Source organism: Streptomyces sp. NPDC054813 (genome assembly GCF_053611365.1).
Map to the genome: position 1 here is coordinate 1 of NZ_JBSHAF010000001.1, position 112,361 is coordinate 112,361.

Consider the following 112,361-nt stretch of genomic DNA (forward strand, 5'->3'; position numbering starts at 1 on the left):
CTCCTTCGGCGTGGCCTTCGTCAGCGGCAGCAGACGGGAGCCGAGTCCGGCGGCGGGGATCACGGCCCTGCGGATCGTCGGTGGCATCAGGTCTCCCTCGGTCGAGCAGGCACACCGGATCGACCGGTACGGCACACGCCGACGCCCGCCGTCGCCCCTGTCGTTCGCCCGTGCCGGCGGACAGTCGCGCGTCTGCGTGAACGTCCAAGTGCTGGTGCATCAGGCCACCGCCTTGGGGTGCTCGGAGTCGTTGTCGGCCCCTGCGGCGCCCCACGCCACCACGAACGGTCGGCGCCGGCCCGCGCAACGGGCTTCGAAGACGTTCGTGACCATCGCCACGGCGCGGCGCAACCATCTCGGCAGCGGCCAAGCAGCGCAGGCCAGATGATCACAGCCGCACCAGCCTCGCGCTTGACCTTCCCGGTGGAGGCGTCAAGGAGTGGCTCCTCGACCGTGCTGTCTTCCCGACCCACTTCAGCCGGCAGGTGACCGTGCCCGCAGCGACGCTCTCGCCAAGGGCCGGCACGGTTACGGAAACCGCCACGACTTCGGTTACTCCTCATGCAATCGCAGGGCGCCCCGGGCGCCCTTGGTCTCTCCACGCCCCGCAGTCCGCAGGTTCACTTCCACGGCGCCACCCCCTCGACGAGGTGCTCACTGCGGCCAGCCGTAGCAATCGCGGGCTTGGACAACCGTCTCCGGGGCGATTGCGCCCACCCGCGCCAACTGGTCCAGGGCGGCAACGACGATCGACTCGGCGTCGACGTGGAAATAGCGGCGTACGGCATCACGGGTGTCCGACAGCCCGAAGCCGTCTGTTCCCAGCGACGTGTAGTCCTGCTCCACCCACTGGCTGATCTGGTCGGGTACCTGCCGCATCCAGTCGCTGACCGCCAGAACGGGCCCTGAAGTGCCCGACAGCGCAGCCGTCACGTACGGAACGCGCTCCTCACCCCGAAGCCGCGCCCTGTCGGCACTCATGCCGTCCCGGCGCAGCTCCGTCCAGGAGGTCACCGACCACACGTCAGCCTGGACTCCCCACTGGGACGTGAGCAGTTCCTGGGCCTCCAGCACCCAGTGGACGGCCGTGCCGGAAGCCAGCAACTGGATCCGCGGTCCCGCGCCCGGCGGCTCCGCCTGCCGGAACCGGTACATGCCCCGGAGGATCCCCTCCTCGACCTCCGGCCCGGCTGGCATGGCCGGCTGCTGCTTGGGCTCGTTGTAGACCGTCAGGTAGTAGAAGACGTCTTCGGGCCGGTCACCGTACATCCGTCGCAGCCCTTCCCTGACGATCACCGCGATCTCGTACGCGAAGGCAGGGTCGTAGCTCACGGCAGCCGGATTCGCGGATGCCAGCAGGTGGGAATGTCCGTCCGCGTGCTGCAGCCCCTCACCGGTCATCGTCGTACGGCCGGCCGTCGCCCCGATGACGAACCCGCGCCCCATCTGGTCTGCCAGGGCCCAGAACTGGTCACCGGTTCGCTGGAAACCGAACATGGCGTAGAACATGTAGAACGGGATCATGGGCTCGCCGTGTGTGGCGTACGAGGTCGCCGCAGCGGTGAACTCGGCCATGGAGCCGGCCTCGGTGATGCCCTCGTCGATGAGCTGGCCGTTCTTGGCTTCGCGGTAGTGGAGCAGCTGATCCGCGTCGACCGGTTCGTAGGTCTGGCCGTGCGGCGAGTAGATGCCGGCTGTCGGGAACAGGGATTCCATCCCGAATGTGCGGGCCTCGTCGGGGATGATCGGCACCCAGCGCCGTCCCGTCTCCTCGACGCGCATCAGGTCCTTGACCAGTCGGACAAGAGCCATGGTGGTGGCCACCTCTTGTTTGCCGAAGCCCTTCGTCAGGGACTCGAAGGGCGCGGCCGGGGGCTGCTGCATCGGCTTGGCGACCACCTTGCGTACCGGGGCCGGACCTCCCAGAGCCGTACGTCGATCGCGCAGGTACTGCACCTCTTCCGAATTCTCACCGGGGTGCCAGTACGGCACCAGGTCGCCGCTCAACGCACTGTCGGGAATGGGAAGTTCAAGCACATCCCGCATGTCACGGAACTGCGCCATGGTCAGCTTCTTCATCTGATGATTGGCGTTGCGGGACTCGAAGCCCGCGCCCAGCGTGTGCCCCTTCACCGTCTGGGCGAGGATGACGGTCGGTGCGCCACGGTGCTGGACTGCGGTGCGATAGGCCGCATGGACCTTGAGCGGTTCGTGCCCGCCCCGCGAGTTCTCGAACAGATCGGTGAGCTGAGCATCGCTGAGCCGGGCGGCGATGCCGGAGAGCGCATCACCGGTGAAGAAGTGCTTGCGCAGGTAAGCGGCGTCCCGCGCGGCGTACGTCTGCATCTGGGCGTCGGGTACCTCGCCCAGGCGGTGGACCAGGGCCCCCGTGGTGTCCTGTCGCAGCACGGCGTCCCAAGCTTCGCCCCAGAGGGACTTCACGACGTTCCAGCCCGCTCCCCGGAACCGGCCCTCAAGTTCCTGAACGATCTTGGAATTCGACCGTACGGGGCCGTCCAGGCGCTGCAGGTTGCAGTTGATGACGAAGGTGAGGTTGTCGAGCCCTTCCCGGGCGGCGAGCGCCAACGCGGCCATCGCCTCGGGCTCGTCCGTTTCCCCGTCCCCGAGGAATGCCCATACGCGGGACCCGGACGTGTCCTTGATGCCGCGCGCGTGCAGGTAGCGGTTGAACCGAGCCTGGTAGATGGCGGCGAGCGGACCAAGTCCCATGGAAACGGTCGGAAACTCCCACAGCCACGGCAGGCGGCGGGGGTGGGGGTAGGACGGCAGTCCGTGACCGTCGGCCTCGCGTCGGAAACTGTCCAACTGCTGCTCGTCGAGGCGCCCTTCCAGGAACACGCGGGCGTAGATGCCGGGCGAGGCATGCCCCTGCACGTACAGCTGATCGCCCGAGCCGTCCCCGTTCTTGCCTTTGAAGAAATGGTTGAACCCGACCTCGTAGAGCCATGCCGCCGAAGCGTAGGTGGCTATGTGGCCGCCGAGCCCCAGGCGGGAGCCGCGTGTCACCATCGCCGCCGCGTTCCAGCGGTTCACGGCGGTGATCCTGGACTCCACGGCGACATCACCGGGAAAGACGGGCTGCGCGGACGCCGGGATCGTGTTGATGTAGTCCGAGGACAAGAGCCCGGGCAGGGCGATCCCGGACCTGGCCGCGTGCTCGTGCACCCGTCGCAGCAAGTACACCGCCCGATCCGGCCCTGCGTTCCGCACGACAGCGTCGAGTGATGCCTGCCATTCGGCGGTCTCCTCGGTGTCCCGGTCGGGTAGTTGGTCGAGCTCGCTCGTCGCAGAGAACTCGGTGGGCCGGGACGGATCACTCATGGCGGCCTTTCTGTCACAGCGTGGGGAGGGGAGAGACCGACTGCCGACACGGAGGTACTCCGGTGTCGACCGGTCAGAGATGTGCGTGGGTGGGGTGAAGTCAGCCGTTCACAACACCTTGGACCGCCCTCATGCCACTTTTGTGACAGTCCTCGACACTGTGAGATTGCTGAGGTCCTGCCGGGCGCGACCCGCAGCGGGAGCTGTACGACAACGACATGGTCACTGAGACCTGCATCACACTGCGGTTCGGTGTCACACCTTGCCGGGCCGTCCGGTCAGTAGTGCGTACCGGCAATTTCGCCTGGAGGACCAATGGACGCACGCCTCAACTACTACGGCAATCCCTTCGCGGGCAAGGTGCTCAAGCAGCTCTTCACGGCCAGCAAGGCGCTGTCTGACTCGACGCTGCCTGCCACCATTCAGTATCTGGTGGAGGTCCGCGCCAGCCAGATCAACGGCTGCGGCTTCTGCACCGACATGCACACCAAGGAGGCCACCCACGCCGGGGAGTCCTCGGTGCGGCTCAACCTGATCGCCGCCTGGCGGGAGGCGACGGTCTTCACCGAGGCCGAGCGCGCCGCGCTGGAACTGGCCGAGCAGGGCACCCGCGTCGCGGACGCGGCCGGTGGAGTCACCGACGAGGCATGGGCGAACGCCGCCAAGCACTTCGACGAGGACCAGCTCACCGCGCTGACGACCCTCATCGCCATCATCAACGCCTACAACCGCATCAACATCATCACCCAGCAGCCGGCCGGCAGCTACAAGGTCGGCATGTTCGGCTGAGCCGGGTCCGGGGCTCAACCGCACGCGGACGGTGCCTGTCCGCGTCACCGCTGCCTTGGCGCGGGAAAAGGCTTCAGAGGCTCGCGGCGTGTCACAGATGCGGTCCACGCTCTGTCTTCGCTGTAACGCAAGTTGTTTTGAGCCCGGAACTGCCGACGCGAGATCGTCCGTTCCGGGCCGGTCTACGGAGGTGTAGCACAATGCACGAAATGCACGAAATGCACTCAGAGGACGGCTTCGGACCCAAGATGCTGGCGGACGTCAAGCCGCCTTTCATTCCCGAGGGTGCTTCGGGAATGACTGTCCTCGTCGAGTGGGCTCCCGGTCACCCCGGGACTCCTCCGCACCGCCACTCGGGGCCGTGTTTCGGCTACGTTCTCGAAGGAGCGGTCCGGTGGGAGCTCGAGGGCGAGCCGGAGCACGTGATCAAGGCCGGTGAGACGTTCTGGGAGCCGGGCGGTGACGTGATCCACTACCAGAACGGCAACGCCTCGTCGGACGCGCCGGCCAAGTACATCGTGTTCATGATGTGCGCGCCGAACCAGCCGATGCTCACCCTGGTCGACGACGAGGAACTGAAGGAGCGGGCCCACCTGCGGTCCCCGCGGCCCACGGACTGAGCTCCCGCCTGCGCACAGGCCGGTTCCGCGCGGAGTGTGTGCTGCACGCTGGCAGCGCAGTTCGCCGCCCCGGCCGTCCGCGCACTGCGGCATGCCGTCGTGCCTTGGGTGGCGCGGCCGAGTGGGCCACTCCAGGGACCGCGGTTCCACTGCAGCACCGCCATGGCCCTTGCCATGGCGGTGCTGCAGGCTCCGGGCACGGCCAACTCGTCGGGCGTCCCGCCGTCGTGACAGCGTGACCGGCTTCAACTGGGCGCCCCGGGAGGCATCCTCCAAGGGCGGGATCAGCAGGCACGCCACCCATCTCGACTACGGATGCGGATAGGGCATGCGCCCCGTACCCCCGGAAGACCTGCGCTGCGCGGTGCCGGCTCGCATCCCCGGCGACGGTCGTTCGCCTGTGACTGCGCGAGGCGCTCAGGCGAGCCAGTCGGTGTAGCGGGTGGGGGCGAGGTGGGCGTCCTTGTCGGTGAGGACGTCGCCCTTGACCACGGCGAACATGCCGGCGGTGGGGTCGGTGACGACGGTGCGGTTGTCGCCCTTGCGGGACAGCGTGAGCCGGCCCAGTTCGTCCAGGGTGAAGACGTCGGGGCCGGCGATGTCGCGGATGCCGTTGAGCGGGGCGCCCGCGGCGACCTCCGCCACCGCCGCTGCCACGTCCGCGGCCGCGATGGGCTGGATGGGCGTGGCGGGCAGCCGGACGGTGTCGGCGTCGGAGGACCAGGAAATGACGTCGTCCATGAACTCCATGAACTGCGTCGCCCGGACGATCGAGTAGGGGACCGGCCCGGTCGCGAGGATGTGCTCCTGGAGCGTCTTGGCCCGGTAGTAGTCCATCTCCGGCACCTGGTCCACGCCGACGATCGAGAGGATGACGAAGTGGCCGACGCCGCCCCTGCGGGCCGCGGCCACAAGGTTGTCCATCGAGGTCTGGAAGAAGGCCGGGGAGGCCTCGTCGAAGGTCGGGGAGTTCGTCAGGTTGACGACGACGTCGGCCCCGGCCAGCGCCTCGTCCACCCCCTGGCCGCTGAGCACGTCGACGCCGGTGGACTTCGAGTGCGGTACCGCCTCGTGCCCGGCGGCGGTCAGGTTCCTGACGACCTGCGACCCGATAAGCCCGGTACCGCCGATGACTGCGACCTTCATGACGTGCCCTTTCGTCGCCAGTACGCCTGAAGTGAGTTATAAGCCACTATATGCGGGGAATACGGGTTTGGCCCGGCCACATGCCGCCCGGCTGCCGAGGGCAGGTTCGTCCACTCAGTCCAGGGCTAAGGACGGGCGACGACCGTAGTGGCCTGGCCGCATGGCCAGGGCTGAGGCACTCGCCAAGCGAGCTGCACACCACCGGCTGTCACAACAGCGGGGACATGTCTGTCAACTGACTGTCCGGATCTGGAAACCCTCCATACGCGAAGGTGCACCAAATATGGCATATGACACTACCGGTGCGTTGGGCTCAGCCCATGGCCCGGAGTCTGGTATCGCATGGCGGCTCGGCACAAAGAGGCCGCGTGACGTAAAAAGGCCGACGGGCGCGGCCTTTCCCGCGTCGATCTCGGCTCAGCGCCCGGCCGTGTACTGCGCCGCTGACGGAGTCATGTCATGACTGAGCGGACCCGGTTGCCCGATCTGTCCACCGGCAAAGACTTCGACGGCGAGACCTTCGCCCCGATCTACACCACGGCCGTGACGGTGAGCGGGGGGATGGTGAGTCACGGGCGGGCCTCGGGAAGGGCACGCTCGGGCGACGGAGTCCTGGATCTCAGCCTGCGCATGCCCGCGGAACTGGGAGGAGACGGCCAGGGGACGAATCCCGAGCAGTTGTTCGCCGCCGGCATCGCCGCCTGTTTTCACGGGGCGCTGAGTCTCGTCGCACGGCAGGCCGCGCTCGACCCCGCAGCGATCTCCGTGGTGGCGACCGTGGCTTTCGGACGGGACCCGGAAGACGGCGGCTACTTGTTGCACGTCGACCTTGAGGTCAGGTGGCCGGACATCGACCTTGCCGTCGCCGCCCCGCTCGTGGAGAAGGCCGATTCACTGTGCCCCTACACGAAGATGGCCCAGCGGGGAACACCGACAAGCATCAGGCTGGCCTCCTAGCCGACGGCGAAGGCTGCCTGTCCAGCTGCATGTCGTTTCCGTAGCCGTTGTGCGCGTCATGCCGGCACACGACGGCTACGGAAAGGGGAGACCGACCGGCCCGGCGCCGGCCGACCACCCGAAGCATCGTGCCCGCCACCCCATGCCGTGACAGTGGTACGAGCCTCCACCGGTAGGTGGCCGAGCAAGTCTCTGGCCGTTGAACAACATCCGGCCGGTTGCGCGCACCGGGCAGACCGAGCCTCAGCCGTCGTAAGTCCACGTTCACAGCGCGTCCGGGGCCACCGGCGGAACCCCGGACCCCGGTTCCATCGCGATCTTGCTCTGCTGGATGATCTCCTGGACGTGAAGCTCGATCTCCTGCGGATTCAGGCCGAGCGCCTTGCCTATGTGCACCGTCCAGACCTCGGCGCGAAGACCGGTCTCGAAATCCAGGTCGGCCCGGACGTTCTCACGTGCGACTTGCCGATTCTGGCTCACCATGACGAATGTGGACAGGAAGATGGCCTCCAGGCTCACGATCATGGTGAGCAGCCCGAACGGGTAGGGGTCGAAGACCGCAACGGAGCCGAACAGCCTGAGGTTGAGGGCGATCCACACCGCGAACCAGACGGCATGGACGTACACGAAGCCCATCGTGCCCGCGAAGGCGGTGATCGCGTCTGCGAGCCGGTCCTGCGACGTGCGCATCCTGGCGAACGCCAGCCGCTCATGGCGCAAGCGGAGGTCGGGGCGTTGAGTAGCGCCGGAAGCGGAGCTCGGCCGGAAGGCCCGGCCTCCGGAGTGAAGGGTCGTTCCCACTTACTGCCTCATTTCCTCACCGGGGACATCATCGCCACCAGCTGCCCATGGCCCCGGCAGCCTGCCTGTTCCGAACCGCTGGTGGGGCAACCAGGCCACCGTGTTCGGCTCGGACCGTGCCGGCTCCCGGCCTCGACCTGGCTGACGGGTGCGTGTGCGTGGCAGTCCACTCGGCGCTCGATGAGGCAAGCTCCGTCATCGATCGGCGTCGGTGCAGGGCTGGGCAATGACGTACGGCATCTTCCGCTCCCTTGCCCGACGGAGATGATCAGTGGTCGGCCGGCTTGCCAAGGCGGTGGTCGACTGGAGATATGACCGTGAAGCCCCCGAGGTTGTGACGGCCGGCGCCTGACCCGCCCAGGTCGTCGCCGGGGTGCGGCACTGCGGGAGCACCGGCCGCAGTGGCCAGCTGACGGGGAAGCCACGAAAGGTGTCACAGATTCCGGAACATCCCGGTCGTACTGAGTGACAATCCCTCGGCGATCGGAGTAGATCGTGGCTATCAGCGAACAACGTATTTCCACCATGGTGCTGGTGATCGGAACGGGAGGTGCTGGGCTGCGAGCGGCGATCGAACTGGCCGAGGCCGGTGTCGACGTCCTCGCGGTCGGCAAGCGCCCCAAGGAGGACGCGCATACGGCGCTCGCCGCCGGAGGAATCAACGCGGCCCTCGGCACCATGGATCCCGAGGACAGCTGGCAGCAGCATGCAGCGGACACGCTCAAGGAGAGCTATCTGCTCGCCGATCCCCGCACCGTGGAGATCGTCGCCCAGGGCGCCGCTCGGGGCATCGGCGACCTGGAACGCTACGGCATGGCCTTCGCTCGCGAGGAGGACGGACGGATCTCCCAGCGCTTCTTCGGCGCGCACAAGTTCCGGCGGACGGCGTTTGCCGGCGACTACACCGGTCTGGAGATCCAGCGCACGCTCATCCGGCGCGCGGACCAGCTGAACGTTCCGGTGCTCGATGGTGTCTACATCACCCGGCTTCTGGTCCATGACGGTGCCGTCTTCGGTGCCTACGGCTTCGATCTCACCCATGGAACGCGGTACCTGATCCACGCCGACGCCGTCATCCTTGCCGCTGGCGGTCACACCCGCATCTGGCGACGAACGTCCTCCCGGCGCGACGAGAACACAGGCGATTCGTTCCGCCTGGCCGTGGAGGCCGGCGCCCGTCTGCGCGACCCCGAACTGGTGCAGTTCCATCCCTCCGGGATCATCGAACCCGAGAACGCGGCCGGCACCCTCGTCAGCGAGGCCGCGCGCGGTGAGGGCGGCATCCTGCGCAACGCGCTCGGCGAGCGCTTCATGAACCGCTACGACCCTGCGCGCATGGAGTTGTCGACCCGCGACCGCGTGGCCCTGGCCTCCTACACGGAGATCAAGGAAGGGCGGGGGACGCCCAAGGGCGGAGTGTGGCTCGACGTCTCCCATCTGCCACGGCAGACGATCATGACGCGTCTCCCCCGTGTCTACCAGACCCTGCTCGATCTGCAGATGCTGGACATCACCCGCGATCCCATCGAGATCGCGCCCACCGCGCACTATTCGATGGGTGGGGTGTGGGTACGTCACGAGGACCACAGCACCGACGTGCGCGGTCTGTACGCCATCGGTGAGGCGTCGAGCGGCCTGCACGGTGCCAATCGCCTCGGGGGGAACAGCCTCATCGAACTGCTGGTCTTCGGCCGCATCACGGGCCAGGCGGCAGCCGCCTACTCGCAGTCCCTGACCGCCCAGCCGCGGTCGGCGTCAGCCGTCGCACAGGCCCGCGCGGAGATCGACGATCTGCTGGTGGCCGACGGACCGGAGAACGTCCGCGCCCTGCAGCGCGCCATCCGCAACACCATGACAGAGCACGCCGGAGTCGTACGTGACGAACAAGGCCTGCGCGCGGGGCTGACGGAGCTCACGGCGATCGAGAAGAGGATGGAGGACGTCGGCGTCCACCCGGACATCGCCGGCTTCCAGGATCTCGCGCACGCCTTTGATCTCAAGTCCGCGGCACTGTCGGCCCGGGCCACCCTCGAAGCAGCACTTGAGCGTCGTGAGACCCGCGGCTGCCACAACCGCAGCGACTACCCCCAACTGGACCCCGCTCAGCAGGTCAACCTCGTGTGGTCGCCCACGGCTGGTATCACCCGCGAGAGCATTCCTGCCATCCCCGACGAGATTTCCTCTCTGATGGCGGAGATCTCGACCGATGGAAAGCTCGCCGAATAACGCCGTGTCGCGACCGGATGAACAGCCTCACCTTTCTCGATTCTTACGAATCCCTGTCACAAATAGGCCTGCTGTCCGGTCTCTCCTAGCGCAGACCAAAATTACTTCGGCGCCGACGAGGAACTCGTCACAGCCGCGCGCCGCAGCATGAATACCTACGAAAGGACACCGCTATGAAGGTCGTAGTGATCGGTGGAACCGGGCTCATCGGCTCGAAGCTGATGGGCAAGCTCAACGAGTACGGGCACGAGGCGGTCGCGGCCTCGCCCAACACCGGCGTCAACACTCTGACCGGCGAAGGGCTGTCCGAGGCGCTGCAGGGCGCGTCGATCGTGATCGACGTGTCCAACTCCCCCTCGTGGGGCGACGAAGAAGTCATGAACTTCTTCCGCACCTCGACCACCAATCTCCTGAAGGCCGAGGCGGACGCCGGCGTGACGCACCACGTGGCGCTGTCCGTGGTCGGTACCGACCGCCTTCAGGAGAGCGGCTACTTCCGTGCCAAGCAGGCACAGGAAGAGCTGATCAAGGCCTCCGGCATCCCGTACTCCATCGTCCACGCCACTCAGTTCTTCGAGTTCGTCAGCGGCATCGCGGACATCTCGACCGAGGGCGACACCGTGCGTCTGGCCCCCGTCAAGTTCCAGCCCATCTACTCCGACGACGTGGCCGCGGCCGTCGGCCGCACCGCGGTCGGCGCCCCGGTCAACGGAGTGGTGGAGGTCGCCGGCCCGGACGTGTTCCAGCTCGACGAACTCATCCGTCAGGTACTCGCCGACAAGGACGACACCCGCACGGTCGTCACGGACCCGAGCGCCCCGTACTCCGGTGCCGGGCTGAAGGAGACCACGCTCGTGCCAGGTCCTGACGCGCATATCGCCGCGACCCGGTTCACCGAATGGCTCGGGCAGCAGCGGTAGGCCCTGCGAGTGGCCCCTGGCGGCAGCCAGGGGCCGACCCGGACGCAGATTCGCCGCAGAACGCGCCCCTGTCTGAGATCCACGCACGAAGGAACCGGCTCGCCATGTTCAACCGCATGGAAACCACTCTTTATCGCACCGCCCCCTTTGCAGGGCTGACCGGCGTCTACGCCATCGACCCGGTCCACAGCACAATCGGGTTTTCCGTCCGGTACGGCATGGTCACGAACGTGCACGGAAAATTCACCGCCTTCGAGGGGATAGTCAAGCTCGACGGAGAATGTCCCACTCGGTCCGAAGCCTTCCTCAGTGCCCAGACCTGTAGCGTCGACACGGGATATCCGGAACGGGACGCGCATGTCACCGGCCCGGATTTCCTCGATGCTGCGACGTTCCCTCTCATGAGCTTCCGCTCGGGCGGAATCCTCCATGCCGGTCGCGACCGCTTCCGCATGGCGGGATACCTCCTGATCAAGGACATCGAACTGCCCGTCAACGTCGACCTCGGGTTCTGCGGAGCGAGCCGAAACGCTCACCGTCACAACCGTGTCGGTTTCACGGGCACGGCCACCTTGCAGCGTTCCGACTGGGGGCTCGACGGCAACAGGGCCCTGGCCACGGGCGGAGTTCTGATCAGCGACAAGGTGAAGGTGACTCTCGACATCCGTGCCGTGCGGCTGGACCGGACACAAGGCGCATAGGCCGCGAGACGCCTGCCGGCGTATCCAGCAGAAGGACACACGATGACGCAAGCCGCGGAGAACGGCATCGGCCTGGCGGCCACAGTCGTGGCGCTGACCGCCGAAGCCGCCGAACTGCAAACGCGTATCAACGCGCTTCGCGAAGAACTCGCGGCGCTCAACGAGCAGATGAAAGCCATCACCGCCGCTCTGCGGCAGCCTCCGTCCCGTTGAGCAGTCGAACGGACCGCGGATGTCCGGCACTCGGCGCCGACCGGCCGTGCCGCCCGCGTGGCTCACACAACCGGAGCACAAGCTGTCCGCAGCATAGGCGCCCGGCGAACGCGGACCGCACGACTGACGTCGTTGCGGATCCTCCGCAGAGCACGATGCAGTCCGAGGCGGATGCCGTGCCTCCGCCGCCGTCCGCACCCTGAAGCGGCAGCGTGGCCAACCCCATCACCACCGCGGCCCGCACCCGCTGATCCACACAACCGCGCGATCTTGGTGGCGACGGTGACCACCAGGATCGGGCAAGCCACGAGAACACGCCGCTGCGCTGTCGGCTCGGCGCCCAGCCGCGCCCCTTCTGGCCGGACCGCGCGATGTTCTCCGCCCTCGCCCGGCACTTGCCGGGCGAGGGCGCTCCGGCCGGCGGCGAGCGGGGCGGCCCGCTGCGGGGCCGCTGCACCGGCGCGCCCGGCGGGTGGGGCTTCGCCCTCCCCCACGCTGACGCCGATGCCGCAGAGGCCGATGACCGCGGGCGCCGAACGCATGACCCCGCCGCGCCCTGGCCCACGGATATCCCATCTGTGACCAGCGCGTGCAGCCTCGTAGGTGGGGAGACCGCTCAGCGCTCACCGGCCGGACCCGGCCACAACGCCCGCACTGCGTCAGGCACCTCGGCCACAGCAGCCTGATCGAGCAGAGCCACCTGAAGGATGTAACCGGGGAGGATGGAGAGCATCGTTGATGCGATCCCCTCGGCCGTCGCGTTCGCGGGCAGACCACCGCTTTCCTGGTGGTCACGGACCAAGGTGACCAGATATGCGCGTATGCGGCCCATGAGATGGTCGAGCTTGCGCGCCAGCGAGCGGTTGCGCATAGCCTCTCCCCAGACCAGAACCGCGAGGCCGGCGACGTCTTCCTCGTCGGACTTGGCCCGAATCACGTCGAGCAGTTCCGCCAGGACCGCCCCAACGGATTGGCCCTGCCGGTTCGTGGCGATGGCGAGCGTGTTGTCGAGGACATCACGCATGTTCTCCTCGGCGATCGCGAGGATCATCTCGTCCTTGCTGGTGAAGTGCCGATACACCGCGCCCGCGGACAGCCCTGCCTCCGCGAACAGGTCCTGCATGGACGTGGAGTGGAACCCGTCACGGAGGAAACAACGGCGCGCCGCGTCCAGGATCTGGGTGCGACGGGCGTCCATGTGCTGCTGGGTGACCTTGGGCATGGGACCAGCGTAGCAAAGAAAACGAACATTCGTGTTGACGTTTACCGACGCAGCAGGCCAGACTGAAGACTAAAGAAAACGATCATTCTTTTTCGAGAGGCCCGGCTGTGAAGAACCCCTTGTCACGACACCCGGCATGGCGCGAAGTAGCCATCGCCGCCGTGGTGCTGCCCATAGCGATCACTCTGGCGGTGATGGCGTTCGCCTGGCCGGCGGGGCGGATCTCGCCGCGCGACGTGCCGGTCGGGATCGTGGGCACGGGTCCGGCCGGCCAGCGCGCGGTGGAGGGGCTGACCCATGAGATGCCCGGCGCGTTCGACTTCCACCTCTATCCCGACCAGCAGGCCGCGCGGTCGGCAATCAAGAACCGGGATGTCTACGGCGCCTTCGCCGTCTCCGGCCACGGCATCACGGTGCTGAAGGCCACCGCCGCCAGCCCCTCCGTGGCCCAGCTTCTGACCGATGTCGGACAGCAGTTGGCCGGCAAGGCCACCCAGCAGATGGCCGCCCGGCAGAAGGCTGCCGAGCGGAAGGCCGCCGAGCAGGAGGCCGGCGGTGCGCATTCCCCGGCGAAGGTCCACAAGCAGGCGGCCGCCCAGCAGGGCGCTGCCGGGCGGAAGGCCGCCGCGCAGGGAGCCGCCAGTGCCGATTCCTCGGTGACGGTCCTCGCGAAGGCGGTCGACGTGGTGCCCGTCGCCACAGACGACCCCCGGGGTGTGGTGTTCAGCTCATCGGTTTTCCCGCTCACGATCTGCGGCATCCTGATCGGGGCGTTTGTCACGATGGCTCGCGGCCTGGCCCGCCCGCGGCACCGAGTGCTGACACTTCTCGTCGCATGCGCCGTAGCGGCCCTCGGCGTCTATCTCGTGGCCCAGGGTTTCCTCGGGGCGCTGCCCCACAATCACGTGGCCACGTGGGCGATCCTGTCACTCGACCTGCTCTCCATCAGCGCCACCGCCGCCGGCGTGATCCGGCTTCTCGGGCCGGCGGGCCTCGGGCTCAGCGCCGCGCTCATGGTCTTCGTCGGAAACGCGTTCTCCGGCGCCACCTCCGCTCCGGAGATGCTTCCCAAGGGCGTGGACTCCGTCGGCCAGTGGCTGCCCCCGGGCGCCGGAGCCAGTCTGCTTCGCGACACCACGTACTTCGACGGCAACGCCGAAGCCGGCCACCTTGCCGTTCTCGCCCTGTGGAGCGTCTGCGGGCTCACAGCAGTCATGTGCGGCCACTGGGTCATCAGGGAACCCCGCGGCACGAAGACCGGTGCGGCGACTTCCGGGGAACTGCTCCCTGCCCTGCCCGGGTCCGGCACCGCTGTGCCGGTTCGGCGTCACGCGCACGCTCACGCCCGTCGCCAGGACGGCGACGACTGATGCCGAGCGCTTGAAGTGCGCAATCAGGCCCTGACCGCCGGCAACTTCGGCACAGTACGGATACCCACCATGCCTACCCCACAACACCCTCAGCCGGCACGCCGGACCGCGCATCCGCAGTCAGCCGATGAATCTCCGGCCATCACTCGGGCCTTCACCCTGCTCAGCAGACGCTGGAACGGCCTGGTCCTCATGGCTCTGGCCAAAGGCCCGTCCGACTTCGCTGAGATTCGCGAGCGCCTCCCCGGCATCAGCAACCGCATGCTCGCCCAGCGGCTCCAGGAACTGACCGCGATCGATCTGGTCGCCCAGGACGTCCGGCCCGAGGTGTCATCGCGAACCCGTTACGCACTCTCTCCACACGGCAAGGCCTTCCTCATCCCCCTGGCCATTCTGTTCTTGTGGGCGGAAGATCACCTTCCGGCAAGCAGCCCACCGGCATCTGATCAACCGGCCGCACCAGGCCACTGACCTCCCATTCCGCGCCGGCAGCAGGAGCTGCAGCCGGACACATGCCTCGCCGGGGTCGAACGACACCAGCATGAAAGGGAGCACCGTTCACGACCGCGGCAGGGCAAGAACCGGCGGTGGCTTCGCTGTCGTCTGCGGGATCCGACCAAGCACGCGGAAAAGTATCGGGCCGGGTCCACAGGGCACGGTGTGGATCACGAGGGGCTTCGAGATACCCACCCCCCGGGGCCCGGAACACCGCTGGGCAGTCGGCGGCTCCGGTATGGCTTCCTGCCTCGCCACGACCACTGCGCCACTTCTCACGATGCGAACGCTTCCGCGTGACCGGCCGCACAGGGCGCGAACCGGCACTACCGCAATCTGTAGCACTGCATGCATATTGCTGCATTTCGTGGTCTTGTGACTGACAGGGGGCACGTAGAGCAGACGAGGGAGACGGTGAACTTGGACGTCTACGAGGCGGTCACGAGCCGACGAGCCGTACGTGGATTCATCGACCGGCCCGTCCCGAGAGAGGTACTGGAGCGGGTGCTCTCCGCTGCGGCTTGGGCGCCGTCCGGGTCGAACCTCCAGCCCTGGCACGTCTACGTGCTGACCGGCCGACCGCTGGCCGAACTCAAGGAGCTCGCCGGCCGGCGCGTGACCGCGTCCGATCCCTGGGACGAGCGGGAATACGAGATGTACCCGCCGACACTGAAGTCCCCGTACCGCGAGCGCCGGTCCGCCTTCGGTGCGGAGCGCTACAGCGCACTCGGTATCGCGCACGAGGACTGGGAGGCGCGCCAGCGAGCCGCTTCCGCGAACTGGAAATGCTTCGGCGCGCCCGCCGCCCTGTTCTGCTACGTCGACCGAGGTCTGGGCCGGCCCCAGTGGTCCGACGTGGGCATGTATCTGCAGACCGTGATGCTGCTGCTCCGCGCCGAAGGGCTGCACAGCTGCCCGCAGATGGCGTGGTCGGTCTATCGCAAGACCGTCGCGGAGGTCCTGTCGCCCCCGGCCGACCTCATCCTCTTCTGCGGCATGTCCATCGGGTTCGAAGACACCGCAGTGCCCTACACCCGTACGGGCCGAGCACCGCTCGACGAGACGGTCACATTTGTCGATGAATAGTCAGCGGTACCCGTGAGAACGCCGCTCGGACATCCATGAAGCGTTCCTCGAACTCACCTGCCGCCTCATCACCCAGCGACAACTCGGCTCACTGAGCCAGCCGTTGTCACAGCGGTTCTGACATCGGCATCAGGCAGCGATCCCGCGCTTGTCCATGGCGTCCTCGACTATGCGCAGCCCGTCCATGCCCGGCAGCTTCGCGATGTGCGAGTCGATGTCGCGGATGAGTTTGCGGCCCTCCGGGCCCGCGAAGAGGTGAGTCATGACGTGCGTGACCTCGGTCTCGGGCATGACGCCCGAGCCGACCGGGCCCCAGGCGTTCTCGAGCGCCAGCCGGGCGACCACGCGGGCCTTCCTGCTTGCCGCGAGCCGGTCACGCGCCTGCGATGCGTAGAACGCGACGTGCTTCGTCTCCTGCTGTGCGATCCGCTTCAGCAGGGGCACCAGCACCGGGTGGCTCTCCAGCGCAGCGAGCCGGTGATACGCCGCCGTCGCCGACCACTCGTTCGCGGCGCCCCACGCCATGTGCACGGCGACGAAGTCGTTTCCGACCAGCCGACCGATCACTGTCTGCTTCACCGTCCCCAGGCGGTCCTTCCAGCCCAGCTTCAGACGGGTCGCCTTGAGCTCGTCGAAGTCGACTCGGAGGCCGTGGCGCTCCAGCACGGCCGCGAGTGCTTCGCCGTGCCAGAACTCCTCACGGTTCCACATCGTCATGAAAGCGCCCACCGCGGGCTCGTCGTGAGACGGGGTCGTCAGCAGATCACGCAGGTAGCACACTGTGTGGTATTCGATGTCACACATGTAGCGGAGCGTGCGCAACGTCTCCTCGGACAGTGGGCTGCGCTCGAACTCGTCGAAGTCGAGGTCGGCCCACTGCACGCCGGTGGAGTTCTTCGTGTACTTGTCTATGTCGAAAGCCATCAGTCGCTCTTCTCGTCGGTGCGCGTGGGAATCGTCGCCCGTGCCGCGAGGACGTCGCGGCGCACACCCGAACCGCCCCTCTTCCAGCGGTAGATGTTCCAGTTCCTCTTGTGCGACTCGCGCGCCAGTCCGGCGTCGGGGTTGATCGCCGAGGGCTTGCCCAGCAGCGACAGCCACGGCAGGTCGGAGTGGCTGTCGCCGTAGCCGTAGGACGCAGCGAGGTCGTAGCCGCCCTCCTCGGCGTACCGCTGAAGCCAGGCGGCCCTCGCCTCGTCCACAAGCGGCGGCTTCGCCAGGTAGCCGGTGAGCACACCGTCCCGCACGTGCATGGAGCTCCCGACGACCTCGTCGAACAGGTCGGCGAGCGGAGCGGCGAGAAGGCCGACGGAGCCGGTGACCAGGACGGTGCGGTGACCTGCCGCACGGTGCTCGCGGATGCGGGCCAGGGCGTCCGCGCTCGTGTGCCGCAGCATCGTATCGGCGTACCCGCGTTGTACGACCTCCTCAAGACGGGCGATGGACATGCCGCGGTAGCGGCGCAGGAACGCGCGGATGAACTCCCCGCGGTCACGTCTCTCGGCGCGGAGGTAGCCGGGCAGTGCGGCGAGCAGGTCCGCCGCCTCCTTCGGCCAGGCCGCCTTGCGGAAGCCCGCGGTGCGCACCCAGAGGTACTGCTCGACGATGTTGGAGTCGACGACGGTCCGTTCGAGGTCGAAGACAGCGAGTACGTCGGTACGCCGCGGCAGTTCGCGTTTCGGGCGGGCGTTCACCGGCCGGGCGGCCCCGGCCTTCCGGCGACGGTAGGCCGCCGTCAGCTCGCTGATGGCGGGGAGGTGCACCTTCTGCAGGTACTCCTCCCAGTCGATCCGCTCCACATCGAAGCCACGGTCCTCGCGCACCTCGGCCGGGAGGGCGTTGTTCAGCGCGCGGGTGTTGCGGTCGTCGAAGACGATCTCCGTCTGCGCATACGCCCGGTAGAGGTCGGTGAAGTCGCGGAGGGTGGCGATGCCGGCGCGCAGCTTGGCGTTCTCGGTGGCGAGAGCGCGCTTGCGCTCGTCGTTCGGCATCAGCCGCAGAGCGGCGTCCCAGAGGTCGGCCTTCTTCTTCGCCAGCCGAAGGCCTCGGTTGAACTTGCGCTCGCCCGAGAACTTCCAGGCCGGTACTTCGATGAATCCGTCGCCCTTGGGCAGCGGGTGCTGGGTGTAGTAGTCGCGTACGTTCTCGTACATGCGGTGAAAAGGCAGCGGATTCGACGCGCCCGAGGCGATGTGGAAGTACCTTGGCTCGTCGACGGGGGTCGGGTTGGCCGCCGCGGCAAGGATGGCGTTGACGACGAAGTCGACGGGGATGACGTCGAGGATCGAGTCGGGCAGCCCCGGGAAGTCGGGCAACTGGCCGCGGCCGTAGGCGAAGATCAGTGGATCGGCGACCTTGAAGCCGTCGATCCAGCCGGGGAACGGATGCTGGAGCGCGCTCTCGATGATCGCGGGCCGGACCACCGAAAGCCGGTGTCCGGCCTCGCCCCAGAGGTCCTCCGCGGCACGTTCGGCGAGTGCCTTCGTCAGGGTGTAGACGTCGGTCCACCCCAGACTCTGCGCGCGCCGCCGGCCGGCGGCCACGAGCTGGGAACGCACCCACTCGCGCCGTGCGTTCTCGCTCGCGCGGGCCGCCGCGATCGGACCCTCCTTCCCGTGGCTGCCGCGGGCGCGGGACATGAACTGCTCGAGCATCGCCGGCTCCCGCGAGGTGAGTTCGGTCTGCTCGTGGGTCCGTGTCGCCAAGGTCCACTCGGTGTGCCAGAGGACATCGTGTTCGAGCTTGGCCTCGGGCACCACACCACGACGGAGCCCTCCGACGTAGCAGGTGGACACATGGACGACGTGCGGGTCGGATCCGGAGGCGAGCAAGGCCTCGTAGAGGCTTACGGCGCCGTTGACGTTCGTGTCGAACGCCTCGTGGATGGGCGGGTCGAACGAGACGGTCGACGCCGAGTGGATGACGACGTCAAGGTGGGAGGGCAGCTCGGGGATGCTGGTCATGCTGCCGTCGAGCACCGTGATCCGTGCACGGGCTATGCGCTCGGCCTCCTCGGCGCCCACAGCATCCCGCCAGCGCTCGAACACGGGTTTGCGCAGAAGCTGCCGGAGCCGGTCCTGCCCGGTCTGGCTGCCCTTCCCGCGCACGAGGAGTGAGATGTGGGTGGCGGGGTGGTCGGTGAGCAGCCGCTCAAGCACGGCCTGCCCGACGAAGCCGGTCGCGCCGGTCAGCAGGACGTGCGCGTTGCCGAGTTCGGTCTTCGCGTTCTGCGGTATCACGGAAGGAGCCTCGATTCCACGGTGGATGCGACACCGGGGCGGATGCCGGGGAGAGCGGCGACCATCCCGCGGATACGGCGCGCCTCGGCTCGTCCGATCCGGTCGCCGAAGACATGGCGTTCGAAGAAGGTGCGCTCGTGCCCGGAGCGATCGACCGAGCCGAGCGGCCAGGCGGCGTGCCGGAGGGCGCGGCGGGTGATGCGCTGGGCGCGGGCCGATCCTTGGAGTCGGCGCTCCGCCTCCTCGGCGAGGAAGCGGATGTGGCGATGCTTGATCTCCACCACGGGGTTGATGATCGACGCCATCGTGGAGGACACACCGGCCAGACGCCGGTAGGCCGCCTGCGTGACCCATTCGTCCACAAGCCCCGTCGTCACGTGTTCGGCGACGATCTGTGTACCGGTGATGTTGGCGATGAGGGAACGACGGATCGGCCCACGGCGTTCGCGGCGCTCGGCCGGCACCCACCGCGCCGGACCGGCGCTCGAAGGGAGGTCGCAGGCAGCGGGAGAAGCTTCCAGGACGGCGTCCAGGGCATCGGCTATCCAGAACCTCTCGAACATCCATGTGGTGAGGAACGCGGTGACACGGGCGTCCTTGTGTGTCGCCGTGACGAGGAGGTCGCGCACGCGGTGCAGCGTCGCGCGTTCCATGTCGCGCAGCGCGCGAACGAGCCGGACGGATTCGGCATCGAGCGGCTCTTCGGCGAGCGACCCGAGGTCGAGCGTTCCGCGGTGGCTGCCGTGTGCCGTACGGGCGAACGCACGCACGTCGAAGCCCGCTGTCTCGGGCCGCGCGGTCGTCGTCTCGTTGTTCGAGTTCATGCACAGGCTTTCTGGGGCGGGAGCAGGGGAAACGCTGCAGAAGCCCCGGAGCGTGCGAGAAGCCGTCGGGGGCCGTCAGGTGAGACCGGGCAGCCGGCACATGTGTGACACGTGACCTGGCTCCGTGTGGGGCCTGCATGTACGGCCGCGTGCGCCGGACCTTGCTGGGCACCGATCACCTCCGCCATGCGCGGAAGCTCGTGTCACAAGACGGATGCGTGCCCGGTCTAACCCGATGAGCCGAGAAACGAAAGGTGTGTCATGCGCGAGGACCCGGCCATCTGGTGTTGTACGACCGTGGCAATTCCCCTGGGTCGGCTTGTCGGACGTCGAACACGGAAGCTTTGTGGATCTTCAAGTTCCCATGCAGAAGCGGGTTGCTGACCAGTTGGCTCGTACACGGGTCGCACTTGTCACCGGTGCCACGTCGGGGATCGGAGCGGCGTTCGCGCGCGCTCTGGCAGACCGCGGATGGGACCTTGTCCTGGTGGCGCGCGACAGGGAGCGGCTCGGCCGGACGGCGGCCGAGCTCGAGTCCCGGGGCCGTGCTGTCGAGGTGCTCCCCGCCGACCTGTCCGATCGTGCCGCCGTCGAGCGGGTCGCCGCCCGGCTGGAGGACCCCGCCCGCCCCGTGGACATGCTCGTGAACAACGCCGGTTTCGGCGTGCACGCACCGATGACCTCGGCCGACACCGCTCCGCACGACCGGGCGATCGAGGTCATGGGGCGCGCGGTGCTGGTGCTCGCCGGTGCCGCCGGGCGGGCCATGCGCGCACGCGGGCACGGTGCGATCGTCAATGTGTCGAGCACGGCCGGCTTCGTCACGATGGGGAGCTATTCGGCCGTCAAGGCCTTCGTGACCTCGCTCTCCGAGGGACTGGCGAACGAGCTCCATGGAACGGGCGTCACCGTGACGGCGCTCTGTCCGGGCTGGGTCCGCACAGAATTCCACACACGGGCCGGAATCCGGTCGTCGAGCATTCCGGACTTCCTCTGGCTCGACGCCCGGCGACTCGTCGAGACGAGTCTGCGCGACGTGCGCCGCGGACGGGTGATCTCCGTGCCGAGCCTCCGGTACCGGTTGCTCATCCGGTTCACACGCCATCTTCCACGCCGCACAGTGCGGTGGATCTCGCGACGGATCTCGTCCAGCCGCAACGACAGTCTCACTCACTGAAGGAATCAGTGCGGGCGAGCCCGCACGGGAAGGAAGCGGATGCCTGCGACGATACGCGGCCGTTTCACCTCACGCTCCCACGCTGCGGCGCGTTTCATCGCACAGCGCGGGCTGTTGAAGCCCCTCGTCTGGAGCATGACCAGCGTCACGGTGCTCGGGCGCGAGCGCCTGGCGAACGTCGAGGACTCGTATGTCGTCGTCGCCAATCACACCTCGCACCTCGACACTCCACTCATCATGGGCGCGCTGCCCCGCCGATTGGCGCGCTACCTCGCGGTGGGAGCGGCCGCCGACTACTTCTTCGACGTGTGGCGGCGGCGCGGCCTCACAGCCCTCTTCTTCAACGCCTTCCCGGTCGACCGCACCGGAGTGAACGCGCGCGGAGTGAGCGCCAAGGCTTTGCTGAACCGGGGAGTGCCGCTCCTGATCTTTCCCGAGGGGACCCGCTCGCGCGACGGGTCGCTCGGGGCGTTCAAGCCGGGGGCGGCGGCACTCGCCTCTTCGGCCGAGGTGCCGGTGCTCCCGGTCGCGGTCATCGGCGCGCATGCGGCGCATCCTCGCGGGTCGAATTGGCCGAAACCGGGCCGTCTGCCGGTCGGGGTTGTCTTCGGCGAACCGCTCACCGCTTTTCCCGGGGAGTTGAGGAGCGAGTTCACCGAACGCATCCGCTCGGCGATCCTCACCCTCACCGAGGAGAACTCCGACCGCATCCTCGGCGTCAGTGCGACCTCACGTCGTATACCTGAAGGAGACCGCTCGTGACCGAGCCCACCGTCCGCACCGACGCGATGCGCACCGACGATGTGAAACACATGAAGTGGTGGGGCTGGGGCGTGGAAGGTGTCGGATTCCGGCACGAGGACAAACCTGGTTTCGCGCCGTTCGTGCAGAAGGCCGTCGGTCTCGATCTCTGGGCGGGCGGGCGCACCGAACAGCCCGACTTCTCGCGGTTGAAGGTGCCGGCCTCGACGGCGCCCGAGGAGTTCGTCGCGGTTCTGAGCGGCATCGTCGGAGCCGGGAACACAGTTGTCGACGACCTGTCCCGGGTCGTCCACACCTACGGCAAGAGCCTGCGTGACCTGGTCCGCATCCGATCCGGCGAGATCGCACGCAGCCCCGATGTGATCGTCTACCCGGCAGACGAGGGGGAGGTGCAAAGTGTCGTCGCCGCGGCCGTCCGGGCGGACGCCGTGATCATCCCCTTTGGGGGCGGCAGCAACATCGCGGGCAGCCTCGAGCCGCACATGGACGAGTCCCGGGTGGTCGTCTCACTCGACCTCGGCCGCCTCAACCAGGTGCTGGAGATCGACCCCGACTCCGGCCTGGCGCGCGTCCAGGCCGGGGCACTGGGCCCTGATCTCGAGGCTCAACTCAATCGGGACGGCTGGACGATGGGGCACTTCCCCGACTCGTTCACCCACTCGACGCTCGGCGGGTGGGTCGCCACGCGCTCGTCCGGCATGCAGTCGGACAAGTACGGCGACATCGCGGACATCGTCAAGGGGCTGCGTGTCGTGCGGGCCGGGGGGGTCCTCGTGGTCCGGGCCGTTCCGAGCGCGTCGACGGGGCCGAGCGTGCGGGAGATGGTGGTGGGCTCCGAGGGGCGGCTCGGCGTCATCACCGAGGTCACCGTGCAGGTGCACCGGCTCCCCGAGAAGCGGGCCATCCACGCCTACTTCTTCAAGAATCTCGACCACGGCCTCGCGGCGATGCAGGAGATCGCCGAGAGCGACGTCTCGCCCTCGGTAACCCGTATCTCGGACGCGCATGAGACGGCCTTCTCCCTGGCGACGAGCAAGGAGTCGAAGGGGGTTCAGAAGAAGGCACAGGCCGGCCTCATGGCGTATCTCAAGAGGCGTGGCTGGAACCTCGACGAGATGTGCCTCTCCTTCATCGGCTTCGAGGGCGACGAGGCACACGTGAAGCGGCAGAAGTCGCTCGTCGGCCGGATCGTGCGCAAGCATCACGGCATCGGCGTCGGCAAGGGACCCGGTGCGCTCTACGACCAGAAGAAGTTCGACACGCCGTACATCCGCGACTTCCTGCTCGACCGCGGTGCCGCCGGTGACGTGAGCGAGACCGCCGGTCCGTGGTCGAAGCTTCGTGGCATCCACGCAGCGGTCTACGCGGCGGCCGAAGGCGCCTACGAGAAGATCGGCCACACAGGATGGACCATGTCGCACATGTCGCACTCGTACCACTCTGGAGCCTGTCTCTATTTCACTTTCGCCTTCGTGTTCGGTGACGACCCGCTGGGTGAGTACGACACCGTCAAGCGCGCGATCCAGCAGGCGTTCGTCGACGCCGGCGGCACGATCTCGCACCACCACGGGGTGGGCCTGGAGCACGCGCCCTGGCTGGAGGAGGACATCTCGACGGAGGGTGTCGCCATCATGTCGGGCCTGTTCGGCGCCGCCGACCCGGGCGGCCACTTCAACCCGCGCAAGATCGTGGTCTGAGCACGGCGGCCGATGGCCCACCCGGCCGAGGGAGGCCGTCGGCTCGTGGGCGAAGTTGTCCTCCTTGCCCTTCAGGCCCGACGGTCCGCAGCGCCGGCGTTCCCGCGACGAATCATGGAGGTTTTCTTTGTCATGGCTGCAGAACGAGGCGACCACGCAACGCATTGGCGCGAACAGGGGGCTTGCCTGCGCATCGACCCCGATCTGTTCTTCCCCATAGGCAACGGCAGCCTGACGCACGTTCAGATCGACGAGGCCAAGGCCGTCTGCCGTCGTTGCCCGGTCATGGACCAGTGTCTCGACTGGGCCATGAGCGTCGAGCGGGTGGAAGGCATCTGGGGTGGAAAGACCGAGGGCGAACGCCGTCTGATGAGGCGGCGTGACCGCGCTGAGCACCACCTCGGGGCCATGCGTGTCACATCCATGCCTCATGCCCGGTCATACGGGTGGAAGCAGTCATGAGCCTGCTCGCCCAAGAAGTGCAGACTCGGCGCCCCACTGTCTTGGTTCTGCCCACAGCAGGCGACCAACCCGCCGTATCCATTTCCTGTCGGCAACAAGTCAGGCTCATGACATCGAGAGCGCGTCCCTTTCGGGCCGGACGAGAAATGGTTTCAGGGACATGGATGATCAGAGCCGGAAAGAAGAAGCAGGCGAAGGAGGCGGTGGGGAGCGGATTGCCCGTTGGGCGGACGGACGCCTGGGCCCGTACAGCCAGATCCGGGCCAAAGCACGAAGGGTCTTCCCGGACCACTGGTCCTTCTTGTTGGGAGAGATCTGCCTCTACAGTTTCATCGTTATCATCGTGACAGGAGTCTATTTGACCCTGTACTTCCATCCGTCAATGAAAGAGGTGCAGTACAACGGCAGTTACCTGCCGTTGCGGGGGCAGACGGTGTCGGAGGCTTTCAACTCGACCATGCACCTCTCCTTCGATGTCCGGGGCGGACTGTTGATCCGACAGGCCCATCACTGGGCAGCCCTGGTGTTCATCGGGGCCATGCTCGTCCACATGCTGCGAGTGTTCTTCACCGGCGCCTTCCGCAAGCCCCGTGAATTCCAGTGGCTGTTCGGGTTCCTGCTGCTGGTCCTCGGGATGTTCGGAGGGTTGACCGGATACGACCTTCCGGATGACCTTCTCTCCGGAACCGGGCTCGCCGTCGTGAACGGGACGATCCTTTCCATACCGATCGTCGGAACCTACCTTTCGATGTTTCTCTTCGGAGGCGCGTTCCCGGGCGGTGAACTGGTGGCTCGCTTCAACACAGTTCACGTCCTGATCATCCCTGCCACCATGGTGGGACTGCTCGTGGCCCATCTGATCCTGCTGCTCCTCCACAAGCACACGCAGTATCCGGGCCCCGGACGGAGCAACAAGAACGTGGTGGGCCTGCCGCCCAAGGTGCGCGCGGCGAAGTCCGCGGGCTTCTTCTTCCTGGTCACGGGTGTCATCTTCGCCATCGCAGCACTCGTGCAGGTCAATCCCATCTGGCTGTACGGCCCCTACCGCGTCGACCAGGTCTCGGCCGGATCGCAGCCCGACTGGTACATGGGCGTGGCGGACGGACTGCTGCGAGTCATGCCCGGCTGGGAAATCGACTTCTGGGGCCACACCCTGGCGCTGGACAACCTGATTCCGCTGGTGGCAGGGGTCGGTCTCTTCCTGGCCATAGGCGCGTATCCGTTCATCGAGACCTGGCTGACCGGGGACGATCGTGAGCAGCACCTTCTTGACAGACCGCGCAACCGACCCGTGCGAACAGCACTCGGTGTCGCCTGGATCAGCTTCTATCTGGTGTCGCTCATCGGCGCGGCGAACGACATCATCGCCACCCGGTTCCATGTCTCGGTCGAATCAGTGACGTGGACGGTCCGCATCGGCCTCTTCGTCGCGCCTGTCGCAGCCTACGCCGTGGCGAAGCGGTGTGCCCTCGGTCTGCAACGCAGAGACCGCGACAAGGTGCTGCACGGACGAGAGACAGGTGTCGTAAAACGCTTGCCGCAGGGCGAGTTCATCGAGGTGCACGAGCCTCTCGGCCAGGCGGAACTCCACCTTCTTACACAGCATGAGCAATACACGCCGATCGCACCCGGCGCGAACGGCAACGCGGAGAGCCCGGGTGCCGGCGCCCGCCTTGCCCGCCGCCTGCGTGTCAGGTTCAGCCGCGCCCTCTACGGCGAAGGCTCGCAGATCCCCAAGCCGACCACGCAGGAGTACCAGGAGATCGCCCATGAGCACCTGCGCTGAACAGAGCGGCCATCAGGCCGACGCAGGGTGCCTCCAGGCACGCTCCGCCTGGGGGAAGTCATAGAACTCGGCGCTGATCTGCCAGGCACCCCGCTGCTCTGGCAGAACGTGCAGGGACCCGGGCGTGGGTACACACGACCGACCAAGGGCATGTCTGTCCGGAGATATTCCGGTCACGAGGTATGTCTGGTTCAAGACGCAGTGGATCGACGGAGGTACAACACGATGTCGGACAGGGATGCAGCGCACGGTCAGGGTGAGCACTCCCCGTCGGAAGGGTGGCAGACGGCGGCGACGATGCTCCAGGACGCCGCACCGATCGCCATTCCCGAGGGTGCGTCGGCGATGACCGTTCATGTCGGGTGGGAGCCCGGAGACCCGGGAACGACGCCGCACCGCCACTCGGGACCTGCCCTCGGCTACGTCACCGAGGGAGCGGTCCGCTTCGAGCCGGAGGGCGAACCCATGCTCGAACCGGTCAGTGAGAAGGAACTGGCCGAACGGGCCCGGCTGCGCGTCCCGTGCCCCACCGACTGACCAACCACCCACTCACACCATGCAGTTCCGACACGGATCCTGACCGCTCCGTGGGAGGGTGCGATTCGGCATGAGTGCCGCTGAAGTTGTCCACTACCTGCTGACCGCCCTGTTCGCGGCGGCCGCTGTCCGCGCGCTCCGACAGGGCGTCCTGACACGGACTCGTTTTTACCGCAGCCGCGTCGACCATCTGCTGCACGCCGCCATGGCCCTGGCCATGGCAGTGATGCCGTGGAGCTGGGGCGGCACCCTGCCGGAGCTGCCGCAGTCGGTCTTCTTCGCCACCGCCGCACTGTGGTTCCCGCTGACCGCCGTCAAGTGTGGCCAGGAGCGACAACTGTCGGCCACCGCCAAGAGACTGCCCTACGCGGTCGGCATGGCGGCGATGACCTGGATGTCGTACCGCGCGACGGGCCATTCGCACCAGACCATGGCCGAGGGCGTTCCGGCAGCACACCAGGCCATGCATCTCGGCCACTTCTTGGGTGAGTCGAAGGCCGACAACATCGTCACAGGAGTGTTGGCACTGTACCTCCTCACATGTTCTCTTCGCTCGCTGACCCGTGACATGCCCACACTGCGCGCAACCACCGGAACGGCCGACAACTCGACCAGCCTCAAGAGCGTTTGCGACCGCTTCTGGGACGGAGCGACAGCCATGGGAACGGCGGTCATGCTTCTGATGCCCCACTGACTCCTCGCCGGAACCCCTGTCACAACCGGAGTGGCCCGTCGGTCGACTGGTGGAACGGGCACCGGCTTCCCGTCGTCGTCTCGCTTCCCAAGAAGGCCGTTGCTCCGTGCCCTTACGCGAAGACGGCCTGGCAGAGAACGCCGGCGCACATCCCGCAGCCCTCTTGGGACAGCCCCATGCCCGACACCAAAGGAGAATGACATGACCACCGCTCCCCCGGCATCGCCGGACGACCTGCTGGGCGCCGACTTCTACCGCTACGAGGCGCTCCTCCCGGACGACGAACGCAAGATACTGCGCAAAGCCCGCGCCTTCCTGCGTGACGAAGTAAAGCCGATGGTCAACGGGTACTGGGACAAGGGCGAGTTCCCCATGGAGCTGATCGAGAAGTTCCGCGGGAGCGGGCTGACCGCCCTGTCCTACGAGGGTTACGGTGAGCACCTGCCCGCCGCCGGCCATCTGCTCGGCGGCATGCTCGCGATGGAGATGAGTCGTGTCGACGCCTCGGTCGCCACCTTCTTCGGCGTCCACAATGGACTCAGCTTCTACTCCATCTACACCGGCGGCGACCAGGAGCAGCGGGAGAGGTGGCTGCCCGCCATGGCCTCGATGGAGAAGATCGGCGCTTTCGCCATGACCGAGCCGCTGGGTGGCTCCGACGTCTCCGGTGGCATGCGCACCACCGCCAAGCTCAAGGGCGACACCTGGGTCCTCAACGGCGCGAAGAGGTGGATCGGCAACGCGACCTTCGCCGACCAGGTGGTGGTGTGGGCGCGGGACGTGGACGACAACCAGGTCAAGGGCTTCGTCGTCGAGAAGGGCACCCCCGGCTTCGTGCCGGTGAAGATCGAGGGCAAGATCGCGCTGCGGATCGTACAGAACGCCGAGATCGCCCTGACCGACGTACGGGTGCCGGAGGCGAACCGCCTCCAGAACATCAACTCCTTCAGAGACGTCGCGGAGATCCTGCGCTTCACGCGCAGCGGTGTCGCCTGGCAGGCCCTGGGGGTCATGATCGGTGCCTATGAGCTCGCTCTCGCCTACGCCAAGGAGCGTCAGCAGTTCGGGCGTCCGATCGCCAGGTTCCAGATGGTTCAGGACCTGCTGGTGAAGAGCCTGGGCGACATCACCGCCTCCTGGGGCATGCTGGTACAGCTCGCCCGGCTGCAGGACCAGGGCATCTTCCGCGATGACCACTCGGCGCTGGCCAAGGAATTCACCACGTCCCGGATGCGGGAGGTCGTCGCGTTCAGCCGCGAGATCTTCGGTGGCAACGGCATCGTCCTCGACTACGACGTCGCACGCTTCTTCGCCGACGCCGAAGCTCTCTACTCCTACGAGGGCACCCGCCAGATGCAAACCCTCATCGTCGGCAAGTCCATCACCGGGCAGAGCGCCTTCGTGTGAGTCGGCGCATCCTCATCGGCTTGGCCTTCGGCGTTGCAGGCGCCGCACCTCCCAGGCCTGGGAACCGCTCACTCGGCTCCGTCGGCGACATCGCCCCGTTCGACGGCCAGCCGGGTCAGTTCGACGCGGGTGTTGATGCCGAGCTTGGTGAAGATGTGTCTCATGTGGGTGTTGACGGTGTGCACGGACACGTAGAGTCGGTCGGCGATCGCCCGGTTGGTGAGGCCGTCCACGACGAGCGGGATGAGTTTCCGCTCGGATTCGGTCAGACTCGCCCACCCCTGGGACCTGATCGTGTCCTGCCGCGGGGCGCCCGCGCGCACGCCGAGCTGCCGAAGACGCCGCATGATCCGTTCGTGATCGCGCAGGGCTCCCGAGGCCGACGCCAGCTGACCCGCTTCTTCGAAGTACGGGATCGCCTGCGCCGTATCGACTGAGGTGGCCAGGAGCTCGCCGAGGTCCTCGCATGCCGCGGCCAGAGCCAGTCGCCTGCCGGTGCTCCGGTACCTGGTGATGGCGGACGTGAGTGCACCGGGGTCGCTGTGGAGCAGGCCGTCCACATGGGCGCGGACGGCCGCGATGATCTCCTGGCTGTCGTCCCGGGCGGTCAGGGTGCGCAGTGCGCCGGACACGGCCTGCGCGACCGACGGCTGCACGCCGCGCATGGCGATACGCACGATTCCAGGCCAGTGGGACGGCGGAAGGGCGAGCAGCCGCGTCGGCTCACTGTCCTCGAAGCTGCCCGTGAGTGCCGTTGCCGCTGCCTCGTCCCGGCCCTCCGCGTCCGCCACGCAGGCGCGGGCGAGAGACACCCACAGGCCGTATCGCTGCGCGTTCGTGCCGGAGCCGGCTTCGGCGGCGCGGAGATGGCCCCTCGCCTTGGCAAGGTCACCGCGCCTGATCTCCACCAGTGCCAGCACGGAGCGGGCCTGCGGATTCGGCTGGGTGATCTCGAGTTCGTCCGCCACCGCCAGACTGGCCTCGGCCTCCACGGCCGCGTCGTCCAGCGCGCCCTGTTCGAACAGGGCGCAGGCACGGCGAGCGTGCCAGTGGGGAAGTGACCAGCCGAGGCCCAGCGCCTCCGCTTCGTGCTGTCCCTCACGCAGAACCCTCTCGGTGTCCGCGAGCCGGTCGGTGGTGGTCAGTACCGTGGCCAGCCACAGCGCCGGAATTCTCGGGGGCCGCAGGTAGGGCACAGTGGGCTCGGTGCAGGCGCGTGCGGTGGCCGCCTCGGCAAGCTCCAGAGCTCGGGCCAAGCGCCCACGGTAGAAGAACGTCTGCGACTGGAACACCATGACGCTGACGACGACGGCCGGATCGTGGCTCCGGTAGGAAGCCGCGACCAGGCCGGTGTCCGTCCGCTCGGCAGCGGTGATGTTTCCGAGGTACACGTGGCCCGTCGCCTGCGTCTTGAGCAGCAGGACACGCAGGTCGGACGGCAGCGCGGGGAGGTCCAGAGCCCGCTGCAGGTGGGTCATGGCGGCGGCGTCATCGCCCGCGGCCTGGTGTATTTCGGCGGCTACCAGGCGCAGGTTCGCCTCCTGCGGCGGCTCCAGACCGCCCGACAGGGCAGCGTCGACCAGGTCGAGCGCCTCGTGGACCCTACGGGTCCGGCCGAGGTACTCGGCGGCGTCGGTCAGCAGACCGACACGACGCCGGTCGCGCCGGGGCAGCAGGCCGGCGACCCGCTGAGCGAGGTCCGCGGCCGCGTCGGGTGCCGTCGACGACAGTTCCCGTACGGCGGTGTGCAGCCTGGTCACGGCGTCGTCGTCGACCGGGCCGCCCGCCATGACGACATGCCAGGCCACCTCCGCCGACCGTGCCCCGGTGGCGCGCAGACTCTCGGCGGCCTCCCGGTGCAGAGCCGTCCGTACGGCCGGCGGCAGGTTCTCGTGGACGGCCTGCCTCAGGAGGTCGTGGCGGAAGGCGAGTCGCGGGCCGTCCGCCGAGAGCAGACCGCCGTTCAGGGCGGCCTCCACGCCTGCCAACAGGCTGCCGGCCTGCCTGCCGAGCATGCGGGCGGCCGTGCCGAAGTCGAATTCGCGGCCGAGGACGGAGCCGATCTGGAGCAGGCGTACGGCGTCTTCCGGAAGCTGCTCCAGACGTGCGGCGACACTCTGCCGGAAGCCCACGGGGATGTCGCGGTACAGGCGGCCGGCCGCGCCCGCCTCTGCTTTGACGGCATCCGTGTCAGGAAAAGAGCGCACCAGTTCGATCGCCAGGAACGGATTGCCCGCGACGCCTCGCAACATCCTGGCCAGACCGGGTGAGGGCTTCGCCCCGAGCGCGTCGGCCGCGATGTTCTCCAGTTCCTGCTGTGGCAGAGGGCCGAGGGTCAGCCATCGGGCTCCGAGGCGTTCGAGGTCCTCCCGCACCCTGGCCACGGTCGGCCGCTCGGTCTCCGACCGTATCGCCAGCACCCACAGGATCCGCGAGGCGGCCAGTCGTCCGGGCAGCGTGCGCAGCGCGAAGAGCGTGGCCGGATCTGCCCATTGCGTGTCGTCCACGAGCACGAGCACCGGCGCGCGCTGAGCCCGCTCCTCCAGAGCGTCCGCGATGCTGTCCAGCAGCCAGAGCCGCTGGTCGTTCACGGCTGCGGCGGCGCGGGCGGAACCGTCGGAGGCCCGCAGGGCGGACTGCAGGGCGGCTCCCGCGGCGTACTGCTCGAACTCGTCGGCCCGTACGGAGACCACATCGAACCCGCACCGCCGCGCCCGCTCGTCCAGCTCCGCGAGCAGCCGGCTCTTGCCGACGCCGGGCACGCCTTCCACGACGACGCAGGCGCCCCGTCCGCCACGCACTGCCGCCAGAGCTTCGCGGACAGCCGCGATCTCACGGTCCCGTCCCCTCAGGCTCAGCCCGGTCCCGGCCTGGTCACCGCGCCCGGGGTCCAGGTCGCCCGTGGGGTCTGTGCTGCGCATGGGGCAAGCATGCATCAGGCCATATGTGCCCTCAACGCCGGTCCCCCTGTGTGATCGGCGCCTGCACCTGGGTGACTGCGGGTTGCTCGCCGTCCACCGACCGACGGCCGCAAGGTGCGGGGAACGAACTCGGACCACGGAGTCGACGGGCTCCGTTCGGAACCGGCCGGCGTGAGCCGGCAGGTCAGTCGGTGGGGCGCGGGGCGCGCAGATGGGCCCGCCGCGTCAACTCCTGCTCCTCGACCAGGGTGAGCATCGGCTGACCCGGCGCGCACATCATGAACACGATGTACTTGGCCGGCGCGTCCGACGAGGCGTTGCCGTTCTGGTAGTGGATCACGTCACCGCCCGGCTCCCAGAACGTCTCACCGCGCCGCTCCCGTGGCGGACGGCGTTGGTGACCAGTTCACTGACGATCAGCCGCGTGCCGTCCTCAAGACCGCCCAGGCCCCATTCGGACAGCTGACGGGCTGCCATGCGCCGGGCACTGCGGGCAGCCGTCTGGTCGCTGGGCAGGGTCCAGGAGGCCACCTGGGCGGGGCTGAGCGTGCGGGTCCGGACGAGGAGCAGTGTGGGGTCGTCGGAGGGCGCCTGCCCCGGGAAGGTCTCCATCGCGCGGCTGCAGAGTTCTTCCAAAGAGCGGCTCGGTTGTGCCAGAGCGATGCCCAGGCGGTGCATGCCCACGTCGATGTCGTGGTCGCGGGTCTCGATCAGGCCGTCGGTGCACAGGCCGAGGAGACTTCCCTCGGGCAGTTCCAGCTCCACGGCCTCGAACGGGACTCCCAGCCCGATGCCCAGTGGGGTTCCGGTGGGCAGGTCGGGGAAGGCAACCCGCCCCTGCGGGTCGACGATCGCGGGCGGGGGGTGCCCGGCCCGCGCCATGGTGCACCGGCGGGTGACCGGGTCGTAGACCGCGTACAGGCAGGTGGCACCCACAGCCGGGAGGTACTGCTCCGGGGCATCGGCATCCTCCTCGGCCAGCCGCTGGACCGTGTCGTCGAGGTGGGTCAGCGGTTCGTCGGGGGGCAGCTCCATGTCGGCGAGCGTGCGCACGGCGGTGCGGAGCCGGCCCATGGTCGCGGCGGCGTTGATCCCGTGTCCCACCACATCGCCGACGACGAGTGCCACCCGCGCGCCGGACAGCGGGATCACATCGAACCAGTCACCCCCGACGCCGTGATCCATGTCGGCGGGGAGGTAACGAGACGCCAATCTCGACCGCCGCGCCGCCCTTCAAACGGTGCGGAAGCAGGTTCCGTTGGAGGGCGAGGGCAGCGGTGTGCTCGCGGGCGTACTGGCGCGCGTTGTCCAACGCCAGCGCAGCGCGGCTGACGAGTTCCTCGGCCAGGAGCACATCGACCTCCTGGAACGGCCCCGGGTCCACGGTGCGGATGAAGAGCACCATGCCCAGCAGGACACGCCGCGCCCGGATGGGAATGACCATCAGGGAGTGCATGCCGTTCTCGTGGACCTTCCGCGCCCGCGCGGGGTCATGGTCGATCCATGTACCCGGAGCGGTGTCCAGGACCGGCTCGAGGTGGGGCCTGCCGGAGCTCAGGACATCGGTGAAGGGCGAGGCGGGCGGCCAGGGGACCACCTCACCGTGCACCCACGGGGACTCCGGGACCCCATGACGAACCGAGGCCAGACCGGCGCGCCTGAAGACAGGGAGGCGCTCGCCCTTGAACCCGACGTGGACCGGGGGCCCTTCTCCGCCGGGGACCGACTGCTCGAGGTCGACCGCGACGTAGTCGGCGAGCAGAGGCACGGCCAGGTCGGCCGGTCCTGGCTGGTCCGCATCACGTCCAGGCTGCTGCCGAGGCGGGTACTGCCCTCGCTGAGGATGGCCAGGCGATCGCGCGCCCGCCGGCTCTCGGTGACGTCGACGCTGATGACGCACACACCCAGCACCAGGCCGTCGGCGTCCTGGAGGCAGAAGATCGAAGCCGCGAACGTGTGCTCCCGATGCGGGCTCGACGGCAGCCGCGTCCGGTAGTCGTGCACCTTGGTGGGCCCGCTCCGGACAGCCTGTCGCATCGCTGACTCGAGTGCTTCGGTCCCTGCGCCCGGTCGCACATCGGTGAATCGACGTCCGAGCCGTCGGTCGCGGGAAATGCCGTCGTGACTCTCCATCGTGTCGTTCACCCAGGTGCAGCGCAGTTGCGGGTCCCCCACGACGATGCCCATCGGGACGCGGGCGAGCAGGGACTCCCGCACCAGTCGGTTCGTCGCTTCCCCGGAGGCCTCGCCGATGTCGGTCACGGACACCAGCCACCGGACCGTTTCGCCCTGCCCTCACAGCATCGAGACCCGCAGGCTCACGTCGAGCCCGTGGCCATCTCTGTGCCGCACCGTCGTCGTACCCGACCAGCCGTGCTGAGCGCGGCACTGCTCGACGAACTCCGCCGTCGCCGGCGCTTCTTCGGGGTACGGCAGTACGGCTGAGGCCGACCGGCCCACGACGTCGCCGGCGGAGTACCCGACCAGCCGCTCGGCGGCCCGCGTCCATCCGACGACCGTCCCCTGCTCGTCGAGCATCGCAGTCGCCGACTCCGAGGGCTCGCGGATGTCCGGCTGCTTACCGGGTGTCACTTTGTCAGTGCTGATCACCGAATTCGTCGTCCTCGGATAGGTGGCGGCGGGGCAGACATCTGCGGCACGCCGTGCTTCGTCACCGTTGTCAGTTCCGGACCCGGACATGAGCCGAATTGCGCCCCTACTTGTCCCTTTTCAGCCCATTGACCGGATGGCGCTGTGAACTGTGACAAGGGGTACTGCCGCGCCGGCGGGCTCAGAGGGTGCGGTGTTCTTGCCGGCTTCCAAGGGGCACGCGCTGCGGTTGGAGGCGACCACAGGGCTGCCGGCGGACTGTCTGACGCCCTGGTTCCGAATGGCGCTGTCCAGTCCTGTTCCGGAGGCGGAGGCGCTGCGCCGACGACGGCTGGTCCGGCTGAGCAACCCCGAGGAGCTCGCCCGGCGCTGTCCGCGCACGGCGACCGCACTTCCGTACCACTGCGCGGCGGCCGCGGCACCGATCGTCACCGGCACCCAGGCATGGAGCACGCTGCTGCTTCTGTGCCACAGACGTGTGCAGCAGCCGATGGGTCCCCCGGCCGCCCCGTCCCGGTCGGGCTGGAGCGGCGACGGCCGCAGCCTATGACCGCGGCCCGCGATGCGGCGCCCGGTTGGTGAGGGCCGCCGACGGGGCGGGGTGGTGTCGGAATGGACCGTCCTGATCGACTGACGGTGCGGTCACCCGGGATGCGTGATCAAGACCGGCGAGCCGTTCCGGGAGCCGGGCAGTGACGCAATGCACTGCCAGGACCGGCAACGCCTGTCGGACGCACCGCCCCGACACACACGCTGCGGGCGCGGGACCGCGACGGAGCATGCGTGCTCAGACAGTGCGCCGACCGACCGCCTGCCTCCCCTCGTGGTGGCGCCGTCCCTGCCGACGCCCTTGGAGACTCCCGACCCGTCGGCGGAGGCGCGATCGGAACGCCTCCGTGGCGCGCCGGACCTGGCCTCCGGTCATGGCAATGGCGGTGAATTCCGAGCGGCCGGAGCCCCGTTGAGGAATCCGGGGAGCGCGGCTCACCCATCAGCCGACGCAGGACCGAAAACCGCTGCACAGCGGGCGCGGGAGCCCAGAAACGCGGCGATCTTGCTCGGGTTGAACACCCACATCACCTTGTGTATGCCGGCCCTCGAAGCAGCGACCGTCAGGATCGCGGTGGGAGAACCGTCGCGGTACATCATCACGCCCGTACGGCCATTGGCCTGGACCAGCCGCAGGTCCGTGTCCCGCCAGAACCGCGGAGTGGCGGTCGCCAGGTTGGCCACACGCGCACGGCCCACCACAGGCACACGGGCGGCACCTCGGAGACCGTTGCCGTCGGACAGGCTGACGATGTCAGGGGCGAGGACGGCTTCCAACGAGGCCACATCTCCGGTGCGAGCCGCTGAGACGAAGGCATCCAGCAGGCGTCGATGCTCCACCGCGTCCACACTCACCCGCGGCTCGCCCGACAGCCGCTTGCGCGAACGGCTCACGATCTGGCGGATGTTGACGACGCTGAGCTGCAGGATCTCGGCAATCTCCGGATAGGAGTAGTCGAACGCCTCGCGCAGGACGTACGCGGCCCGCTCCGTGGGACTGAGCTTCTCCAGTACCAGCAACAGGGCCAACTCCAGGGCCTCCGCCCGCTCCGCGCCCACCTCCGGATCCGAACTGGTGTCGACGGGCTCAGGCAACCACGGCCCGATGTAGGTCTCCCGGCGCACCCGCGCCGACTGCGCCACGTTGATGGCCAAACGGGTCGTCGCGCTCGACAGGAAGGCCACCGGGCTCACCACCACGGAGCGGTCGGTCTTCTGCCAGCGCAGCCACACCTCCTGGACCACGTCCTCGGCCTCGACCACACTGCCGAGCACACGGTAGGCGATCCCGAAGAGGCGCGCACGGTGCTGCACAAAGGCAGAAACAGCCTCGTCAAGGTCGCTCGTCGCAGGGGACGACTTGAGATACATGATCCTGTGGTCCTCGTTTCTCCGGATACGGCTGTCGCGTGGCGGGATCACATCGCCACCGCGCGCAAGCAGGTGGCTTCGACAAGCCGTCCTGCGACGCGTTCCTCACGGCCGGCGTCGCGCCTGGCATCTGGCTCCGCGTGGCTTGTTCGGGTGGTGCGGGAAATGTGGCCACTAAAAGTCACGACTGGTCCAATCGCAGCTGAACCAGAGATCCGAATCAGCCCCGTTCCTCCGACCGAACCGGCGCACAGGAATGCCGCAGGCTGTTGTCGGAACAGTGGCGGTCAGGCAGAGACATCGTGGTCTCGCGGGCCGCCCCTTGGCTCACATCAGGACTCCGAGCAGCAGCTGCACTTCTCTTCAGGGAATGAATACAATCTTCGCCAACCAGGCCAGACTGGGTCGTAGCGGCAGCTGGACGCATCGCACAATCGAGTGATTCGGCCGGCCGGCCGAGCGGCAGGACCTGCCTCAGGGTGTCGGCATGCGGTCTGTGCCCGACATGGCCTCCGGCACGGCCAACGCCTGACCATCGCACCCGCGCTGGGACGGGTGGATTTCGCAGCCCAGCCCTCAGGAAATGTGACAGTGGCGTCCTCGAACCCACAGCGACAGGGGCGCCGAAGCGCTTCTTGCTCTCGGCCGACGACCTGCCGGCCGGCAGGTAGGCGTGCCACGGCCGACCGACGGTCCGGGCACCGCCCCTCGGCTCACGACCGCCTCATAGACGTCCAAGACCGCCCGCCTTCCTCATCCGCCTGACCTGTCGAACCATTGACCGGCGGGGGGCGAAAGATGTGACACGGAGCCCAACACACCGTGAGCGACAGGCGCACCGGGACGCTCCTCACCCAGGCGACGACCACACGAGGGACACCGCGTCCGGACAGGCCTGAACAGCCAGAATGGCTCAGGGCACTCCTGAGGCACATCGCATGAACTAGTGATTCGACGCAACCACCGACCGGCAGCCGCTCAAGCGCGCAAACACACCATCACCACCATCGACGCTCGCTATGCGCACCCCGTCGAACGCGGCATCGCACGACTGCAATCGCGGCAGATCTTCCACAGAGCACGATGCAACCCGGTCAGACGTCACGGTGCCCCTATGGAACGGTGCATATCATGTTGGCGGGGTACCCATTTCCGCGTCCGGGCCGAGCGGCACACAACCGAGTCGAGACGTGGCCGGAGGGGTACAGGATGAGAGGAACGCATGGTCTCCGTATCCCACTCGACGCACGACATCGAGGTCACCGCCGAGGGCCTCCAAGAGGATTTGGCCCGCCTGCAGATCCAGAAGCAGGCGCTGGAACGGGAACTTGCGGCGGTCGTGGCACATCTCGGCTCGGTGCAACGGGCCCTCAGCGCCTTCGAGTCCTTGATGCGCGCCCCGGCTGCCGCGGAGCAGACCCAGGTTCCGAAGCCCGTCGTCCCGCAGGCCCAGCTTGCCGCCACCGAGTCCGCGGACATCGCGAGGACACCTGCGCCTCGGGCGCAGAAGCCGCCGAGCAGGAGCGAGGACGCGGACCGTCCTGCTCCGGCCGGGGACGACACGGACGGGCAGAAGAAATACGGCCGGCTCACCGAGCAGATCATGGAGTACTTCGCCGCGACCGACGACGTCGACGTACGGGCCCGTGATGTGGCCGCCGCTCTGGGCCGCGACTCCGACAGCGCAAGCATCAACGGGGTTCGCAGCACACTCGATCGCCTTGTCGGCGCCTCTCGTGTCCAGCGGACCGGGCGAGGTCTCTACCGCGCCCATCGTGCCTAGACCACGGTGATGTGTCCGCGACGTCGTCGAACGCCGTGAGCCGGAGACGAACAAGGGGGTCAGGTCCGCCGAGTTCGCCAAGGCCACGCATCGACGACGAAACGCTGAGCCGTGCCCGGCAGTTCAGCTCAACGATCCCAGGAGCACGGCGGAGCACAAGGCCATGGCCACGGTGATCAGGATCATCGCGGTGAGCGTTCCTCGTAGCCATCGTGTGAAGCGGACACGGTGCTGCTGCTGCACCTCGCCGATGCTCGCTGCGATGTGTTCCGTGACCATGCGTGCGACGTACCTCTGTTCCTTGAGGTACCAGCTCTCGATATCCGCCTTCTGCTCCTGGTTCAGCCCCGCCACCCGCGTGGTGAAAACCGCCACGCGCTGCCGCGCCGCTTCCAGATGAGCATGCCGGTACAGGAAGGTCTCGATGTCGGTCAGGCCGCGCGCGGCCTCCTTACTCGTGTTCATGGTGTGCTCCACAGGAGAGGCGGTGAGCCCGGTTGCGGGAGGACAGAAACGCCCTCAGCGCTTGGTAGGTGGACGAAGGCAAGGCCCGAAGCAGGTGCTGCGGTCAGCGGTGAACGTGTCCGGGCGGAATCGGTCGGGTCCCGCGACCGGCTGGATGCCGACGCGTGCGGCCCAGGCGACCTCGTCTTCGGAGGCGGCATCGGCCGGCTGTGAGAGAAGAACACTGTCCATCACACCGTTGTGGTGCAGCCTTCACAACAGATGGACCGAGCAGCTCATCCACCTGTGACAGGCACCCTGCGGCCGCCGGCAAAGAGGAAGCCCACGGTGCAGCACGCGTGGCGTCCCGGTTGTCCGATCGGTCGGAAACACCTGCCGCGCCACAAGCCCAGGCTCAGTTGCCGAGGCCGCCGTCCGACAGGGGCGTCACTCCGGCCGAGGAGCAGTTTCCAGCGTGCTCCCGTCTCCTGCCGAGGGGTATGCCCCGCTCACCACCCCTCCGGCGGGCCGCTGCCGCCGAGCGCCGTGGCCCTGTCGAATGGCTGGTTCTCCGCCCGTCCCGACGCTCCCTCACATCTGCTTGGCGGGGCCGGCAGCCGCTCCGCCTTCCCGCGTGTTCATGCGGCCGTGCGGCCACTCGTCGGGCTCTCGCCAGGGCGCTGCGGATCACCGCTCGTGACGAACGCGTTCCGTGGATGCTGCACGGAGGCGAGGGAGACGAGGTCTCGGCCGAAGACCGCAGCCGTGAGCCAGACCGTGAGGACGCGGATCTTACGTTCCCATGAGGGCACGGCCAGGACGTGATAGCCCCGGTGCATCAGCCAGGCTGGAAGCCCCTTGATGACGATCCTCTTGTACTGGAAGATGCCCCGCCCCAGCCCCAGCGTGGCCACCACCCCCAAACTGTTGTGGCGGTAGTTCTTGATGCCTCCCCCGCGCAGGTCGGCCACGATGTTCTTCGCGAGGCGTCTGCCCTGCCGTACGGCGTGCTGGGCGTTCGGCACCGTGTGAGCCCCGGGCACCGTTGAAGCCAGGTCGGGAACGGCCGCGTCGTCCCCGGCCGCCCATGCATCCGCAACGAGTTCGCTGTCGGTGCCCACGCGTAGATCGGGACGGACCACGAGCAGACCTCGTTCGTCGATCGGGAGATCCGAGTGGTTGTGCACGACCGGATTGGAGGCATTGCCGGCGGTCCATACGACCAACGCGGAATCGAACTCCGCCCCGTCGGAAAGCACCACATGGCCGTCGGCGAGGGAGCGGATCTGTGTGTTGAGGTGAACCTGCGCACCACGGCGTTCCAGAGAGCGCACCACCCAGGCGCCCGGCTTGTCCCCCACCTCGGGCAGAATGCGGCCCCGGGCCTCGACCAGGTGGAAGGACAGCTCGTCGCTGCTCAGCTCGGGATACGACTTCAGCATCGCCGTCGCGAGCGACAGCAGTTCCCCGAAGCCCTCGACCCCGGAGAACCCGCCACCCACGAACGTCACGGTCAGCAGCCTCCGCCGCTCGGCGCCGGGAGGCAAGGACGCCGCCTGGTCGAACGCGGTCATCAGCCGGTCGCGGATGGCCACCGCCTCTTCGACGTGCTTCAGACCGATCGCGTGCTGGGCAAGCCCCGGGATGGGGAAGGTGCGGGTCACGGCGCCGGCGGTGACGACGAGGGTGTCGTAACGCAGTTCGTAGTCGGCTCCCTCGGCAGGCCGTACCGTGATCGTCCGGTCGGCATGGCGGATCGCGGTCACGGTCCCTGCGATCAGCCGGGCGCGGTGCAGGTGCCGTCGCAGCGACACGGCGGCGTGCCGAGCCTCGACCGATCCGGCCGTGACCTCCGGCAGAAACGGTTGGTATGTCATGTAAGGACGGGGGTCGACAACCGTGACCCGCGCCTCTGCTGTGCTGAGCCTCTTCTCAAGGCCCCATGCAGCGTAGAAGCCCGCATAGCCGCCACCGACAATCAGAATTTCACGCATCAGGCCCTCTGTTTGTTGTTCGACACCTCTTAGACAAGGCAGGGCCAGACGGTGTGACACAACTTGCTGGGCGTATGTAAGCGCCCTGGTCCGGCTTCGCCCAGCAGCGGTGCCCCCTTCGTGCCTGCGCGCTCACAGACGTTTGACAGCGCCGCCGGACATCCACCATGCTTCCATTAATTCATTAGTACAAGCATGGTGGAACCGAGGAAGGCGACGTGATCGACTACCGGATCGACCGTGGCAGCGGCGTACCGGCCTATGTGCAGATCGTCGAGCAGACCGAACGAGCGCTCCGGATGGGCTTCCTCAAGGTCGGGGACAAGCTGCCCACGGCCAAGGAGGTGGTGGCGGCGACCGCCATCAACCCCAACACCGTGCTCCGCGCCTACCGCGACATGGAGCAGGCCGGCCTGGTCGAACTGCGCCGCGGTCTCGGGACCTTCGTGACGCGATCACTCGCCCGGCCCGGCGCGGAGGACGACTCGCCGCTGCGCCGGGAGGTCACCGACTGGGTGGCACGCGCCCGGGCCGAAGGCCTGGAACGGGCCGACGTCCTCGCCATGGTCACAGCGGTTCTGGACGCCTACGACAACGAACACGACAGCCACACCCCGGGCGACCGGGAACGGAAGAAGGAGGACGTATGACCGGGCCTGACGCGCCGGCCGCACTGCGCGCCACGGGACTCGGATTCCGGTACCGGAAGCGGGGCGGCTGGGCCCTGCGGGACTGCGAGTTCACCGTGCCCGGCGGTCGTATCGCCGCCCTCGTCGGACGCAACGGCGCCGGCAAGAGCACCCTGCTGCACCTGGCCGGCGGCCTTCTGCGAGCCGGCTCCGGGGAGCTGCGGGTGCTGGGCGCCGAGCCCGGCACGGCCGAGGCCCGCGCCCGGGTCGCCCTGCTCACCCAGGACAAGCCGCTCTATCCCCGTTTCACCGTGGCGGACACCCTGCTGATGGGCGAGAAGCTGAACTCCTCGTGGGACCGGACGGCCGCGGAGCGGATCGTCCACGGGGGCGGCATCCCGCTCCACGCCCGCGTCGGCGAACTGTCCCCCGGCCGGCGCACCCGCGTCGCGCTCGCCCTGGCCCTGGGCAAGAGGCCCGAACTCCTGCTGCTCGACGAGCCGTTGGCCGACCTCGACCCCGTGGCACGAGGCGAGATCATGGCGGAGCTCATGGCCGAGGCCGCCGAGCGCGGCACGAACATCGTGCTGTCCTCGCACGTCCTGCCCGAACTGGAGGAGACCTGCGACTGGGTGCTGGTGCTGCGCGACGGCCGCGCCGAGCTGAGCGAGGACGCCGAGGCACTGCGCGAGAGTCACGCCGTACTGACCGGACCCGCCGACCGGGCCGACGCCCTGGCAGGACAGCACACCGTCGTACAGCGCCGTACCGCCGGCAGACAGCTGACCGCCCTGATACGGCAACGCGGGCCACTGCGCGGTGACTGGCATGTGGCACGGCCCAGGCTGGAGGACATCTTGATCGGCTATCTCCAGGCCGGGACGGAGCCGGGGCATCCCGCCGCGGGCGGGCGGACGGAGGCGGCGGCATGAAAGGCTCCCTCTGGCTCGCCTGGCGCCAGCAGCGCGTGCCGGCCGGCATCGGCGCGGCCGCCCTGGTCCTCACCGCGGCGATCGCCGCGTACTACCGCTCGGGCATGGTGGACGCCCTGCGCAGCGGGCTGTTCGACCACTGCGCCACCGGCCCGCTGTACTGCACACGGTCCGACAGCGGCCTGCCACTCCTGCTGGACGTCGAGCCGCTGAAGTACCTCGGGGCGCTGAACATCGCCCTGCCCGTCGTCATCGGCGTCTTCTGGGGTGCCCCGTTGCTGGGCCGCGACCGCGAACTGGGCACACACCGCCTGGTCCTCGCCCAGGGTCTGAGCCGCGGTCAGTGGTTCGCCTCCCGGTTCGCCCTGGCCGCGTCGACCACGACCGTCCTCTCCGGCCTGCTCGCGGGAGTGTTCGCATGGTGGTGGCGACCGGCCGCCGACCGCAGCTACGGCCTGTTCTGGTACGACAACACGGTCCTGAGCGGCTCGGGCCCCCGCGTCGTCGCGGCCGCCCTGTTCGGCCTGGCAGCCGGCACCCTGCTGGGCCTGCTGGCCCGCCGGGTCCTGGCAGCAATGGGCCTGACCCTGCTGGTGACGGGGATGGTGACACTCCTGCTGGAGGGGACCCACTGGGCCCGGCTGCTGGTCCCGCCGCGCACCTACGTCAGCGCCGGCAGCACCCCCAAAGCGCCGATGGGCGACAAGTGGTCGACCGGCGACTACGGCCTGATCACTGCCTCCGGCCGTCACGACTCCGTGTTCAACTGCCCCTTCCCGTCAGGTACCCAGCTCAAGGAGTGCATGACGGCACACGGGTACGTGGCCCGCTTCTACGAGGCCAACCCGGCCGGTGACTACTGGACCTTCCAGTGGACCGACACCGCGGTCCTCGGCGGCCTGGCCGTCCTGCTCACGGTCGTCACCGTGCTGCTCCTGCGCCGCCGCGTCTGACGCGGTCGCCGTACCGTCTCCCTCACTCCTCACTCCTCACCTCTCACCCCTCCCCCGGATTCCCCCTTTCTCTCTGTACGGAGGTCGCTTCGCCATGCCCGCCGACGCCAAGTCGCCGAAGAAACTGCGCCACAACCGCGCCGCCCTCACCCACAAGACCGGTTACGCCCTGCGCCACCCCGGCCGCGTCGTCCCGTACCTCCGCCGGGCCGGCCGGGACGCGTGGCTGCGTCTCAAGCACCCCGACCACGTCGGCTACTACCGGGCCGTGATGGCCTCGGACACCCACCGCAACCCGGAGGCCGCGGTCGGCAGCCGGACCCACGACCGCTGGCTGGCGCTCGGGCAGATGCAGTTCGACTACCTCGTCGAACACGGACTGCGCCCCGGACACCGCATGCTGGACATCGGCTGCGGCAACCTGCGCGGCGGCTGGCGCTTCATCGACCACCTCGACACCGGCAACTACTACGGCATCGACATCTCGCCCGACATCCTGATGGCCGCCAAGAAGACCCTCGTCGAGCGCCGCCTCCAGGACAAAGTTCCGCATCTGACCATCTCCGGCGACCTCACCCTGGACTTCCTGCCCGGCGACCACTTCGACGTCGTCCACGCGCACAGCGTGTTCTCCCACTCGCCGCTGGAAGTCATCGACGAGTGCCTCGCCCACGTCGGCCGCGTGCTGACCGAAACCGGGTTCTTCGACTTCACCTTCGACCGCACCGAGGGCACCGAACACCAGGTGCTGCGCGAAGACTTCTACTACCGCACCGAGACCCTCGTGGCCCTGGCACAGCGGCACGGCCTGCACGCACGGTTCATGGACGACTGGGAGCAGCGCCCGCACGGCCAGTCCAAGATACGCGTCAGCCGCTCGCCCCGCCCCGACGCCTGCTGACACGGCCCCGGTTCCGACGTGCCGTCCCCCGAACCTCACAACGACCAGTCGCGCCTGACCGCGATGGACGGGCTTCGTCTGGTGGCAGCGGTGATGGTGGCCGCGTACCACTTCCTCGGCACGCCCACCCCGCACTTCTGGGGCCGGGCCGAGCTCCGGGATTCCGCCCCGCTCCTGCACGAGATCAGCCGCTACGGCTGGCTCGGCGTCGAGTTCTTCTTCCTCATCAGCGGATTCGTGATCTGCATGAGCTGCTGGGGACGGACTCCCGCACAGTTCACCGTCTCCCGAATCTCACGGCTCTTCCCGGCCTACTGGTGCGCGGTACTCCTGGTCGTCCTGCTCGTCCTGGTCTCGCGCCTGGGCCATCGGCCCGCAGCGACGCGCATCGACCCCCGTACCGTCCTGGGGAACCTGACGATGGCCCCGGGACCGCTGGGGCTCGATCCGGTCGACGGAGTCAGCTGGACCCTCTGGGTCGAGGCACGCTTCTACCTGCTGATGGCCGCGCTGCTCGTCTTCGGCCTGTCCTACCAGCGGGTGGTGGCCTTCTGCGGAGCCTGGCTCCTCGCCGGTGTCGTCGCCCTTGAACTCCACTCACCCCTGCTCGACGAATTCGCACTGACTCGGTACACCGGCCTCTTCGTCGCCGGGATCGTGCTCTACCTCATGCACAGGTTCGGACAGAACCTCCTGCTCTGGCTGCTGCTCGGTCTCGCCTGGTGCTACCAGCTCACCGTGCTCGAACTACGGGTGGCCGACCACGCCGCCGTACCCCCTGGCGAGGGCCGGCCCTCCTGGGCCGTGTGCGCGGTCGTACTCACCCTCTGCCTCGGACTGCTGGCCCTCGCCGGAATCGGCCCGCTCGCCGGACTGCGATGGCGTTGGCCGGTCACCGCCGGGGCGCTCACCTACCCCTTCTACCTCCTCCACCAGAGCCTCGGAATCCCCCTGGCCAAGGGCTTGATCCAGGCATTCCCCAGGCTGGGGCCACTGCCCTCGATGACGCTGTCCGTCATCTGCGTGCTGGGGCTGTCCCTGTTGGTCCACACCCTGGTGGAGCGTCGACTCGGACGCCGTCTGAGGCATCGCCTGACGCTCGACATGCGGCCGCGGGACCTCGCCGCGCGGCCCGCCCTCACCCGCACTCAGTGACACCGGAACCCCGCAACCCCACAGAAGAATGGACTCGCATGCTCTTCAGCACACGTACAAGACGGTCACGCATACTCATCGCCGTCGCGGCAGCGGCGGCCGCCGTCCTGGCCGTCGCCGTGACTCTGGCCCTGACGGTCACGACCTACGATCACACCTCGCCGCGCGCCGCCCGAGCCAAGGCATCGGGATCGGTCACCGGAAACACCGACTGCCGCAAGGTGAAGTGCGTGGCCCTCAGCTTCGACGGCGGTCCCAGCCCGACGACCCCCAGGCTCCTGGACATCCTCAAGCAGCAGGGTCTGCACGCCACGTTCTTCGTGCAGGGCAGGGGTCACATCTCGAAGTACCCCGACATCCTGCGCCGTATCGCGGACGAGGGGCACGAAATCGGCAATCACACCTGGAACCACGAGCGGTTGACCGACCTCGACGAGGACGACGCGCGTCAGGAACTGACCCGGACGCAGGACGCCATCGAGAGGATCACCGGCACCAAGCCCGTCCTGATGCGCCCGCCGCAGGGCCGCACCAACCGCAAAGTGGCCAAGGTCTGCAAGGAGTTGGGCCTGGCACAGGTGCTGTGGAGCGTCACGGCCAAGGACTACGAGACGACCGACTCGGCCCTGATCACCCAGCGGGTGCTCGACCAGACCCACCGCGACGGCATCATCCTGCTGCACGACCTGCACAAGGGGACCGTGCCCGCCGTCCCGGGGATCCTCAAAGCACTCAAGCAGCGCGGCTACACCATCGTCACCGTGTCGCAACTGCTCGCCCCCGCCAAGCCGCAGCCAGGGATGGTCTACCGGCCCTGAGCCACCTCATCGGCGAGCCCGCACGCATCCGTGAAAGTCAACGAGGCCGCACCACGCCAAGCGGCCGTGCGCTGCCGGATCAGATCGTCCGGGAGAGCGCACGGCGGATACCGGCCGGCGTGGTCGGGTGAAGGCACCGTGGGTGAACGACCGGCGCGTCGGCATCGAGGGCCCGGCGAGCGATCTGGCACTCGCCGGGCCCTTCCCGACCGGTCACCCGGCCCGTCGCCGGAACTCCCGACGGCCACCGGAACATCTGCCCGGCTCAACAGCAGTGCCGGTCAGGCCCAGGACGTCACCGGGACGAACGAACTGTCCTGGCGGAACAGATCCGTGCCGTCCGCGAGGGACACGCGGAGTTGGTAGTTGTAGTGGCGCAGGTAGTAGCCGGGGTAGTTGTACGACTCGAAGCGGACCGAGCCGCTGGTCGTGCCCGTGCGGACGATGAACGTGGCGTCCTTCGCGAACGTCGACGTGCCGTCGTCGGCGTCGAACCGGCCTCGGAAATCGTAGTGGCGCAGATAGTTGCCCGCCGTGTCACGGAACGAGTAGCCGTTGGAGTCGGCCAGGCCCGCGACGACCGTGAAGGTGGCCGCCTGTTTGTCGGCGGTGGTGCTGGAGCCGGTCACGACCGGGAGGTTGAGAAGGACGGACTGCTCCTCCCAGTACCGAGTCGGGTAGTTGACCGACTGGAACGAGCAGGTCGTGTTCCTCGTCACCGAAGTGCCGCCCGGCACCGTCTCCTTGATCACCGTGAAGTGCCGGGCCGTGCCGGAGAGCGTGGGCAGGGCGGTGGGCGTGCTCCAGGTCGCGAACGTGTCGTAGCTGTCGCTGTAGTAGTAGGTGCCGTCGCCGTAGCCGTCGAAGAAGATCCGCCAGCCGCCGTTGTCGAGCTGGATCACCGACGGACCCTCCCGGTAGCTGCCCCAGCCCGCCCAGTCGCCGGTCCTGGAGATCGTGTAGGGGCCCTTGAGACTGGCGGCCGTGCCGTACTCGATGTACTTCGCCGTCTCGTTCTTCGTGAACGCGTGGTAGGTGGAGCCCACCTTCACGATGTACGTGTCGATGTGGTTCGAGCCGATGCCGGACAGGGCGACGGGCGAGGTCCAGGCCGTGAGGGCCGAGTTGGTGGCCGTCAGGACGTACGGCGTGAAGATCCACTCGTTGTCCGCCGTCGAGCAGGACACGATGACGTTGACGCTGCCGTCGCTGTCCACGAACCACTCCGGCGCCCAGGCGCGGGACAGGTCGGTGATCGGGACCGTGTAGTCGTACAGGAACGTCCAGTTGACCCGGTCTGAGCTGCGGGCGAAGCCGATCGTGGTGCTGACGTCCTGCCAGGTGTGGGTGGTGTAGGTGAGGTAGTAGTAGCCGTCCGTGTGCCTGAAGACACTCGCGTCGCGGATGCGGTTGCTCGGCGGGGTGTAGGCCGAGGACTGCAGCAGGCGGAAGTCCGCCGCGTCGTCGGACTGGTAGACGTTCACCGTGCCGTCGTCGCTGTTGAGGAAGGGGACGATCGTGTAGCGGGTGGCGTAGCCGCTCGCGGGTGCGGCGGCTTCGGCGGTGCCGAGCAGTCCGGGCAGTTCACCCAGGACCAGGGCCGACGCGGGCAGGGCGGTCAGCGCGCGGAGCAACGTGCGGCGGGACGGGGTGGGGGGACGTGTGGTCACGGGCGGCTCTCCCTGGGCTTGGCGCGGACGCGGGCACGCCCCTACGCCCGACATCTCGAACGCGGTTCGAGAACGCGAGCAGAAAGTAGGAGGGGCAGCAGGTTCACGTCAATGGCTTGAACGGGACTGGGGCACGACTGGGCGCCGGCTGTGCGAAATCTGTACTGCGCGGCCCGACTCGACGTTACTCTCCGGTAAGCATGACGCTTCCGGAGGTGGGTTCCCATGCCGTACGACCGTTCACCGGGCCTTTCCGAGGCCGTACGCGCCCTGGCCGCAGGTGAGTTGACGTCTCGTCAGCTAGTCGAGGAGTGCCTTGCCCGGATCGGGGCCACCCAGGGCTCCCTCAACGCCTTCCGGATCGTCCGGACGTCCGCCGCGCTCGCCGAAGCCGACGGCGCCGACCGGGAGTTGGCCGAGGGGGTGCGCCGTCCGCTGCTCGGGGTGCCGGTCGCGGTGAAGGACGACACGGACGTGGCCGGCGAGCCGACCGCCTTCGGCTGCCGGGGCGACTTCCCGCCGGCGACGGAGGACGGCGAGGCGGTACGACGGCTGCGCGCGGCCGGAGCGGTGATCATCGGCAAGACCAACACCTGTGAGCTGGGCCAGTGGCCGTTCACCGAGGGGCCGGCCTTCGGCGCCACCCGTAATCCCTGGCAGCCGCAGCACACCCCCGGTGGATCCTCGGGCGGGTCGGCGGCCGCCGTCGCGGCGGGGCTCGTCCCGGCCGCGCTCGGCTCGGACGGCGCCGGATCCGTGCGGATACCGGCCTCCTGGACCAACCTCGTCGGTATCAAACCCCAGCGCGGCCGTATCTCCACCTGGCCGCGCGGCGAGTCCTTCCAGGGCATCACCGTCAACGGCACCCTGGCCCGCACGGTCGCCGACGCCGCCCTGCTGTTGGACGCGGCGAGCGGCAACCACCCCCAGGACCCGCACCGCCCACGGGAGTTGACGGTCTCCGACGCGGTCGGGCGCGACCCCGGGCGGCTGCGTATCGCGCTCTCCTTGAAGCCGCCGTTCACCGCGCTGCCCGCCCGCCTCCAGCCGGACGTACGCGCCCGGGTCCTCGAACTCGCCGAAAAGCTGGCCATGTTGGGCCACACCGTCGAGGAGGCCGACCCGCCCTACGGCCAGATCGGGCTCACCTTCGTGCCACGCGCCACGGTAGGGATCGCCGAGCGCGTCCGCGAGACACCACAGCCGGATCTGCTCGACCGGCGCACCCTGGAGGCGGCCCGCCTGGGCCGGCTGCTCGGCGGGGCCCCGCTGCGGGCCGCCCGGCGCGCGGAGACCGCCCTGCGGCACCGGATCGGCGGCTTCTTCGCCTCGTACGACGCGATCCTCGCGCCGACCACCGCCGCTCCCCCGCCCCGCGTCGGCGCGATGCTGGGGCTGGGCCAGTTCGCCACCGACCGGGCGATGATCGCCGCCTGCCCCTACGCCTGGCCGTGGAACGTGCTGGGGTGGCCGGGCGTCAATGTGCCCGCCGGATTCGTGCGCGACGGGCTCCCGGTGGGCGCGCAGTTGCTCGGCCCGGCCGACAGCGAGCCGCTGCTCGTGTCGGTCGCCGCCCAGCTGGAGGCCGAACTGCGCTGGCACGAACGCCGGCCGACCCGGGCCGTGGTCACGGACTCGCCGGCCGCATGACGACCCGCGACTGCCGACCCGCGCCCACCCCCCGCGCCTGACGGCCCGCACCCGACGGCCCCCCGCTCACCGCTCATCGCCGGCCGCTTTCCGATGGCTTGACCTGCCCGTACCCTCTGACCATGGACGATGCGTCGATGGTCGGGCTCATGGGGCGGGTCACCGGAACGGTCGGGCCCGGGCTCGTCGGCGAGGTGATCGTCCGGGTGCGCGGAGGCGCCGAGCACTTCCTCGCCTACGCCGCCGACGGCGGCACCCGGATCGAGCGGGGCACGGTGGTGATGGTGGTCGAGCACCTGCCGCCACGGACGGTCTACGTCACGCCGGCATACGACAGTTGAGCGCGCGTAGCCCCAGGTGAGGGGCGTATGCGTCAAGACTGCAACAAGGATCCGCCAGCGTCTTCACCGCGCGCCCGCGCGGGCGCACACTCCCTTCGTTCGGTGCCGTAAGGGCACCATCAAAAGGGGGCGTATGCCGATGGTTGTCGGCGTCGTTGCGGGGGTGGCGGTTCTCGCCGTTCTCGTGTTGATCGGTGTGTTCAAGATGATGTGGCGGGTCGCCGAGCCCAACGAGGCGCTCATCATCTCCGGTTCGAACCATCGGACCGAGGGTCTTGAAGCAGGTATGGGATTCCGCATCGTCACGGGGCGCGGCACGCTGGTGCTGCCGGGCGTGCAGGCGGTGCGCAAGCTCTCGCTGGACCTGAACGAGACCGAGTTGTCGGTGGACTGCGTGACCCAGCAGGGCATTCCGCTGAAGGTGCGGGGCGTGGTCATCTTCAAGGTGGGCGACGACTTCGTGTCGATCGCCAACGCGGGCCGCCGGTTCCTGGACCAGCAGAAGCTGATGTCCGAGCGGGTGCACAACGTGTTCGCCGGTCATCTGCGGTCCATCGTGGGCGGGTTGACGGTCGAGGACATGATCCGCGACCGCGAGAAGCTCACCGGGCAGACCCGGGCCGCCTGTGGCACGGAGATGGAGAAGCTGGGGCTCATCGTCGACTCCCTGCAGATCCATGAGATCGAGGACCCGACCGGGTACATCAAGAACCTGGCGATGCCGCACGCGGCAGCCGTCCAGCGGGACGCGCGGATCGCGCAGGCGGAGGCGAATCGTCTGGCCACCGAGGCGGAGCAGGCGTCGTTCGCCCGGATGGCGGAGGCCACCCGGGACAGCGAGATCCTCCAGGCCGGCTACCAGGCCGAGCGCGACAAGGCGGCGGCCCAGTCCCGCCAGGCCGGTCCGCTCGCCGACGCGGCTGCCCGGCAGGAGGTCGTCGTCCAGGAGACGCGGGTCGCCGAGCTGGAGGCGCACCGGCGCGAGCAGCAGCTCCAGGCGGACGTCCGCAAGCCGGCCGACGCCAAGGCCTACGAGAAGCGCACGCTGGCCGAGGCCGAGCGTGACGCGCGTATCTCGGCGGCCCAGGCCAAGGCGAAGGAGACGGAGCTGGCGGCTGCGGCCGAGGCGACCCGGGTCAAGGCGGCCGCGGGCGCCGAGGCCGAGGCCACCAAGGCCCGGGGTACGGCGAGTGCCGCCGCGACCCGCGCCACCGGTGAGGCCGAGGCGGCCGCCGCACAGGCCAGGGGGCTGGCGGAGGCCGAAGCGGCCAAGGCCAAGGGTCTCGCGGAGGCGGAGGCCATCAAGGCCCGTGCCGCCGCCCTGGCCGAGAACCAGGAGGCGGTCGTCGCCCAGCAACTCGCCGAGAACTGGCCGGAGATCGTCAAGGCCGGCGCTTCGGCGTTCGGCAACGTCGACAACATGGTGCTGCTGAACGGTGCCGACGGCATGGGCGAGATGTTCGCCAAGGCGCTCACGATGGGCGGTACCGGACTGGGGCTGGCCCGCCAGCTGCTGGCGTCGATGGACCAGAACGGGCATGCCTCGAACGAGACGTCGCCCCTCCTCAACGGGGTCACGGCCCCGAAGACGCAGAAGGTGCCGGTGGAGCAGGACGGCGAGTAGCCGAGAGCGCAGGACAGGCACGTAGCCGAGAGCTGGCGACGGACGCGCAGCCACGAACGAAAGACAGGGATGCCCCCGGCCGGTCCGGGGGCATCTCCCTGCTCACTCCTGCTCGTTGAGCCGCCGCAACAGCTCCAGCAGGGTGCTCCGCTCCGCCGCCGTCAGCCCGGCGAAGCATCCGGCGAGCACCTCGCCGGCCACCCCGTGCCCGGCCGCCAGCGTCCGCTCGCCGTCCGGGGTCAGATGGTGCTGGATGCGACGCCCGTGGCCCGGCCGCCGTTCCACCAGGCCCTGCGCGACCAGCCGGCCCACCAGCGTGCCGAAGGCCTGCTCGCTCTGGAACGTGGTCGCGGCCAGCTCGCGCGCCGAGGCGCCCGGCGACCGGTCGATGGCGCGCAGCGCGTCCCACTGCGCGAGGGTGGTACCGACGGCCGAGAGCGCACTGTCCATCGCCCGGTGCTGCCGGTACTGGGCCTGTTTCACCGCTCTTCCGAGAACTTGCAGGTCATCGTGCATGGGCCAAGTCTAACTCATGACTAAGCTTGTTTATATAAAGATGTTTAGTTAGAGTCCTCGGCATGACGACGAACCGCACCGCCCAGGTGTATCCCGACCTGCCCATCTCCCTCACGGAGGCCGGTTCCGGCCGCCCCGTCCTCGTCCTGCACGGAGGTGGCGGCCCCGCCACCGTCGCCGGTCTCGCCGCCCGCCTCGCCGAGTCCGTCCGTGTCCTCACCCCGGTCCACCCCGGCTGGGACGGAACCCCCCGCCCCGACTGGTTCACGAGCATCGACGACCTCGCCGTCGCCTATCTGCACCTGCTCCAGGACAGCGAGTTGAGCGACGTCCTGGTGGTCGGCTCCTCACTGGGCGGCCAACTCGCCGCCGAGATGGCGATACGCGACACGGCGGGGCTGATCACCGGTCTGGTTCTGGTCAACGCGGTCGGCGCGGACATCGAGGGCGAAACCGTCACCGACTTCTTCGCGCTGGACCCGCGCGCCCAGGCCGAGCACTCCTGGCACGACCCGGACCGCTTCTACGTCGACCCGGCCACCCTTCCCGCCGCCGAACTCGCCCGCCGCCAGGCCAACATGGCGACCATGCGGCTGCTCACCGACGGCGGCCGGATGACCAGTCCGAAACTGCTGCCCCGGCTGGGGCGGGTGCCGCAGCCGGTCCTGGTGATCTGGGGCGAGAGCGACCGTGTCGTCACCTCCGCCTACGGAGCCGCCTACGCGAAGGCCTTCCCGCAGGGCCGGTTCGAGCCGATCCCCGGAGCGGGTCACCTTCCGCACATCGAACGCGCCGACGTCACCGCCGAGTTGATCGAGGCCGAGCTGCGCCGTACCGGTACCCCGCCTGTTCTCGCAGGCTGAGGCCCCTTAGGGTGCCCTCGTGACTGCGCTTACCGACGACGAGAACATCCCCGGCCGTTACGGCCCCACCGCGACCACCGAGGCCGACCCGCACGAGGTCGGCAGGGTGCGCACCGAATACTCCCCCGCCCACGACGGCGACCCCGATCCCGGCGAGATCGTGTGGACCTGGGTGCCCTTCGAGGAGAACGACGGGCGGGGCAAGGACCGGCCGGTGCTGGTCGTCGCCCGGGAGGCGGCCGGCACGCTGCTCGCCGTACAGCTGTCGAGCAAGCGGCACGACAACGACCGCGAGTGGGTGGCGATCGGCAGCGGCCCCTGGGACCGGTCGGGACGCGACTCCTGGGTCGACGTGGACCGCGTGCTGCGGCTGCACGAGGACGGCATGCGCCGGGAGGCGTGCGCGCTGGACCGGGGCCGCTTCAACCTCGTACGCAACCGGCTGCACGAGCGCTACGGCTGGAAGTGAGCCGCTAGGCGTCGAGGGCGGCGGCTTCCCGGAACACCTCGGTGAAGGCCGCCAGGACCGCCGATCCCGGCGTACGGTCCAGGACCCCGAACACCACGTGCTCGAAGGTCCGCGCGAACCGTCCGCCGGGGCCCAGCAGCCCCCGGAAGGCCTCCGCGACCTGCCGGGGGTCGTTCTGGAAGACCCCGCAGCCCCAGGCGCCGAGGACCAGCCGTCGGTAGCCGTGCGCTGCGGCCACCTCCAGGACCCGCTCGGCCCGGGCGCCGAGGGCGCCCGACAGTTCAACGGTGCGTTCCGGTGCCGTACGGCGGATCACGCCCGCGTTGGGCGCGGCGGACGTGAGGAATCCGGCGCGGTAGGGCTCCGTGAGGAGGCGGCCGCGGTCGTCGCGGAAGACCGGGACGGCCGGGGAGTGGATCACCCGGTCCGAGTAGAACGGGTCGCGGTGGGCGCGGTGGTGGTCGTAGAAGGCGCGGGCGTGCAACTGGCAGGCGTAGAGCGCGGAGGCGCGGCACAGGGCCTCCTCCTGCGCCTGGGCGCCGTTCAGATAGCCGCCGCCCGGGTTGCGGGCCGAGGCGAAGTTCAGGACCGCGACCGGGGCGTCGGCCAGCCGGCGGGCGGCCTCCAGGCTGCTCTCGCCGGTGACCTCGACGACCGTCCGCACTGAGGCGGTCGCCGGAACCGGGACGGGGTCCGGGCCGTGGATCCGTGTCCCGGCCTGTGCGGCCGCGATGTCCGCGGCCAGGAGGACCTCCCGGCCGTCGCCGGTCCGGTAGGCGCCCGCCGCCACGATCCGTTCGGTCTCCTGGGCGATCCCGCGCAGGCGTGCGCTCATGGCGCCACCCCCGTGGACGCCATGACCGCGGCCCGCGCGGTCTCCCCCGTCGTGCTCATACACGCATCCTGGGCGATGCTGGTGATGCGGTGCAACGGAGTTTCGTGCGCCCGAAACAGTTCCGGAACGTGCAAGGAAGCAGAGGTTACCGATCTAGAACGTCCCGATAGGTGCCCTTGTGCGAATCGGCGCGAAGGTCTTGGGTGGGACGGACGTGCCGTCCCGGACCCATCCACGGCCGGGCCGGCGGCATGGTGGAATCTCAGGAGGATCCCTACATGTCCGACTCGATATCCGACGGCGGCGACTGTACCGACGGCTCGGTGAAGACCGACTTCTCGGACGACCGCACCGCCGTTACCGAAGCCGAGGTGGAGGCCCTGGTCAAGGGCATCTGCTTCAAGACCGGCCCACCCCGCACGGTCGGGGTCGAAGTGGAATGGCTGGTCCACGAGCTGCGGCGACCGCAGCTCCTCGTGACACCCGAACGACTCGAAGCGGCCTACGCCGCACTGCGCACGGTGCCCCTGGGGTCGGCGCTCACCGTCGAACCAGGCGGTCAGCTGGAGCTGAGCTCGCCGCCCGCCGCCTCCCTGATGGAGTGCATCGGCACCGTGTCCGCCGACCTGGACGCCGTACGGGCGGTCCTGGCCGAGCTCGGTCTCGGTCTCGTCGGCGCCGGCCACGATCCCTGGCACTTGCCCCGCCGCTTCCTGCGCGAGCCGCGCTACGACGCGATGGAGTCCTGCCTGGACCGGACCGGCCCGGCCGGCCGCCACATGATGTGCAGCTCGGCCTCCGTACAGGTCTGCCTGGACGCCGGCCACGAGGAGCCCGGCCCGCTGGGGCACACCCGCCGCTGGTGGCTGGCCCATCAGCTGGGTCCGGTCCTGGTGGCCGCCTTCGCGAACTCCCCCCTGGTGGGAGGACGGCCCACCGGCTGGGTCTCCACCCGGCAGCTGCTGTGGATGGAGATCGGCGCGGGCCGCGCGGGAGCGCCCCCGCTGGCCGGCGACCCGCGCACGTCATGGGCCCGGCACGTGCTGGACGCCCCGGTGATGTGCGTACGACGGCACAGCGGCCCCTGGGAGGTGCCCGAAGGGCTCACCTTCCGGGAGTGGACCCGGTCGGGGTCGCCCACCAGGGCTGATCTCGCCTACCACCTCACCACGCTGTTCCCGCCGGTCCGGCCGCGCGGTCATCTGGAGCTGCGGATGATCGACGCGCAGCCCGGCGACGACGGCTGGATCGTGCCGCTGGCGGTGACGGCGGCGCTGTTCGACGACCCGGAGGCCGCCGAGACCGCATACCGGACGGTGAAACCGCTGACCGAGCGTGCACAGCCACGGTCCGCCCCGAACAATCCGCTGTGGATCGACGCGGCCCGGACCGGGCTCGGCGACCCGGAGCTGCACGAGGCCGCCGTCGCCTGTTTCGCGGCGGCGCTGGAGGCCCTGCCCCGGCTCGGCGCGACCCCCGAGGTCACGGCGGCCGTGGCGGCGTACTTCGACCGGTACGTCCGCCAGGGCCGCTGCCCGGCCGACGACCTGCTGGACCCCCTGCGCGGCACATCGGGCCGCACCCACGGGAAGGACATCCCCGCATGACCGCCCCCGAGACCGACATCGACATCGAGACCCTGCGGGACCGGGCCCTGAAGTCCCTGATCACGGCCCGGGACCGCACCACGCTCCTGACCAGCTGCGTGGAGGAGCCCGACCTCACCGCCCAGCACTCCCCGCTGATGTCCCCGCTGGTCTGGGACCTGGCGCACATCGGCAACCAGGAGGAACTCTGGCTGCTGCGCAACGTCGGCGGCCGGGAGGCGATGCGCCCCGAGATCGACAGCCTCTACGACGCCTTCGAGCACCCGCGTTCCGAGCGGCCCACGCTGCCGCTGCTGCCGCCCGCCGAGGCCCGGCGCTATGCGGCGGAGGTGCGCGGGCGGGCCCTGGACCTGCTGGAGGGCTCGGCGTTCAGCGGCGGCACCAGGCTGACCGAGGCGGGATTCGCCTTCGGGATGATCGCCCAGCACGAACAACAGCACGACGAGACGATGCTGATCACCCATCAGCTCCGCAGGGGCCCCCAGGCGCTGACCGCCCCGGACCCGGACCCGGCGCCGCCGTTCACCGGCCCGGCCGAAGTGCTGGTCCCGGGCGGCCCGTTCACCATGGGCACCTCCACCGAGCCGTGGGCACTGGACAACGAACGCCCCGCGCACCGGCGGGAGGTGGCGCCCTACTGGATCGACACCACCCCGGTGACCAACGGCCGGTACCTGGCGTTCATCGAGGACGGCGGCTACGAGAACGAGCGCTGGTGGACGCCCGAGGGCTGGGCGCACATCCGCGAGCACTCGATCGTCGCCCCGCACTTCTGGCACCGTGAGGGCGGTCAGTGGCTGCGCCGCCGGTTCGGGGTCACCGAGGTCGTACCGCCCGAGGAGCCGGTGCTCCACGTGAGCTGGTACGAGGCGGACGCCTACGCCCGCTGGGCCGGCCGTCGGCTGCCCACCGAGGCCGAGTGGGAGAAGGCCGCCCGGCACGACCCCGGCGAGAACCGGTCCCGGCGCTACCCGTGGGGCGACGCCGAACCGGCCCCGGCGCACGCCAACCTCGGCCAGCGCCATCTGCGCCCCGCCCCGGCGGGCAGCTACCCGGAGGGCGAGTCGCCGCTGGGCGTACGGCAGTTGATCGGTGACGTCTGGGAATGGACGTCGAGTGACTTCCTCCCCTACCCCGGCTTCTCCGCCTTCCCGTACAAGGAGTACTCGGAGGTGTTCTTCGGCCCCGAGTACAAGGTGCTGCGCGGCGGTTCGTTCGCCGTGGACCCGGTGGCCTGCCGGGGAACGTTCCGCAACTGGGACTACCCGATCCGGCGGCAGATCTTCTCCGGCTTCCGCACCGCCCGTACCGCGGAGACCGCCTGATGTGCCGTCATCTGGCCTATCTGGGACCCGAGGAGCCGCTCGGCCGGCTCCTCGTGGAGCCCGGACACTCCCTGTACCGCCAGTCGTGGGCACCCCGGCGACAGCGCTACGGCACGGTCAACGCCGACGGATTCGGCGTGGGTTGGTACGCCTCCGAGGATCCGCAGCCGGCCCGCTACCGGCGGGCCGGCCCGATCTGGGCCGACCCGTCCTTCGCCGACCTGGCGCGGGTGGTGCGCACCGGCGCGCTGCTGGCCGCCGTTCGGGACGCGACCCTGGCGGGCGCGGACGCGGAGGCCGCGGCGGCGCCGTTCGCCGCGGGCCGCTGGCTGTTCAGCCACAACGGGGCGATCCCGGGCTGGCCGCAGTCCGTGGCGTCCCTCGTCCCGCTGCTGCCCCCGGTCGACCTGCTCTCGATGGAGGCCCGTACCGACTCGGCGTTCGTCTGGGCTCTGGCCCTGCACCGGCTGCGGTCCGGCACACCGCCGGGCCCAGCCCTCGCCGAAACGGTTCTCCAGGTCGCCGAGGCGGCGCCGACCGCCCGGCTGAACCTCCTGCTCACCGACGGCGATACCATCGCCGCCACCGCCTGGGGGGACAGCCTCTGCTACCTCTCGGAACCCGGCCACCGCACCGTCGTCGCCTCCGAGCCGTACGACGACGACCCGCGCTGGCGGGAGGTCCCCGACCGCACGCTGCTCGTCGCGAGCCGCCGGGGCGTCACCCTCACCCCGGTCGGGAAACCGATCGGGAAGCCGGTCGAGGACGGCACCGCCCAGGACGCCCGGACCCAGGACGACCCGGTCGAGAACCCGGTCGAGGCCCCGGCATCCTCCCCCACTCTCGACTCCGTTCGAGCGGGGGCACCCTCATCCCCGAAGGAGCCCTGTACGTGAGTCCCCTCCGTGTCACCCGCACCCTTCCCGAGGACGCGACGGACGCCGCGCTGCGTGCCGATGTCCTGAACGGCCTCACCGCCACCCCCAAGACGCTGCCGCCCAAGTGGTTCTACGACGCCCGGGGCAGCGAGCTGTTCGAGCAGATCACAGAGCTGCCCGAGTACTACCCGACCCGGGCCGAGCGGGAGATCCTGCTCGATCGGTCCGGCGAGATCGCCGCCGCGAGCGGTGCCCGCACCCTGGTGGAACTGGGCTCCGGCTCCTCCGAGAAGACCCGCCTGCTGATCGACGCGCTCACCTCCCTCGAGGTGTACGTCCCGGTCGACGTCAGCGAGAGCGCGCTGACCCAGGCCGGGCAGGCGCTCATCGAGGAGCGGCCGGCGCTCTCCGTGCACGCCCTGATCGCCGACTTCACCGGCCGGATGAGCCTGCCCGAGACGCCGGGGCCACGGCTGCTGGCGTTCCTCGGCGGCACGATCGGGAATCTGCTGCCCGCCGAGCGGGCCCGGTTCCTGGCCTCGGTACGGGCGCTGCTGGCGCCCGGTGACGCGCTGCTCCTCGGCACCGACCTGGTCAAGGACGAGGACGTACTGGTCCGGGCGTACGACGACGCGGCCGGGGTGACGGCCGAGTTCAACAAGAACGTCCTGGCCGTCGTCGACCGGGAGCTGGGCGCCGACTTCGACCCGGACACCTTCGACCATGTCGCCCTGTGGGACGCGGACGAGGAGTGGATCGAGATGCGGCTGCGCTCCCGGGTCGCGCAGACCGTGAAGGTGCCCGCGCTCGACCTGGCCGTGGACTTCGCGGCGGGCGAGGAGCTGCGCACCGAGGTATCGGCGAAGTTCCGGCGGGACGGAGTCACCGCCGAACTGGCCGCCGCCGGACTCGCTCTGACCAACTGGTGGACCGACTCGCAGGGCCGCTTCGCGCTCTCCCTCAGCGTCGCCCGCTGACCCACCGGCTCACCCGAAGTCCGGCGCGAGCAGTTCGGTGATCCGCCGGGAGGCACGGCGGGCCTCGGTCGCGGGGTCCGCCCCGCCGAGCACCTTGGTCATGTAGCCCTTGATCGGGTTGTCGGCCTCGACCGCCGGCCAGTCCGGGGAGTGGGGGGTCGCCCGTCCCTGCGCGGCTCCCGCCGCCATGGCGGCGACCCCCTCCGACCCGGCGACCGCGCCCGCCAGCGTGGTCTTGTTGGGCACGTAGTTCATGGTGCGGGCCAGTTCGGTGTCCCACTTGGCGCCGGCGAGGGCGCCGACCACGGCGGTCGCGTCGTAGGGCCGCTCGGTGTTCTGCGGTACGACGAGATCGGAGCCGCCGGTGAAGACGGCGCCGGGGTGGTCGGCGGTGCGGCCCGGCACCGGGAAGTAGCCGATCTCGTCCTTGAGTTCGGGGTTCTCCTGCACGATGGACTGGGCGAGGCCGGGCACCGCGACGAGCTGTGCGACCTGACCGCCCGCGAACACCTGGGCCTGGGGCGGGTGTTCCTCGTCCGCGTCCACGGGCCCTTTACCGAGGGACTGGAGCCGCCGGTAGAAGTCCATCCCGCGCAGCGCCGCCGGGCTGTCCAGCGCGCCCTTCCAGCCGGCGTCCGTCTCCTCGGCGAGATCACCGCCCTCGTCCCAGACGAACCCGGAGAGCGTGTACCAGTCCTGTCCGGCAAGGTAAATTCCCTGATTTCCGGCCGAGTTGAGCTTCCCGGTGTCGGCCAGCCACTCGTCGCGGGTCTTCGGCGGGGAGGTGATGCCGGCCTTCTTGAAAAGGTCCTTGCGGTAGATGACCACGCGGTTGGCGGCGTACCAGGGGATGCCGTACTGACGGGAGTCGTCCCGGCCGGGTTCGGCGAGGCCGGGCAGCCAGTGCTCCTTGCCCCAGTCCCGCATCGACTCCAGGGTGAGGTCGGTGAGCCGGCCGCCCTCGACGTACTGCGGGACCTGGGTGTTGCCGACCTCGATGACGTCGGGAGCGTCCGCGGAGTCGGACTTGAGCGCCGCCTGCACCTTGTCCACGATCCCGGTCCACTGCTGGATACGGATGTCGAGACGGATGTCCTTGTGGGTGCGCTCGAAGTCCGCGGTGAACCGGCGCAGGAACTCCGGCGAGGCGCTGTTCTGCATCAGCCACACCGTGACGGTGTGCCGGCCGCCCGATCCGCCGGGCAGGACGCCACAGGCGCTGAGCAACGCGGCGGACACACAGACGAGGGCGAGCGGGCGACGACGTCTCACGAGGGGTTCCTGTTCTGTCTGGCGGACAGGGGAGAAGGCCCGACGTGGGGGAACGAGCACGGGTGCCCGTACGGGTGTACGGGATTTTGGTATGGACCAATGCGCAGGGTCAAGGGCGCAGGCTCAATGGCCGATCAGGCGGTGACCCTGGCGATGAAGGCCGTGAGGTTCGCGACGGTCCGCTGGATCTTCTCCTCCAGGGTGAGCGACTCCGGCAGGCGCGCGCCGACGCCCGCGTCCTTCCTGCCCCGTACGTACAGCGGACAGGCCAGGTCGCTGCATATGTAGACGCCCACGGAGTTTCCCTGCTGCCCGGCCTTGCCGGCTTTCGCGGCGACCATCAGCGAGACGCCCCCGGTGTGGGTGGTCAGGCATATCGAGCACATGCTGCGCCGCGTCTGCCAGGAGGTGGCGGTGGAGGAGCGCAGGGCCAGTGCCACCGGGCGGCCGCCCAGCTCGACGGCGAGGTAGGCCCGGTCGGGGGCCTGGGGGTCTCGCCAGCCGAGGAAGTCCAGGTCGTCCCACGGCCGGTCGGCCAGGTCGTGGGGGACGGACAGGCGCTTGGCCGCGCCCTTGGTGCAGTTCACGAAGGCGGTGCGGATCTCCCGCTCGTTCAGGGGTCTCATGAGCGGCAGACTAATTTGCCTATAGACTTTAGGCAAATGCATTATGGTTGTCGCCAGTCAGGAGGAAAGTTATGGCTAGAGCAGGGCTGACCCCGGAGCGGCTGACCGTGGCGGGGGCGAAGCTGGCCGACGAGGTCGGCTTCGACCAGGTGACCGTCTCGGCGCTCGCCCGTCGGTTCGACGTCAAGGTCGCGAGTCTGTACTCGCACCTGAAGAACTCCCAGGAACTCAGGACCAGGATCGCCCTGTTCGCCCTGGAGGAGCTCGCCGACCGGGTCGCCGACGCCCTGGCCGGGCGGGCCGGCAAGGACGCCCTGGCCGCCTTCGCGGACGCCTACCGCGACTATGCCCAGGAGCACCCCGGCCGGTACGCCGCCGCCCGGCTCCGGCTCGATCCCGAGACGGCGGCCGCCAGTGCCGGGGTGCGGCACGCCCAGATGACACGGGCGATCCTGCGCGGCTACGACCTGACGGAGCCGGACCAGACGCACGCGGTCCGGATGCTGGGCAGTGTCTTCCACGGCTACGTCAGCCTGGAGCTCGCCGGGGGCTTCGAGCACAGCGCCCCCGACGCACGGGAGTCGTGGGCCTGGATCGTGGACTCCCTCGACGCCCTGCTGCGGAGCCGGGCCGCATCCTGACCGTCGGTTGTCCGATGCACCGCGCGTCGCCGCCCCTGGACCATCCGTCCCTATTTCGTCAACAGGCTGAGGCAATGAGCACCGAACACGAGTGGATCACCACACCCGTCACCGTGGACATCCTGCGCGGCTTCCTCGACGTGGAGGCGACCCCGCTCGGTCTGCTGCCGCATCGGCTGCCCGCCCGGGCGCGCCGGCAGATCCCCGACAACCAGCTGGCCCTGGCCGAGGCCCAGCCCTCCGGCGTGCGGCTGGTCTTCCGCACCCGGGCCACCACCGTCGAACTGGACACCCGGCCCACCAAGCGGGTGTACCGAGGGTTCCCGGCCCCGGCGGACGGCGTGTACGACCTGCTGGTCGACGGCCGCCTCACGGCCCAGGCCACGGTGGCCGGCGGAAACGTGCACACCATCACCGACCTGTTCACCCAGTCCGCCGAGCTGACGGAGGGGCCGGCCGGCACCGCCCGGTTCACCGGTCTTCCCGCCGGTGACAAGGACGTCGAGATCTGGCTTCCGCACACGGAGGTCACCGAGCTGATCGCGCTGCGCACCGACGCCCCCGTCGAGCGGGCACCGGAGAGCGGGCGCAGGGTGTGGCTGCACCACGGCAGTTCCATCAGCCATGGCTCGAACGCCACGCATCCGACCGCCGTCTGGCCGGCCCTGGCAGCCGCGCGGGGCGAAGTGGAGCTGGTCAACCTGGGGTTCGCCGGCAGTGCGCTGCTGGACCCGTTCACCGCGCGTGCCATGCGGGACACCCCCGCGGACCTGATCAGCCTGAAGATCGGCATCAACGTCGTCAATGCCGACGCGATGCGCCTGCGCGCCTTCACCCCCGCGGTGCACGGCTTCCTCGACACCCTCCGCGAGGGGCATCCGACCACGCCGCTGCTGGTCGTGTCCGCCCTCCTGTGTCCGGTCCAGGAGGACACTCCCGGGCCGCTCGCGCCCGACTTCGACGGCGGAACCCTGCGGTTCAGGGCGACCGGCGATCCGGCCGAACGCGCCGCCGGGCGCCTGACGCTCAACGTCATCCGCGCCGAACTGGCCCGGATCGTCGCACAGCGGGCGGCCGACGACCCGAACCTGCACTACCTCGACGGCCGTGATCTGTACGGCGAGCGGGACTACGCGGAGTGCCCGCTGCCCGACGAGGTACACCCCGATCCGGCGGGGCACCGGCGCATCGCCGAGAACTTCGGACGGCTCGCGTTCGGCACCGGGGGCCCCTTCGCCGTCAAGACCGGCTGACCGGCGACCGGCGACCGTGAGCACGATCGTCGACGCCTCGCGCTCCGCCTCCGGATGGGGCACCTTGGAATGACGACGAGAGGAGCATCCCGATGCCGAACCACACCTACCGGGTCACCGAGATCGTCGGCACCTCGCACGAGGGCATCGACCAGGCCATCCGCAACGGTGTCGCACGCGCCAACCAGACCCTGCGCAACCTGGACTGGTTCGAGGTGACACAGGTCAGGGGCCAGATCGAGAACGGGCAGATCGAGCACTACCAGGTGGGCCTGAAGGTGGGCTTCCGCATCGACGACGAGGACTGACGCCCACGGGACCGGGGTCGCGCGGGGCTCAGACCCACCGGGTGGCATCAGAGCCGCCCGGCGGCCTCAGACCCACGGGGCGCAATCAGACCCACCGGACGGGCTCAGGTCCGCCCCTCCCCCTCCTGGGCCTGCTCCAGCGCGGCCGAGCCGTCGGCCCAGCGGGCCCGAACCACGGTGAACCCGGCCCGTTCGGCCTCGTCGCACACCAGCTCGTCGTCGTCGACCAGGACGCGGACCTCACGTCGTTCGGCGAGGCGGCGCAGGATCTCCAGCTTGGTGTGCCGGGCGGGCCGGCGGTCGGCGTTGCGCCGCATGTGCACCCGCCCCTCGGGCAGCCCGTGCGCGGCAAGCCAGTCCAGGGTGTCACGCCGGCAGCGGTCGGGCCGCCCGGTGAGATAGACGATCTCGCACTCCCGTGCGGTCGCCACGGCCAGCGCGATCCCCTCGGCCAGTGGCGGATCGTGCGGCGCGGCCGCGAAGAACGCGTCCCAGTCCCGGGGCCTGCACTCCAGGAACCGCTGCCGGTGCGCGGTGTCGGCGAGGGTGTTGTCGATGTCGAACACGGCGATCGGACGCTTGCTGCTCTCGGTCACGCGGCAACCCTAGCCGGGCACCGGCACCGTCCCTGGGCCCCGGACCGCTGATCGCTCATGGGATCCGGTGACCGTCGACGGCGTCCGCCTCCAGGTTCCACAGCAGCTGGTCAGGGCCTACGAGCGCGGTCTGCCGCGCCTCGGGGAGTGACCGGCGGCGGGAATCCTGGGGCCGCGCCGGTGTTGAACCCTCTGTGAACGCGCTGATCGCCCGGACCCGGTTCTCCGTCCTCGACCGTTCCCGCACCCGGGAGGGGCACACCCCCGGTGCGGCGCTGCGGGACACCGTGGCGCTGGCGCGGGAGGCGGAGGCGCTCGGGTATCACCGGTTCTGGGTGTCGGAGCATCACGGTGTGCCGGGGGTCGCCGGTTCGGCGCCGACCGTGCTGGCCGCCGCCGTCGCCGCCGCGACCCGGACCATCCGGGTGGGCACCGGCGGTGTCATGCTGCCGAACCACCAGCCCCTGGTCGTGGCCGAGCAGTTCGGGGTGCTGGAATCGCTGTTCCCCGGGCGGATCGATATGGGCCTCGGCCGGTCGGTGGGTTTCACCGACGGGGTCCGCAAGGCGCTGGGGCGTGACAGGGGCGACGCCGACGACTTCGCGGCGCAACTCGGCGAGCTGCTCGGCTGGTTCGAGGGCACCTCGCCGACCGGGGTACGGGCCCGCCCGGCCGAGGGGCTGCGGGTGCCGCCGTTCGTGCTGGCGATGGGCGAGGGCGCGGACATCGCGGCCCGTGCCGGGCTGCCGATGGTCATCGGTGATCTCCGCAACCGGGAGAAGATGCGACGCGGCATCGACCACTACCGCGACCGCTTCCGCCCCTCCCCCTGGGCGGCCGAGCCCTATGTCGTGATCTCCGGGACGGTGGCCGTCGCCGGCACCCGCGAAGCGGCCCGCCGGCTGCTCGTCCCGGAGGCCTGGTCGATGGCGTACTCCCGCACCCACGGCAGTTTCCCGCCGCTGCCCCCGGCCGAGGCGGTCGAGAGCAGGGCGATGACCGTGAAGGAACGCGGCTTCTACGAATCCGGACTCGCCGGGCACCTCGCCGGTACCGAGGAGCAGGTCGCGGACGAGCTGGAGACGGTCCTGAAGGAGACGGCCGCCGACGAGGTGCTGGTCACCACCAGCACCTACGACCGCCCGGCCCTGCTGGACTCCTACCGGCGGCTGGCAGGGATCGTGAACCGCTGATCAGACCGCGGCCGGTTTGTCCGAGCGGATGACGATCTCCCCGTCGGCCGCGTCCACCACCGCCCGGTCGCCCGCCGTGAGCTGGCCGGACAGCAGCAGGTCGGCGAGGCGGTCGTCGACCTCGCGCTGGATGGTGCGGCGCAGCGGGCGGGCGCCGAAGTCGGGTTCGTGACCGAGGTCGGCGAGCAACCCCGCGGCCGCGTCGGTGACTTCGAGGCCGACCTCCTGGGCGTGCAGGCGCCGCCGGGTGTGTTCCAGCAACAGGTCGACGATCTCCCGCAGTTGGCTGCGGTCCAGGCCGCGGAAGACGATGATCTCGTCGATCCGGTTGAGGAACTCCGGCCGGAAGTGCTGCTGCAGGGCCGGCATCACGGCCTCGCGGACCTTGGCGTAGTCCTCGGTCCCGGCGGCCAGGATGCGGTCGGCGCCGATGTTCGACGTCATGATGACGACGGTGTTCTTGAAGTCGACGGTGCGGCCCTGGGCGTCGGTGAGCCGGCCGTCGTCCAGCAGCTGGAGCAGGGTGTTGAAGACGTCCGGGTGCGCCTTCTCCACCTCGTCGAGCAGCAGCACGGCATACGGCTGCCTGCGCACCGCCTCGGTGAGCTGACCGGCCTCCTCGTGGCCGACGTATCCGGGCGGGGCGCCGACCAGCCGGGAGACCGTGTGGCGCTCCTGGAACTCACTCATGTCCAGCCGGATCATGCGGGTCTCGTCGCCGAACAGGGCGGCGGCCAGGGCACGGGCCAGCTCGGTCTTGCCGACACCGGTCGGGCCCAGGAAGAGGAAGCTGCCCACCGGACGGTTGGGGTCGCTCATGCCGGCCCGGGCGCGGCGGACCGCACGGGCGACGGCGGTGATCGCCTCGTCCTGGCCGACGACCCGTTCGTGCAGGTGCTCCTCCAGCTTCATCAGCCGCTCCCGCTCCTCCTCGGTGAGCTGGGCGACCGGGATGCCGGTGGTGCGGGAGACGACCTCGGCGATGTCCTCGGCGGTGACCTTGGGCGCGTGCTCCTCGGCCGTGCTCGCCTGCTCCAGCTGGGCCTCGGCCTCCTTGATCCGGTCGCGGAGTTCCTTGGCGCGCTCGTACTCCTCGTCGGCGACGGCCTGGTCCTTCTCCCGGTTCAGGGCGGCGATCCGGTCCTCGATGTCCCGGGTGTCGGTGGGCGGGGTCTTCGAGCGCAGCCGGACCCGGGCGGCGGCCTGGTCCATCAGGTCGATCGCCTTGTCCGGCAGGAAGCGGGAGGTGATGTACCGGTCGGAGAGCTCGGCCGCCGCGACGACCGCCTCGTCGGTGATCCGGACCTGGTGGTGGGCCTCGTAACGGTCGCGCAGCCCGCGCAGGATCTCGATGGTGTCGTCGACGGAGGGCTCACCGACCAGGATCGGCGCGAACCGGCGTTCCAGGGCCGCGTCCTTCTCGATGTGCTTGCGGTACTCGTCGATCGTGGTCGCACCGATCAGGTGCAACTCGCCGCGGGCGAGGGCGGGTTTGAGGATGTTGCCCGCGTCCAGCGACCCGTCGCCGCCCCCGCCGGCACCGACGACGGTGTGCAACTCATCGAGGAACAGCACCAGTTGGTCGCTGTGCTCGCGGACCTCGTCGAGGAGCTTCTTCAGCCGTTCCTCGAACTCGCCCCGGTACTTGGTGCCGGCCACCATCCCGGCCAGGTCCAGGGAGACCAGCCGCTTGCCCTCGAGGGTCTTGGGCACGTCCCCGGCGACGATCCGCTGCGCGATGCCCTCGACGATGGCGGTCTTGCCGACACCGGGGTCACCGATCAGGACGGGGTTGTTCTTGCTGCGCCGGGAGAGCACCTCGATGGTCTGTTCGACCTCGTCGTCCCGCCCGATCACCGGGTCCAGGCGCCCGGCCTGGGCGTCCTCGGTGAGATCACGGCCGTACTCGTCGATGGTCGGCGTGGTGCTCGGCTTCTTCCGCTCCGCCGCTCCCTCGGCCGGCATCCGGGCCGGCTCCCAGCCGCTCTCGCCGAGCGCCCGCCCGGCCGTCGACTCCGGGTTCGCGGCGAGCGCGCGCAGCAGGTGCTCGGGGCCGATGTAGGAGGCGCCCTCGGCGCGGGAGATCTGGTAGGCGTCGAGCAGGGCGCGCTTGGCGGCCGGGGTGAGGACGGTGGGCTCCGTCGTCCCGGCGCCGCCGTGGCCGGTGGTGAGCCGCTCGCGGAGGTGGTCGGGGTCCGCGCCGGCCTCGGTGAGCAGCCGCCGGGTGGAGTCGTGCGTGGTGGCCGCGGCCAGCAGATGCCGGGCATCCACCTCCTCACTGCCCTCGGCGGCGGCGAGGTCGCGGGCCTCGGCCACCAGCTCCCGCGCCCGTTCGGACAGCAGGCTGCCGATGTCGACGCGCTGCGGGCGGCGGGCCGGTGCGTCCGGTCCGGATCCGCCGAAGAAGCGGGACATCAGCTCGTCGAAGTCTTCGAAAGGAGTGCGTCCGAATCCGAAACCGGGAGAAGTCATGGGGCCCGGGCCTTTCTGCGATCAGCTCTGCGGTCGGCGGGATTCCGCATGTTCCAACCTCGCACAGGCACGCCGGGCCCGCACGGGGACGCCCGCCGAGATGCGGACCGGGCCGGGGCCGGTGACGCTGGTGAGGAAGCCTCAACCAGCGAGGAGGGCTGCCATGTCCATGCTGGACAAGCTCAAGGGGATGCTCAAGGGTCACGAGGACCAGGCCAAACAGGGCGTCGAAAAGGGCGGCGACATGATCGACCAGCGGACCGGAAACAAGTACCAGTCCCAGGTCGACATGGGCCAGCAGAAGGCCGACGACTACATCGACCAGAACCGGAACCGGAACGACCCTCCCCAGCCCTGACCGACCACCGCACGGGCTAGACTCGCGAGGTTTGTCCCTGCCCGGCGAGTCGGCCGTACGGAGTCTGCCCGATGCACAGCGCCCACGATGCGTATGTCCGCGTTCGTGGCGCCCGTGAGCACAACCTCAGGGGTGTCGACGTGGACATCCCGCGGGACGTGCTGGCCGTCTTCACCGGTGTGTCCGGCTCGGGGAAGTCGTCCCTGGCGTTCGGCACGATCTACGCCGAGGCCCAGCGGCGCTACTTCGAGTCGGTCGCGCCGTACGCGCGCAGGCTGATCCACCAGGTGGGGGCGCCGAAGGTCGGTGAGATCAGCGGGCTGCCGCCCGCGGTCTCGCTCCAGCAGCGCCGCTCGGCCCCCACCTCCCGCTCCTCGGTGGGGACGCTCACCAACCTCTCCAACTCCCTGCGCATGCTCTTCTCGCGTGCCGGGGACTATCCGCCGGGCGCGGAGCGGCTCGATTCCGACGCGTTCTCCCCCAACACGGCGGTCGGCGCCTGCCCGGAGTGCCACGGCCTGGGCCGGGTCCACCGGACGACCGAGGAGTCGCTGGTCCCCGACCCGTCGCTGTCGATCCGGGACGGCGCGATCGCCGCCTGGCCGGGCGCCTGGCAGGGCAAGAACCTGCGGGACGTGCTCGACGCGCTCGGCCACGACGTGGACCGGCCCTGGCGCGAACTGCCCGCCGAGGAGCGGGAGTGGATCCTGTTCACGGACGAGCAGCCGGTGGTCACCGTGCACCCGGTCCGGGACGCCGACCGCATCCAACGGCCGTACCAGGGAACGTACATGAGCGCCCGCCGGTACGTCATGAAGACCTTCTCGGACTCCAGGAGCCCGGCTCTGCGGGCGAAGGCGGAACGGTTCCTGAGCAGCGCGCCCTGTCCGGTGTGCGGCGGCAGCAGGCTGCGGCCCGAGGCACTCGCGGTGACCTTCGGGGGCCGTACGATCGCCGATCTGGCGGCCCTGCCCCTGACCGAGCTCGCCGGACTGCTCGACGGCGCCCCCTCGACGGAGACCGCGCGGGTGCTCACCGAAGACCTCACCTCCCGCATCGCCCCGGTCGTCGAACTCGGCCTCGGCTATCTGAGCCTGGACCGGGCGACTCCGACGCTCTCCGCGGGCGAACTCCAACGCCTGCGTCTGGCCACGCAGTTGCGCTCCGGGCTGTTCGGTGTCGTCTACGTCCTGGACGAGCCGTCGGCCGGCCTGCACCCGGCGGACACCGAGGCGCTGCTGACGGTGCTGGCTCGTCTGAAGGCGGCCGGGAACTCGGTGTTCGTGGTGGAGCACCACCTGGACGTGGTGCGCGGCGCCGACTGGCTGGTCGAGGTGGGCCCGGGCGCCGGTGAGCACGGCGGCCGGGTGCTGCACAGCGGGCCGGTGGCACAGCTGGCCGAGATCGCGGAGTCCGCCACCGCCCGCTACCTGTTCGCGACGGAGCCCGCTCCGGCCCGTCGACTCCGCTCTGCCTCCGGGTGGTTGAAGGTCGGCCCGGTCACCCGGCACAACCTGCGCGCGGTCACCGCCGAGTTCCCGCTCGGTGTCCTCACCGCCGTCACCGGGGTCTCCGGCTCGGGCAAGTCGACCCTGATCGGCGAGATCACCGAGGAGCTGGACGGGGTCGGCCGCCTGGTCTCCGTCGACCAGAAGCCGATTGGCCGCACCCCGCGTTCCAACCTGGCCACCTACACCGGCCTGTTCGACGTCGTACGGAAGGTGTTCGCGGCCACCGACCAGGCGCGGGAGCGTGGTTACGGCGCGGGACGGTTCTCCTTCAATGTGACCGGAGGGCGCTGCGAGACCTGTCAGGGCGAGGGTTTCGTCAGCGTGGAGCTGCTGTTCCTGCCCAGTACCTACACGCCCTGCCCGGACTGCGGCGGAGCGCGCTACAACCCCGAGACGCTCGAAGTGCCCTACCGGAGACGGAACATCGCCGAGGTGCTGGACCTGACCGTGGAGAGCGCGGCGGAGTTCTTCGCGGACACCCCGGCCGTGGCGCGCAGCCTGCGCACCCTGCTCGACGTGGGGCTCGGCTATCTGCGACTGGGGCAGCCCGCCACCGAGTTGTCCGGTGGTGAGGCCCAACGGATCAAGCTGGCCAGCGAGTTGCAGCGTGGTCGGCGCGGGCACACCCTCTACCTCCTCGACGAGCCGACGACGGGCCTGCATCCGGCCGACGTCGAGGTGCTGATGCGCCAGTTGCACGGGCTGGTGGACGCCGGGCACACGGTCGTGGTGGTCGAGCACGACATGGCGGTGGTGGCGGGCGCGGACTGGGTGATCGACCTGGGGCCGGGCGGCGGGGACCGGGGCGGCCGGATCGTCGCGGCGGGCCGGCCGGCCGAGGTCGCACGGGCCGAGGGCAGTGTCACGGGGCCCTATCTCTCCCGGTCCCGCTCGCGATGATCTTCAGGAACGGTTCAGGTTGCCCCTGGATTTTGGGCGTATGCATGGACACCACCCCCGCACCCCCGAAGCCGAGGGCACCCGCCGCTGGTTCATGAACAAGGCGTTGCTCGCCGGCGGTGCCGCCGCGCTGACGACCATGACCGGCTGCTCCAACGGCTCGTCCGACCCGTCGAGTTCGGCCTCCGGCGCCCCCACCGTCGGCATGCCCTCCGGCGGCCCCGCCGGGGCCGGCGGCATGGGCCCCGGCCAGTCCGAGGTCAAGTACCAGGACTTCGTAGGGCTCACCACGGACGGCAAGGTCGTCGACGGCCTGTACTCGGTCCACTCCACCGACGTCTCCACGGACAGGGTCGTCAAGGCCGCGCAGGCCTTCCTCGACGGTCTCAGCCAGAAGGAGCGCACCTCGTGCACCTTCGACGTGGACGACGACGAGTGGCTCGCCTGGAGCAACGTCGACGGCTACGAGCGCAAGGGCGTCCGGCTGGGCGACATCACGGACGCGAAGCGGGAGCTGGGCTATGCGCTGCTCGGCGCCGCGCTGTCCGCGAAGGGGCTCACCCAGACCCGCAACATCATGAAGCTGAACGCGTTCCTGGGCGACTACAACGGCGGCAACCGGGCGACGCTCACCGAGGGCGCCTACTTCTTCACCTTCATGGGCACCCCGTCCACCAGCAAGCCGTGGGGTTTCCAGTACGAGGGCCACCATGTGGCGATCAACTACTTCGTGCTGGGCGACCAGGTCGTGATGACGCCGACCTTCATGGGCTCGGAGCCGACCTCGGCCACCTACCAGGACGAGAAGATCACCCTCTTCAAGCCGGAGACGAAGGCCGGTCTGGCCCTGCTCCGCTCCCTCACCTCGGCCCAGCGGGACAAGGTGATCGACGCCGAGGTCGGCAAGTCCGGCACCGACATGAAGGCGGGCGCCGGCGCCGACAACCTCAAGCTCGCCTACCAGGGGCTGCCCGGCTCCGAGCTCACCTCGGCCCAGCGGGACAAGCTCCTCGACCTGGTCGGCGTCTACGTCGGTTACATGGACGACGGCCACGCCGGGGTGAGGATGAAGGAGGTGAAGGAACACCTGGACCAGACGTACTTCTACTGGCTGGGCGCGACCAAGGACACCTCGGCCTTCTACTACCGGGTGCACAGCCCCGTCGTCCTCATCGAGTACGACGCCCAGTCGCCGCTCGCCTACGGCACCAAGACCGGCAGCGGAGGGCAGCCTTCAGGGGGCCGGCCGTCGGGGCAGCCCACCGGGATGCCCACCGGCGGCCGGCCGGGCGGCGGTGCCATGGACGGTCCGGGCGGCACGCCGACCCAGCAGCACATCCACACCATCATCCGCACGCCCAACGGCGGCGACTACGGGGTCGACCTGCTCAAGCTCCACTTGGAGACCGACCACTGAGAGTCCTTGCCGGGGCTCACCAGAGCCGCGTGCGTCCAGGCCGGCCCGTGGGTCACCGGCTGGGCGGCGCGGGCGAGGGTGCGACGGTCCGGGTGGCGGCCGGCCGGTATCAGCGGCCGTATGTCCACCTCGGCCACCAGGCCACGGGTCGACACCACTCGCCACAGGGAGGCCAGCAGCGTGTCCTCGCCGACGTAGGCGGGCACGGTGCTGGCCTCGCCTGCTTCCAGCCGGTAGTGCAGCCGCACCGGCTGCACGGGCGCGCCGGCGTCCAGGGCGGCCTGGAACACGGCCCGGCGGAACCGGCCCTGGGCGCGGCCGCACCAGGTGCTGCCCTCGGGGAAGGCGACCACCGCGGCGCCCTCCCGCAGCGCGCCCGAGATGTGGCCGACCGTGTCCGGCAGCGCGCGCAGCCGGTCACGGTCGATGAACAGGGCCCCGGCGCCGGCCACCAGCGCGCCGGCCACCGGCCACTCGCGGATCTCCTTCTTGGCGAGCATCCGCGCGGGCCGTACGGCGGCCAGCAGCGGGATGTCCATCCAGGAGATGTGGTTGGCGACAAGGAGCAGCCCACCGGTGCCCTGGGCACTGCCGGTGGTCCGGACCCGGACCCCGGCGGCCCGGACGACCAGCCGGGAGAACCGCCGCACCCACTCGGTGGGAATCCGCCCGCCGAGCGGCAGCAGCACGATCGCGACCAGCATCAGGGCCACGACCGCGGCGAACCGCAGCACGGCGCGGGGCAGCACCGTGAGGGACCCCGCGGACTCCACGCACGCGCCGGGGGTGCACGGCGCGCTGGGCAGCCAGACGCTCATCAGGCCGGGACGAGCGAGAGGAAGTGCCGCAGATAGCGCGCGTTGACCCGGCGCATCGACAGCAGGACGTACATGTCGGCGACCCCGAAGTCGGGGTCGTGCGCGGGCTCGCCGCACACCCAGGCGCCGAGGCGCAGGTAGCCGCGGAGCAGCGCGGGCAGTTCGGTACGGCCCTCCGGGGCCGGCCCCTCGGGCACCCACGGGCGCAGCGGTCGTACCCGCAGCTCCTCCGGGGCGAGGTGCTTGGCCTGTACCCGCTCCCAGGCGGCGGCGGCGAGGGCGCCGCCGTCGGCGAGCGGGACGGAGCAGCAGCCGGCCAGCCACTCGTGGCCGCGGTCCACCATGTACCGGGCTATGCCGGCCCAGATGAGACCGATCACGGCGCCGTCGCGGTGGGCGGGGTGCACGCAGGACCGGCCGACCTCGACCAGTCCGGAGCGGATGCCGGCGAGCGGGCTCAGGTCGAACTCGCCCTCGGAGTAGAGGCGGCCGGCGACGGCGGCGCGCTCGGGCGGCAGCAGTCGGTAGGTGCCGACGACCTCGCCGGTCAGGGCTTCCCGGATCAGGAGGTGGTCGCAGAACGCGTCGAAGGCGTCCACGTCCAGCCCCGGTTCAGGCCCGTCGAGCCGGGCGCCCATCTCTCCGGCGAACACCTGGTAGCGCAGCCGCTGCGCGGCCCGGACGTCGTCCTCGTCACGGGCGAGCTGCACCAGATAGCCGGAGTCCCCGGGCGGGGCGGCGAGAGCAGGGGGTGAGGCGGGCATGGCGGTCATGGAGGTCTCCTGCGCCGAGCGGTAGCTGAGGAAATCTGCACCTGCTTTCTTCCTTGGCAGGCTGGACTCGGCGTGACGTGCGCGGGACCCGTGGATGTGCGGCTGCTGAATGCCGGGATTCGGTGGGTGACTCACCCCCGCGCGTGTCCTGATGGACGCGTTGAAGCAACGCTACCGTGACCCGGCCGGGCCGTTGCGCGCCCCCGGCACGGCGGTCGGTGAACGGCGAAACGGGGCCGGGGAGCACCAGCCCCGGCCCCGTCCGTCCGCACTTGTCGGCGAACGTTCATTTACGCGCCTCCGACGGCGCTACCGCTTTCCCGCCTTCCGGGTGGCCCGCAGCCACTCCTTGTTCATGCTCGTGATGGACACCAGCGGAATGCCCTTCGGGCAGGCCGTCGCGCACTCCCCCGTCAGCGTGCACCCGCCGAAGCCCTCGTCGTCCATCTGCGCCACCATGTCCAGCACCCGCGTCTCCCGCTCGGGCGCCCCCTGGGGCAGCACGTTCAGATGGTTGATCTTGGCGGACGTGAACAGCATCGCCGCTCCGTTGGGGCAGGCCGCCACGCACGCCCCGCACCCGATGCACTCCGCGTGCTCGAACGCGAAGTCGGCGTCGGCCTTCGGCACCGCCGTGGCGTGCGCCTCCGGCGCGGCGCCGGTCGGTGCGGTGATGTAGCCACCGGCCTGGATGATCCGGTCGAACGCGGACCGGTCGACCACCAGGTCCTTGACGACCGGGAACGCGGACGCCCGCCACGGCTCGATGTCGATCGTGTCGCCGTCCTTGAAGGACCGCATGTGCAGCTGGCAGGTGGTGGTCCGCTCCGGACCGTGCGCGTCCCCGTTGATCACCAGGGAGCACGCGCCGCAGATCCCCTCACGGCAGTCGTGGTCGAAGGCGACCGGGTCCTCGCCGTTGAGGATCAGTTCCTCGTTGAGGGTGTCGAGCATCTCCAGGAAGGACATGTCCGACGAGATGCCGTCCACCTCGTAGGTGGACATCGCGCCGTCGGCGTCGGCGTTCTTCTGCCGCCAGACGCGCAGGGTGAGCTTCATGCGTAGCTCCGCTGGGTGGGGTGGACGTACTCGAAGACCAGGTCTTCCTTGTGCAGGACCGGGGCGTCCCCGGTGCCGGTGAACTCCCAGGCGGCCGCGTAGGAGAACTCGTCGTCCCGGCGGGCGGCTTCGCCGTCCGGGGTCTGGGACTCCTCCCGGAAATGGCCGCCGCAGGACTCGGCGCGGTGCAGCGCGTCGAGGCACATCAGCTCGGCCAGCTCCAGGTAGTCGACGATGCGGTTGGCCTTCTCCAGGGACTGGTTGAACTCCTCGCCGGTCCCGGGCACCTTGATCCGCCGCCAGAACTCCTCGCGGATCTGCGGAATGCGTTCGAGCGCCTTGCGCAGCCCCGCGTCCGTCCGGGCCATACCGCAGAACTCCCACATCAGTTCGCCGAGTTCACGGTGGAAGGAGTCGGGGGTGCGGTCGCCGTCGACGGAGAGCAGCAGGTTCAGCCGGTCCTCCGTCTCGGCCAGCACCTCCTGTACGACGGGGTGTTCGGCCGTCACCGCCTCCTGGTGGGGGTGGCGGGCGAGGTAGTCGTTGATGGTGGCCGGCAGCACGAAGTAGCCGTCGGCCAGGCCCTGCATCAGCGCACTCGCGCCGAGCCGGTTCGCCCCGTGGTCGGAGAAGTTGGCCTCGCCGACCGCGAACAGCCCGGGGACGGTGGTCTGGAGGTCGTAGTCGACCCACAGCCCGCCCATCGTGTAGTGCACGGCGGGGTAGATCCGCATCGGCACCTGGTACGGATCCTCGTCGGTGATCCGCTGGTACATGTCGAAGAGGTTGCCGTACTTGGCCTCCACGGCCTTGCGCCCCATCCGCGCGATGGCGTCGGCGAAGTCGAGGTAGACGCCCTGCCCGCCGGGGCCGACGCCCCGCCCCTCGTCGCAGACGTTCTTCGCGGCGCGGGAGGCGATGTCGCGTGGGACCAGGTTGCCGAAGGACGGGTAGATGCGCTCCAGGTAGTAGTCGCGCTCGTCCTCGGGGATCTGGTTCGCGGGCCGGGTGTCGCCCTTGGCCTTGGGCACCCAGATCCGGCCGTCGTTGCGCAGCGACTCGCTCATCAGGGTGAGCTTGGACTGGTGGTCGCCGGTGCGCGGGATGCAGGTGGGGTGGATCTGGGTGAAGCACGGGTTGGCGAAGTAGGCGCCGCGCCGGTGCGCCCGCCAGACGGCGGTGGCGTTGGAGTTCATGGCGTTCGTCGACAGGTAGAAGACGTTGCCGTAGCCACCGCTGGCGAGGACGACGGCGTCGGCGAAGTACGTGTCGATGCGACCGGTGATGAGGTCCCTGGCCACGATCCCGCGCGCCCGTCCGTCGACCACGATCACGTCGAGCATCTCGGTACGCGGATGCATCTCCACGTTCCCCGCGGCGATCTGCCGGCTGAGCGCCTGGTAGGCACCGAGGAGCAGCTGCTGCCCGGTTTGCCCGCGGGCGTAGAAGGTACGGGACACCTGGACACCGCCGAAGGACCGGGTGTCGAGCAGACCGCCGTACTCGCGGGCGAACGGCACACCCTGGGCCACGCACTGGTCGATGATCTCGACGGAGATCTGTGCGAGCCGGTGGACGTTGGACTCCCGGGCCCGGAAGTCGCCGCCCTTGACGGTGTCGTAGAACAGCCGGTGGACGGAGTCGCCGTCGTTGCGGTAGTTCTTCGCCGCGTTGATACCGCCCTGCGCGGCGATGGAGTGGGCGCGGCGCGGGGAGTCCTGGTAGCAGAACTGGACGACGTGGTAGCCCTGTTCGGCGAGCGTGGCCCCGGCGGAGCCGCCCGCGAGACCGGTGCCTACGACGATCACGGTGTGCTTGCGCCGGTTGGCGGGGTTGACCAGCTTGGCCTCGAAACGGCGCTTGTCCCAGCGCTCGTTGACGGGGCCGGAGGGGGCCTTGCCGTCGACGACGGCTTCGCCGGTCGGGTAGTTCACGTAGTCGGTCATGTTCAGCTCACCACTCCGGTCATGACGCCCACGGGTACGGCGATGAAGCCGGCCGTGAGCAGCAGCGCGAGGACGTCGGCCGTGGCCTTGAGGGCTCGGTCGCGGGTGCGGCTGCCGGCGCCGAGGGTCTGCGCGGCGCTCCAGAAGCCGTGCCGGACGTGCAGCCCCAGCGCGAGCATCGCGACGATGTAGATGACGTTGCCGTACCAGGTGGAGAAGGTGTCCACGACGTTCTGGTACGGGTGGCCCTCCTGGAAGCCGCCCGAGTGCACGGTGCCGGTGGTCAGGTCGAGGATGTGCCAGACGATGAACAGGGCGAGGATGATCCCGCCCCAGCGCATGGTGCGGGTCGCGTAGCTGGCCCGGGGCCTGCTGTGGACGTACTTCGTCGGGCGCGCCTTGATGTCACGGCGGCTGAGCTGGTACGCGGACGTGGCGTGCGCGACCACGGCGACGACCAGGACGATCCGGATGAGCCAGAGCGTCCACTCGTAGTGCATGAACGGTTCACCGACGGTGCGCAGCCAGTGGGCGTAATGGTTGAATTCGCCCGCCCCGAAGTAGATCTTCAGGTTGCCGATCATGTGCACGACCAGGTAGAGCAGCATGATCAGGCCGCTGACGGCCATCACGGTCTTCTTGCCGACGGAGCTGTCCCACATCGTGCGTGCCATGGACGGCCGTCGGTCCGTCCGCGTTGCCAGAGCCATGTTCAGGACGGTAGAGCCCGGACACCCGATCGGTCCAAGACATGGTCCAGCTCGATTCCATAGCCAGAAGCTATCGTGTCACCATGCAGTTCCAGCAGCTTCAGTACTTTGTCGCCGTCGCCGAGACCCGGCACTTCACCCGGGCCGCCGAGCTGGTCCATGTCGCCCAGCCGTCGCTGTCCCAGCAGATCAGGGCGTTGGAGCGGGAGCTGGGGGCAGATCTCTTCCTGCGGGCCAGGGGCAACATCACGCTCACCGACGCGGGCGAGGCCCTGCTGCCGCTGGCCCGGCGGATCCTGGCGGACGCGGACACCGCCCGCCACGAGGTCCAGGAGCTGGTGCAGCTGCGGAGCGGGCGGGTGCGGCTGGGGGCGACGCCGAGTCTGTGCACCGGGTTGCTGCCGGACGTGCTGCGAGGCTTCCACGACCGCTACCCCGGCATCCAGCTGCTGATCGAGGAGAGCGGCTCCCACGACCTGGTACGGGAGCTGGCGCGCGGGGCACTGGACCTGGCGCTGATCGTGCTGCCGCTGCCGCCGGCGTCGCCCGCGCTGACCACGGTGGAGCTGTTGCGGGAGGACCTGGTGGTGGTGTCCTCGCCCGAGGCGACGGCGCCCGGACGGGGGCGGGGCGGGGTGAAGATCTCCGACCTGGAGGGGGAGCGGCTGGTGATGTTCCGGCACGGCTACGACCTGCGGGAGCTGACCGTCGCGGCGTGCCGCTCCGCCGGGTTCGAGCCGGGTTTCGCTGTTGAGGGGGGTGAGATGGACGCGGTGCTGGGGTTTGTGCGGGCGGGGCTCGGGGTGGCCGTGGTGCCTCGGATGGTTGCCGCTCGTTCGGGGCGGGGGTTGCGGGTCACTCCGCTGGCTCGGCCGGGGTTGCATCGGACGATCGCTTTGGCGCACCGGAGTGATGTGGCGCCGCCTCGGGCGGCCAGGGAGTTGCAGAGGATGCTGTTGGAGAGGTGAGAGTGCCCATGGACGCCGTTCTGGTTGATCGCCGTTCGGGACTGCTGGCTCGTTGTGGCTGGTCGCGCAGTTCCCCGCGCCCCTGAAGGGGCGCCGTAGGTGCCGCGCCTTTCTCGGTACCGCTCATTCCTTTGTCGCTCCCGCGAGCATCCCCGATACCAAGGTGCGCTGGGAGAAGAGGAACAGAACCAGGACCGGCAGGATCGCGATGATGATCGCCAGGGCCAGTTCGGGGATCGTGATGTTCAGGCCCGCGCCGGCCACCGGGTTGAACGACGGGGTGGAGGTGAGGAGTTGGTTCAGGCCCACCTGGACGGGGAACTGCTTGCTGTTCGGGAGGACCAGGTAGGGGAGGAAGAAGTTGTTCCAGTTGCCTACGAAGCTGAAGAACGCGACCAGGCCGATCACCGGCTTCGCCAGCGGCAGCGCGATGCGCGAGAAGAGCTGCCATTCGGTGCAGCCGTCGATCCGCGCCGCCGACAGCAGGTCCCTGGGCAGGCTGCTGCCGAAGTAGATGTACACGAGGTACACGCCGAACGGGTAGAAGGAGAAGGGCAGGATCACCGACCAGACGGTGCCGATCAGATGGAAGCGGTTGAGCTCCAGGAAGATCGGCAGGACCAGGGTGGCCTGCGGCATGATCATGGTGACGAGGGTGATCACCAGCAGGGTCTTGCGGCCCCTGAACTTCGTCAGGGCCAGGGCGTAGCCGGCCGGCACGCTGACAGCGAGGGTCAGGACGAGTGAACCGCCCGAGTAGATCGCTGAGTTGCGCAGCCAGGTGAGCATCGCGCCGTCCTGGAAGGCGAAGAGATGACGCCAGGCCGCACCGATCTGCCCGAACGAGCCGAAGGCCAGAGGATTGTCCCGGACCACCTCCCCCGCCGTCTTGGACGGGGCGAGCAGCAGCCAGATCACCGGCAGGACGAAGAACACGAGGAGGAGGGCCAGCAGGAGGGCCACGATCAGGAAGGAGAGGGCCCGGGTCGGCCGGACGCGCCGGGTCGCCGCTGCCGGGGAGAGAGCTGATTGCGTCATGACTCATCCAACTTGAACAGGTTCGAGCGGGCGACCAGCAGGCCCGCGGCCAGGAGTCCCACGGCGAGCAGGACGACGGAGATGGCGGCGGCGCCGTTGAAGTCGCCTTGCTGGAAGGCGTACACGTAGGCCAGCTGGTTGGGCGACCAGGTGGGGCTGACCCGGCCGAGGCTGGCCGTCTGGAGCAGTTGGGGTTCGACGAACAGCTGGGTGCCGGTGGCGAACGCCATGATGGTCATGTAGACGATCCACTGCCGGATCATCGGGATCTGGATGTGCCAGGCGGTCCGCCAGGGGCCCGCGCCGTCCATCCGGGCCGCTTCGAGGACCTCGTCGGGGATGTTGTTGAGCGCCCCGTACATCACCACCATCCAGCCGCCCGCGCCGGTCCAGAAGGCGATGAGCATGAGGATCAGCGGCAGGTCGGCGGGGGCGAGGACGGCCGCGAAGGTCTGCATGCCCATGCTCTTCAGCAGCCAGGACACCGGGCTGACGTCGGGATCCAGCATGAACAGCCAGACCAGGACGCTGGCCACGCCGGCGAGGGCGCCGGGGATGTAGTAGAGGAAGCGGAAGAGGGCGGAGGTGCCGGGGCGGATCCGGCTGCGCAGGATCACGGCGACCAGGACGACCAGGACCACGAGCGCGGCCAGCCACAGCAGCAGGTAGATCAGCATGTGGGTGAAGGCGGGCCCGAAGCGGTAGTCCTGGACCACCTTGACGAACTGGTTCAGGCCGGTGAACTGGCCCCGGTCGTTGGTGAACGCCAGGTAGAAGGAGTAGGCGGTCGGGACGATGCCGAAGGCGAGCAGCAGCAGCGCGTAGCCGGCGACGAACCAGTAGCCCGCGCGGCCGCGGCCGCTGCGCCGCGGCGGGGTGCCGCGGCGCAGCGGGGAGACGGCGACGCGCTCGGTCTCCAGCAGGGTCACTGGTCCGCCACCTTGTATCCGTGCGCCTTCGCCTCGTTGCCGATCTCCTTCTGCCAGGCCGGCAGCGTGTCGGTCAGACTCTTTCCAGCGGTCAGCGCGGGCAGGACGACACTGGACCAGGCGGTGGCGTCCGAGAACTTGGTGTTCGACCAGCCGGTCCACACCTCGTTCGCGGCCTGCTCGAACGCCTCGCTTACGTCGGCGGCGAAGTAGCCGCTGTTGGCGGGGTTCTTCAGCCACGCCTGCGCGGCCTTGGTGTAGGCGGGGTAGGTGGGCGCGGACGCCTGGTTCTCGTCGGACGTGGTCAGCCAGGTGACCAGGTCCGTGGAGGCCTTGAGGTTGGCGCTGTGCGAGGACACCATCCACACGCCGCCGCCGACGTTGCCGGTGGCCGCCTTCGTCTCCCCCGCCCAGGTGAGCGGGGGTGCCGCGGCGATCTGCCCGGCCGGGGTGTGGAAGGCCGCCTTGAAGAGGTACTGGCCGTACCAGGACGGGCCGTAGGCCATCAGGACCTTGCCGCCGCTCTCCTTGGCGAAGCCCTGGCTGAAGAAGCCCTTGGTGGTGACGGCCTTGGCGTCGATCAGGCCGTCCAGGAGCTTGGCCGTGCGGGTGCAGTCCGGGTCCTGGAGGTCGGTGCGCAGGGTGTCCGGCTTCACCAGGTCGAACGCCGGGCACTGGCCTGACCAGAAGTACGACTCGTGGGAGTTGGTATCGCCGACCGAGCCGACGAGGTAGCCGGGGTGCTCCTCGGCCACCTTCTTGCCCAGGGCCTCGTACGCCTCCCACGTGGTGGGGACCTGGTAACCCCACTTGTCCATGAGGGACTTGTTGTACCAGAGGACGACCTGTGCGATGTCGTTGCGCAGGCAGTAGGTGTGGCCGTTGAACTGGCAGGGGGTCAGGGAGCCCTTGGCGAAGCCTTTCAGCGTGCTCTGCGGGACGAGCTTGTCGTCCAGCGGGGCGGCGAACGGCTGCACGCCCGGTTTGGTCGGCTCGGAGGCCCAGGTGACGTCGGTGGGCGAGCCGAACACCACGTCGGGCCAGCCGCTGCCGGTCCGGTCGAAGAGCTGCACCTTGGACTGGAGGTAGGTCGAGCCGTCGGCGCCGCCGTCGTACGTGACGATGTCCATCTTCACGTCCGGGTGGGCCTTCTGGTACTTCTGCACCGACGGCAGGCGGGTCGAGTCCGCCCACACCGTGATCTGCGAGTCGTCCTGCTGCGTGGCCGGCTTGAAGGTCGACTGGCCGGAGGAGGACTGGGCGGTGGTGTCGGCGCTGGCGCAGCCCGCCAGCAGCGCCGCGGTGGACAGGGAGAGCGCGGCGGCCGCGGTGCGCAGAGCGGTGCGGTGTCGGCCCGCTCTCGGGGACTCGGAAGACCTCATCGTCTTGCCTTTCTGTTCTTGCAGGTCAGCGCGGCTGTTCGACGAACGGCAGGAGTTCGCTGCCGTAGCCGAAGTCGAGGGGAAGGGCGATGCCGGGTGTGGTGGGGGCGTGCACCAGCCCCCGCTCGTCCACGTGGCGCTCGCGTACGACCGTGGTCGCGGTCACCAGGGACTCGTAGTAGGTGGTGTTGGAGATGGCCATGCACAGGTGGTGGTTGGGGATGTCCGAACCGTGCACCTCGGCGCGGAGCCGGTAGGCGTCGGCGAGGTGGGCGGTGCGCATGGCGCCGGTGATGCCGCCCCGCAGGGTGGTGCCGGCCCGGACGCCGAAGGTGGCGGCGCCGGCCCGGATGAAGTCGGCGGAGTTCATGTGGGCCCCGTCGGAGGTCTCGGCGACCAGCAGCGGGACGTCCACGGCCGCGGCGAGCTGCCGGTAGGCGGAGACGCTGAACTCGCGCATCGGCTCCTCGTACCAGAGGTAGTCGGCCTCGGAGAGGGCCCGCCCGAGGCGGATCGCGTCGGGCAGGTCGAAGCCCGCCGAGCCGTCGTACATCAGGGGCACGTCCGGGCCGACGTGCGCGCGCAGGGCCAGGCAGAGCGCGGCGTCCCGGCGGGCGTCGCCCCAGGCGTGCAGTTTGATGCCCCGGTAGCCGAGGTCCAGGCACTGGTCGGCGACGTCGAGGAACTCCTCGGTGGTGGCGAACGTCGACGTCGAGGCGTAGGCGGGGATGGATTCGCGGAAGCCGCCGAGCAGCCGCCAGACCGGCTGGCCGTGGTAGCGGCCGGCCAGGTCCCACAGGGCGATGTCGATCAGGCCCAGGGTGGGGAGCGGGAGTTCGTGGATACGGTCCAGCTCCCACACCCGGTGCCACAGCCACTCCCGCTGGAACGGGTCGGCCCCGACCAGTTCCTCGCGGAAGACCCGGTCCACCAGTTCGGTGAGCGTGGTGAAGGCTCCCGGGCGGGCGAACAGGGCCACCCCCTCGGCCCCCTCATCCGTGCCGATGCGCAGCACCGCGCCGTCGCCGACCGGAGCGCTGCCGCTCAGACCGTCCCGCCAGCGGAAGGGCGGGCTGGCCGCCGGAACGTCGATCCGGTGTACTTCGACATGGGTGATCTTCATCCTGGCTTTCGTTTCTGTGGGTGCGGGGACGGCGCTTCGGCTGACCGCTCAGAAGCCGCCGTACGCCTGGAGCTCGTAGACGCTGCCGCCGTTCCAGCTGGAGCCGGTGACGGTCAGGCGCAGATAGCGGGCGGTGACGGGCTCGTCGGCGAACGAGTAGTCGGTCTGCGCGACGGTGTTGTCCGCTGTGTGGTCCTCGAAGGTCGACCAGTTCGCGCCGTCGGCGGAGTACTCCAGGCGGTACTTGTAGCCGCTTGCCTTCTCGAAGGTGGTGACCACGGCGGAGACGCTGGTGTCCTTGCCGAGGTCCACCTGGAGCCAGGACGGGTCGGGCAGGCCGAGGCCCTGTGCCCAGCGGGTCGACAGGTCACCGTCGAAGGCCTTGGCAGGAACGTTTCCTTCCGAGTCGGAGGAGGCCGTTGCCGTCTTGTCCAGGGCCAGGTCGTCGTCGGGCGGGGTGGTGACCTCCGCCGCCGCACTGGGGTCGGAGGCGTTGAGCTCGGCGTCGCGGGCGACGACGGTGAAGGAGTACTTCGTACCGGGCTTCAGACCGGAGACCCGGTAGGTCGTGTCGCCGGTGACCCCGATCCGCGTGCCGTCCTGGTAGACGACGTAACTGGTCACCCCGGTGTCGTCGGTGGCGGCCGGCCAGCTGACGTCCACCAGGCTGGGCAGCAGCGCCTTGGCGGCGGGCTGTCCGGGTGCCGTGGGGGCGGTGTGGTCGGAGCCGGGGGCGCGGGCGGCGCCGTAGACCTGGAAGTCGTAGATGCTGCCGCCGTTGCCGCTGGTGCCGGTCACGGTCAGCCGTACGAAGCGGCCGGTGACCGGGGTGCCGGCGTCGGCGTAGTCGGTCTGCGCGGTGGTGTTGTCGGAGGTGTGGTCCGCGAGGGTCCGCCAGTGGACCTCGTCGGGCGAGACCTCGATGCGGTACTTGTAGCCGCTGCCCTTCTCGAACGTGGTGATCGCGCCGGTCACGTCGTACGACGCGCCGAGGTCGACCTGGATCCAGGACGGGTCGGGCAGCCCCAGGCCCTGCGCCCAGCGGGTGGAGAGGTCGCCGTCGACCGCCTTGGCCGGGACGTTGCCCTCGGAGTCGGAGGAGGCGGTGACCGGCTTCTTCAGCGCCAGGTCCGAGCCGTCGGGCATGATGACCTTCAGCGACCGGCTGGGCGCGGACTCGTTGCCGGCTGCGTCACGGGCGGTGACGGTGAAGGTGTACGTCTGACCCGCCGTCAGGCCGGAGAGGCGGACCGAGGTCTTGCCGGAGGCGCTGACCAGCTTGCCGTCCCGGAAGACCGAGTAGCCGGTGACCCCGGTGTCGTCCGTGGCGGCGGTCCAGCTCAGGTCCGCGACGGTCGGGAAGTCGGTGACCGCGGCCGGGGTGCCGGGGGCGGTGGGCGCCTGGTGGTCGGTGACCGTGGGGCCCGGGTCGAGGTGCTGGTAGGCCTTCTCCAGGCCGGCGTTGTTCACGACGGAGGCGGGGAGCTGGTCGCAGGAGCCGACCGTGGTGTTGCCGCTGACGTCGTTGTTCTGGCTCAGGTACTGGACGCTGAAGGCGGGCTGGGTCGTGTAGTTGCCCCGGGCCGTGTTGTCCTGGGCGTGGTTCATCAGCAGCCACTGGAAGGCGACGTCGCAGAACGCGTTGCCGGTGTTCTCCCAGTGCCGGCTGCCCTCGTCGTGGTAGACGGCGCCGTAGGCGGGGGCCGGGACGCCGTGGATGTAGTTGCCGGTGACCTTGCCGCCGGGGTCGCTGCTGAGCGTGTAGATCGCTCCGCCGTCGGCCTGTGACCGCATGATGTCGCTGATCTCGTTGTCGCTGACGACGTTGTCACGGCTGATGGTCGGGGTGTCGGAGACCGGGATGCCGGCGTTGCCGGGGTAGGCCGAGTTGCCGCCCTGATCGGTCAGGCCCCAGCCCCAGCCGACGGAGATGCCGCTGTAGGGCAGGTCGTGGACCTTGTTGTGGGTGATCACCGTGGAGTCGGTGTAGCCGGCCAGGATGCCCAGCGACCCGTTGTACTGGTCGGCGACCTTGGTGACGACGTTGTCATCGACCAACGTGTCCTCGGTGATGTCACGGGGGTCGTCGGGGTGCGCGTCGCCCCAGGTGACTCCACCGATCTGGATGCCGGTCGCGGCGATCTGGCGGAAGACGTTGCCGGTGATCGTGGTGTGCTGGGTGCCGGTGTTCAGGTTCAGGCCGACGGCGCCGAGATGCGTGAAGGTGTCGCCGGTGAACTCGATGCCCTGCCCATGGCTGACGTTGACCGCCCCGGGGGTCTTCTTCCAGTTCAGGCGCGTGGAGTCGAAGGTCGGGTTGTCGTCCCCGACCATCCGGAAGCCGGCCTGGCCCTCGATGAGTCCGTCGGCCGAACTCGGCTCGAGCCAGGTGGAGCAGGAGAAGGTGATGCCCTGGAAGGACACGTTCGCGACGGGGTGGTCACGGGTGCCGTTCAGGTCCACCAGGTCCTGAACCACGGGGACGGTGACGTCCGCGGTCCTCATGTTCTCACCCTGCTCGGGCATGTAGTAGATCTCGCCGGCGCTCTTGTCCAGGTACCACTCCCCGGGGCTGTCCAGCAGTTCGCGGGCGTTCTCCAGCCAGGTCGGGTTCTGGATCTCCTGGCCCTGCTGGAGGTTGGCGTTGTGCCAGCACGGCTGCCGCATCGTCATCGTGGTACCGGAGATCGACTCCACGGGGCAGCGCATGAGCTTCCAGCCCCAGGAGCTGACGACTTCGAGGTCCGCGGGGTGCTTGTAGTTGCTGATGCCGGTGTCGGTGAAGGTGTAGCCGGTGGCCGTCTTGCTGAAGCCGGCGGGGTTCTTCCCGCTGCGGGCCCGGGTCCTCAACTCTCCGTCGACATAGAGCTGTCGGGTGTCGAGGCCGGTCAGCTTCGCCTTGTAGACCTTGCCGTCGGCGTCGGCCCTGGTCCAGCCGGTGACCTGCTTGCCGCCGCTGACCACCGGGTGCGCGCCGGGCGCGGCTTCGTAGACGATCCGCTGGCCGTGCCTGCCGGAGTCCTGGGCGGTGAGGGCGAAGGTACGGCTGAGCCGGTACGTGCCGGACAGCAGCCGGACGTGGATGTCGCCGTCGACCTTGCTCTTGGCGTCGCGCACGTAGTCCCGTGCGTGTTCCAGGGTCTTGAAGGGGTGGTCGGCGCTGCCCCGGCCGGTGTCCTTGCCGGTCGGGGAGACGTAGACGGTGAGCCCGGACGCATTCGGGGCGGCCTGGGCCGGGGCGACGGCCAGGGGGGTCATCGCCAGGGCGACGGGCAGGGCGGCTATGAGGGTTCTCGGCAGGGACACGGCTCTGGCCCTGCGCACAGACAGAAGAGACACGGAGATCCAATCGCCTGGGGGATGGAGCATGGGAAACAGGTCGTCCGACCGGTTTCCGGCGCCGATGGGCGTCGTACGGGTGCGGGCCGGTAGGGGCTGGTCGCGCCCACGCGGCGGAGCCGCACATTGACCCAGCCCCGCGCCCCGTTCAGGGCGTGCACCTGGCGCCCCTTCAGGGGCGCGGGGAACTACGCGACCAGCCCCCACCGGCACGCACCCGTATGGCGCCGACCGGCCTACGACACCGATGTCTGCGGCGGAAGCCCGGAGTCTCCGGAGCCGCTGTCCGCCGACGGCCGCGCGGGTGCCCCGGGGGCGGCGCGGTCGCCGAGGTTGAACAGCCGGTCGCGGATCTTCCGCTCGAACTGGCTCTGGGTGGTGGCGATGTGCTCCACCATCAGCTCGCTCGCGAGATCGGCCTCCCCCGCGGCGACCGCCTCCGCGATGGCGAGATGCTGTCGTGCGGCGACCTCCAGCGAGCCGGGGGCGTCGCCGTGGAAGAGCAGTACGTCGGACTGGGACGCCAGACGCCGTACCCCGGCGACGCTCGACCGCAGGAACACGTTGTGCGAGCCCGCGCCCACCGCGTCGTGGAAAGCCTCGTCGGCCCGGGCGAAGGCATGTCCGTCGTTCTGCTGGGCCGCCGTCAGTGAACTCTGCGCGCCCTCCCGGATGGTGCGGACCTCGATGGGGGTGGCGAGGCCGGCGGCCCGGCGGGCCGTCTCCGACTCGATCACCGTGCGGTAGTCCAGCAGCATCAGCACGTCTTCCATGCTCGTCGGCCGGAAGTGCGACAGCTGGTCGTCCACCAGCCCGCCGGACACCTCCGCGACGAAGATGCCGGCACCGCGCCGCACGCTCAGCCGGCCGATGGCGGCGAGGACCTTGACGGCCTCACGCGTGACGTTGCGGGACGCTCCCAGGATCTCGGCCAGGCCCGCTTCGGTGGGGAGCCGGTCGCCCGGCCGCAGGTTCTGCTCGGCGATGTACTCCAGGAGCTGTTCGGCGACCAGTTCGTACCCCGGCCGGTAGGGACCGTCGGAGACCGGTGACGGATCGGGCACGGTGTACCCCCTCATCGATGTTCGGATTAATCAGGTTCATCGGCGGTGGTCACTATGACATCAGCGTTACACGGAGGGAAGATTTCGAACGGAACTTGTTTCAAGTGCCTGATGAGGCAGGGTAATACCGCCTGCGATCGACATCTCGCGGAACCATTGCGCGGGAAGGATCTGATCCTTAGGGTCCTGCTCGTCAGATGAAACTGATTCTTCGCCGTTCGTCCCTCAGGAAGGAGAGGTGAGCCAGATGCAGCGCTTCGCTGCCGTCATCCGGTTGCGTCCGGAGAAGGAGTCGGAGTACCGCGCACTGCACGCCGCCGCATGGCCGGGCGTGCTGGCGGCACTCAAGCGTGCCGGGATCGGTAACTACTCGATCTTCCTGCGGGACGGGCTGCTGTTCAGCTACCTGGAGTACGCGGGCAGCGACTACGCCGCCGACACCGCGGAGATCGCCGCCGACCCGGTGACACGCGAGTGGTGGGCGCTGACGGACCCCTGTCAGCAGCCGCTTGACACCGCCGCCGAGGGCGAGTGGTGGGCCCCCGCAGAGGAGGTCTTCCACCTCGACTGAGGGCCCACGAAGGGACGCCGGGTCGTCAGCCCGTCGCGTCCACCAGCGCCAGTTCGTGCAGGCGCTCCGGTGGGCCCGGGCGGGCGTAGTACCAGCCCTGGGCCGTGTCGCAGCCCAGTATGCGGAGTTGCTCGGCCTGGGCGCCCGTCTCCACGCCCTCGACCGTGACCGCGAGGTCCAGGCTGTGGGCCAGGGAGACGATGCCCTCCACGATCTTGAGGTCGACCGGGTCCGCCGGGAACTGCTGCATGCTCTGGGTGAAGGAGCGGTCCAGCTTGAGGATGCTCACCGGGAGGCGGCGCAGGTTGGCGAGGTTGGAGTAGCCCGTGCCGAAGTCGTCCAGGGCGATGTCGACACCCATCTCGGCGAGCCGGCGCAGCGGCTTGAGGAGATCGTCGTCGGCGCCGATCAGGGCCGACTCGGTGACCTCCAGGCAGAGGGCGTCGGGGGACACTCCGGTCCGCTCCAGGATGTCCACCGTGTCCTGGACCAGGCCGGGGTGGCTGAGCTGGCACGGGGACAGGTTGACGTTGATCCGCAGCGGGCCTGCGCTGGTCTGCTCGCCATAGCGTTCTCGCCATTCGCCGGCCTGGCGGATCGACTCCTCCAGGACCCAGCGGCCCAACGGGACGATGAGCCCGGTGTGTTCGGCGAGCGGGATGAACCGGTCGGGACCGAGGACGCCGTGCTGCGGGTGCAGCCAGCGGACCAGGGCCTCGGCACCGCGGACACTGCCGTCACCGAGGTGGACCAGCGGCTGGTACTCGATGAAGAACTCGTTGCGGTCCAGGGCGGCGGGGAGCGCGGTGGTCAGGCCGTGCCGGGTGATGGCGCGGGCGTCGGCCTCCGGGTCGGCCAGCTCGAAGCGGTTGCCGCCCGCCGACTTGGCCCGGTACATCGTGATGTCGGCGCTGCGCAGCACCTCGGCCGGGGTGCGTTCGCCCGCCGGGCCCTCCACGATGCCGATGGAGCCCCGGACCATGAGTTCCCGGCCGTCGATGCTGATCGGGGTGATGAGGGCGTTCATGATGCGGTCGGCCAGGTCGTCGACCTCGCGTTGGGTGGCCGGTCCGGTGGTCAGCGCCACGAACTCGTCGCCGCCGAGCCGGGCGACCATCTCGCCGGGCGCGGTCGCGCAGGACTGCAGCCGGTCGGCGACCTCCACAAGCAACCGGTCACCGGCCGAGTGGCCGAGGCTGTCGTTGATGGTCTTGAAGCCGTCCAGGTCGAGGTAGCACAGCCCGAAGCGCTGGCCCTCACCGGCGGCCAGTGCCTTCTCCAGGCGCTCGAAGAACAGCGTGCGGTTCGGGAGGCCGGTGAGCGCGTCGTGGGTGGCCTCGTAGCGCAGCCGCAGGTTGAGCAGTCGGCGCTCGGTGGTGTCCTCCATGAGGGCCAGCTGGTACTGCGGGTCGCCGTCCGCGTCCCGGAGCAGGGAGACGGTCAGGTTGGTCCACAGGACCGTTCCGTCGGAGCGGTTGAACGCCTTCTCGACGTGGTAGTGCTCGCGGTCGCCGCGGACCAGCTCCTCGTAGAGCCGCCAGGTCTGGGGCGCGTCCTCGGGATGCGCCCACTCCATGACCTTGCGGCCGCGCAGGGTCTGTTCGGAGCCGCCGAACATGCGCAGCAGCGCACCGTTGACCTGGAGGACGTTGCCCTCCAGATCGGCGATGCCGATTCCTATCGCCGCGCCCTCGAAGACGGCGCGGAAGCGGGCCTCGCTGGCGTGCAGCGCCTGCGCGACCACGCCCTGGGCCCGCAACGCGGCCTGCGCGATGGCCTCCTGCTCGGCCAGCGTGCGCTCACGCAGTGCCTGGGCGAACCCGGCGGCCATCGCGTGCTGGATCCGTGAGGAACGCATCCGCAGCTCGTCCTGGGGACCGTCCCCGCCGCAGTACAGGGCCAGATAGGCGTCGACGCAGTCGAGGGTGCGGGTGAGCGCCTCGGGATCGGTGCAGTGCGCGTCGATCAGCGCGGCCCCCACCTGCCGGGCCTCCTCGGCGTCGAAGCCGTGCGCCCGCAGCACCTCACTCAACCGACGGGCCAGCGGGAGGAGTTGCTCCTCGAACTCCGGCCGGGTCAGGGACGTCGAGGTCACCGGGAACACCGCCCGGCTCCAGATCGTCGCGAACCGGCGCAGTCTGTCCTCCGGGCCGTCCGGCTCCGCGCTCACGCCGCGATCCCCACGCCGGCGAATCCGGAGAAGGCATACGGATCCTCGTCCTCCGGCGCCGACTCCGGCCGCCAGTGCGGCATCGGCACCAGTCCGGGTTCCACCATGTCGTACCCCTCGAAGAACCTTGCGATCTCGTCGCGCGAGCGCATGATGAGCGGGTTGCGAATGTCCTTGTATACGTCCACCGCGCTCTCGGCCCGCTCGGATGACAGCGGGATTCCCTCGTACGAGGCATGCGTGAGGATCAACAGGCTGCCGGGCGCGAGTGTTTCGCGCAGCTGTGCCACTGTCCCGTACGGGTCGTCCGCGTCTTCCACGAAGTGCAGTATGGCAACGAGGAGCAAGGCCACTGGCCGATTCAGGTCGATAAGGCGCTCCACCTGAGGGCTCGACAGGATCTCCTGGGGCTTGCGGAGGTCCGCGGCGACCACGTCCGCCTTCTCGTTGCCCGCGAGCACGGCCTGGCTGTGGGCCACGGCCACCGGGTCGTGGTCGACGTACACCACACGTGCGCCGGGGTGCGCCGCCTGCGCCACCTCGTGGACGTTGCCGAAGGTGGGGATGCCGGACCCGATGTCCAGGAACTGCTCGATGTCGGCGCCCACGGCGTAGCGGACGGCACGGCGCATGAAGGCCCGGTTGGCCTGCATGATCTTCGGCAGGCCCGGCAGAAACGTCATCGCCTTGCGGGCCGCTTCCCGGTCGACCTCGAAATTGTGCGAACCGCCCAGGTAGTAGTCGTAGATACGCGAAACGCTCGGCACCGAGATGTCGATGCTCCGTGGGGCCCAGGCGGGACGCTCCATGTATCTCTCCAAGGCTGAGGCGATCCGGTGTTCGAGCAGAGGCTACTGATCGCCTGCGAACTGGGCGAGTGGAACCGGAAATTGACCGTCCGTTCCCGGTCACTACCTGGGAATTCGGTGTGCGCTTTGGGGGTGTTCGGGCATTCCGTCGGATGCGGATGCGATGCAGAGCACATCTGGACGCGGTGCAAAGGACCTGCGGAGGAGATGCAGAACACAGGAGCCCGCCCCCTCCGTGCGGTGCGGAGGGGGCGGGCGGTCGTGCGCCGTTGTGACGTCGTCCGGGACTCTCGCTGGCCTCTGCCCTCCCTTCCGCGATGCGCGAATGTGGACTTGGGCGGGGCGATCAACCCTGGGGAGGCGATCCCTTGCTAGCTCGGCGCGCCGACCAGCTTTCCTTCGGGCGAGACGGCGTACCAAGTGCCGCCGACGCCCTGGCCGTTGGTGTCCCCGGCCTTCGCGTCACCGGAGAAGGTGTAGATGGGCCAGCAGTTGACCGTCTGCTGCTTCTCGCCGTTGTCGGGCCGGGTGAAGCCCATCAGGCCCTTCTTCACGACGCCCTTGGTGTCGCTGGAGGCCACCTCCGCGACGGCCGGCCACTTCGCGAGGCAGTCACCGGTGCAGTTGGAGACGGACTTGGGCCACGCCTTGTCCTTGATGAAGCGGTAGACCGTCATGCCGTTCTTGTCGACGACGATGTCACCGAGCTTGGCGTCCTTGCGCACGGACAGGCCGGGCAGGTCGGCCAGGGTGGCCTTCTTGCCGTCGGGGGCCGTCGCGAACCACTTGCCGCCCACACCCTGGCCGTTCACGTCACCGGCGTTGACGTCCTTGGCATAGCGGTACACCGGCCAGCCGCCGACGGTCAGCTGCTTGGTGCCGTCGGTGCGGGTGACCTCGCCGAGCAGCGCCTTGTCGATGCCCTCACCGGCCGTGGCGTCGTCGGCGGGCACCGGCGGCCAGGTGGTGGCGCAGTCGCCGTCGCAGTTCGACTTGGGGGGATTGGCGGTGTCCGCGTCGAAACGGTAGAGGGTGAGGCCGCTGCCGTCGGTCAGCACCTTGCCCAGATCGGGGTTGCTGGCAACGGTCAACTTGCCCGCGGGGGCGACCACGGCCGGAGAGCTGGAAGCCTGGCTGCCGTCCGCGCCGTAACCGTTGCCGGCACCGGTGGAGGGGCTGGTCACGCTGCCCACGCTGCCGACACCGGCCGGGGCCGTGGCACCCACGTTCTGGGCCGCCGAGGACGGAGTGGTCACATTGTCCTGACCGCATCCCGTCGTCAAGGCAAGCACGCCTGCGGCCGTGGCCACCAGAGAGGCGCTCCTCCAGGAGGTCTTCATCTTCAACTCCCCATACATCGCCTGGATATTGCAGCGCCTGTGTTCCGCCGCATGACACCAGGTACGGACGCCGGGGGCCGAAGTGTTCAACGGCCGCACAAATTTCTTTCCGGACACTGTGCCGCCGGTGCCCCTCCCGCACGGACGTACGCTTCGAGCCAACCGACGGACCGTGTGATTCAAACCGGTTTACGCCACCTGTCCCCCGTTCGGGCCAATCCCTCCGCACTCCGGCGTGCGACGGCACTCGACGCCTCATGATCTCGGTCGTGCATGCACCCGAAGCGACCCGACTCGTGCCCGTCCCGAGGGTGTTGGCTCTGCTGACACTCACCTGGACCCTGCTGGGCTGCCCGGTCGGCACGGCGTCGGCCGACGCCTGCGCGTACGCCTCGACGGGCCCCGACGGCGCGTACGCGGTGGCCGTCGCCGGCGACTCCTGGCCCACTCCCCCGCCGTGCCCGCCTCCCACACCACCGCCCTGCCCGACGCCGACACCCACCCCGACCCCGCCGCCCCCTCCGCCGCCGCCTCCGAAACCGACCCCCACGCCCAAGCCCACCCCCAAGCCCAAGCCCACGCCGAAGCCCCGGCCGAGGCCCACCCCGCCGGCGCCGCCACCACCCGCGCCGGCCCCGAAGCCCGCGCCCACCCCGCCACCGGCTGCCCGGCCCCAGCCGAGGCCGACGCCCACCCCGACCCCGTCACCGAAGCCCACCCCGCGGCCCTCACCGACCCCGGTGACCTACCCGCCGTACCGCATCCAGTCGACCGGCACGGCGGCCCCGAACCGCACCTCACCGGTCACCTACGTCCTGCTCATCGCCGTACCCGCCATCGTTGCCATCGCCGCGTTCCGCGCGCGCTGACGGCCGGCCCGCTGATTTCTGGAGGCTTCCGTTGCCGGATTGGCTTGTTCTCGTCCTCGCGATGCTCGCGGCCTGTGCCGTGGTGGTCATCATCACCCTCGTCCGGCACAAGAGGGCGGCGGAGGACGAGGATCCCTCCGAGACGCCGGACGTCATCGAATACATGACCATGTGGATCGGCGTCATCTACGCCATCGTCCTCGGTCTGGCGGTGGCCGGGGTCTGGGAGGCCCGCAGCGCCGCCCAGGACCATGTGCAGGCGGAGGCGCAGGCACTGCACGAGATCTACGAACGGGTGCGGGTGTACCCGCCCGACGCCCGTGACCGCATCCGGGCGGACCTCGACGCCTACGCCCGGCAGGTCGTCGACAAGGAGTGGAAGGAGATGGCCGACCACGGCCGTCTCACCCCGCGCGGCGCGGATCTGCTCGCGCAGATCCGTCAGGACGTCACCGACTACGAGCCGAAGACCGACTTCCAGGCGCAGGCCTACCAGCCGCTGGTGGACCAGGTGGCCGCGCTCGACCAGTCGCGCAGCGCCCGGGCCGACTCGACCGGGGCGACCATGCCGAACGTGGTGTGGTTCGGGCTGCTGACCGGAGCCGTGGTCACCATCGGCATGGTCTTCGCGCTGCAGATCAGGCGCACCCGGCGCGAACTGATCCTGGCGGGGCTGTTCTCCGCGACCATCGCGTTCATGCTCTTCCTGATCTGGGACTTCGACGAACCGTACAGCCGGGGCATCACAGCGACGGCGCAGCCCTTCCTGAACCTCTTCCCGCACATCAAGGGATAGGGGTCCCGGACCGCCGGGGGCCATCCGTGGGGACATCCGCCGCGCCACGCCGCGGACGTCCCCCGGGTGCCGTATCCACGTCCCCCGGTCGGCCCACCCGCTTCCCCCGTTCGCACTACAGAGTTCGCGCGCGTGTGCGGATGTTCCTAGCGTTCCGATCATCGAGGTGCATTTCCGGCACGAGCGGAACAGATCCGCGGACAGCTCCTCGGGGACCGGAGGAACCACCATGCACGCAATACGCCTCGCCTCGGCCGCGCTGCTCGGCGTCGGGGCCCTCGTCCTGGGCGCTCCGGCCGCCCTCACGGACGACCAGGGCGACGGGGGCCGTGACAGTGGCCGGCAGACCTCCTTCGGCGTCCACGTCACGCCGTCCACCGTCTCGGCCGGTGGCCGGGTCAGCCTGCAGCTGAGCCGCGACGAGAGTTGCCGGGGCGCCGCGACGGTCAGCTCGGACGTGTTCGACACGGTCCGGATCCCGGAGGGGCGGGACTCGGTGGCGGCCACGGTCGACCGGGACGCGAGGTCACAGGCGTCGTACCGGGTGACGTTCGACTGCGACGGGACGAAGGGGTCGACCGAACTCAGCATCGCCGGCAGCCAGTCGACGGGACACGGCGACGGCGGCACGGACAGCCAGTCCGAGGGGCGCACCGACGGACGCACTGACGCCGGGTCCGACGACCAGTCCGCCGGCCACACCGGTGGCCGCACCGACGGCGGTGCCGACGGCGGAGTCGACAGCGGTGCCGACGGGCGTGAGGAACTCAACCCGCAGCCCCTTCCGCCCGACCGGGGTGTGCGGGCCGGTGCGGGCGGCAGTGTCGACGGGTTCGACCTGAAGGAGATCGGCCTCGGCATCGTGCTCGTCGCGGGCTCGGTCGGCACGGCGTACCGCATCGCACGCCGACGGGCCGGCGTGGGCGGTGCCTGAGCACCTCCCGCCCCCGCACGGCCGCGCGGGTCTTCGCCCCGGTCCCACGCGGATCCGGGGCGAAGACGGCCCGCACGGGTCAGAGCCGCTTCTCGTGCCGCCGGCGCAGCCAGAACCCGCAGCCGGCGAGCACGGCCGCGCCCACCAGCCCACCGCCGATCGCCATGTCGGCCGGGGTGGCCCCGCTGGAGACACTGCCGCCGAGGCCGCCCCTGACCCCGCCGAGCACATAGAACGCGTTCGGCCGGGTCAGGGTCCGCCCCCCGTTGCAACGGACGGTCAGGTCGTACGGGCCCGGGCGGGCATCCCGGTCGATGGTGGCAACCCCGCGCGCCATGTCGCCGCCGAACGGGAACAGCGAGGTCGTCCGGAAGGCGCGGGAGCTCATGGAGCCGCTGCGGCAGCCGTTGACGGTGACGGTGAGGCGGGCGCCGCTCGTGATCGCCCTCGGCTGGGCGAGGATGTTGCGCACCCCGAAGCCCCGGCCGCCGAATCCGTCGCCGAACCCGCCACCGCCGTTCCCACCGCCGAACCCGTCACCACCGTTCCCGCCGCCGAACCCGTCGTCACCGTTCCCGCCGCCGAACCCGTCGTCACCGCGCCCGCCACCGAACCCGTCGTCGCCCCGCCCGCCGAAGCCCTCGCCGCCCCGCCCGCCGAAGCCCTCGCCGCCCCGCCCGCCGAAGCCGTCCCTACCCCTTCCGTCCCCGCCGCGGCCGAAGCCGCCTCCGCCGAACCCGCCGACGCCGTACCCGGGAACGACGACTCCGGGCACCGCCGCGATACCGGGGACGGCCCCCACCCCGACTCCGGGGGCGACACCGACGCCCGCCCCGGGGGCGACACCGGTCCCGGGGGCGACGCCCGTCCCACCGACGACCGGGGCCTGGGTGTTGGGCGGGCCACCGGGGTTCCCCAGGCCGTCGGCGACGGCCACCGGGGCGGCGGCGCCGAGAACGGCGACCACGGTGCACGCGGCCGCCAGCGCACGTGAGTTTCGCATCTCTTCCTCCGCGGAAGGCGCCCCGGGAACCGTCCCCGGTAGATCGGCGAGAAAGCACCTCCCGAATAGACCCTCAGATGCCTTGAACACGCCCGCATTTCGAGAATGGTCCGTCCTGGTGAGGGGACACGCCGAGCGAAAAGCACACAATCGGATATTGCCGCAGGTCACGGACCGTCAGAAAAATCCTGAGAACGGCAACTCGGATGGCGCACCGGAATGCGCGCGGGCCACCCGTTCGCCCGTTGCCCCGTCGCCGCACGCGTGCGCGGGACTTAGCGTTTTCCCATGCGCGCTACGGACATGCGCGCCACGGACATCGCGGCGGCCGCGTCGAGAGGGGATGGCGAATGTCTGCGTCCGAACTTTCCGAGCTGGCCGAAGAGGAGGAGCGGCGGCGTAAGCGTGCCCCCTGGGGCGTGATAGCGCTCGTTCTGCTGACCGGTCTGGCGCTCATCCGCAACGGTTCGGGGGAGTTCGACGTCGGCCCGCCGCAGCCGGCCTCGGCCGCCGCCCCGGACAGCCGTAGCACGGTCCCGGACACCTTCGCCACCGCGCCCGCCTCGCTCCCGTACTCGGCGGCGAACCGGATCAGGATCCCCGCGATCCGGGTCGACGCGCCCGTGATGCCGGTGGGCCTGGACTCGGACGGCTGGGTCGCGGCACCGCCGCCGGACGACCCGAATCTGGCCGGCTGGTTCACCGGGGGCGTCTCGCCCGGCGAAAAAGGCACGTCCGTGATCGTCGGCCACGTCGACAACACGAAGGGGCCGGCGGTGTTCTACGGTCTCGGTTCCCTGAAGAAGAGCAACCGGATCGAGATCGACCGCACCGACGGAAAGACCGCGGTGTTCGAGATCTACGGCATCGAGGTCTTCGCGAAAGCCGATTTCCCCGGCGACCGGGTCTACGGTTCCAAGGGCACACCGGAGTTGCGGGTCATCACCTGCGGCGGCGGTTTCTCGAAGCAGAACGGTTACGACGGGAACGTGGTGGTCTTCGCCCGCCTGGTCGAGGCCCGCTGAGGCGGACCCGGCCGGGCGGGCGAAAGCCCGTCGGCGGCAACGGGGCGGATCCGGTTCAGGTCCGGCGGCGCGGCACCGTCAGGTGGTAGCCGTTGTCCAGCAGATAGGGCAGATATTCACGCAGGGCCTTGACGCTCTGTGAGCGGTCGCCCCCGGCGTCGTGGGAGAGGACCACGACGCCGGGGGCGGCGCCCTTCTCGATCGTGTCGACGATGGTGCGGGTGCCCGGGGTGGTCCAGTCGGTGCTGTCGACGGTCCAGGCCATGGGCTCCATGCCCATCTCGGCGCCGAGTTGGAAGGCCGCGCGGTTCCAGGCGCCGTAGGGAGCGCGGAACCACTGGGGGCGCTCGCCGTAGGTGTCCTCGATGGCGTCGCTGGTGCTCTCCATCTCGTCGCGGATCTCACGGCGGTCCAGGGTGGTGAGCAGCGGATGCGTCCAGGTGTGGTTGCCCACGACATGGCCCTCGGCGGCCATCCGCGCCACCAGTTCCCGGTTCTGGACGATGCACTCCCCGCACAGGAAGAACATCGCGCGCACGTCGTACTTGGCAAGGGTGTCCAGGATGTGCGGGGTGTAGGCCGGGTTGGGCCCGTCGTCGAAGGTGAGCATCATGTGCCGGCCGCTCCCGGAGATCCGCATGATGGGTTGCTTGCGGACCTTCAGCTTGCGCGGCTCGGTGGGCGGCGGCCCGTATCCGGTGAGCGGCTGGAGCCGGAAGGCGGAGGACTTCAGCGCCTGGCGGGCCGGTGGTCCGGCGGCCGGCGCGACGGTGCCCGCCGCCTCCTCGCCGTCGCTCGCCAGCACGATTCCCGCGGTGCCCGCGGCGCCCAGAGCGGCGGCGCCGGCGAGCAGCAGCCGGCGCCGGGTGAACAACTGATCCTTCTGCATGACTCATCAGTCGCCCGGCCGGGCTGGGGCGCACCACTTAGACACCGGTGCGGCGGCGTGAAAACACCCGCACGGACCAGCGCACGGAGGTTTCGGAAAGAAATGGTCAAGTACCCAGGACCGAGGGCGTGTCCGGGCATCGGGAAGCCTTCAGTGGCGACGGACCAGCGGGAAGAGCAGCGTCTCACGGATCGTCAGGCCGGTGAGGAACATGACCAGCCGGTCGACGCCGATGCCGAGCCCGCCGGTGGGCGGCATCGCGTACTCGAGGGCGTCCAGGAAGTCCTCGTCCAGCTCCATCGCCTCGGAGTCCCCGCCGGCCGCGAGCAGCGACTGGGCGGTCAGCCGACGGCGCTGTTCCACGGGGTCGGTCAGCTCGGAGTAGGCGGTGCCGAGTTCGGTGCCGAACGCGACCAGGTCCCAGCGCTCGGCGAGCCGCGGGTCGGTGCGGTGCTGCCGGGTGAGCGGGGAGACGTCGGTCGGGAAGTCCTTGTAGAAGGTGGGCAGCTGGGTCCGCTCCTCCACCAGCCGCTCGTACATCTCCAGGACGACGTCCGCGGGCCCGTCGTCGGCGGTGTACGGCACCCCGGTCCGGTCGCAGTGCCGGTGCAGCCGCAGCAGTTCGGTGCCGGGGCCGATCTCCTCCCCCAGCGCCTCGGAGACCGCCCCGTACACGGTCTTGACCGGCCAGCTCCCCGAGATGTCGTACTCCCGCCCGTCCCTGCGGGCCACCGGGGAGCCGAAGGCGGCGGTCGCGGCGCCCTGGATCAGTTCGCGGGCGAGGTCGAGCATCACGTCGTAGTCGGCGTACGCCTGGTAGGCCTCCAGCATGGTGAACTCGGGGTTGTGCTTGTAGGAGACGCCCTCGTTGCGGAAGGTACGGCCGAGTTCGAAGACCTTCTCCATCCCGCCGACACATAGCCGCTTCAGATACAGCTCGGGGGCGATCCGCAGATAGAGGTCGAGGTCGTAGGCGTTGATGTGGGTGGTGAAGGGGCGGGCGTTGGCGCCGCCGTGGATCTGCTGCAGCATCGGGGTCTCGACCTCCAGGTAACCGCGGTCGAGGAGGCCCTGGCGGAGCGCCTGTACGGCGGTGGAGCGGGCGCGGACGACGGCGCGGGCGGCTGGACTGGTGGCGAGGTCGAGGTAGCGGCTGCGGACCCTGGTCTCGGGGTCGGCGAGGCCCCGGTGCTTGTCGGGCAGGGGCCGCAGGCACTTGGCGGTGAGCTGCCAGTCGGTGACGAAGACGGTGGGCGCGCCCTTGTCGCTGAGGCCGGCCCGGCCGGTGGCGGTGATCTGGTCGCCGATGTCGGTGTCGGCGGTGAAGCGGGCCAGGGCGGGGCCGGACTCGGCCCGGGTGAGGGCGAGTTGGCGGTCGCCGGACCAGTCGCGCAGCGTCACGAAGACGATGCCCCCGAAGTCGCGGACCAGCATGATCCGCCCGGCGACGGTGACCGTCTCGCCGTCGCGGACGTCGGCGAGGGTCCGGGTGGGCCGTACGGTCGCCACCGGGTAGGGTTCGACGCCCGCCGCGCGCAGCCGGTCGAGCTTGCCGCGCCGGACCCGGAACTGGTCCGGCAGGCTCCTGTCCGGGGCGCCGGGCCCGGCCCCGTCCCCTCCGTCGAGACCGGGCACCGGCGAAGACCGCTGCGCCTCGACGGGCCGCGGTCCGGTCTTCGGGTGCCCCTTTCCCCAGAGTTTGCGCAAGGAAGGCACGGAGACGAAGCCTTCGGCGATTCCGGAGGCGACGCCGATTCGGGCGAGGGAGCCGGCCTCGCCGTAGCAGAGGAAGCGCGGGTACCACTCGGGGTGGTACTTGGCGTTGGAGCGGTACAGGGCCTCCAGTTGCCACCAGCGGGAGAAGAACAGCAGCAGCCGGCGCCACAGGCGCAGCACCGGTCCGGCGCCGATGCGGGCGCCCTCCTCGAAGACCGAACGGAAGACGGCGAAGTTCAAAGAGATGCGGCGGACACCGAGTTTGGGGGCGGCCGCGCACAGGTCGGCGACCATGAACTCCATGACCCCGTTCGGGGCGGCGCGGTCACGCCGCATCAGGTCGAGGGAGACTCCGTCGCCGCCCCAGGGCACGAAGGAGAGCAGGGCGAGCAGCCGGCCGTCCTCGGCGAGGGCCTCGACGAGCAGGCAGTCGCCGTCGGCGGGGTCGCCGAGCCGGTCCAGGGCCATGGAGAAGCCACGTTCGGTCTCGGTGTCGCGCCAGGCGTCGGCCTTGTCGACGACCTCCTCCATCTCGGTTTCTGTGAGGGTGGCGTGGCGGCGCACCCGGGTCGTGGCGCCGGAACGGCGGACCCGGTTGACGGCCTGCCGGGTGACCCGCATCTCCCGGCCGCCGAGGTCGAAGTCGGCGACGTGCAGGATCGCCTCGTCGCCGAGTTGCAGGGCGCCGAGCCCGGCGCGTACGTAGGCTTTGGCGCCGTCCTCGGAGGCGCCCATCACCGCGGGCACCCAGGCGTGCCGGCGGGCCACGTCCAGCCAGGCGGCGACGGCGTGCGGCCAGGCCTCCGGGTCGCCGACGGGGTCGCCGCTGGCCAGGCAGACGCCGGCCTCGACCCGGTAGGTGACGGCGGCCTTGCCGCTGGGCGAGAAGACCACGGCCTTGTCGCGCCGGGTGGCGAAGTAGCCGAGGGAGTCCCGGTCCCCGTAGGCCTTGAGGAGGGCGCGGACACGGGTCTCCTCGTCGCCGTGCAGGGCAGCTTCCAGGCGTTGTGAACGGAACAGGGTGGCGGCGGCGTTGAGCAGGGCGAGGGCGCCGAAGAGGCCGAGCAGGAAGGCGACGAACCGGGGCGGGCGGCCGCGGTAGCTGCCGCCGTCGACCAGGCCGCCGCAGACCCGGTCGGCGGCCCAGGCCAGGTGCTGGCCGTGCGGCAGCGAGCCGGGGAAGAGCGAGACCAGGCCCCAGCCGGCCAGGATCGCCACGACCAGGCCGACGAGGAGGACGCCGAGGGCGCGGCGTACGGCGGCGCGGCGGGAGGCGGCGTAGAACTCGCGTCTGGCCACGATCAGGAGGGCGAGGGCGAGTCCGCACACCAGCAGTGAGCTGAAGGAGTACCAGTCGAAGCCGAAGGCGACCGTCAGGATGTCCGCCAGCACCAGCAGCCCGAGGTAGATCACCACCAGCCACCAGGCGACCTTCTTGCGGGCGGCGGTGGCGCCGCCGAGCAGGAACAGGAAGACGGCGTAGGCCAGGTTGGGGCTGACGGGCACCACGACGGCGTTGAGGAAGTGCGCGACCGGGCGGAGCAGTGCGCGCAGCGGGGCGATGAAGGAGAGCAGGGCGCACAGCAGGGCGAGGGCGCCGAAGAAGGTCCCGAAGGCCTCGGGCACCCAGGTGAGCCGCCCGCCGCCGCGCGGGCGCGGCGGCCCCGCGGTCTCCTTCCCCGGGGCGGGCTCGACGGCGGCACTCATGCTCCGACTGTAGGAAGGGGCCGCCCACCTCGCCCGTCGAGCGGCCTGCGGCCAACTGGGCCCCGTTTGCCCGGCGAGGGGCCCCGACAGCCATGGGACCTGCGATTTCCGATAGCCTCGGGGCGTGGCGGAACAACACCAGTTCGAGCGGGGCACGGACGGGCCCAAGGTCATCGCGGTCGGTGTGGACGGCTCGGACTCCTCGTGGCGCGCGGCCTCCTACGCCGCCGGTCTGGCCCGGCGGCAGCGCGCGCTGCTCGCCGTCGTGTACGTGCAGCCGGTCCTGGCGGCCGGCGCGGCGCTCGGGGCGCCGGTGGCGGAGACGACCGACGAGATCGCTGAGGACCTGGTCGCCCAGATCCGGGACGCGGCCGAGCGGCTCAAGGGGATATTCGAGGTGCGCTGGGAGTTCCACACCTTCCGCGGCGACCCCTTTGCCGGCCTGGTGAAGGCGGCCGACGAGCTGAAGGCGGACGCGGTCGTGGTGGGCGCCTCCGAGCAGGCCGGCCACCGGTTCATCGGCTCGGTGGCGATCCGCCTGGTGAAGGCGGGACGGTGGCCGGTGACGGTGGTGCCGTAACCGCCTTCCGGGGCTCCCTGAGGAGCAGCACCGGGGTCGCGAGGAGCAGGACACCGGCCACGGCGATCGCGGTGCGGGGGCCGGTGAGGCTCGCCAGCAGGCCCCAGAGTGCGGTGAGCGCCGCGGTCGTGGCCTTGCCGGTGATCGACCAGGCGGACAGGGTGCGGGCGACCCGGTCGTTCGGGGTGCACTCCAGGCGGCGGGTGGCGTACACCGGGCTGTAGACGGCCGAGCAGGTGATCACCCCGAACTCCAGGGCCATCACCAGCAGCAGACCGGGCAGCCCGGGTCGGACGAAGGCCAGCCCGAGGGGCCAGAGGGTGCGCAGGGTGGCCGCGCCGCGCAGCACCCGCTGCTGCCCGTACCTGGCGGCCAGCGGGCGGGCCAGCCGGGAACCGAGGAGGCCGCCCAGGCAGGGCGCGGCGAAGGCGAGGCCGTACTGCCAGGGGGCGAAGCCGAGCGGGCCGAGCATGAGGACGGCCAGCGGTGGTGCGGCGACCATGATCAGGGCGTTGGCCGCGAGGTTGTTGAAGAACAGCGGCCGCAGCTCCGGGCTGCCGAGGATGTGCCGCCAGCCGTCGAGGAGGTCGGTGGCGCGCAGGCGGTCCGTGCCGGTGCGTTCGGGCCTGGGCTCTCCGCCGCCGACGGCCCGGATGCCGAGCGCCGACAGCAGAAAGCTGACGGCGTTCGCCACGACCGTGGTCACCGGGCCGAACACGCCGATCGCGGCACCGCCGAGCGGCGGTCCGAGGACCAGCGCGGTCCAGTTCGAGGACTCGAACCGGGCGTTCGCGGTGAGCAGCCGGTCGGCGGGGACGAGGCTCTTCAGGAAGGCGCCGGAGGCCGCGTTGAAGGTGATGTCGGCCGCCGCGACGACCACCGACACCAGCAGCAGCTGGCCGAGGCCCAGGCCGCCGAGCGCGTAGGCGGCGGGGACGGTGAGCAGCGCGGCGCACCGGACCAGGTCCATCGCCATCATCACCGGCCGCTTGCGCCGGAACTCCACCCACGGCCCGAGCGGCACGGCCGCCACCGCACCCACGGCGGGCCCGGTCGCGGCGAGCAGCGCCACCTGGGCGGAGTCGGCGTGCAGCGCGATGACCGCGATCACCGAGAACGCGTCGAAGGCGAGATAGGTGCCGACCGCACTCACCGAGTACGCGGCCCACAGCCACCCGAACCGCCGCCCCATGCACAACCTCCCGTTGACCCGGGACATGAAAACGTGCAGGTGGCCGCCGAATCAAACAACTCACGGACTGTCTCTCACAACCAGCGGTTGTACGGTGTCGACGTGGACCTGAGAGCCGTACGCACCTTCGTCGCCGTCGCCGACTCGGGGCAGTTCCAGGAGGCGGCCGCCGTGCTGGCGGTCACCCAGCAGGCCGTGTCCAAGCGGATCGCGGCGCTGGAGAAGGAGCTGGGGGTGCGGTTGTTCAGCCGTACCCCCCGGGGCGCCGACCTGACCGTGGACGGCCGGACCTTCCTGCCGCACGCCCGCGAGCTGCTGCTGGCCGAGGAGCGCGCGACCGCCTCCGTACGGTCCGGGCGCCGCCCTCTGCGGGTCGACGTGGTCGGCGCGCGGCTCGCCCCGGCGGCGCTGCTGCGCGGCTTCCACGAGGCGCACCCGGAGATCGCCCTGGACGTCGTCACGCTCTTCGACGTGGACTCGGCGCTCACCGCGCTGCGCTCCGGTGCGATCGACGCGTCCTTCCGGGCCGTCGCCATGCCCGGCCGGCCGCTGCCCAGGGGCGTCGAGGCGGCCCGGGTGTACGACGAGCCGGTCCAGCTGCTCACCGGCCCGGGTCATGCCCTGGCCGGCCGTCGCTCGGTCTCGCCCGGGGAGCTGGCCGGGCACCGGATCTGGATGCCGGGCATCGTGGACGGCACCGAGTGGGCCGCCTACTACGCCTCCCTCGCCGCCGAGTTCGGGCTCACCATCGACGCCTCGGGCCCCAACTTCAGCGGGGCGGTGCAGGACGCGCTGGCCGGCTCCGACATCCTGACGACGCTGGTCAGCGAGGGGACCCGGCTGGTCTGGCCGGAAGGCCACGACCTGCGTCGTGTGCCGCTGGTCGACCCGACCCCCGTCTATCCGCACTCCCTGCTCTGGACCGCCGCCAACCCGCACCCGGCGCTGGCCGCCCTGCGCGCTCGTCTCACCGACGCCCCGCCGCCCCGCCCCGCGACCCGGACCTGGGTGCCCGGCTGGGCCGAGAGCGTGCGTGGCGTCTTCCGTCCGTGACACCCCTGAGCCATCATGATCCGCCGTCAGCCGTTCGCGATCGGCGAAGAGGTGAGGCACATGGCCAAGCTCCGTATGGGTGAAGGAATTCTCCGTCGCAAACCCATCGAACACATCGAGGAGACGGAGGTCGGCGAGGGGCCCCGGCTCGACAGATCGCTCGGGCTGTGGCAGCTGACCGCGATCGGGGTGGGCGGCATCATCGGCGCGGGCATCTTCACCCTCGCCGGCACGGTCGCCAACGGCACGGCCGGTCCCGCCGTGCTGATCTCCTTCCTCATCGCCGGGCTGGCGAGCGCCTGCGCCGCGCTGTCGTACGCCGAGTTCGCCGGGATGATCCCGAAGGCGGGTTCGGCGTACACGTACGGCTATGCGGTGCTCGGCGAGTTCGCGGGCTGGTTCATCGGCTGGGACCTGCTCCTCGAGTACACGGCGATCGTGGCGGTGGTCGCGATCGGCATCTCCGGGTACTTCGGCTTCCTGGTCGAGGAGATGGGCGCGGAGCTGCCGCGGTGGATGCTGGGCGCGCCCGGCACCGGGGCCGGCCACCGGGTCGACCTGTTCGCCGCGGTGCTCTGCCTGCTGATCGCCTACCTCCTCAACCTCGGCATCCGCAGCGCGGCCCGGTTCGAGACGGTCGTGGTGGTGCTCAAGGTGCTGGTGGTGCTGCTGGTGATCGGCGTGGGGGTGTTCCACATCAACTCGGCCAACTACCACCCCTTCTTCCCGTTCGGCGTCAGCGGGGCGTTCACGGGTGCGGCCACGGTGTTCTTCGCGGTCTTCGGGTACGACGCGATGTCGACGGCGGCCGAGGAGTCGAAGGACGCTCAGCGGCACATGCCGAAGGCGATCATCTACTCGCTGGCGATCTCCATGGTGCTGTACGTGGCGGCCTGTCTGGTCCTCACCGGCATGCAGAACTACAAGGACATCGACCCGGAGAGCGGCTTCTCGACCGCGTTCAAGTCGGTGGGGCTGAGCGGGCTCGCGGACGTGATCGCGGTGGGCGCGATCATCGGCATCCTCACCGTGATGTTCACGTTCATGCTGGGGGTGACCCGTGTGTGGTTCAGCATGTCCCGGGACGGGCTGCTGCCCTCCTGGTTCGCGAAGACGCACCCGACGCGGCACGTGCCGACCCGGGTGACCTGGATCGTCGGCGGGGCCTCGGCCCTCCTCGCCGGGTTCGTGCCGATCGGCGAGGCGGCCGAACTCACCAACATCGGCATCCTGCTGGCGTTCGTGGTGGTGTGCGTGGCGGTGATCGTGCTCCGCTACCGGCAGCCGGATCTGCCGCGCGGCTTCCGTACCCCGTGGATGCCGTTCGTACCGGCGCTGGGCGTCGTCTTCTCGATCTGGCTGATCACGTTCCTGGCGTGGCAGACCTGGGTGCGGTTCGCCGTCTGGTTCGTGATCGGATGCGTGATCTACTTCGGCTACTCGTACAAGAGGTCCCGGCTGGCCGGACGTTAGAGCGAGCGCAGGAAGCCGAGCAGGAGGCTGTTGAAGACGTCCGGGCGCTCCAGGTTCGGGTAGTGGTCGGTGCCTTCGACGGTCTCGGTGCGGCCGTCGGGGACCTCGCGGGCGAGGCGTTCCGCGGCGGCGAGCAGATCGGCGGGTTCCAGGTCGCCGTTGATCGTGAGGACCGGGACGTCGATCTTCGGGACCCGGGGCCAGGAGCCGGTCACCCGCCCATGCCAGTCCGTCTCGCCGAGCGTGTGCTTGGAGAGGGTGTGGCGGGCCATCTCGCGGAGCCGGCGCGGGATCTCCGGGTCGAGGGCGTCCGGTTCGCGGTGGGCACCCGCGGCGACCCGTACGAAGGCGTCCAGCCAGCCCTCGATGTCACCGGCGCCCAGGGTGCGGGCGTACTCGGCCTGGAGCTCCTGGTGCCAGGGATCCGTGTACCGGAAGTCGCCGGTGACCGCCCCGCAGGTGACCACCGCGCGGACCAGCTCGGGGTGTTCCAGCACCGTGTCGGTGGCGATCACCCCGCCCATCGACACGCCGACGAGGACGGCGCGCCCGGCGTCGAGGTGGCGCAGCAGTTCGGCGAGGTCGTCGGCCCAGCGGAAGGGCCTGCTCGCGTTGGCGGAGGCGCCGTGACCGCGGACGTCGGGGGCGATCACCCGGTACTCGGCGGCGAGGGCCGGGATCTGGTCCGCCCAGAAGCGGTGGTCGACGTATCCCGAGTGGAGCAGGACCACCGGGTCGCCCGAGCCGGTGTCGAGGTAGGCGAGGTCGCCGTCGGAGGACGGGAGGAAGCGGACGTCCGCAGCACCATTCATGACAACCAAGGTGTCATCTTCGGGGAGTTTTGACAACTGGGTTGTCATGACGACTTTGACACCCGGGGTGTCACCACGGCCCGGTGCATGATGGCCGGGTGAACGACATCGACAAGCCCCTCGCCCCCGACGAGCTGGGCGAGCGCATCACCGAGGTGTACGACCTCATCGGCCCGCTCTACCGGCGCGCCTTCCGCAAGATCGAGCTGGGCGAGCAGATCGAGGGGGCCTCCGTCGGCGTGCGCTCCGTGCTGGACCTGCTGCTCCGGTTCGGACCGATGACAGTGCCCCAGATGGGCCGGATCATGGCGCTGAGCCGGCAGTTCGTGCAGCGCACGGTGAACGACGCGGTGGCACACGGCTGGGCCGAGGTCACCCCCAACCCGGCGCACCAGCGCTCCTCCCTGATCCGGCTCACCGACGCGGGCCGGACCACGATCACCGCGATCCTCGCCCGCGAGCACGCGGTGAACCGGCAGGTCGGCGGCGGTCTGACCGATGCCGAGATCACGGCGTGCGTACGGGTGCTCAAGGAGCTGCTGCGGACGTTCGACCACGTCGACGTGGAGTGAGCGCCGCTACTCCCCCATCACCAGCCCGTCCTTGGCGGCCCCGCGGCTGAGCACGGTGTCCCGGATGCCGTCGCGTACGGAGGTGAAGTCGGCGCCCTGGTCGATGGCCGCGTTGAGGTCGACGACCCGGCCGGCGTCGATGTCGTACAGCTGGGGGATGAACTCGGCCTTGGCCACCTCCCAGCGGCCGCCGGGGCGGGTGGGCGGGGTGAAGGTGAAGCGGGCGAGGGTGGACTGGTTACCGCGCGGGTCCTGGTGGCCCTGGCTGTTGTTCAGCTCGCCGGCGATCTGGTCGCCGAGGCTGTAGACGACCCAGGTGCCGTTGACCTTCTCGTACGCCTGCGGGATGTGGGCGTGGGTGCCGAGGATCAGGTCGATGTCGGGGCGGCCGCCGGTGCGGGCGGCGGTGAGCCGTTTTGCGAGGGTGAGCTGCTGCTGGTCGGGGGCGTCCTGGCCGCCGGTGCCCCAGTGCACGGAGAGGACGACCACGTCGGCGCCGGCCTGCCGGGCGGCGCGGGCGTCGGCGAGGATGCGGTTCTCGTCCAGGAGGTTGACCGCCCAGGGCTGCCCTGGCGGCAGGCTGTTGCCGTTGACGTCGAAGGTGTAGGAGAGCTGGGCGACTCGGGCGCGCCCCGCGTTGAGCAGCGTGACAGCGGCCGCCTCGGCCTGGGTGCGGGCGGTGCCGATGTGCCGCAGGCCCGTCCGGTCCAGGTCGGTGAGGGTGCGCTGGATCCCGTCGGCGCCGCCGTCGAGGGCGCGGTCGGAGGCGGTGGAGCAGCTGTCGTACCCGACGGCGGCGAGGCCCTCGGCAAGCTGCGGCGGGGAGGCGACACCGGCGGAGCCGGACTCCCCGTTCTCCGCGTCGGTCACGGTCGCCAGGTGACAGAGCGCCAGATCGGCATGGGAGACCACCGGTTCGACGCCGGCCAGCATCGGGCGGAAGTCGTGGCCGTTGCCGCCCGCGTCGAGGTTCGCGTGGTCCAGCGCGGACTTCTGCGGCATGACGTCACCCGAGGCGACGAGGGTGAAGCCGCCCCCCGGGGCGGGCACGGCGGGTGCCGGCTGGCCGGGCGGGGCGGCGTTCTCCTGCCGTACGTGGTTCTGGCAGGCGGCTGCGGTGGCGAGGAGGGCGGTCAGGGCCAGGGCCACCTGGCGTCTGCGATTGATCATCAGGAGCACCCCAGAGTCGCAAGCCTTGTCCGATTTACAGATCAATGGGTACGAAGCCGAGCCGGGTCGCAAACAACTCAGGCGCCCCGATTGACCCATCCGGGTCGGGTAAGAGGTATGACGGACCGTTCGTCGCACCGTTCGCCGACGCGATCGACCGTCCGCCGCAGATCCCTGTGCGCCCCCTGTCCCCCGGCCCGGCCCTGCGATGCCATACGGCCATGACGGCCGGAACCACCCTTCCCGACGGGACGACGACCGCCGAGCACGAGCTAGCCGCACTCCAGCGCGAGCACGGCCGCCCGCTCTTCGCGCTGCTGCTCCGGCTCAGCGACGGCGACCGGCAACGGGCCGAGGACCTCGTGCAGGAGACCCTCGTACGCGCCTGGCAGCACCCCGAGGCGCTACGCGCCGACGACTTCGACTCCGTCCTGCCCTGGCTGCTGACGGTCGGCCGACGGCTCGCCATCGACGCGCGCCGGGCCCGGCAGGCGCGGCCGCCCGAGGTGCACGACGCCGTCCTGGAGAACACCCGGGCCATCGGCGACCACGCCGAACGCGCCGCCGCGGCGCTGGACGTGCGGGAGGCTGTGAAGACTCTCACTCCGGAACACCGTGAAGTCCTGGTGCTGGTGTATTTCCAAGGGGCGAGTGTGGCGGAGGCCGCCGAGACCCTCGGCATTCCACCCGGTACCGTGAAGTCGCGGGCGTACTACGCGCTGCGCGCCCTGCGCCGGGTTCTGCCCGGTTATGCACCCGACCTGCGATGAAACCGTAAGCCAGGTCAAACCTCGGTAAAGCGCCTTGCTGAGGACCATGTTTGAGCAATCAGCTGTCTTCATCCGTGTTCCGCACCGGGAGAGGGACGGACCCGGGGTCGGGGCCACGCGCGCGCACCGGAGGAAGGCAGGACGGGATGCTGCACAGAGGTCAAGAGAGCACGGACGGGGCCGGGAGCGGGGAACTGGCGGTCCCGATGGCCTGGTTGTACGCCGAGTACATCGCCGACGAGCTGCTGCGCACCGGCGATCTCATGCCGCCGACGTCCTTCGAGTTCCGGGCCGGCCGGGACGCGCTGGCGCTGACGATCTTCCTCTCCGACACGGACGGCGAACTGTCGGGCATCCGGGTCGTGTCCCAGTTGGAGAACTGGCTTTCGCTGACGGCGTACGACCAGCCGTGGCAGTACTGGGTGGGGGAACGTATGGCCGGGCTGGCCGCCGAGGTGCTCGAGTCGGGCGGGCCGTCACCCGACCTGGATCTGGCCACGGAGGCCTGGCGCTGGCTGGAGGAGACCGAGTTGCTCGCGCCCGACCTGGACGCGGTACCGGGCGGCGGCTCGGTGTTCGGCGAGGACGACGGGCCGAAGGTGTGGACCCCCGCCTGGCGGCTCGGTCTGCCCCTCGGACATCTCGCCATCCATCTTTTTTGAATCGGCACCAATCCGCGGGCCCGGCCGCTCCGAATCCGTTGATTACGATTCTGTACGTGACTTGAGTGAAACAGCGGCCGACTGCGTACGGGTGGGAGCAAGGAGCAATGAGTAACCCCCACCCGCACTCACGGCACGAGGATTCGGCATGAGGTCCCTGGAAAGGCATCGCGACGTCGGCGCGTACGCGCTCGGCGTGCTGGACGAGGCGGAGGCCTTCCGCTTCGAGGACCATCTCATGGAGTGCCCCAGCTGCTCGGCGCACGTGACCGAGTTCGGCCCCGCGGCAAGGCAGTTGATGCTGTACCGCCGGGCCACGCCGCGCTTCGTGCACCCCATGGCCCAGCCGGGTCCCCGGCTGCTGGACCGGCTGCTCGCCGAGGTCGCGAGCCGGCACCGGGCCAAACGGCGCAGGCTGCTCTACGGCCTCGCCGCCTCGGTGGTGTTCGCGGTCGTCGGCCCCGGCATCGTGACGTACGCCGGTCATGACGCCCCGCAGGCCGTCCAGGTCACCGCGGCCACCGACGCGCAGTCGGGCGTGTGGGCGCAGGTGAAGTCGGAGGAAACGGATTCGGGCAGCACGATCGAGCTGCAGGTGAAGGACGCCGACGGGCCGCGCTCCTGCCGGCTGGTCGCGGTCGGCCGGGACGGCTCCGAGCAGATCGTGACCACCTGGGCCGAGCGGGACCACGACGACCGGGTGTCCACCATGACGGGCGGCTCCTCGATGCACCCCGACGAGATCGACCGCTACGAAGTGCGCAACGCCGACGGGCAGCGCCTGGTGACCCTGGACCCCAAATGACCGCCGGTCACTTGAGCAGCCGGGACATCCGGCGGTCCGCGAGCGGCTTGCCACCCGTCTGGCAGGTCGGGCAGTACTGCAGCGAGGAGTCGCTGAAGGAGACCTCGCGGATGGTGTCGCCGCAGACCGGGCAGGGCTCGCCGGTCCGGCCATGGACACGCAGCCCGCTCTTCTTCTCCGACTTGAGCCGGCCCGCCGCCAGGCCGTGGGAGCGCTCCACCGCCTCGGTGAGGGTGGTGCGCAGCGCCTCGTACAGCCCGTGGACCTCCTCCGGCGTCAGGGACGCGGCCCGCTTGAACGGGGACATCTTCGCCGCGTGCAGGATCTCGTCGCTGTAGGCGTTGCCCACCCCGGCGATCAGGCTCTGGTCGCGCAGGGCGCCCTTGAGCTGCCGTCGCTCGTCCCCCAGCAGGGCGGCGAGCCGGGCCTCGTCGAAGTCGGCGGCGAGCGGGTCCGGACCGAGCCGCGCGATCCCGGGCACCTCCCCCGGGTCCCGGACGATGTACACCGCGAGCTTCTTCTGGGTGCCGGCCTCGGTGAGGTCGAAGCCCGCGCCGGTCTCCAGGGCCACCCGCAGGGCGAGCGGCCCCTTCCCGGGGCGGGGCGGTCCGTCCGGCAGCCGGTCCTTCCAGTGCAGCCAGCCCGCACGGGCCAGATGGGTGACGAAACGCAGTCCGCCGTCGCCCTCGATGTCCAGGAACTTGCCGTGCCGGTGCACGGCGACGACCTCGCTGCCCTCGAAGGCGCCGAGGGGAGGGTCGTACGTCTTCAGGACGCTGATGGCGACCGGCAGGACGCGCACGACCTCGTGACCGACCAGGTTCTCGGTCAGGAAGTCCTTGAGCGCTTCGACCTCGGGCAGTTCGGGCATGCGTCCAGGGTGCCACCCGTGGCCCCAGCCCCAGGGGTCAGGCGGGCTCCGGCATCCGGAATTCGCACCAGACCGCCTTGCCGCCGCCGCGTGCCTCCACGCCCCACACGTCGGTGATCTCGTCGACCAGCAGCAGGCCCCGCCCGGACACCCCGTCCGCACCCGCCTCGCGCCGGCGTGGCAGGGCGCTGGAGGAGTCCTCGACCTCGACGCGGAGCCGGCGGTCGCCGCCGCCGAGAACCCTGAGGGTGACGATCGCGGAGCCCTCGGTGTGCATCAGCGCGTTGGTGATCAGTTCGTCGGCGACCAGCTCGATCTCGTCGGCTCGGTCCCCGGCGCCCCAGGCCCGGACGGCGGCACGGATCATGTGCCGGGCCAGGGTGAGCGCCTCGGGGTCGCCGGAGGCCACGTGCTGCTGGAGGCGGCCGACGGCCTGCGCGGTGTCCGGGCCGCGGCGGCGCAGCAGGAGCAGGGCCACGTCGTCGTCGCCGCCCCGGTCCTCGGCGACCTCGATCAGCCGGTCGGCGAGCCTGCGCACGTCCTCCGGCCCCTCGGCGACCTGCCGGATCAGGGACCGCATCCCGTCGCCCAGGTCGGTGCCCGGCTGCTCGACCAGCCCGTCGGTGCACAGCAGCAGCGTCTCGCCGGCGTCGAGCTCCAGGGTGGACACCGGGTATTCGAGGCTCTTGAACTCGGCGGACAGGCCGAGCGGCAGCCCGCCCTCCACGGGGGCCCGACGGCAGCTGCCGTCGGCACCGCGGACCAGCGGGTCGATGTGCCCGGCACGGACCACCTGGACGACCCCGGTGGACAGGTCGGCCTCGGCGTACAGGCAGGTGGCGAAGCGGTCGGTGTCGAGTTCGTCCAGGAAGACCGAGGCGCGGGCCATCACGGTGGCCGGGGCGTGGCCCTCGGCGGCGTAGGCGCGCAGGACGATCCGCAGCTGGCCCATGACGGCCGCCGCGTGCGTGTCGTGCCCCTGGACGTCCCCGATGACCGCGCCGACCCGGCCGCCGGGCAGCGGGATCAGGTCGTACCAGTCACCGCCGATGTCCGGGCCCAGGGCGCCCCCGGCGGACGCGGAGCGGTAGCGGACGGCGATGTCGGCGCCGCGCACGCTGGGGATGGTGCGCGGCAGCATCGCCTGCTGGAGGCTCTGGGCGAGGTCCTTCTCCTGCTCGTAGAGCATGGCCCGCTGCAGGCTCTGCGCGATGCTGCTGCCGAGGGCGACCAGGACGGCGCGTTCCTCGGCGGAGAAGCCGAGCCGGTCGTTGTAGAGCAGGCCCATGGCGCCGATCGGGCGGGCCTGGGCGATGAGGGGGAGATAGGCGGCCGAGGTGATGTGCAGTTCGGTGATGTGCGGCCACAGGATCGGGTAGCCCTCGGCGAACTCCTGCGGTGATTCGATGAACCGCGGGCTGAGGGTCCGCACCACCTCGCCCATCGGGTAGGGCTCCTCTATCCGGGTGATCCGGGTGCCGGGCACGAAGCTGCCCGCCGGCCCCTCGGCGACCAGCCGGATCCGGCCGGCCTCGACCAGTCCCATCACCAGGCTGGTCGCGCCCAGGTTGGGGATGCCCTTGGTGTCCTTGAGCGCGTCGATGACGTCCTGGACGCTGCGGGCGTGCGCGAGGGCCGCGGTGACCACCTGGACGACTCCGGTCTGCTGGCGCAGTGCCAGGTCCTGGGCCGCCCGCAGGCTGCGCACCTCGCTGTCCTCCAGCTCCTGGGTGGCGTCCCGGACCACGCCGACGACCCGGCGCGGGCGGCCCGTCTCGTCACGCCGGATGTAGCCCTGGGTGTGGGTCCAGCGCGGGGTGCCGTCGCGCCGGCGGATGCGGAAGTACGCCCCGTAGTTCTCGCTGCCGTCCTTGATGGCCTGGGACACCACCGCGTCCAGCCGGACGCCCTCCGTCAGGGGTACCCGGACGGCGAGGCTCTCGGGGTGACCGTCGTACTCCTCGGGGGTCAGGTCGAACACCTCGTACGCCTGGGCGTCCATGTGCAACAGACCGGCGTCCAGGTCCCAGTCGAAGGTGCCCAGGCGGTTGAGCGCCAGGATCGGGTGGTCCGGGTGGGCGGGCCAGTCGTCCGGGAGAGACGGAGCGCTCGCTCCCCGATCAGCCATGGGGCCACCTTGCCAGGGGAACCCCGGCCGGGCAATTTATCCCATATAGCCCATTTCACCCGCTCGGGTTACGTGACCGGAGGGACGCGGTACACAGGGTGACGGGCCCTTTCCCGTCACCGGGGCCGCCGACCGCAGAGAGGCAGGGGCGCACGGCCGTGGACTGGTTCACTGCACCCGGGTACTGGTTGAGCCGGCTGGTCTTCCAGCGGGCACTGGCCGGTGTGTATCTCGTGGCGTTCCTGGTGGCGGCGCTCCAGTTCCGGGCCCTGCTGGGCGAGCGCGGGATGCTGCCGATCCCGAGGTTCGTCGACCGGGTCCCCTTCCGGCGGGCGCCGAGCCTCTTCCACCTGCACTACTCGGACCGCTTCTTCGCGGCCTGCGCCTGGGCGGGCTGCGCGGTGTCGGTGGCGCTGCTGGCCGGGCTGGACTCCCGGCTCCCGCTGTGGGCCGCGATGGT

At 69.9% G+C, this 112,361-nt stretch carries 101 protein-coding genes (1 of these 101 running past the window's edge); 56 read left to right on the forward strand and 45 right to left on the reverse strand.

Going from position 1 to position 112,361, the window contains the following annotated elements:
* Window positions 1–654: 654 nt before the first annotated feature.
* Entirely contained in the window at window positions 655–3,342 is a 2,688-nt protein-coding gene (aceE, locus tag ACWGJB_RS00005; protein WP_453378008.1) for a pyruvate dehydrogenase (acetyl-transferring), homodimeric type, read from the reverse strand.
* Between the two features lie 315 nt (window positions 3,343–3,657).
* Between aceE and ACWGJB_RS00010 the strand changes: the two genes are divergently transcribed.
* On the forward strand, window positions 3,658–4,131 hold the full coding sequence (locus tag ACWGJB_RS00010; protein ID WP_453378009.1) for a carboxymuconolactone decarboxylase family protein: 474 nt from the start codon (window positions 3,658–3,660) through the stop codon (window positions 4,129–4,131).
* A 200-nt stretch (window positions 4,132–4,331) separates the two neighbouring features.
* On the forward strand, window positions 4,332–4,751 hold the full coding sequence (locus ACWGJB_RS00015) for a cupin domain-containing protein (protein WP_453378010.1): 420 nt from the start codon (window positions 4,332–4,334) through the stop codon (window positions 4,749–4,751).
* 417 nt (window positions 4,752–5,168) lie between these two features.
* On the opposite strand, the gene ACWGJB_RS00020 is transcribed toward ACWGJB_RS00015, so the two are convergent.
* Entirely contained in the window at window positions 5,169–5,897 is a 729-nt protein-coding gene (locus tag ACWGJB_RS00020) for an SDR family oxidoreductase (RefSeq protein ID WP_453378011.1), read from the reverse strand.
* A 459-nt stretch (window positions 5,898–6,356) separates the two neighbouring features.
* Between ACWGJB_RS00020 and ACWGJB_RS00025 the strand changes: the two genes are divergently transcribed.
* Entirely contained in the window at window positions 6,357–6,854 is a 498-nt protein-coding gene (locus ACWGJB_RS00025; protein ID WP_453378012.1) for an Ohr family peroxiredoxin, read from the forward strand.
* 264 nt (window positions 6,855–7,118) lie between these two features.
* On the opposite strand, the gene ACWGJB_RS00030 is transcribed toward ACWGJB_RS00025, so the two are convergent.
* On the reverse strand, window positions 7,119–7,544 hold the full coding sequence (locus tag ACWGJB_RS00030; protein ID WP_453378013.1) for a DUF1003 domain-containing protein: 426 nt from the start codon (window positions 7,542–7,544) through the stop codon (window positions 7,119–7,121).
* A 636-nt stretch (window positions 7,545–8,180) separates the two neighbouring features.
* Here ACWGJB_RS00030 and ACWGJB_RS00035 point away from each other — a divergent pair.
* The 4 genes from ACWGJB_RS00035 (at window position 8,181) to ACWGJB_RS00050 (ending at window position 11,715) form a co-directional block, all read left to right on the forward strand.
* The gene (locus ACWGJB_RS00035) at window positions 8,181–9,881 is read left to right on the forward strand and encodes an L-aspartate oxidase (RefSeq protein WP_453378560.1); all 1,701 of its coding nucleotides are present in this window, start codon (window positions 8,181–8,183) and stop codon (window positions 9,879–9,881) included.
* A 173-nt stretch (window positions 9,882–10,054) separates the two neighbouring features.
* On the forward strand, window positions 10,055–10,801 hold the full coding sequence (locus ACWGJB_RS00040) for an SDR family oxidoreductase (RefSeq protein ID WP_453378014.1): 747 nt from the start codon (window positions 10,055–10,057) through the stop codon (window positions 10,799–10,801).
* A gap of 104 nt (window positions 10,802–10,905) precedes the next feature.
* A complete protein-coding gene (locus ACWGJB_RS00045) occupies window positions 10,906–11,502 on the forward strand; it encodes a YceI family protein (RefSeq protein WP_453378015.1) in 597 nt (198 codons plus the stop codon).
* A gap of 42 nt (window positions 11,503–11,544) precedes the next feature.
* Window positions 11,545–11,715: a hypothetical protein gene (locus ACWGJB_RS00050; protein ID WP_453378016.1), complete on the forward strand. Its 171-nt coding sequence runs from the start codon at window positions 11,545–11,547 to the stop codon at window positions 11,713–11,715.
* A gap of 616 nt (window positions 11,716–12,331) precedes the next feature.
* Here the strand turns inward: ACWGJB_RS00050 and ACWGJB_RS00055 are convergent.
* Window positions 12,332–12,937 (reverse strand): TetR/AcrR family transcriptional regulator, encoded by a 606-nt coding sequence (locus ACWGJB_RS00055; protein WP_453378017.1) that lies wholly within the window; start codon window positions 12,935–12,937, stop codon window positions 12,332–12,334.
* 119 nt (window positions 12,938–13,056) lie between these two features.
* Here ACWGJB_RS00055 and ACWGJB_RS00060 point away from each other — a divergent pair, with 119 nt between their 5' ends.
* The 3 genes from ACWGJB_RS00060 to ACWGJB_RS00070 all read left to right on the forward strand — a co-directional run bounded on the left by ACWGJB_RS00060 (window position 13,057) and on the right by ACWGJB_RS00070 (window position 15,888).
* Window positions 13,057–14,307: an ABC transporter permease gene (locus ACWGJB_RS00060; RefSeq protein ID WP_453378018.1), complete on the forward strand. Its 1,251-nt coding sequence runs from the start codon at window positions 13,057–13,059 to the stop codon at window positions 14,305–14,307.
* Between the two features lie 15 nt (window positions 14,308–14,322).
* Complete coding sequence (locus tag ACWGJB_RS00065) at window positions 14,323–14,778, forward strand: winged helix-turn-helix transcriptional regulator (RefSeq protein ID WP_453378019.1); 456 nt, start codon at window positions 14,323–14,325, stop codon at window positions 14,776–14,778.
* Between the two features lie 444 nt (window positions 14,779–15,222).
* On the forward strand, window positions 15,223–15,888 hold the full coding sequence (locus tag ACWGJB_RS00070; RefSeq protein ID WP_453378561.1) for a nitroreductase: 666 nt from the start codon (window positions 15,223–15,225) through the stop codon (window positions 15,886–15,888).
* Window positions 15,889–16,017: 129 nt separating this feature from the next.
* Here ACWGJB_RS00070 and ACWGJB_RS00075 read toward each other — a convergent pair whose 3' ends face one another.
* From ACWGJB_RS00075 to ACWGJB_RS00085, 3 genes are read right to left on the reverse strand one after another with little or no spacing between them, the layout of a single operon-like run.
* Complete coding sequence (locus ACWGJB_RS00075) at window positions 16,018–16,812, reverse strand: ferritin-like domain-containing protein (protein WP_453378020.1); 795 nt, start codon at window positions 16,810–16,812, stop codon at window positions 16,018–16,020.
* Window positions 16,812–19,127: an HAD-IB family hydrolase gene (locus ACWGJB_RS00080; RefSeq protein ID WP_453378021.1), complete on the reverse strand. Its 2,316-nt coding sequence runs from the start codon at window positions 19,125–19,127 to the stop codon at window positions 16,812–16,814. Before ACWGJB_RS00080 ends, ACWGJB_RS00075 begins: the two co-directional genes overlap by 1 nt.
* Window positions 19,124–19,951 carry a hypothetical protein gene (locus ACWGJB_RS00085; RefSeq protein ID WP_453378022.1) on the reverse strand — a complete coding sequence of 276 codons (828 nt, stop codon included), beginning with the start codon at window positions 19,949–19,951 and terminating at the stop codon, window positions 19,124–19,126. Before ACWGJB_RS00085 ends, ACWGJB_RS00080 begins: the two co-directional genes overlap by 4 nt.
* Before the next feature lie 364 nt (window positions 19,952–20,315).
* Between ACWGJB_RS00085 and ACWGJB_RS00090 the strand changes: the two genes are divergently transcribed.
* The 8 genes from ACWGJB_RS00090 (at window position 20,316) to ACWGJB_RS00125 (ending at window position 28,473) form a co-directional block, all read left to right on the forward strand.
* Window positions 20,316–21,128 carry an SDR family NAD(P)-dependent oxidoreductase gene (locus ACWGJB_RS00090; RefSeq protein WP_453378562.1) on the forward strand — a complete coding sequence of 271 codons (813 nt, stop codon included), beginning with the start codon at window positions 20,316–20,318 and terminating at the stop codon, window positions 21,126–21,128.
* A 135-nt stretch (window positions 21,129–21,263) separates the two neighbouring features.
* The gene (locus ACWGJB_RS00095) at window positions 21,264–21,890 is read left to right on the forward strand and encodes a lysophospholipid acyltransferase family protein (protein WP_453378023.1); all 627 of its coding nucleotides are present in this window, start codon (window positions 21,264–21,266) and stop codon (window positions 21,888–21,890) included.
* On the forward strand, window positions 21,887–23,587 hold the full coding sequence (locus tag ACWGJB_RS00100) for an FAD-binding oxidoreductase (protein ID WP_453378024.1): 1,701 nt from the start codon (window positions 21,887–21,889) through the stop codon (window positions 23,585–23,587). The genes ACWGJB_RS00095 and ACWGJB_RS00100 overlap by 4 nt, the downstream gene beginning before the upstream one ends.
* 132 nt (window positions 23,588–23,719) lie before the next feature.
* Complete coding sequence (locus ACWGJB_RS00105) at window positions 23,720–24,049, forward strand: WhiB family transcriptional regulator (RefSeq protein ID WP_453378025.1); 330 nt, start codon at window positions 23,720–23,722, stop codon at window positions 24,047–24,049.
* A gap of 160 nt (window positions 24,050–24,209) precedes the next feature.
* The gene (gene qcrB / locus ACWGJB_RS00110) at window positions 24,210–25,835 is read left to right on the forward strand and encodes a cytochrome bc1 complex cytochrome b subunit (protein WP_453378026.1); all 1,626 of its coding nucleotides are present in this window, start codon (window positions 24,210–24,212) and stop codon (window positions 25,833–25,835) included.
* A gap of 225 nt (window positions 25,836–26,060) precedes the next feature.
* Window positions 26,061–26,372, forward strand: coding sequence for a hypothetical protein (locus ACWGJB_RS00115; RefSeq protein ID WP_453378027.1), 312 nt, complete (start codon window positions 26,061–26,063; stop codon window positions 26,370–26,372).
* A gap of 70 nt (window positions 26,373–26,442) precedes the next feature.
* Window positions 26,443–27,066, forward strand: a complete 624-nt coding sequence (locus ACWGJB_RS00120; protein WP_453378028.1) for a DUF5134 domain-containing protein — start codon at window positions 26,443–26,445, stop codon at window positions 27,064–27,066.
* Window positions 27,067–27,267: 201 nt separating this feature from the next.
* Window positions 27,268–28,473: an acyl-CoA dehydrogenase family protein gene (locus tag ACWGJB_RS00125; protein WP_453378029.1), complete on the forward strand. Its 1,206-nt coding sequence runs from the start codon at window positions 27,268–27,270 to the stop codon at window positions 28,471–28,473.
* Between the two features lie 68 nt (window positions 28,474–28,541).
* Here ACWGJB_RS00125 and ACWGJB_RS00130 read toward each other — a convergent pair whose 3' ends face one another.
* From ACWGJB_RS00130 to ACWGJB_RS00155, 6 genes are all read right to left on the reverse strand, one after another.
* A complete protein-coding gene (locus ACWGJB_RS00130; protein ID WP_453378030.1) occupies window positions 28,542–31,394 on the reverse strand; it encodes a helix-turn-helix transcriptional regulator in 2,853 nt (950 codons plus the stop codon).
* Between the two features lie 184 nt (window positions 31,395–31,578).
* Window positions 31,579–31,734 carry a hypothetical protein gene (locus ACWGJB_RS00135; protein ID WP_453378031.1) on the reverse strand — a complete coding sequence of 52 codons (156 nt, stop codon included), beginning with the start codon at window positions 31,732–31,734 and terminating at the stop codon, window positions 31,579–31,581.
* Window positions 31,731–32,579, reverse strand: coding sequence for a PP2C family protein-serine/threonine phosphatase (locus ACWGJB_RS00140; RefSeq protein WP_453378032.1), 849 nt, complete (start codon window positions 32,577–32,579; stop codon window positions 31,731–31,733). The genes ACWGJB_RS00135 and ACWGJB_RS00140 overlap by 4 nt, the downstream gene beginning before the upstream one ends.
* A complete protein-coding gene (locus ACWGJB_RS00145) occupies window positions 32,557–33,003 on the reverse strand; it encodes a GAF domain-containing protein (RefSeq protein WP_453378033.1) in 447 nt (148 codons plus the stop codon). Before ACWGJB_RS00145 ends, ACWGJB_RS00140 begins: the two co-directional genes overlap by 23 nt.
* Window positions 32,949–33,581 (reverse strand): PAS domain-containing protein, encoded by a 633-nt coding sequence (locus tag ACWGJB_RS00150; RefSeq protein WP_453378563.1) that lies wholly within the window; start codon window positions 33,579–33,581, stop codon window positions 32,949–32,951. Before ACWGJB_RS00150 ends, ACWGJB_RS00145 begins: the two co-directional genes overlap by 55 nt.
* 108 nt (window positions 33,582–33,689) lie before the next feature.
* A complete protein-coding gene (locus tag ACWGJB_RS00155; protein WP_453378034.1) occupies window positions 33,690–34,004 on the reverse strand; it encodes a PAS domain S-box protein in 315 nt (104 codons plus the stop codon).
* A 199-nt stretch (window positions 34,005–34,203) separates the two neighbouring features.
* Here ACWGJB_RS00155 and ACWGJB_RS00160 point away from each other — a divergent pair, with 199 nt between their 5' ends.
* On the forward strand, window positions 34,204–34,554 hold the full coding sequence (locus ACWGJB_RS00160) for a hypothetical protein (RefSeq protein ID WP_453378035.1): 351 nt from the start codon (window positions 34,204–34,206) through the stop codon (window positions 34,552–34,554).
* Window positions 34,555–34,988: 434 nt separating this feature from the next.
* Here the strand turns inward: ACWGJB_RS00160 and ACWGJB_RS00165 are convergent, their stop codons facing one another.
* Window positions 34,989–35,924: an RNA polymerase sigma-70 factor gene (locus ACWGJB_RS00165; protein WP_453378036.1), complete on the reverse strand. Its 936-nt coding sequence runs from the start codon at window positions 35,922–35,924 to the stop codon at window positions 34,989–34,991.
* 1,222 nt (window positions 35,925–37,146) lie between these two features.
* Between ACWGJB_RS00165 and ACWGJB_RS00170 the strand changes: the two genes are divergently transcribed.
* On the forward strand, window positions 37,147–37,707 hold the full coding sequence (locus ACWGJB_RS00170) for a hypothetical protein (protein WP_453378037.1): 561 nt from the start codon (window positions 37,147–37,149) through the stop codon (window positions 37,705–37,707).
* Between the two features lie 123 nt (window positions 37,708–37,830).
* Here the strand turns inward: ACWGJB_RS00170 and ACWGJB_RS00175 are convergent, their stop codons facing one another.
* Both ACWGJB_RS00175 and ACWGJB_RS00180 read right to left on the reverse strand, forming a co-directional pair.
* Window positions 37,831–38,184, reverse strand: a complete 354-nt coding sequence (locus tag ACWGJB_RS00175; protein WP_453378038.1) for a hypothetical protein — start codon at window positions 38,182–38,184, stop codon at window positions 37,831–37,833.
* Window positions 38,185–38,789: 605 nt separating this feature from the next.
* Complete coding sequence (locus tag ACWGJB_RS00180; RefSeq protein WP_453378564.1) at window positions 38,790–40,145, reverse strand: NAD(P)/FAD-dependent oxidoreductase; 1,356 nt, start codon at window positions 40,143–40,145, stop codon at window positions 38,790–38,792.
* Between the two features lie 218 nt (window positions 40,146–40,363).
* Between ACWGJB_RS00180 and ACWGJB_RS00185 the strand changes: the two genes are divergently transcribed.
* From ACWGJB_RS00185 to ACWGJB_RS00210, 6 genes are all read left to right on the forward strand, one after another.
* The gene (locus tag ACWGJB_RS00185) at window positions 40,364–40,795 is read left to right on the forward strand and encodes a GntR family transcriptional regulator (protein WP_453378039.1); all 432 of its coding nucleotides are present in this window, start codon (window positions 40,364–40,366) and stop codon (window positions 40,793–40,795) included.
* The gene (locus tag ACWGJB_RS00190) at window positions 40,792–41,706 is read left to right on the forward strand and encodes an ATP-binding cassette domain-containing protein (RefSeq protein ID WP_453378040.1); all 915 of its coding nucleotides are present in this window, start codon (window positions 40,792–40,794) and stop codon (window positions 41,704–41,706) included. The genes ACWGJB_RS00185 and ACWGJB_RS00190 overlap by 4 nt, the downstream gene beginning before the upstream one ends.
* Window positions 41,703–42,659 (forward strand): transporter, encoded by a 957-nt coding sequence (locus ACWGJB_RS00195; protein WP_453378041.1) that lies wholly within the window; start codon window positions 41,703–41,705, stop codon window positions 42,657–42,659. The genes ACWGJB_RS00190 and ACWGJB_RS00195 overlap by 4 nt, the downstream gene beginning before the upstream one ends.
* 94 nt (window positions 42,660–42,753) lie before the next feature.
* Window positions 42,754–43,560: a class I SAM-dependent methyltransferase gene (locus ACWGJB_RS00200; RefSeq protein WP_453378042.1), complete on the forward strand. Its 807-nt coding sequence runs from the start codon at window positions 42,754–42,756 to the stop codon at window positions 43,558–43,560.
* A gap of 63 nt (window positions 43,561–43,623) precedes the next feature.
* A complete protein-coding gene (locus ACWGJB_RS00205; protein WP_453378043.1) occupies window positions 43,624–44,715 on the forward strand; it encodes an acyltransferase family protein in 1,092 nt (363 codons plus the stop codon).
* Between the two features lie 38 nt (window positions 44,716–44,753).
* Complete coding sequence (locus tag ACWGJB_RS00210) at window positions 44,754–45,533, forward strand: polysaccharide deacetylase family protein (RefSeq protein ID WP_453378044.1); 780 nt, start codon at window positions 44,754–44,756, stop codon at window positions 45,531–45,533.
* Between the two features lie 281 nt (window positions 45,534–45,814).
* On the opposite strand, the gene ACWGJB_RS00215 is transcribed toward ACWGJB_RS00210, so the two are convergent.
* Window positions 45,815–47,203, reverse strand: a complete 1,389-nt coding sequence (locus ACWGJB_RS00215) for a glycoside hydrolase family 43 protein (RefSeq protein WP_453378045.1) — start codon at window positions 47,201–47,203, stop codon at window positions 45,815–45,817.
* A 225-nt stretch (window positions 47,204–47,428) separates the two neighbouring features.
* On the opposite strand from ACWGJB_RS00215, the gene ACWGJB_RS00220 reads away from it, so the two are divergent.
* The 3 genes from ACWGJB_RS00220 (at window position 47,429) to ACWGJB_RS00230 (ending at window position 50,818) form a co-directional block, all read left to right on the forward strand.
* Complete coding sequence (locus tag ACWGJB_RS00220; RefSeq protein WP_453378046.1) at window positions 47,429–48,853, forward strand: amidase; 1,425 nt, start codon at window positions 47,429–47,431, stop codon at window positions 48,851–48,853.
* Window positions 48,854–48,975: 122 nt separating this feature from the next.
* On the forward strand, window positions 48,976–49,194 hold the full coding sequence (locus tag ACWGJB_RS00225) for a hypothetical protein (RefSeq protein ID WP_453378047.1): 219 nt from the start codon (window positions 48,976–48,978) through the stop codon (window positions 49,192–49,194).
* 133 nt (window positions 49,195–49,327) lie between these two features.
* The gene (locus ACWGJB_RS00230) at window positions 49,328–50,818 is read left to right on the forward strand and encodes a flotillin family protein (RefSeq protein ID WP_453378048.1); all 1,491 of its coding nucleotides are present in this window, start codon (window positions 49,328–49,330) and stop codon (window positions 50,816–50,818) included.
* Between the two features lie 102 nt (window positions 50,819–50,920).
* Here the strand turns inward: ACWGJB_RS00230 and ACWGJB_RS00235 are convergent, their stop codons facing one another.
* On the reverse strand, window positions 50,921–51,334 hold the full coding sequence (locus tag ACWGJB_RS00235; RefSeq protein ID WP_453378049.1) for a MarR family winged helix-turn-helix transcriptional regulator: 414 nt from the start codon (window positions 51,332–51,334) through the stop codon (window positions 50,921–50,923).
* Window positions 51,335–51,396: 62 nt separating this feature from the next.
* Here ACWGJB_RS00235 and ACWGJB_RS00240 point away from each other — a divergent pair, with 62 nt between their 5' ends.
* Both ACWGJB_RS00240 and ACWGJB_RS00245 read left to right on the forward strand, forming a co-directional pair.
* A complete protein-coding gene (locus ACWGJB_RS00240) occupies window positions 51,397–52,197 on the forward strand; it encodes an alpha/beta fold hydrolase (protein WP_453378050.1) in 801 nt (266 codons plus the stop codon).
* Between the two features lie 19 nt (window positions 52,198–52,216).
* On the forward strand, window positions 52,217–52,666 hold the full coding sequence (locus ACWGJB_RS00245) for a type II toxin-antitoxin system PemK/MazF family toxin (RefSeq protein ID WP_351744070.1): 450 nt from the start codon (window positions 52,217–52,219) through the stop codon (window positions 52,664–52,666).
* Between the two features lie 4 nt (window positions 52,667–52,670).
* On the opposite strand, the gene ACWGJB_RS00250 is transcribed toward ACWGJB_RS00245, so the two are convergent.
* A complete protein-coding gene (locus ACWGJB_RS00250) occupies window positions 52,671–53,501 on the reverse strand; it encodes a TIGR02452 family protein (RefSeq protein ID WP_453378051.1) in 831 nt (276 codons plus the stop codon).
* A gap of 278 nt (window positions 53,502–53,779) precedes the next feature.
* Between ACWGJB_RS00250 and egtA the strand changes: the two genes are divergently transcribed.
* The 4 genes from egtA to egtD are packed head-to-tail and all read left to right on the forward strand — an operon-like array spanning window position 53,780 to window position 58,288.
* Window positions 53,780–55,108, forward strand: a complete 1,329-nt coding sequence (egtA, locus tag ACWGJB_RS00255) for an ergothioneine biosynthesis glutamate--cysteine ligase EgtA (RefSeq protein ID WP_453378052.1) — start codon at window positions 53,780–53,782, stop codon at window positions 55,106–55,108.
* On the forward strand, window positions 55,105–56,433 hold the full coding sequence (egtB, locus tag ACWGJB_RS00260) for an ergothioneine biosynthesis protein EgtB (RefSeq protein ID WP_453378053.1): 1,329 nt from the start codon (window positions 55,105–55,107) through the stop codon (window positions 56,431–56,433). Before egtA ends, egtB begins: the two co-directional genes overlap by 4 nt.
* Window positions 56,433–57,329 carry an ergothioneine biosynthesis protein EgtC gene (egtC, locus tag ACWGJB_RS00265; RefSeq protein WP_453378054.1) on the forward strand — a complete coding sequence of 299 codons (897 nt, stop codon included), beginning with the start codon at window positions 56,433–56,435 and terminating at the stop codon, window positions 57,327–57,329. The genes egtB and egtC overlap by 1 nt, the downstream gene beginning before the upstream one ends.
* Window positions 57,326–58,288, forward strand: a complete 963-nt coding sequence (gene egtD, locus ACWGJB_RS00270; protein ID WP_453378055.1) for an L-histidine N(alpha)-methyltransferase — start codon at window positions 57,326–57,328, stop codon at window positions 58,286–58,288. Before egtC ends, egtD begins: the two co-directional genes overlap by 4 nt.
* Before the next feature lie 9 nt (window positions 58,289–58,297).
* Here egtD and ACWGJB_RS00275 read toward each other — a convergent pair whose 3' ends face one another.
* Both ACWGJB_RS00275 and ACWGJB_RS00280 read right to left on the reverse strand, forming a co-directional pair.
* Window positions 58,298–59,560, reverse strand: coding sequence for an extracellular solute-binding protein (locus ACWGJB_RS00275; protein ID WP_453378056.1), 1,263 nt, complete (start codon window positions 59,558–59,560; stop codon window positions 58,298–58,300).
* 134 nt (window positions 59,561–59,694) lie between these two features.
* Entirely contained in the window at window positions 59,695–60,186 is a 492-nt protein-coding gene (locus tag ACWGJB_RS00280; protein ID WP_453378057.1) for an FBP domain-containing protein, read from the reverse strand.
* Between the two features lie 71 nt (window positions 60,187–60,257).
* Between ACWGJB_RS00280 and ACWGJB_RS00285 the strand changes: the two genes are divergently transcribed.
* The 3 genes from ACWGJB_RS00285 to ACWGJB_RS00295 all read left to right on the forward strand — a co-directional run bounded on the left by ACWGJB_RS00285 (window position 60,258) and on the right by ACWGJB_RS00295 (window position 62,388).
* A complete protein-coding gene (locus ACWGJB_RS00285) occupies window positions 60,258–60,827 on the forward strand; it encodes a TetR/AcrR family transcriptional regulator (protein ID WP_453378058.1) in 570 nt (189 codons plus the stop codon).
* 74 nt (window positions 60,828–60,901) lie between these two features.
* Window positions 60,902–62,080, forward strand: coding sequence for a GDSL-type esterase/lipase family protein (locus ACWGJB_RS00290; protein ID WP_453378059.1), 1,179 nt, complete (start codon window positions 60,902–60,904; stop codon window positions 62,078–62,080).
* 92 nt (window positions 62,081–62,172) lie between these two features.
* Window positions 62,173–62,388, forward strand: coding sequence for a dodecin (locus tag ACWGJB_RS00295; protein ID WP_360479596.1), 216 nt, complete (start codon window positions 62,173–62,175; stop codon window positions 62,386–62,388).
* 104 nt (window positions 62,389–62,492) lie between these two features.
* On the opposite strand, the gene ACWGJB_RS00300 is transcribed toward ACWGJB_RS00295, so the two are convergent.
* Complete coding sequence (locus tag ACWGJB_RS00300) at window positions 62,493–62,984, reverse strand: phosphatase domain-containing protein (RefSeq protein ID WP_453378060.1); 492 nt, start codon at window positions 62,982–62,984, stop codon at window positions 62,493–62,495.
* A 194-nt stretch (window positions 62,985–63,178) separates the two neighbouring features.
* On the opposite strand from ACWGJB_RS00300, the gene ACWGJB_RS00305 reads away from it, so the two are divergent.
* Entirely contained in the window at window positions 63,179–64,177 is a 999-nt protein-coding gene (locus tag ACWGJB_RS00305) for an LLM class flavin-dependent oxidoreductase (protein WP_453378061.1), read from the forward strand.
* Here ACWGJB_RS00305 and ACWGJB_RS00310 read toward each other — a convergent pair whose 3' ends face one another.
* Window positions 64,178–66,649: an ATP-dependent Clp protease ATP-binding subunit gene (locus ACWGJB_RS00310; protein ID WP_453378062.1), complete on the reverse strand. Its 2,472-nt coding sequence runs from the start codon at window positions 66,647–66,649 to the stop codon at window positions 64,178–64,180.
* A 163-nt stretch (window positions 66,650–66,812) separates the two neighbouring features.
* On the opposite strand from ACWGJB_RS00310, the gene ACWGJB_RS00315 reads away from it, so the two are divergent.
* The 3 genes from ACWGJB_RS00315 to ACWGJB_RS00325 all read left to right on the forward strand — a co-directional run bounded on the left by ACWGJB_RS00315 (window position 66,813) and on the right by ACWGJB_RS00325 (window position 70,835).
* A complete protein-coding gene (locus ACWGJB_RS00315; protein WP_453378063.1) occupies window positions 66,813–67,007 on the forward strand; it encodes an antitoxin in 195 nt (64 codons plus the stop codon).
* A gap of 71 nt (window positions 67,008–67,078) precedes the next feature.
* Window positions 67,079–69,418 (forward strand): ATP-binding cassette domain-containing protein, encoded by a 2,340-nt coding sequence (locus tag ACWGJB_RS00320; protein WP_453378064.1) that lies wholly within the window; start codon window positions 67,079–67,081, stop codon window positions 69,416–69,418.
* A gap of 40 nt (window positions 69,419–69,458) precedes the next feature.
* The gene (locus ACWGJB_RS00325) at window positions 69,459–70,835 is read left to right on the forward strand and encodes a DUF3500 domain-containing protein (RefSeq protein ID WP_453378065.1); all 1,377 of its coding nucleotides are present in this window, start codon (window positions 69,459–69,461) and stop codon (window positions 70,833–70,835) included.
* On the opposite strand, the gene ACWGJB_RS00330 is transcribed toward ACWGJB_RS00325, so the two are convergent.
* The 5 genes from ACWGJB_RS00330 to ACWGJB_RS00350 all read right to left on the reverse strand — a co-directional run bounded on the left by ACWGJB_RS00330 (window position 70,790) and on the right by ACWGJB_RS00350 (window position 76,105).
* The gene (locus ACWGJB_RS00330; protein ID WP_453378066.1) at window positions 70,790–71,653 is read right to left on the reverse strand and encodes a lysophospholipid acyltransferase family protein; all 864 of its coding nucleotides are present in this window, start codon (window positions 71,651–71,653) and stop codon (window positions 70,790–70,792) included. The genes ACWGJB_RS00325 and ACWGJB_RS00330 overlap by 46 nt on opposite strands.
* Window positions 71,653–72,426, reverse strand: coding sequence for a GNAT family N-acetyltransferase (locus ACWGJB_RS00335; protein WP_384471716.1), 774 nt, complete (start codon window positions 72,424–72,426; stop codon window positions 71,653–71,655). Before ACWGJB_RS00335 ends, ACWGJB_RS00330 begins: the two co-directional genes overlap by 1 nt.
* Window positions 72,427–72,735: 309 nt before the next feature.
* Entirely contained in the window at window positions 72,736–73,485 is a 750-nt protein-coding gene (locus tag ACWGJB_RS00340) for a succinate dehydrogenase/fumarate reductase iron-sulfur subunit (protein ID WP_453378067.1), read from the reverse strand.
* Window positions 73,482–75,431: a fumarate reductase/succinate dehydrogenase flavoprotein subunit gene (locus ACWGJB_RS00345; RefSeq protein WP_453378068.1), complete on the reverse strand. Its 1,950-nt coding sequence runs from the start codon at window positions 75,429–75,431 to the stop codon at window positions 73,482–73,484. The genes ACWGJB_RS00340 and ACWGJB_RS00345 overlap by 4 nt, the downstream gene beginning before the upstream one ends.
* A 2-nt stretch (window positions 75,432–75,433) precedes the next feature.
* On the reverse strand, window positions 75,434–76,105 hold the full coding sequence (locus tag ACWGJB_RS00350; protein ID WP_453378565.1) for a succinate dehydrogenase: 672 nt from the start codon (window positions 76,103–76,105) through the stop codon (window positions 75,434–75,436).
* Window positions 76,106–76,224: 119 nt separating this feature from the next.
* Here ACWGJB_RS00350 and ACWGJB_RS00355 point away from each other — a divergent pair, with 119 nt between their 5' ends.
* Window positions 76,225–77,109, forward strand: a complete 885-nt coding sequence (locus ACWGJB_RS00355; protein ID WP_453378069.1) for a LysR family transcriptional regulator — start codon at window positions 76,225–76,227, stop codon at window positions 77,107–77,109.
* 123 nt (window positions 77,110–77,232) lie between these two features.
* Here the strand turns inward: ACWGJB_RS00355 and ACWGJB_RS00360 are convergent, their stop codons facing one another.
* The 6 genes from ACWGJB_RS00360 to ACWGJB_RS00385 form a co-directional block, all read right to left on the reverse strand.
* Window positions 77,233–78,147 (reverse strand): carbohydrate ABC transporter permease, encoded by a 915-nt coding sequence (locus tag ACWGJB_RS00360; RefSeq protein ID WP_453378070.1) that lies wholly within the window; start codon window positions 78,145–78,147, stop codon window positions 77,233–77,235.
* Window positions 78,144–79,076, reverse strand: a complete 933-nt coding sequence (locus tag ACWGJB_RS00365; RefSeq protein ID WP_453378071.1) for a carbohydrate ABC transporter permease — start codon at window positions 79,074–79,076, stop codon at window positions 78,144–78,146. Before ACWGJB_RS00365 ends, ACWGJB_RS00360 begins: the two co-directional genes overlap by 4 nt.
* Window positions 79,073–80,458 (reverse strand): ABC transporter substrate-binding protein, encoded by a 1,386-nt coding sequence (locus ACWGJB_RS00370; RefSeq protein ID WP_453378072.1) that lies wholly within the window; start codon window positions 80,456–80,458, stop codon window positions 79,073–79,075. Before ACWGJB_RS00370 ends, ACWGJB_RS00365 begins: the two co-directional genes overlap by 4 nt.
* 25 nt (window positions 80,459–80,483) lie before the next feature.
* On the reverse strand, window positions 80,484–81,581 hold the full coding sequence (locus ACWGJB_RS00375) for an enolase C-terminal domain-like protein (protein WP_453378073.1): 1,098 nt from the start codon (window positions 81,579–81,581) through the stop codon (window positions 80,484–80,486).
* 48 nt (window positions 81,582–81,629) lie between these two features.
* On the reverse strand, window positions 81,630–84,839 hold the full coding sequence (locus tag ACWGJB_RS00380) for a discoidin domain-containing protein (protein WP_453378566.1): 3,210 nt from the start codon (window positions 84,837–84,839) through the stop codon (window positions 81,630–81,632).
* Window positions 84,840–85,156: 317 nt separating this feature from the next.
* The gene (locus ACWGJB_RS00385; RefSeq protein ID WP_453378074.1) at window positions 85,157–85,999 is read right to left on the reverse strand and encodes a FadR/GntR family transcriptional regulator; all 843 of its coding nucleotides are present in this window, start codon (window positions 85,997–85,999) and stop codon (window positions 85,157–85,159) included.
* A 232-nt stretch (window positions 86,000–86,231) separates the two neighbouring features.
* On the opposite strand from ACWGJB_RS00385, the gene ACWGJB_RS00390 reads away from it, so the two are divergent.
* Entirely contained in the window at window positions 86,232–86,555 is a 324-nt protein-coding gene (locus ACWGJB_RS00390; RefSeq protein WP_453378567.1) for an L-rhamnose mutarotase, read from the forward strand.
* Between the two features lie 25 nt (window positions 86,556–86,580).
* Here the strand turns inward: ACWGJB_RS00390 and ACWGJB_RS00395 are convergent, their stop codons facing one another.
* The 3 genes from ACWGJB_RS00395 to ACWGJB_RS00405 all read right to left on the reverse strand — a co-directional run bounded on the left by ACWGJB_RS00395 (window position 86,581) and on the right by ACWGJB_RS00405 (window position 90,874).
* Window positions 86,581–88,725: a putative bifunctional diguanylate cyclase/phosphodiesterase gene (locus ACWGJB_RS00395; protein ID WP_453378075.1), complete on the reverse strand. Its 2,145-nt coding sequence runs from the start codon at window positions 88,723–88,725 to the stop codon at window positions 86,581–86,583.
* Window positions 88,722–89,534, reverse strand: coding sequence for an SAM-dependent methyltransferase (locus ACWGJB_RS00400; RefSeq protein WP_453378076.1), 813 nt, complete (start codon window positions 89,532–89,534; stop codon window positions 88,722–88,724). The genes ACWGJB_RS00395 and ACWGJB_RS00400 overlap by 4 nt, the downstream gene beginning before the upstream one ends.
* Window positions 89,535–89,905: 371 nt before the next feature.
* The gene (locus ACWGJB_RS00405) at window positions 89,906–90,874 is read right to left on the reverse strand and encodes an SCO0930 family lipoprotein (protein WP_453378077.1); all 969 of its coding nucleotides are present in this window, start codon (window positions 90,872–90,874) and stop codon (window positions 89,906–89,908) included.
* Window positions 90,875–91,143: 269 nt separating this feature from the next.
* On the opposite strand from ACWGJB_RS00405, the gene ACWGJB_RS00410 reads away from it, so the two are divergent.
* The 3 genes from ACWGJB_RS00410 to ACWGJB_RS00420 all read left to right on the forward strand — a co-directional run bounded on the left by ACWGJB_RS00410 (window position 91,144) and on the right by ACWGJB_RS00420 (window position 93,473).
* Complete coding sequence (locus ACWGJB_RS00410) at window positions 91,144–91,743, forward strand: hypothetical protein (protein WP_453378078.1); 600 nt, start codon at window positions 91,144–91,146, stop codon at window positions 91,741–91,743.
* 31 nt (window positions 91,744–91,774) lie between these two features.
* Window positions 91,775–92,539, forward strand: coding sequence for a bestrophin-like domain (locus tag ACWGJB_RS00415; RefSeq protein ID WP_453378079.1), 765 nt, complete (start codon window positions 91,775–91,777; stop codon window positions 92,537–92,539).
* A gap of 229 nt (window positions 92,540–92,768) precedes the next feature.
* Window positions 92,769–93,473, forward strand: coding sequence for a hypothetical protein (locus tag ACWGJB_RS00420; RefSeq protein WP_453378080.1), 705 nt, complete (start codon window positions 92,769–92,771; stop codon window positions 93,471–93,473).
* Between the two features lie 79 nt (window positions 93,474–93,552).
* On the opposite strand, the gene ACWGJB_RS00425 is transcribed toward ACWGJB_RS00420, so the two are convergent.
* Complete coding sequence (locus ACWGJB_RS00425; protein ID WP_453378081.1) at window positions 93,553–94,476, reverse strand: hypothetical protein; 924 nt, start codon at window positions 94,474–94,476, stop codon at window positions 93,553–93,555.
* Window positions 94,477–94,826: 350 nt separating this feature from the next.
* Between ACWGJB_RS00425 and ACWGJB_RS00430 the strand changes: the two genes are divergently transcribed.
* Window positions 94,827–95,501 (forward strand): class F sortase, encoded by a 675-nt coding sequence (locus ACWGJB_RS00430; RefSeq protein ID WP_360479542.1) that lies wholly within the window; start codon window positions 94,827–94,829, stop codon window positions 95,499–95,501.
* A 55-nt stretch (window positions 95,502–95,556) separates the two neighbouring features.
* On the opposite strand, the gene ACWGJB_RS00435 is transcribed toward ACWGJB_RS00430, so the two are convergent.
* Both ACWGJB_RS00435 and lysX read right to left on the reverse strand, forming a co-directional pair.
* Entirely contained in the window at window positions 95,557–96,390 is an 834-nt protein-coding gene (locus ACWGJB_RS00435) for a polysaccharide deacetylase family protein (RefSeq protein WP_453378082.1), read from the reverse strand.
* 150 nt (window positions 96,391–96,540) lie between these two features.
* Complete coding sequence (gene lysX, locus ACWGJB_RS00440; RefSeq protein ID WP_453378083.1) at window positions 96,541–99,813, reverse strand: bifunctional lysylphosphatidylglycerol synthetase/lysine--tRNA ligase LysX; 3,273 nt, start codon at window positions 99,811–99,813, stop codon at window positions 96,541–96,543.
* 124 nt (window positions 99,814–99,937) lie between these two features.
* Between lysX and ACWGJB_RS00445 the strand changes: the two genes are divergently transcribed.
* Window positions 99,938–100,393 carry a universal stress protein gene (locus tag ACWGJB_RS00445; protein ID WP_453378084.1) on the forward strand — a complete coding sequence of 152 codons (456 nt, stop codon included), beginning with the start codon at window positions 99,938–99,940 and terminating at the stop codon, window positions 100,391–100,393.
* On the opposite strand, the gene ACWGJB_RS00450 is transcribed toward ACWGJB_RS00445, so the two are convergent.
* Window positions 100,329–101,585 (reverse strand): MFS transporter, encoded by a 1,257-nt coding sequence (locus ACWGJB_RS00450; protein WP_453378085.1) that lies wholly within the window; start codon window positions 101,583–101,585, stop codon window positions 100,329–100,331. The two genes, ACWGJB_RS00445 and ACWGJB_RS00450, sit on opposite strands and share 65 nt — an antisense overlap.
* Window positions 101,586–101,687: 102 nt before the next feature.
* Between ACWGJB_RS00450 and ACWGJB_RS00455 the strand changes: the two genes are divergently transcribed.
* Both ACWGJB_RS00455 and ACWGJB_RS00460 read left to right on the forward strand, forming a co-directional pair.
* The gene (locus tag ACWGJB_RS00455) at window positions 101,688–102,638 is read left to right on the forward strand and encodes a LysR family transcriptional regulator (protein ID WP_453378086.1); all 951 of its coding nucleotides are present in this window, start codon (window positions 101,688–101,690) and stop codon (window positions 102,636–102,638) included.
* Between the two features lie 60 nt (window positions 102,639–102,698).
* Window positions 102,699–104,111 carry an amino acid permease gene (locus tag ACWGJB_RS00460; RefSeq protein ID WP_453378087.1) on the forward strand — a complete coding sequence of 471 codons (1,413 nt, stop codon included), beginning with the start codon at window positions 102,699–102,701 and terminating at the stop codon, window positions 104,109–104,111.
* Here the strand turns inward: ACWGJB_RS00460 and ACWGJB_RS00465 are convergent.
* Complete coding sequence (locus tag ACWGJB_RS00465) at window positions 104,108–104,923, reverse strand: alpha/beta fold hydrolase (protein WP_453378088.1); 816 nt, start codon at window positions 104,921–104,923, stop codon at window positions 104,108–104,110. The genes ACWGJB_RS00460 and ACWGJB_RS00465 overlap by 4 nt on opposite strands.
* A gap of 98 nt (window positions 104,924–105,021) precedes the next feature.
* Here ACWGJB_RS00465 and ACWGJB_RS00470 point away from each other — a divergent pair, with 98 nt between their 5' ends.
* A complete protein-coding gene (locus ACWGJB_RS00470) occupies window positions 105,022–105,495 on the forward strand; it encodes a MarR family winged helix-turn-helix transcriptional regulator (protein ID WP_453378089.1) in 474 nt (157 codons plus the stop codon).
* Between the two features lie 6 nt (window positions 105,496–105,501).
* On the opposite strand, the gene ACWGJB_RS00475 is transcribed toward ACWGJB_RS00470, so the two are convergent.
* Window positions 105,502–106,665: a CapA family protein gene (locus ACWGJB_RS00475; RefSeq protein WP_453378090.1), complete on the reverse strand. Its 1,164-nt coding sequence runs from the start codon at window positions 106,663–106,665 to the stop codon at window positions 105,502–105,504.
* Between the two features lie 221 nt (window positions 106,666–106,886).
* On the opposite strand from ACWGJB_RS00475, the gene ACWGJB_RS00480 reads away from it, so the two are divergent.
* The 3 genes from ACWGJB_RS00480 (at window position 106,887) to ACWGJB_RS00490 (ending at window position 108,902) form a co-directional block, all read left to right on the forward strand.
* Complete coding sequence (locus ACWGJB_RS00480) at window positions 106,887–107,435, forward strand: sigma-70 family RNA polymerase sigma factor (RefSeq protein ID WP_351703654.1); 549 nt, start codon at window positions 106,887–106,889, stop codon at window positions 107,433–107,435.
* 146 nt (window positions 107,436–107,581) lie between these two features.
* Window positions 107,582–108,097, forward strand: coding sequence for a hypothetical protein (locus ACWGJB_RS00485; RefSeq protein WP_453378091.1), 516 nt, complete (start codon window positions 107,582–107,584; stop codon window positions 108,095–108,097).
* A gap of 148 nt (window positions 108,098–108,245) precedes the next feature.
* Complete coding sequence (locus ACWGJB_RS00490; RefSeq protein ID WP_453378092.1) at window positions 108,246–108,902, forward strand: zf-HC2 domain-containing protein; 657 nt, start codon at window positions 108,246–108,248, stop codon at window positions 108,900–108,902.
* 7 nt (window positions 108,903–108,909) lie between these two features.
* On the opposite strand, the gene ACWGJB_RS00495 is transcribed toward ACWGJB_RS00490, so the two are convergent.
* Window positions 108,910–109,773 carry an Fpg/Nei family DNA glycosylase gene (locus tag ACWGJB_RS00495; protein WP_453378093.1) on the reverse strand — a complete coding sequence of 288 codons (864 nt, stop codon included), beginning with the start codon at window positions 109,771–109,773 and terminating at the stop codon, window positions 108,910–108,912.
* A gap of 37 nt (window positions 109,774–109,810) precedes the next feature.
* On the reverse strand, window positions 109,811–111,901 hold the full coding sequence (locus ACWGJB_RS00500) for a SpoIIE family protein phosphatase (RefSeq protein ID WP_453378094.1): 2,091 nt from the start codon (window positions 111,899–111,901) through the stop codon (window positions 109,811–109,813).
* Between the two features lie 158 nt (window positions 111,902–112,059).
* Between ACWGJB_RS00500 and ACWGJB_RS00505 the strand changes: the two genes are divergently transcribed.
* Window positions 112,060–112,361, forward strand: partial view of a lipase maturation factor family protein gene (locus ACWGJB_RS00505; RefSeq protein ID WP_453378095.1) — the beginning only. 1,120 nt of this gene lie beyond the right edge of the window; only the first 302 of its 1,422 coding nucleotides appear in the window; its start codon is at window positions 112,060–112,062; its stop codon lies off the right edge, out of view.

What these genes read in the sequence shown, in the direction of transcription:
- ACWGJB_RS00140 (WP_453378032.1), bottom strand. Translation starts at nt 32,579, where the DNA reads ATGGATCACGGCGTCGGGGGTGACTGGTTCGATGTGATCCCGCTGTCC.
- ACWGJB_RS00085 (WP_453378022.1), bottom strand. Translation starts at nt 19,951, where the DNA reads ATGAACTCGAACAACGAGACGACGACCGCGCGGCCCGAGACAGCGGGC.
- ACWGJB_RS00170 (WP_453378037.1), top strand. Translation starts at nt 37,147, where the DNA reads ATGGTCTCCGTATCCCACTCGACGCACGACATCGAGGTCACCGCCGAG.
- ACWGJB_RS00465 (WP_453378088.1), bottom strand. Translation starts at nt 104,923, where the DNA reads ATGAATGGTGCTGCGGACGTCCGCTTCCTCCCGTCCTCCGACGGCGAC.
- ACWGJB_RS00280 (WP_453378057.1), bottom strand. Translation starts at nt 60,186, where the DNA reads ATGAGACCCCTGAACGAGCGGGAGATCCGCACCGCCTTCGTGAACTGC.
- ACWGJB_RS00500 (WP_453378094.1), bottom strand. Translation starts at nt 111,901, where the DNA reads ATGGCTGATCGGGGAGCGAGCGCTCCGTCTCTCCCGGACGACTGGCCC.
- egtC (WP_453378054.1), top strand. Translation starts at nt 56,433, where the DNA reads ATGTGCCGTCATCTGGCCTATCTGGGACCCGAGGAGCCGCTCGGCCGG.
- ACWGJB_RS00055 (WP_453378017.1), bottom strand. Translation starts at nt 12,937, where the DNA reads ATGCCCAAGGTCACCCAGCAGCACATGGACGCCCGTCGCACCCAGATC.
- qcrB (WP_453378026.1), top strand. Translation starts at nt 24,210, where the DNA reads ATGGATGATCAGAGCCGGAAAGAAGAAGCAGGCGAAGGAGGCGGTGGG.
- aceE (WP_453378008.1), bottom strand. Translation starts at nt 3,342, where the DNA reads ATGAGTGATCCGTCCCGGCCCACCGAGTTCTCTGCGACGAGCGAGCTC.
- ACWGJB_RS00020 (WP_453378011.1), bottom strand. Translation starts at nt 5,897, where the DNA reads ATGAAGGTCGCAGTCATCGGCGGTACCGGGCTTATCGGGTCGCAGGTC.
- ACWGJB_RS00355 (WP_453378069.1), top strand. Translation starts at nt 76,225, where the DNA reads ATGCAGTTCCAGCAGCTTCAGTACTTTGTCGCCGTCGCCGAGACCCGG.
- lysX (WP_453378083.1), bottom strand. Translation starts at nt 99,813, where the DNA reads ATGAGTGCCGCCGTCGAGCCCGCCCCGGGGAAGGAGACCGCGGGGCCG.
- ACWGJB_RS00120 (WP_453378028.1), top strand. Translation starts at nt 26,443, where the DNA reads ATGAGTGCCGCTGAAGTTGTCCACTACCTGCTGACCGCCCTGTTCGCG.
- ACWGJB_RS00435 (WP_453378082.1), bottom strand. Translation starts at nt 96,390, where the DNA reads ATGCAGAAGGATCAGTTGTTCACCCGGCGCCGGCTGCTGCTCGCCGGC.
- ACWGJB_RS00025 (WP_453378012.1), top strand. Translation starts at nt 6,357, where the DNA reads ATGACTGAGCGGACCCGGTTGCCCGATCTGTCCACCGGCAAAGACTTC.
- ACWGJB_RS00390 (WP_453378567.1), top strand. Translation starts at nt 86,232, where the DNA reads ATGCAGCGCTTCGCTGCCGTCATCCGGTTGCGTCCGGAGAAGGAGTCG.
- ACWGJB_RS00130 (WP_453378030.1), bottom strand. Translation starts at nt 31,394, where the DNA reads ATGCGCAGCACAGACCCCACGGGCGACCTGGACCCCGGGCGCGGTGAC.
- ACWGJB_RS00380 (WP_453378566.1), bottom strand. Translation starts at nt 84,839, where the DNA reads ATGACCCCCCTGGCCGTCGCCCCGGCCCAGGCCGCCCCGAATGCGTCC.
- ACWGJB_RS00360 (WP_453378070.1), bottom strand. Translation starts at nt 78,147, where the DNA reads ATGACGCAATCAGCTCTCTCCCCGGCAGCGGCGACCCGGCGCGTCCGG.
- ACWGJB_RS00240 (WP_453378050.1), top strand. Translation starts at nt 51,397, where the DNA reads ATGACGACGAACCGCACCGCCCAGGTGTATCCCGACCTGCCCATCTCC.
- ACWGJB_RS00205 (WP_453378043.1), top strand. Translation starts at nt 43,624, where the DNA reads ATGGACGGGCTTCGTCTGGTGGCAGCGGTGATGGTGGCCGCGTACCAC.
- ACWGJB_RS00405 (WP_453378077.1), bottom strand. Translation starts at nt 90,874, where the DNA reads ATGAAGACCTCCTGGAGGAGCGCCTCTCTGGTGGCCACGGCCGCAGGC.
- ACWGJB_RS00345 (WP_453378068.1), bottom strand. Translation starts at nt 75,431, where the DNA reads ATGACCGACTACGTGAACTACCCGACCGGCGAAGCCGTCGTCGACGGC.
- ACWGJB_RS00285 (WP_453378058.1), top strand. Translation starts at nt 60,258, where the DNA reads ATGGCTAGAGCAGGGCTGACCCCGGAGCGGCTGACCGTGGCGGGGGCG.
- ACWGJB_RS00035 (WP_453378560.1), top strand. Translation starts at nt 8,181, where the DNA reads ATGGTGCTGGTGATCGGAACGGGAGGTGCTGGGCTGCGAGCGGCGATC.
- ACWGJB_RS00250 (WP_453378051.1), bottom strand. Translation starts at nt 53,501, where the DNA reads ATGAGCGCACGCCTGCGCGGGATCGCCCAGGAGACCGAACGGATCGTG.
- ACWGJB_RS00050 (WP_453378016.1), top strand. Translation starts at nt 11,545, where the DNA reads ATGACGCAAGCCGCGGAGAACGGCATCGGCCTGGCGGCCACAGTCGTG.
- ACWGJB_RS00125 (WP_453378029.1), top strand. Translation starts at nt 27,268, where the DNA reads ATGACCACCGCTCCCCCGGCATCGCCGGACGACCTGCTGGGCGCCGAC.
- ACWGJB_RS00320 (WP_453378064.1), top strand. Translation starts at nt 67,079, where the DNA reads ATGCACAGCGCCCACGATGCGTATGTCCGCGTTCGTGGCGCCCGTGAG.
- ACWGJB_RS00425 (WP_453378081.1), bottom strand. Translation starts at nt 94,476, where the DNA reads ATGCGAAACTCACGTGCGCTGGCGGCCGCGTGCACCGTGGTCGCCGTT.
- ACWGJB_RS00475 (WP_453378090.1), bottom strand. Translation starts at nt 106,665, where the DNA reads ATGATCAATCGCAGACGCCAGGTGGCCCTGGCCCTGACCGCCCTCCTC.
- ACWGJB_RS00490 (WP_453378092.1), top strand. Translation starts at nt 108,246, where the DNA reads ATGAGGTCCCTGGAAAGGCATCGCGACGTCGGCGCGTACGCGCTCGGC.
- ACWGJB_RS00430 (WP_360479542.1), top strand. Translation starts at nt 94,827, where the DNA reads ATGTCTGCGTCCGAACTTTCCGAGCTGGCCGAAGAGGAGGAGCGGCGG.
- ACWGJB_RS00150 (WP_453378563.1), bottom strand. Translation starts at nt 33,581, where the DNA reads ATGGGCATCGTCGTGGGGGACCCGCAACTGCGCTGCACCTGGGTGAAC.
- ACWGJB_RS00480 (WP_351703654.1), top strand. Translation starts at nt 106,887, where the DNA reads ATGACGGCCGGAACCACCCTTCCCGACGGGACGACGACCGCCGAGCAC.
- ACWGJB_RS00180 (WP_453378564.1), bottom strand. Translation starts at nt 40,145, where the DNA reads ATGCGTGAAATTCTGATTGTCGGTGGCGGCTATGCGGGCTTCTACGCT.
- ACWGJB_RS00220 (WP_453378046.1), top strand. Translation starts at nt 47,429, where the DNA reads ATGCCGTACGACCGTTCACCGGGCCTTTCCGAGGCCGTACGCGCCCTG.
- ACWGJB_RS00370 (WP_453378072.1), bottom strand. Translation starts at nt 80,458, where the DNA reads ATGAGGTCTTCCGAGTCCCCGAGAGCGGGCCGACACCGCACCGCTCTG.
- ACWGJB_RS00095 (WP_453378023.1), top strand. Translation starts at nt 21,264, where the DNA reads ATGACCAGCGTCACGGTGCTCGGGCGCGAGCGCCTGGCGAACGTCGAG.
- ACWGJB_RS00495 (WP_453378093.1), bottom strand. Translation starts at nt 109,773, where the DNA reads ATGCCCGAACTGCCCGAGGTCGAAGCGCTCAAGGACTTCCTGACCGAG.
- ACWGJB_RS00115 (WP_453378027.1), top strand. Translation starts at nt 26,061, where the DNA reads ATGTCGGACAGGGATGCAGCGCACGGTCAGGGTGAGCACTCCCCGTCG.
- egtA (WP_453378052.1), top strand. Translation starts at nt 53,780, where the DNA reads ATGTCCGACTCGATATCCGACGGCGGCGACTGTACCGACGGCTCGGTG.
- ACWGJB_RS00335 (WP_384471716.1), bottom strand. Translation starts at nt 72,426, where the DNA reads ATGACCGCCATGCCCGCCTCACCCCCTGCTCTCGCCGCCCCGCCCGGG.
- ACWGJB_RS00350 (WP_453378565.1), bottom strand. Translation starts at nt 76,105, where the DNA reads ATGGCACGCACGATGTGGGACAGCTCCGTCGGCAAGAAGACCGTGATG.
- ACWGJB_RS00075 (WP_453378020.1), bottom strand. Translation starts at nt 16,812, where the DNA reads ATGGCTTTCGACATAGACAAGTACACGAAGAACTCCACCGGCGTGCAG.
- ACWGJB_RS00290 (WP_453378059.1), top strand. Translation starts at nt 60,902, where the DNA reads ATGAGCACCGAACACGAGTGGATCACCACACCCGTCACCGTGGACATC.
- ACWGJB_RS00235 (WP_453378049.1), bottom strand. Translation starts at nt 51,334, where the DNA reads ATGCACGATGACCTGCAAGTTCTCGGAAGAGCGGTGAAACAGGCCCAG.
- ACWGJB_RS00010 (WP_453378009.1), top strand. Translation starts at nt 3,658, where the DNA reads ATGGACGCACGCCTCAACTACTACGGCAATCCCTTCGCGGGCAAGGTG.
- ACWGJB_RS00040 (WP_453378014.1), top strand. Translation starts at nt 10,055, where the DNA reads ATGAAGGTCGTAGTGATCGGTGGAACCGGGCTCATCGGCTCGAAGCTG.
- ACWGJB_RS00030 (WP_453378013.1), bottom strand. Translation starts at nt 7,544, where the DNA reads ATGCGCACGTCGCAGGACCGGCTCGCAGACGCGATCACCGCCTTCGCG.
- ACWGJB_RS00375 (WP_453378073.1), bottom strand. Translation starts at nt 81,581, where the DNA reads ATGAAGATCACCCATGTCGAAGTACACCGGATCGACGTTCCGGCGGCC.
- ACWGJB_RS00310 (WP_453378062.1), bottom strand. Translation starts at nt 66,649, where the DNA reads ATGACTTCTCCCGGTTTCGGATTCGGACGCACTCCTTTCGAAGACTTC.
- ACWGJB_RS00450 (WP_453378085.1), bottom strand. Translation starts at nt 101,585, where the DNA reads ATGGGGCGGCGGTTCGGGTGGCTGTGGGCCGCGTACTCGGTGAGTGCG.
- ACWGJB_RS00105 (WP_453378025.1), top strand. Translation starts at nt 23,720, where the DNA reads ATGGCTGCAGAACGAGGCGACCACGCAACGCATTGGCGCGAACAGGGG.
- ACWGJB_RS00295 (WP_360479596.1), top strand. Translation starts at nt 62,173, where the DNA reads ATGCCGAACCACACCTACCGGGTCACCGAGATCGTCGGCACCTCGCAC.
- ACWGJB_RS00400 (WP_453378076.1), bottom strand. Translation starts at nt 89,534, where the DNA reads ATGGAGCGTCCCGCCTGGGCCCCACGGAGCATCGACATCTCGGTGCCG.
- ACWGJB_RS00090 (WP_453378562.1), top strand. Translation starts at nt 20,316, where the DNA reads ATGCAGAAGCGGGTTGCTGACCAGTTGGCTCGTACACGGGTCGCACTT.
- ACWGJB_RS00195 (WP_453378041.1), top strand. Translation starts at nt 41,703, where the DNA reads ATGAAAGGCTCCCTCTGGCTCGCCTGGCGCCAGCAGCGCGTGCCGGCC.
- ACWGJB_RS00190 (WP_453378040.1), top strand. Translation starts at nt 40,792, where the DNA reads ATGACCGGGCCTGACGCGCCGGCCGCACTGCGCGCCACGGGACTCGGA.
- ACWGJB_RS00200 (WP_453378042.1), top strand. Translation starts at nt 42,754, where the DNA reads ATGCCCGCCGACGCCAAGTCGCCGAAGAAACTGCGCCACAACCGCGCC.
- ACWGJB_RS00165 (WP_453378036.1), bottom strand. Translation starts at nt 35,924, where the DNA reads ATGTATCTCAAGTCGTCCCCTGCGACGAGCGACCTTGACGAGGCTGTT.
- ACWGJB_RS00330 (WP_453378066.1), bottom strand. Translation starts at nt 71,653, where the DNA reads ATGAGCGTCTGGCTGCCCAGCGCGCCGTGCACCCCCGGCGCGTGCGTG.
- ACWGJB_RS00015 (WP_453378010.1), top strand. Translation starts at nt 4,332, where the DNA reads ATGCACGAAATGCACGAAATGCACTCAGAGGACGGCTTCGGACCCAAG.
- ACWGJB_RS00225 (WP_453378047.1), top strand. Translation starts at nt 48,976, where the DNA reads ATGGACGATGCGTCGATGGTCGGGCTCATGGGGCGGGTCACCGGAACG.
- ACWGJB_RS00385 (WP_453378074.1), bottom strand. Translation starts at nt 85,999, where the DNA reads ATGAGGGGGTACACCGTGCCCGATCCGTCACCGGTCTCCGACGGTCCC.
- ACWGJB_RS00420 (WP_453378080.1), top strand. Translation starts at nt 92,769, where the DNA reads ATGCACGCAATACGCCTCGCCTCGGCCGCGCTGCTCGGCGTCGGGGCC.
- ACWGJB_RS00210 (WP_453378044.1), top strand. Translation starts at nt 44,754, where the DNA reads ATGCTCTTCAGCACACGTACAAGACGGTCACGCATACTCATCGCCGTC.
- ACWGJB_RS00230 (WP_453378048.1), top strand. Translation starts at nt 49,328, where the DNA reads ATGCCGATGGTTGTCGGCGTCGTTGCGGGGGTGGCGGTTCTCGCCGTT.
- ACWGJB_RS00460 (WP_453378087.1), top strand. Translation starts at nt 102,699, where the DNA reads ATGGCCAAGCTCCGTATGGGTGAAGGAATTCTCCGTCGCAAACCCATC.
- egtB (WP_453378053.1), top strand. Translation starts at nt 55,105, where the DNA reads ATGACCGCCCCCGAGACCGACATCGACATCGAGACCCTGCGGGACCGG.
- ACWGJB_RS00485 (WP_453378091.1), top strand. Translation starts at nt 107,582, where the DNA reads ATGCTGCACAGAGGTCAAGAGAGCACGGACGGGGCCGGGAGCGGGGAA.
- ACWGJB_RS00325 (WP_453378065.1), top strand. Translation starts at nt 69,459, where the DNA reads ATGCATGGACACCACCCCCGCACCCCCGAAGCCGAGGGCACCCGCCGC.
- ACWGJB_RS00340 (WP_453378067.1), bottom strand. Translation starts at nt 73,485, where the DNA reads ATGAAGCTCACCCTGCGCGTCTGGCGGCAGAAGAACGCCGACGCCGAC.
- ACWGJB_RS00315 (WP_453378063.1), top strand. Translation starts at nt 66,813, where the DNA reads ATGTCCATGCTGGACAAGCTCAAGGGGATGCTCAAGGGTCACGAGGAC.
- ACWGJB_RS00045 (WP_453378015.1), top strand. Translation starts at nt 10,906, where the DNA reads ATGTTCAACCGCATGGAAACCACTCTTTATCGCACCGCCCCCTTTGCA.